Source organism: Duganella guangzhouensis, assembly GCF_009674535.1.
Classification (GTDB): Bacteria; Pseudomonadota; Gammaproteobacteria; order Burkholderiales; family Burkholderiaceae_D; genus Rugamonas; species Rugamonas guangzhouensis.
The window spans coordinates 1-99,939 of sequence record NZ_WKJK01000023.1; the positions used below are offsets into that span (position 1 = coordinate 1).

The following is a 99,939-nucleotide window of genomic DNA, read 5'->3' on the forward strand; positions in this document are numbered from 1 at the left end:
CGCACCGCGCCCGCCGCCATCGCCGCGCGCCGCGCCACCCGCCGCGCCACCCGCCGCGCGTCCCCCGCCGGAGGACTTGGCCGGCTTCTCTGGCGGGATGTAGGTGCCCAGCGATTCATTGCCGCCGGCAGGGCGGGCTTCCACTTTTGCTGGCTGCTTGGCGCTGACTGGCGTGGCGGCCGGGCGTTTGGCTTTGCCGGCTGCCTTGCCTGCGCCACCGGGAGCCGCAATCTTCTGCGCAGGTTGCGCGCTGCCCTTGGGCGCAGTCTCCGGCACGCGATGATCGGCCTCGAAACCGGCTTCCTCAAAGCGCGGCACAACCTGGCGTATCAGCGTTTCGATCTCACGCAGGATGTCAACCTCGTCGGCGCATACCAGCGACACCGCTTCACCGCTCATGCCAGCGCGGCCAGTACGGCCGATGCGGTGAATATAATCCTCCGCCACCGTCGGCAAATCGAAGTTCACCACCAGCGGCAGCGCTTCAATATCCAGCCCGCGCGCCGCCACGTCGGTGGCGATCAGCAGCTGCACTTCCTTGCGCTTGAAACGATCCAGCGCGCGCAGGCGTGCCGGCTGCGTCTTGTCGCCATGGATGGCGTCCGCCGTCAGCCCATGCTGCTGCAGTTCCTTGACCAGCGCCTCCGCACCCTTGCGCGTCTTGACGAACACCAGCGCCTGCGACCAACCCAGCTTGTTCAGTAGATGCAGGAACAGCTCCGGCTTGCGCCGTTTGTCAGTCGTCACCAGCCACTGCTTGACGGTCTTGGTGGCGGTATTGGCCGCCGCCACCTGAATCGACACCGGATCCTTTAGCATGCCCTTGGCCAGCTTGCGGATCTCGTCCGAGAACGTGGCCGAGAACATCAGCGTTTGACGCTGCTTCGGCAGCGCCTCCAGCAGAATATCCAGATCGCGCTCAAAGCCAAGATCCAGCATGCGGTCCGCCTCGTCCAGCACCAGCGTTTGCAGCAGTTCGAAACTGATCACACCCTGATCGTGCAGATCGATCAGACGGCCCGGCGTCGCCACCAGTACGTCGAGACCCTTGCGCAGCTTGGCGATCTGCGGCGCGATATCCACGCCGCCGTAAGCCACAGCGCTACGCAGCGGTAGATTGCCACCATAGCTGCGGAAGCTCTCGAATACCTGCTCCGCCAGTTCGCGCGTCGGCACCAGCACCAGCGCGCGTACCGCCAGCGGTCCGGTCACGCCGTCCAGCGTCAAACGCTGCAGAATCGGCAATGCAAAGCCGGCGGTCTTGCCGGTGCCGGTCTGCGCTGCCGCCATCACGTCACGGCCCGCCAGCACGGCGGGAATGGCTTGCTTCTGGACTGGCGTGGGCTGCTTGTAGCCCAGCGCGTCCAGCGTGCGCAATAAAGGATCGATCAAGCCGAGAGCGTGGAAGGTCATGGTGTATTCAGTCAAACAAAAGAGGGCGCAGTGTAGCCGGTTTGCCCGGCTTGCGCGGAATTAGTTGGCCAGCGCGTCCGACCACAGGGTCAGAATCTCGCGCACGCGCTGGTCAGGCAGATGTAGCAGATGGTCGCCGATATACAGCTCAACGAAGCTGCGTCCCGGCAGCGCCGCATGATTGGCGCCATTGAACAGCCACACGCTATGCTGCTCGGCGATGCGGTTGCGGATCTGCAGCGCGCGCTCGCGGCTCACCGGCAAATGCAGATGCAGCATATTGGCCTGCGGCTGCGCCGGATTCGGCACCAGCAGCGGATACTCGCGCAGCACCTGGTACAGCCACTGCGTGCGCTTGAAGTAGTCCGGCATCGCCGCCAGTCGGGCGTCGAACTGCATCGCCGCAGCGACGACATACGGCGTGCGCTGATAGACATTGCCGCCCTGGCGGCGATACCACTCCTGCGCCTTGGCGACAAACGCCGCGCTGCCGGCCAGCATCGCGCCACCCATGCCGCCTATGCCTTTGTACAGCGAGACGTAGACGCTGTCGAAACCGGCCGCAATCTCGACGGCGGGACGGCCGTACGCCGCAGCGGTTTCCCACAGCCGCGCGCCATCCATGTGCAGGTGAATGCCTTGTTTGCGGCAGTAGTCCTTGATGGCGCTCAGCTCATCCCAGCTTGGGCACTGGCCGCCGATCTCGCGCGCCGGCAGTTCCAGCGCGACGGCGCCCAACTGGTCGGGAATTCCCTTCAGCTCATCCAGCGTCCAGGGACGATGCGGATCACCGATCTGCAGCGCCTGAAAATGATCGAACAGCTGATGATTGCCGCGTTCATGCTTCAGAATGTGCGAGGTGGGATGCAGCGCCACCAGCTTGCTGCCGCGCTCCGCGCACGCGATGCGCAGCGCGGTGGCCTGCGTCATGGTGCCGGTGATGCAGAACAGCGCCGCCTCGAAACCCAGCAGGCGCGCTACTTTCTGCTCAAATTCCTGGATCAGCGCGCCGTTGCCGTAGACGTCGTGCAGCACGTCGCGCGCCGCGCACCAGTCGCCCATGGCCGAAAACAGCTCGGCCGGCGACGGCTGACGGTGGCCGGGCAGGTGATGGCGGCAGCTTTGTTTCAGTTCAGCGTCTGTCATGGCGTCCTCTCGAAGATACGCTCAATGCTCCACGTGCACGTGATGGAACTGCAGCGCCGCCAGATTGGCGTAAATGCCGCCCAGCGCCACTAGCGAAGCATGGGTGCCGGTTTCGACGATTTTACCGTCTTCCATCACAATGATGCGGTCCGCGCGCTGTACCGTCGCCAGGCGGTGCGCGATGATGACGGTGGTACGGCCGACCATGGCCGCTTCCAATGCCTTTTGTACCAGGCGTTCCGATTCTGCGTCCAGCGCGCTGGTGGCTTCGTCCAGCAGCAGCAGTGGCGGGTTTTTCAGCAGCGCGCGCGCGATGGCGATGCGTTGGCGCTGACCGCCGGACAGGCGCACACCACGCTCGCCCAGGAAGGATTGATAGCCCTGTGGCAGGCGCTCGATGAATTCGTGGGCGGCGGCCAGTCTGGCGGCGGCGATCACTTCCTCATCGGTGGCGTCGGCACGGCCGTAGCGGATGTTTTCCATCGCGTTGGCCGAGAAGATCACGGTATCTTGCGGCACGATGCCGATGGCGTCGCGCAGCGTGTGCAGGTCCAGCTGAGTGATGTCGACGCCATCCAGCTTGATGCTGCCGCTTTGCGGATCGTAGAAGCGCAGGAACAGCTGGAACAGCGTGGTCTTGCCGGCACCCGAAGGGCCAACCACGGCGACGGTTTCACCCGGCTTGATGTCCAGCGCCACGTGGTCCAGCGAGTTGGTTTCTGGCCGCGACGGATACGAGAACACCACGTCGTTGAGGCTCAGCGCCGCGCCGTTGGCGGCGCGCGGCGGCAGTGGAAGTGGTTGCGCCGGCGATTGGATCTTCGATTTCACCGACATCAGCTCCAGCAGGCGCTCGGTGGCGCCGGCGGCGCGCTGTGCCTCGCCCATCACCTCCGACAACGCGCCAATGGCGCCGGCCACGATGGACGCATACAGAATGAACTGGCCGAGATCACCACCGGTCATCTGGCCCGACAGCACGGCGTGCGCGCCCAGCCACAGCACGAACACGATGGCGCCGAACACCAGCAAAATCGCCAGCATGGTCAACACGGCGCGGGCGCGGATGCGGCGCATCGCGGTCTGGAACGCGCCTTCCACCGAGCCGCCGAAGCGTTGCGCTTCCAGCTTTTCGTGGGTGAAGGCTTGCACGGTTGGCATGGCGTTGAGGATTTCGCCGGCCATGGCCGAAGCGTCGGCCACACGATCCTGCGAATCGCGCGACAGCTTGCGCACGCGGCGACCGTACATCACGATCGGCAGCACGGTCAGGATCAGTAGTCCGATGATGATGGAGGACAGCTTGGCGCTGGTCACGAACAGCATCGCCAGGCCGCCGATAAACAGCAGCACGTTACGCAGCGCCATAGAGATGCTGGTGCCGACCACGGATTGAATCAGCGTGGTGTCGGTGGTGATGCGCGACAGGACTTCGCCGGTCTGCGTGGTTTCGAAGAATTCCGGCGACTGCGTCACCACGTGGTTGTAAACCGCGCTGCGGATGTCGGCCACCACGCGCTCGCCCAGCCAGGACACGGTGTAGAAGCGCGCCGCCGTGGCGAGCGCCAGAATGGTGGCCAGGCCGAACAGCGCCAGGAACACCACGTCCACGTGCTGGATGCTTTTGGTGCCGGCGCCGCCGAAACCAAGGTCGATCATCTGCTTGAAGGCGGCCGGAATCGCCAGCGTGGCGGCGGCGGCTACCACCAGCGCCACCCCGGCCATGGCGAACTGGCGCTTGTACGGCGCCAGGAACGGCGTCAGGCCGCGCAGCGTGGCGAGGCTGCCTTTTTTGAGTTCCCGTGCGGTGCTGGGGGCGACGGCGGATGGCGTGCTGGCGGTGGTGCTGTTGGTCATTGTGTAGCTGGCTACCTAACTAAATATCTTGTTTGACGTTGTTGTTACAGTTTTATTGCATCGACATAGCCGGTCAGTTCCAGATAGGCGTGGCCGGCCGGCTTGCCGTCGCGTGTCAGCGTGACGGCGCCTTCCCAGTACACGGCTCCGGTCGAGCGCCGCGAATCCAGCTCCTGATCGTCTTGTAACGGCACGATGTCCCACACGGCGTTGCCGGTGGTGAGCTGGGTCGCAACGGGGTACTCGGCGTTGGTGCGGGGCGATCGCCACCGCCTTTGCGGGGTAAATCGAACCTGATCCGGCGAAAACTGTGTGATCTTACCGGATGCGTCGCGCCATGTCGCGTGGGCCCATAGTTTAGCACCTGTCTTGCTGCGGATCTGGAAAGCCATCAGGGCGCCGCCGTCGGCCAGGTTGGCGCCGACCCAATCCCAGCCGCTGGCGTCGGGATCGACGTATTCGCTGAACCATTCGTGATCCAGCCATGCGGTGCCGCTGACCGCGACCGGGCGGCCGTTGCGTGTGATATTTCCGCTAACTTGCAGCTGCGGTTCGCTGTAGTAGTAGCTGGCCTGGCCGGGGCGCGGTCCCTTGCGCGAGTAGCCACGATCATCCTCCGGCAGCACGGCTTGTGAAGGTGCCAACTTGATGTCGAATTTGAACTGGGCGCCGTCGACGTGCACGCGGTAGCTGCCGTCGGCGGCGCGCACCATATGCCAGTCTTCCAGTTTGACGTCGGTGTCGCCGATTTTGGCGTAGGACAGGCCGAAGCCTTCGCGCGCGCTGCGCTGGTCGTGCAGCAGCTTGCCGTTGGCCGGATCGGATACTGCGGCGTGGCCGACGATCAGCTGTTTTGGCGCGAACTGGCTGGGATTGGCGCGGTCGTGGGTGGTGGCGCTGCGGAAGAAGGTCACCTGGAAGCCGAGCGGTTTGCCGTCCGGCGTATTGAGCCAGCCAGTGACGTACCACCATTCGGTTTTAAAGTCCGGATGCGCGCCATAGTCTTTAGGGACGGACAGCGCGGCGCCAGGCGGTAGCGGGACGACTGGCGCGAACGTGGGTGCGACGGCGATCGCCGGCATGGCCAGCAGCATCGCGGCCAGTGTCAGGAGGGCGCACAGGCGGCGTAACATCACCAATCCTCCCGGACGGCGCGTATTGGTCCGCCGGATAGCGCCTGACGGCCGGACAGCAACGCGGTCAGCGCGGCGGCGGCCAGCAGCAATCCGGCCACGCTGGCCAACAGCGGCCATGGCAGGTGCAGTTGCATGGTCCAGTGGAACGACTGCGGGTTGACGACGAAGACCAGTATCAGGCTGATGACCCATCCCAGCACAAAGCCGGTGGCGATGCCGAGCGCGGTGAGCGAGCCGCCTTCGATGGCGAGAATGCTCAGCACCTGGCGGCGGGTGACGCCGACATGGCGCAGCATGCCGAATTCGCGTGCCCGCGCCAGCGTTTGCGCCGAGAAGGTGGCGGCCACGCCGAACAGGCCGATGACGATGGCGATCGCTTCCAGCAGGTAGGTGATGGCGAAGCTGCGGTCGAATATTTTCATGCTCATGGCGCGGATTTGCGATGGTTCGCTGGCCTCCAGTGCGGCGGCGAAGGGCAGGCGGCGGAACGCAGCCAGCGTGTCTTCGGCTTTTGCGCCCGGCTTGAGCGTGAGTGCGACGCCGCTGACATTCTGCTGGCCGGTGATGGCACGGTAGTCGCTGAGGCGCATCTGGATGGTGCCGGTGGAACGTGCGTAATCGCGCCACACGCCGGCCACTTCGAATGCATGCTGCTGGCCGTTCAGCGGTAGCGTGATGCGCTGGCCGAGCCGCATGCCGTACAAATCCACCATCGCTTCGGATATCCAGACGGGTGGTGGCGCACCGGCGGCCGGTGTGTGTGCGGCGCCGACGATGGCGAGCGTGCGCTCAGGCGCGGCGGCATCGACGCTGCGTGCCATCAGCGCGACGGCGGGGCGGTCCGGCGCCAGCGACAGCGCGTGGGTGCTGAGGAAGTCGGCGTGATCGACGCCGGGTAGCGCGGCCAGTATGGCTTGTTCCTGCGGCCGCAGGCTGGCGGTGGCACCGGCGCTGGCGCTGCTGATGTAGATATCGGCTGGCAGCACGTGCTGCAGCCAGTCGTCAAGTGATACGCGGAAGCTGGCGACCATGATTGCCATCGCCACCATCAGGCTGAAACTGGACAGCACGCCGCCCAGCGCGATGCCGGCCTGGCTGGAGGCGTTGGCTAGGCGTGCCAGCGTCAGGGTGACTACGGCGGAGGCGTCGGGCCTGTCGGCGGTGGCGGCGCTCCAGCGCTGGTGGGCGAGGCGGAACACTGTGCCGGCTAGGCGTGGCATCAGGCCGATGGCGCCGATCAGCAGCAGCGCGATCGACAGGTAGCCGAACAGCGGCAGCTCAAACACCGGCGGTGCCTGCGACAGCAGCGCGGCCAGCGCCATGCAGGCCAGCGACGGCCACGCGCGCGACAGGCGTGACATGGCCGCTTCCTCGGTGCCGGATTTGAGGGCGATGGCTGGCTTGGCGCGGGCCGCGTCCAGTGCTGGTGCGGCGCAGCCCAGCAGCGCGACGGCGACGCCCAGCGCGAAGTAGATGGCGGCGGCCAGTGGCGTGAACTGGACTTGCGGGCGCACGCCGGAGAAGAAGCCTGCGCCGAGGTCGGCGCCCATGAAGTGCAGCGCGGTGGCGGCCAGGCCGTAGCCGGCGGCGATGCCGATGCCCGAGCCGATGATGCCGAGGCAGAGTCCTTCGAGCAGGATCTGGCGCATTAGCTGGCGGCGGTCAAGACCCAGCACGCGCAGCAGGGCGAACTGGCTGCGGCGGCGGATTACGGACAGCGCCTGTGTGGAGAACACCAGGAAGGCGCCGGTGAACAACGCCACCAGTGCCAGCACGGTGAGGTTGACGCGGTAGGCGCGGCTCATGCCTTCGTTGCGGCTGGTCTGGTCTTCGTCGTTGGGTTGATTGACGCGGAAGCGGCCGGGGTAGTCGCGTTGCAGTTCCTGTTCCAGCTGGGTCTTGAAGGCTTCACGGTTGACGCCATCGCGTAGTTTGAAGTCGATGCGGGATAGTTGGCCGAGTTTTTCGAAGCGCCACTGGGCGGCGCCGATGTCCATGATGGCGAGGCGCTGGCCGGCGCGGGCGGCGGGCACGGCGCCGGCCACGCGCAATTGCAGCTGTTTGACGCCGACCTGCACGGTGATGCGGTTGGCTGCAGGCTGCAGCCATTGCGTGGCGGCGGGTGACAGGAATACGGCGTCGTCGGCGACGATGTCGCCCAGATTACCGGCTTCCGGCTGTCCGACCAGCTCCTGTGAGATGAAGACGGCGCGCAGGGCGTCGGTGCCGATGACTTTGAGGGCGCTGCGCTGACCGGGGATGGAGGCGTCGAACTCCAGCACCGGCGAAGCCACCGCCACGCCGTCGCGCTGAGCCAGGCGGGGATAAATGGCTTCGTCGAAGAAGGCTTCGGTGCCGCGCACCTGGATGTCGGCCACGCCGGACAGTCCCTTGACGGCAGCCGAGAATTCATTGAACGCGGCGGCGTTAATCAGATGGATGGCAAAGCCGAGTGAGATGCCAACCGCGATGGCGGCCACCGCCACCAACGTCCGCACCGGATGCGCGCGCCACTCGCCCAGCAACAGCCAACGCGACAAGCGCGCCATCGACGCCGGCTCGGGCGCGCCCGCCGGTGCTGGCCCGCTTGCGCGCGCTGCGGCGGACGCCGGCGAGCCCAGGGACGGCTGCGGCGTGGCTGGCGGCGCGGGCGTGCGGTCGGACATCAGCGGGGACACTCCAGCGCCATGGCTTCGCCGGCGCGATGGGCGCGCAGGCGGGCGGCTTCGGTGGCCTGACCGGTGGCGCGGCGGGCATCTTCATCTGCCCAGCGCTTTTGCAGTTTGAGTTTGTCGCACTTTTTGCGCTGAACGGCGGCCGCCTGCGACACCCGCGCCGCTTCACGTTCCTCCCGCTCTTCGCGCTTGAGTCGCGCTTTGCTCAGTGTATCGGCCTGTTTCTGTTGACGGCGCAGCGTGGCGCCGGTGGCGGGATCGGGTGCTGGCGCGGTGGGTGCGTCCAGCGTTGCGGCTGCGGCGCCGTTGGGGCAGGGCACATCGCCGTAACTGACTTTGCCATCCACCGTGCATTTGTAGACGGCTTGCGCATACGCCACCGCTGCGGCGGACCACAGCAGCACAACTAGCAGGGTTTTCATCTCGGCCTCGTTCAAAGGATTTTACCGGGATTCATAATACCCAGCGGGTCCAATGCCGCTTTGATGGCTCGCATCATGTTGAGTTCCACCGCCGACTTGTAGTGCACCAGCTCATCGCGCTTCAGCGCGCCGATGCCGTGTTCCGCCGAAATCGAACCGTTGAAACTTTCCACGCTGTCGTACACCACGCGGCTGACCCGGTCCTGATTCGCCAGGAATTCCTCATTCGAGATGCCAGGCGGCGGCGCGACGTTGTAATGCAGGTTGCCGTCGCCCAGATGGCCGAAGCACACCAATTGGCAGCCGGGGAAAGCCGCATCCAGCTTCGGTCCGGTCACTTCGATGAAGTCCGCGATGCAGGACACCGGCAGCGAAATATCGTGCTTGAGATTCTTGCCGGCCTTGGCCTGCGCCGGCGAGATATGCTCGCGCAGCTGCCACAGCCCAGCCGATTGCGCCACCGACGACGCCACCACCGCATCCTGAATCACGCCGCGCTCCAGCGCCGCGCCGATCGCCTGCTCCAGCAAGCCCACCGCATGCTGCTCCGATTCGCTGCTCGACAATTCCAGCAGCACGTACTGCGGGTGCGGCTGCGCAAAGGGCTTGGGCAGGGCAGGGAACTGCTGCGCCACCAGCTCCAGACAATAGCGCGACATCAGCTCAAAGCCAGTCAGGCTGGCGCCGCAATGATCCTGCATCAGCACCAGCAACTGCAGCGCATCTGAAGGCGACTCCAGCGCCGCCAGCGCCGTGATGCTGGCTTTCGGCTGCGGATACAACTTCAGCACCGCGCCGGTGATTACGCCCAACGTGCCCTCGGCGCCGATGAACAGATCACGCAAATCGTAGCCAGTATTATCCTTGCGCAGACCGCGCAAGCCGCTCCAGATCTCGCCCTGCGGCGTCACCACCTCCAGCCCGAGACACAGCTCGCGCGTATTCCCGTAGCGCAGAACGCCGGTGCCGCCGGCATTGGTGGACAGATTGCCGCCGATGGTGCAACTGCCCTCGGCCGCCAGCGATAGCGGAAACAGGCAGCCCTCGGCCGCCGCCGCTTCCTGAATATGCTGCAGGATGCAGCCGGCATCCACCGTCATGGTGCGGTTGATGGGGTCAATTTTGCGGACGCGGTTGAGGCGCGCCAGCGACAGCAGCACCTGCCGGCCGCTGGTATCCGGCACGCTGCCCAGCACCAGGCCAGTGTTGCCGCCCTGTGGCACCAGCGCCACCCGATGCTCGGCGCAGGCGCGCACCAGCGCCGCTACCTCGTCCACCGAACCGGGACGCAGCACCGCCACCGCCTTGCCGGTATAACGTCCGCGCTGATCGGTGAGGAAGGACGCCATCTCGGCCGGCGTGTCCAGAACATGCGCCGCGCCGACAATCGCGCGGCACTGCGAAAGAAAATCCGTCATTTGACTGTGTTGACCTTTACCTTGTCCAGCAGCTCGCGCGCCATCTTCTTGGCGGCGCGCTTGTAGGGACGCAGATACAGCACCGCGCACACAAAGTAGACGCACACCACCGCCGCCTCGCCCCAGCCCAGCCACGAAGACAGGCTGCCGATATCGCTCCAGCCGCGCACCACGCCTTCGGTGAAGTACAGCAGTATCATCATCGAAGTCCATTGCAGCGTGTAGATGTCACGCTTCCAGACCCCGTACAGCGGCAGCAGTAGCGGCGCCGCCTTCAGCACCAGCCAGGAACCGCCTGGTTTCAAGGGCGCCAGCACCATCTCCCACAACACACACCAAACGATCAGCGTCACCAGGCTGCCGATCGCGCCCCAGTGAAAATACTTTTGCATTGTGGTTTCCATGGCGCTTATTCCTTTAGTTTGACCGCCGTCTCCGCCAATCGCTTGCCGAGCGCGATGGCCAGCCGTTTCTCATCTTCCGTGATGCTCTTCTTGCCGTCCAGTCCCGCCCAGTGACTGGCACCGTAAGGCGTGCCGCCGCTGGAAGTGGTCATCAGTTCAGGATGGGTGTAGGGCAGGCCAAGCACCATCAGGCCGTGGTGGAACAGCGGGATCATCATCGACAGCAGTGTCGATTCCTGGCCGCCGTGCAGGCTGCCGGTGGAGGTGAACACGCAGGCCGGCTTGCCCGCCAGCGCGCCGGACAGCCACTGACTGGCGGTACCGTCCCAAAAATACTTCATGGCCGAAGCCATATTGCCAAAGCGGGTAGGCGAGCCGACCGCGATGCCGGCGCATTCGGCCAGATCCTCGGGTTCGACATAGGGGGCGCCGTCGGCCGGCACCTCTGGCTCGGTGGCCTCGGCCACGCTGGACACCGCCGGCACCGTGCGCAGGCGCGCATCGCAGCCCGGCACACTCTCGATACCCTGGGCGATCAACTCCGCCAGCTTGCGGGTGGCGCCATGGCGCGAATAAAACAGAACAAGAATAGTCAGATTGGAAGGATTCATCACCGGTATTATAGGGCGCTTTGGCGGATGGTATGATTGCGACCATGTCACGATTGTCAGATATGTACGAAAAATACCTAAGACCGCTGTACCTTTACCTGTTCCGCAGCTGCCGCGGCGCCGTCCAGACTGTGCGTTCGCTGTCCTGGCTCGAAGTGCGCGACCTGTTTCTGTTTGCGCGCCGCCGCCTGCGCGAAGAAAGCCTGCCGCAAGTGGCCGGCAGCCTGACCTTCACCACCGTGTTTGCGCTGGTGCCGCTGCTGACCATCGCGCTGGCGATCTTCACCACCTTCCCGATGTTCACCACCTTCCGTCAGTCGCTCGAAGCGTATTTCGTGCAGAGCGTGATGCCGAAGTCGATTTCCAGCACCATCCTCAACTACCTGACCATGTTCGCCTCCAAGGCCACGCGGCTGTCGGCGGTGGGCGCGGTGGCGCTGATTGTGACCTCGATTGCGATGATGAATCTGATCGAGCGCGTGTTCAACCGCATCTGGCGGGTGCGCGGCGCGCGCTCCTGGAGCCGGCGCATCCTGGTCTACTGGGCGCTGATTACCGTCGGTCCGTTGTTTATCGGCGTCTCGCTGACGATGTCGTCGCAGGTGTTCATGGCCACCAGCGACCTGGTTGGCCATGTGCCGGTGCTGGGCGCGCTGATTTACACGCTGGTGTCGCTGGCGCTGACCACGGCCAGCTTCACACTGCTGTACATCGCGGTGCCGAACCGTGATGTCGACTGGCATGACGCGGCCTGGGGCGGGCTGGTGGCCGGCCTGGCGTTCGAGCTGGCCAAGCGCGGTTTCGCCATCTTCATCACCCAGTTTCCGACCTATTCCAAGATTTACGGCGCGTTGGCGGCGGTGCCGCTATTCCTGCTGTGGGTTTATTTGTCCTGGCTGATTACCTTGTTTGGCGCCTTGCTGGTGGCCGCGCTGCCAGTGGTGAAATATGAACGCTGGTGGCACGAGGCGCAGCCGGGTGGCGAGTTTGTCGACGCCATGGCCATCCTCAAGGTGCTGCACGTGGCCTGCAAATGCGGCGACACGGCCCTGGTCAGCGCTGGCCAGATCCGCAGCCGCACCCGCCTCGGATTCGATGAAATGGATAATCTGCTGGAGCGCATGATGGCCGAAGGCTGGGTCGGCCGGGTGCCGGTGCCGGCGCCGAAGCGGGTTCAGTGGGGCAAACGCGTCAGCGACGGCGCCGACCATTGGGTCATCCTGGCCAATATGGACAAGCTGACGCTGGCCGATGTCTACCGGCTGTTCGTGTTTGCCGGCATGCCGGTCAACGCCGGCGTGGTGGCAGATGGCGACGACGAGCGCGACCAGCAGGCCGCGCGTGATGCCGCGCTGCTGGCGCGCTCGGTGGAAACTGCGGTCGAAGCCGGCCTCGGCAAGACCCTGGCCGAACACTTCGGCCCTATCGATTGCCGATAAAGTTCGCCAATGCGGCGATAATCGGCCCCGATTGCTCGGCCATCAGCGCGTGGCCGCCTTCCAGCGTCAGCGTGTGAGCGTGGACGATATCGTCGATCAGCGAGCGGGCCGCGTTGGGCGGCGTCATCACATCGCCGGCGCCGAAGATGATCAGGGCAGGGCAGCGCAGGGCTTTGGCCGCCACGCCGCCGTGGTCATAGCTGTTGCAGGCCACCAGATCGGTATGCAGCAGATGTTCTGGATTCTGCTGTGCCAGCCGCAACATCAGTTCCCTCAACTCATCCAGCGAGGCGTGGCCTGGCGTATGCGACCACTTGGCCACCATGCCGATCGCGCGCGGCTCGTCGTTGCGGGCCATTTCCAGCAGCGTGTCGGCCACCCGCATCGGGAACGCGGTGCCGATCATGGCCAGATGGCTGACCCGGCGCGGCGCCGTCCCGGCCGTTTCCAGCGCGATCAACGAGCCCATGCTGTGGCCGACCAGCGCGGCCTGTTGCACGCCGGCCGCATCGAGCAGCGCCAACAGCCATTCGGCCATGGCCGGCACGCTGGTTTTGGCCGGGCCGGCACTTTGGCCGTGACCGGGCAGGTCCAACGCCAGCACGCCATAGCCTTGGGCGGCGAAGTGGCGGCTTTGCGCCGTCCACACGGAATGATCGTTCAGCGCGCCATGGATGAACACCACGGTGGGGCGGGTCGGATCGAAGTCCTGGTCGCCGGTGTCGCACCAGACTTCCGCTCCCTGTACGGTGAGTAGCATATGAGACTCCTTTCTGCGAGAATGCTACCCCTAATCGCGGCGTGGCAACAGTGCGACACAGAATGTTGTGTTTTGCTTATTCGTAGCGCTGGCTTTTTTGCCGGGCATACGCTACATTCGCTACAAGGCTAGAACAATTAGAACTCCCATTCACCGAGCTTATATCAGCGGACAGGACGGCCAACATGAAAGTCTCCGAAATTCTCCAGGTTAAAGGCTCCATCCTTTACACCATCTCCCCCGATCAACCTCTGGCGGACGCCGCCAATACCATGGCCGAGAAGGACATCGGCTCGCTGGTCGTCATGGAATTTGGCGATCTGGTGGGCATGCTGACCTTCCGTGAAGTGCTGCGCGCGCTGCACGAGAACAACGGTAATGTTGGCGCCGGCACGGTGCGCAAGCACATGGAAGATCACCCGATCACGGTGACGCCGGATACCGACGTCAACGAAGTGCGCCGCATCATGCTGGAGAAACATGCCCGCTACCTGCCGGTAATGAACGCCAAGACCATCCTCGGCGTGATCTCGTTCTACGACGTGGCGCGCGCGGTGCTGGAAGCGCAAAGCTTCGAGAACCGCATGCTGAAAGCCTATATCCGCGACTGGCCGGCCGAGGCCGAGCAAGCGGCAGACTAACGAAAACGCCACCTTCAAGGTGGCGTTTTCGTTAGATCAGCTGGTAATCCGCCGCCGTTGTGGCGGGTGTGCCGGTCAGCGTGACCAGCTGGGTTAGCTCGCCGGCACTGACCACCGCATCATCGGCGGCGGCGGTGAACAAGTACAGCGTGGTGTTGTTGCCGCTGTGGAGCGCGAACAGTACCTTGTCGCCGGCCGTGTAGGCGCCGCTGGCCGAGCCGATCGCGGCGGCGGCCGTGTTGGCGTTCAGCGTGGCCACGTTCTGGGTCAGGATCACCAGTTCCGCGTCGTTGCCGAAACCGCCGGCGCCGGCTTTCACTACCGCGTTGTCCAGCAGCAGGTCGTGGTTGCCGATATCGAACAGCGTCTGGTTCAGCGCCAGCTTGTCGATACCGCTGACGAAGTCGGTGACGGTATCGATGCCGGTTTTGGAGGCTAGCACGAACGTATCGCTGCCGGCACCGCCGGTGAGCGTGTCGGCGCCATCGCCACCGATGAGCAGGTCGTTACCGTCGCCACCCAGCAGTTTGTCGTTGCCGGCGTTGCCCACCAAGGTATCGTTGCCGGCCAGACCGCTCAGCACGTCATTACCGCTACCGCCGCTGATGACGTTGGCCAGCGCGTTGCCGCTGCCGGTGAAGGCGCTGCTGCCGTTGAAGCTCAGATCATCCACTTCCGCCGCCAGCGTGTAGCTGGCGATGCCCTTGACGATGACGCTGTCATGGCCGCCGCCGGCCAGTTCGGTGATGGCATCGCCGGTATTGTCGACATAATAGGTGTCGTCGCCGCTACCGCCGATCAGTTTGTCGGCCCCGGTTCCGCCGTCCAGCGTGTCGTTGCCGGCGCTGCCGTTGAGCGTGTTGGCGGCGGCGTTGCCGGTCAGGATGTTGTCCAGCGCGTTGCCGATCAGGTTGACTACGACACTGCTGCTGGCCGTGACCACGCCGTTTTCGACGTTGTCGGCCAGCGTGTAGGTCAGGGCTTTGGTGGCGGCGACATTGACCGTGTCCGTGCCTTCGTTGCTGTTTTCGATCACCAGGTCGCCGGCCTGGTCGACTACGTAAGTGTCGTCGCCATCGCCACCGGCCATGGTGTCGGCGCCGGCGCCGCCATCGATGGTGTCATTGGTATCGCCGCCGTTCAGGTTATCGTTGCCGATGCTGGCGGTGTTGAGCACCACATCGTTCAGTCCCAGCGCGCCATCGGCAAACTGGAATTGCTCGACGTTGCGCGCGGTGATGCTTTCGTGGGTGATGGTGTTGACCAGCACCACGTCGGTGGCGTTCGGACGGCTGCGCGCATAGTCGGCGAAGTTGCCGGCCAGTTTGAGCGTATCGTTGCCGTTGCCGCCGTCCACCACATCGATGCCGCTGCCGGCGTTCAGCACGTCGGCGCCGTCGCCGCCCAGCAGCGAATCGTTACCGGTGCCGCCGTTGAGCGTGTCGTCGCCGGCCAGGCCGCTCAGCGTGTCGTTACCGTTGCCGCCGGTGATGGCGTTGGCCAGGGCGTTGCCGGTGCCGGCAAAGGCGACGCCGCCGGTGTAGACCAGGTTTTCAACGAAGGCGCTCAGCGTGTATTTGGTGAGTGAGGTGTCGACGCGGTCGTTGCCCTGTCCGTCCAGTTCGGTGACGGTGTCACCGGCGTTGTCGACCTTGTAGACATCGTCGCCCAGGCCGCCGCTGAGCTTGTCGGCGCCGGTGCCGCCGTCCAGCGTATCGTTGCCGGCGTTGCCGATTAGTGTGTTGGCGGCAGCGTTGCCGGTCAGCAGATTGTCCAGCGCGTTGCCGGTGAGGTTGACTGCCACCGAGGCGGCAGCCGTCACGCTCGCGTTCTCTACGTTGGCCGCCAGCGTGTAGGTGAGGGCTTTGGTGTAGGCCAGCTGCACCGTGTCCGTGCCTTCGCCGGCGGCTTCGATGACGACGTCGCCGGCGTCGTCCACCACATAGGTGTCGTTGCCCTGGCCGCCGGTCAGAGTGTCGGCACCAGTGCCGCCGTCCAGCGTATCGGCGCCGCTGGTGCCGCTCAGATTGTCATTACCGACGCTGCGGATGTTCAGCTGCACATCGGCGATGGCCTTCAGGTCGCCGTTGAAGCCGACGTATTCGACATTGCGCAGGGTCAGGCTCTCGCCGGTGATGGTGTTGACCAGCACGGTGTCGGTGGCGTTCGGGCGGGTGATCTTGTAGTCGGCAAAGTCACCCAGCGCGGTCACGGTATCATTACCTGCGCCGCCGTCGAGGATGTTGGCGCCGATGCCGCCATCGAGCAGATCGTCGCCATCGCCACCCAGCAGCGAGTCGTTGCCGGCGCCGCCGCGCAGCGTGTCGTTGCCGGCCAGGCCGGACAGCGTGTCGTTGCCAGCGCCGCCTTCGATCAGGTTGGCCAGCGCGTTGCCGGTGCCGCTGAAATTGCCGGTGGCCGGCCCTTTGAGGTTTTCCACGTTGGCGGTCAGCGTGTAGCTGGACAGCGTGGTGCGCACGCTGTCCGTGCCTTCGCCGGCCGCTTCGGTGACGCTGTCGCCGCTGTTGTCGACGTAATATAGGTCATCACCAGTGCCGCCAACGAGCTTGTCCGCGCCCGCACCACCGTCCAGTGTGTCATTCCCAGCGCCACCAGTCAGACTGTTGGCCGCGCCGTTGCCGGTCAGGATGTTGTCAAGGGCATTGCCGGTGATATTGACTGCCACAGTGGTGGCTGCCGTCACGACGGCGTTTTCAACGTTGTCATCCAGCGTGTAGTTACCAGCAACCTTGAATGCCAGTTCGGCGGTGTCCGTGCCTTCGTTGTTGTTTTCCTTGATGACGTCCTTGCCGTTGTCGAGGATGTAGCGGTCATCACCCCGGCCGCCGAGCATGGTGTCATTGCCGGCGAGGCCGTTCAGTATGTCGTTGCCGTCAGTGCCGGTCAGGTAGTCATCACTGTCACTGACTTGATTGAGGATGAGCTCGGCCACGGTTTTGCTGCCGTCTGTGAAGACCAGATTTTCGATATTGGTCAAGGTCAGACGCTCGTCGTTATAGATGTGGGACAGATAGAGTTTACCGCCGCTGCGGCTCAGATCGTAGGAGTCCTGATAGCCCAGCAGGACCAGCGTATCAGTGCCGTCGCCACCGTCTATTGTGTCAGCGCCGCCCATGCCGTATAGGGTGTCATCGCCGCTGCCACCGCTAAGGGAGTCGTTGCCATAGGCACCGCTGATCTCGTTGGCCAGTTCGTTGCCGTTGCCGGTAAAGTTTGCTTTACCGGTATAGACAAGATTTTCGACGTTAGCACTCAGCGTATACTTGGCCAGCGCTGTGAGCACCGTGTCGTGGCCCTCGCCGCTCAATTCCGTGACCACATCGCCGGCATTGTCGACCAGATAGGTGTCGTCGCCGCTGTTGCCGCTCATTTTATCCGCGCCGGCGCCGCCGTCCAGCGTATCGTTGCCTGCGCCACCAAGCAGAATGTTGGCGGCGGCATTACCGGTCAGATTGTTGTCGAGGGCGTTGCCGGTCAGGTTGACGGCAGTGCCGGCAGCGGACATCACTATGGCTGCTTCGACGTTGTCGTTCAATAGGTAGGTACCGGCGGCCGTGTAGGCTACCCGGACCAGATCCATCCCTTGGTCAGCAGCCTCGACGACACGGTCGGCACTGCTGCGCAAAATGTAGGTGTCGTTACCGTCCCCGCCACTCAGAGTGTCGCCGCCACCGCCGCCGTCCAGCGTGTCGTCCCCGCGATTGCCGCTGATCAGATTGGCGGCGCTGTTTCCGGTGCCGCGGAAGGCGTCGGAGCCCGTGTATTGCAGCGCCTCGACATTGACGCCCAGCGTGTAACTAGCCAGCGCGGTCTGCACGGTGTCGGTGCCGCCTTTTGCCTGCTCGACGATGATGGCGCGTTGATCAGTGATCACGTAGACGTCGTCGCCGGTGCCGCCGATCAGCGTGTCGGCGCCGCCGCCGCCGACCAGGGTGTCGTCGCCAGCGCCGGCTTCAAAGCGCTCGTCGATATCAAACCCATATAGCTGATCTGCGCCAAGGCTGCCGTAGTATTCACCCGGGGCGGTCGTGATGCCTGCGAGATTAGCGTTGGTGATGGCGCTGAGTTTCACATTATCCAGCGTGACCAGCGTGTATGCCTGCTCTCGGCCGTTGCCATCCGGGTCGAACTGAACCAGCACGGCACTGCCTTGCTGCACCAGCCGCAAGTAGCCGCTGGCGATGGCGTCCAGTGTTTGCTGGCCGCTCAGGCCGCGGCTCTGGTATAGCTGGTGCAAGTCCAACAGATCGCCACCGGCGCCGGCACTAAAGTCGGTAACGTGGTAGTTGGCGTTGACCAGTCCATCCGCAAAGGCATAGGTGTCGCGGCCAGCGCCGCCGCTGGCCAACAGTTGGCCGCCACCGAATGTGTCGATGGTCACCAGGATACTGTCGTTGCCGGCGCCTCCTTCGATGCGGACCGTGCCTCCCTGTGACGCAATGGGCTGGTCGATGACGAAGGTATCGTCGCCGTCGTCGCCGAGCATGGTGACGTTATCGCCATGGAAGGCCGCATACAAGGTGTCGTTGCCGGCACCGCCCTGCATCAGACCGCTTCCAGCCACGTCACCGAGAATGTCGTTACCGTTGCCACCCGATAGCGTGTCGTCGCCGACCCCACCTTCCATTGTGTCGTCACCATCGCCGCCGCTGATCGTGTCATTGAAGTAGCCGCCGATCAGCTTATCGTTGCCATTGGTGCCCTCGATTAGCAGCCCGGGCACCGTGCCGCCTTTGGGATTGGCACCTGGCATGTTCTGCGCGGTCAGGTCGCCTACCTGCACATTGCGCAAGATGGCGACTGTGTTCACGAAGCTGTCGTACACATGGAGGTTATTGAACTGCAGCAGCACGTCGGTGCCCTGTTGTACTAAACGCAAGATACCAAGATCAATTGGGTTGCCACCGTCGTAATAACCCCACCAGATTGCCCAGTCCATCAGATGGCTGATGTCGATGATGTCACCGCCGTCGCCGGCCTGGAAATCACGGATGTCCACATACCCGGTGACCCCGTAGAAGGAGCTGAGTTCGTAGGTGTCGCGACCATCGCCACCGGTGAGTACGGCATTGCAGCCGGTGCCGCTCAGGTAGACCAGGAAGTGATCGTCGCCGCTGCCGCCATCGGCCACGCTGGCGTGGCCGACTTGGCCGGCGCGCAGGTCGAACTGATCATTGCCGGCGCCACCTTCAAAGGTGTCATTCAGGCCCTCGGCGTTGCCGAACAGGGTGTCGTTGCCGGCGCCACCTTGCAGCAAGTTGCTGCCGCTATCACCGTTCAGCCTGTCGTTGCCGGCGCCGCCGATCAGGGTATCGTTGCCATTGCCGCCGTAGAGGGCATCGCCGTGGCCGGTATCGTCGCCACTACCCGCCTGTAACAAGTCGTCGCCCCCGCCGCCAACCAGTGTATTGACGCCACTGCTGCCCGTCAGCGTATCGTTATACCGGCTGCCTTGCAGCGCTTGATCAGGGCCGCTGGCATGCAGATCAAGTCCGCTGAGCGGCGAGCCGTCTGGTTTCAAGCCATCGACAAAGTTCGCGCTGGTCAGACTGTTGGCCTGGACATTGTCCAGCGTGAGCACGGTCATGTAGCCGGACTTGCCATCGCTGCTGAGCTGTAGCAGGGTGTCGGCACCGTTTTGCACCAGGCGCACGTAGGCGGCGCCGGAGGCGAACGGATTGCCGCCGGTCCACGCCGTCCTGCCGACCAGTGCGCTGCCCAAGTCAATCTTGTCGCCGTCACCAATGGAGAAATCGCGCACGTGGATGCCGCCACTGGACGCAGCGCTGGAGCTGTCGGGATAATCGGCCAACGGACGGTAAACATCGCTGCCGGCGCCTCCGGTGAGAAGCTTCGGGGCGGTGCCGCCGCGATAGAGGATGAAGATATCGTTGCCGTCGCCGCCGTCTAGCGTGTCGCTGTCTGCCGCCTCCTCGTCGGTCAGGTAGAAGGTATCGTCGCCAGCCTCGCCTTGCAGCAGGTCGTTGCCGCTGCCGCCGCTCAGGGTGTCGTTACCGGCGCCACCTTGCAGCAAATCATTGCCTGTGCCGCCATACAGTGAATCCTTGCCAGCGCCGCCGATCAGCGTGTCGCGGCCGCTACCTCCGTTCAGGCTGTCGCCGCTCCCGTCGCCAGCGCGTAGCAGATCCGCGCCGCCATTGCCGTACAGCGCATCGCCACCGTTGACGCCGCTGAGAGTATCGTCGTAACCAGTGCCATTCAAGACGTGGAACGTCACGGTGGCGGTGGTGGCGTTGATTCCGGGTACGCCGGTGCCGTCGGGCCTGATGTTGCCGACAAAGTTGTCGCTAGTCAGACTGTTCTTGTCGACGTTTTGCAGCCGTAGCACGGTGTAGTAGGGAGTGTCGGACCATGTGGGGTTGTTGATGCAGAGTTGGAGCAGCGTGTCGGCACCTGCTTGCACCAGGCGAGCGTAGGGGAGTTCTTCCTGGAAGGGATTCCCTTTAGTGAACCCGGTGGTCAGTAAGATTTTGCTCAAATCGATTTGATCGCCGCCTGCGCCAACCGCAAAGTCGGTGACGGTGACGTCCGCCGAACTTAGCGCGCCGGGATAATAGCTGCGGGCAACTGGCTGGTAGACGTCGCGGCCGGCGCCGCCGGTGAGCACGGACGTTGCGTTGGCAGCAGTCGGCCCGTAGCTGAACCAGTCGTCGCCATCACCACCGAACGCGATTTTGTTGCCATTGCCGTAGGTGTTGGCGATGTGGAGGGTATCGTTGCCGGCGCCGCCCAGGAGCAGATCGTTGCCGTCGCCGCCATCGAGGTCATCATCACCGTCGCCACCGCTGAGCGTGTCGTCGCCACTATCGCCGCGCAGCGTGTCATTACCTGCAGCTCCGTTCAAGGTGTCGTTGCCATCGCCGCCGCTGAGATTGTCACCTCGGCTGCCGGAGGAGGAGGAGCCCGCCTGCAACAGGTCGGCGCCACCGTCGCCGAACAGCTCGCTGCCCCCGCCAGCGGCACCTGTCAATTCATCGTCAAAGCTGGTGCCATGCAACGGACCGCCATTGGCAACCGCTACCAGCCCACGCATTGCGGAGCCGTCGGGCGCCAAGTGGTCGACAAAATTGTCGCTGGTCAGTTTGTTGGCTTCGACGTTTTGCAGGGTCAGCACGGTGACGAAGCCTATATTGCGACCGCTCGGGCCATCGATGTCGACCTGTACCAAAGTGTCTGCACCGGACTGGATCAGCCGAACAAATCCATTGGCGGGGCTGAACGGATTGCCGCCCTGATAGTGGACGTATAGGCTATTCAATAGCGGCATGAGATCGACCTGATCACCGCCTTCGCCTGCGGTAAAGTCGGTAACGGTCAGCTTGGCCGACAGCACGTCGTCGTAGTTGTTGCCAGGCATGGGCCGATACACGTCTTGGCCGCCGCCGCCGCTGGCTTGCGCCGTGCCGTAGGCGATGAACAGATCGTCACCTTCGCCACCGAGCATGGTATCGTGGCTGCCGCTGGTCATTGTGGTGTAGAACACATCATTGCCATCCCCGCCGTCGAACAGATTGTTGCCCTGGTCGCCGTAAAGGGTGTCGTTGCCGGCGCCGCCATGCAAGCTGTCGTTGCCATAGCCGCCATGTAACTCTTCATTGCCGTCGCCGCCAGCGATCAGGTCGTCACCACCATCGCCGTAAAAGCGATTATCAGCGCCGTTGCCACTTAGCGTGTCATTGAAGGATGTCCCGTAATAGGACTGCGGCGTGGCGGCGGTGGCGCTCTGGTTGACGCCTGTGATGGCGCTGCCGTCGGGTGCCCAACCACCGACGAAGTTGGCGCTGGTCAGGCTAGCGGCCTTCACGTTTTTCAACAACAGGATGGTGGACACGGTGTTGTCTGAATACGGCAGCCCCTGTACCGCAGTGTCTGCCCCGATCTGAACCAGCTTCAACTCGCCGCTAGCGAACGGATTGCCGCCGTTGTAGCCGTTGTAGTTGGTGCCGTAGATATTGGCGTGTTCTAGGTAAATGCTGTGCAAATCGATACGATCACCGCCGGCACCGGCGGCGAAATCGGTGATCGTCATCGCGATGTAACTGACGCCGTTGGAGCGGACGGCATAGGTATCAACCCCGGCGCCTCCGGTGACGGTCGGCGGCGTTGCTGTCTTCGATGAGCCAAAGGTCAGATTGAACGTGTCATCGCCCGCACCCGCATCGATTTTGACCACGGTGTCGAGCAAGGGACCATAGTTGAATTCCAGGTTGAAGGTGTCGTTACCGGCACCGCCGAGCATGGTGTCGGCGCCAGTTTGTTCGTTGGCAGAGAATAGATCGTCGCCCTCGCCGCCATCGAGGAGGTCAGCACCGGCACCGCCGATGAGCGTGTCATTGCCACTGAGGCCCTGCAACGTATCGTTGCCGTTGCTGCCCACCAAAATGTCGTCGCCCGAAGTTCCTTTATATCCCGCCATGTTTCTTTACTTAAATTTACAGATGTAAAGAATGATAACATGCAACTAAGTTAATCAATCTATCAATTTCTCACGGCTAATAGAAAAAGCCGCGACCAGCGCGGCTTGTTTCATAGGGAGCAGGGGAGTTTAGGCGGCGCCCTCTAATGCGTCGTTGCTGAGCCAGCCGTTGAGGGCGGTGGCGGTCATCGGGCGGGCGAACAGGAAGCCTTGGGCCAGCGGGCAACCCAGCGATTGCAGGATTTGCGCCTGGCGTTCGTCCTCGACGCCTTCGGCGATCACCGCCAGGCCGAGGTTGCGGCCGAGCTGAATCACCATTTCGGCGATGCTGCTGCCGCGCGCCGAGCCAGTGATTTCGGTGACGAAGGCGCGGTCGATCTTGAGGCGGTCAATCTGCAGCCGCTGCAGGTACGACAGCGACGAGAAGCCGGTGCCGAAGTCGTCAATGGCGATGCTGACCCCGGTCTGTTTGATCTGGCCCAGCATCTTGATCAGTAGATCCGGCTCTTCCATGGCCATCGATTCGGTGATTTCCAGTTCGATGTGTTCGGGCGGGGCGCCGGTGTCGTCCAGCGCGCGCTTCAGCATCTCGAGGAATAGCGGGTGGCGGAATTGCACCTGCGAGACGTTGATCGACATCATGAAGTTGTGGTGGCCTGCCGCGCGCAGGTCGACCAGCTCGCGGCAGGCGGTGCGCATCACCCATTCGCCGAGGTCGATAATCAGGCCGGAATACTCGGCGATCGGGATGAAACGGTCGGGCGAGATGAATTTGCCGTCCGGCGTCTGCCAGCGCAGCAGCGCCTCGGCGCCGACCGGGCGTCGCGTCACCAGGTCGATCTGCGGCTGGTAGACCACGAACAGCTGGTTCTGGCCAAACGCGGTGCGCAGCGCGTGCATCATGCGCACCCGCTCGCGGATCTCGACGCCCATTGAACGCGAGAAGTAGAAGTGGCCGGCGCGCTGCTGCGATTTGGCGCGTTTCAGCGCGATGTCGGCGTCCTTCAGCGCATCGGCGCCGCTGCCTTCGTGTTCGCCCAGCCGCACCAGGCCCAGCGTGGCCGACAGTTGTACTTCCTGGCCGTCAATGCTGAAGCCGCGCTGGAACAGGCCGAGGATGTTGCCGGGATTGACTTGCTCCGAACCACCCAGTACGGCGAAAATGTCGCCGCCGATGCGCGCCACGGTGATGTGCTCGCCCAGTTCGGTCTGCAGGCGGGCGGCGACCGCCACCAGCAGCAGATCGCCGAACTGGTGGCCGAGCGCGTCGTTGGTTTCGGCGAAGTGATCGAGGTCGACCAGCGACAGCGTGGCCTCGTCGCGCGCCGGGCCGTCCAGCGCGTCGTCGAGGATTTCGATCAGGCGGGTTCGGTTGGGCAGCTTGGACAGCTGGTCGTAAAACGCGGCGTTGTGCAGATGCGTGACCAGCTCAACGTTGTCGAGGCCGACCGCGACGTTGCTGCAAAACACTTCCAGCAGGCGCTGGTCGATGTCGCTGACGGTGCGCGGCACGTCGAGGAAGGCGACGAAGTCGCGGCTGGCCTTGCCGGCGAAGTACAGCACCACGTAATCTGGGCCGTACAGATTGTTGCGCTGGGCCAGCGCCTGTTCCAGCGCGGCGTGGATACGCGGGTCTTCGCGCACGGTCAGGGTGATGTTGTCGAGGTGGCGGAAGGTGCCGGCGGTGGCCATCACCATCAGTTCGTGGCAACCGTCGTCCGGACATTCCTGCACGCACAAGGCTCCGTTGGCGTCCAGCCCCAGCAGGTCGCCGATCTGGGTCAGCACGCCGGCCGCGAAGTTTTGCACGCCGTGCAGCGTCATCAACTGGGTGCTGGCGTGGACGATCTGGTTCAGGCCGCGCCGGCTATCCTCGATCTTGCGGATTTGTTCGTAGGAGCGGATCGCCGCCGTCACCGTGGTGAACAGCTTGATGCGGGTCAGCTCGGACTTGGTTTTGTAATCGTTGATGTCGAAATCGCGGATGGCGTCGATTTCCGGCGCGTAGCCGGGCTGGCCGGTGCGCAGGATGATGCGCACGTCGTGCAGCTTCAGCGTTTCGCGGATGTAGCGCACCAGGTGCAGGCCGGCGTCATCCTGTTCCATCACCACGTCGAGCAGGATGACAGCGATTTCAGATTCGTGTTTGAGTAGTTCGCGCGCCTGGCCGGCCGAGTAGGCGTGCACGAATTCGAGCGGGCGATGTTGCATGTCGAGATTGCCGAGCGCGAAGGTGGTGGTCGAGTGCACATCTTCGTCGTCATCGATGATCATCACGCGCCAGACGTTGCGCGTCCCTGCCGGACCAGGCGCTGCCGGATGCTCGTCCAAGAAAACCAAATCGTCTTGATCATCCGTGGATTGCTCAAGAGGTGTTACCGGTGGGGCCATGTGTAGCTTCTCCAGGATTTCTCGGTGTTCTTGCGGTTAAGTATATAGCGAATTGTCAAAAAGAACGCACTTTTCCCGCGCTGAAGACCGCGCGCGGCGGGCCGATGTGCAAGTTGCACCATACTTGTATCAAAAGAATGATATTTTACCAAGCGAAACTTGCCTTGTGGAAATTATTATGCAGCCATCCCGCCACAGGGCGCTGACTGGTAAAATGGGGAACTTTCCACCTTTTTCCGAAGATTCTTCCTATGTCTGGCAATACTTTTGGCAAATTGTTTTCTGTAACCACCTTTGGTGAGTCGCACGGTCCCGCGATCGGTTGCGTGATCGATGGTTGCCCACCGGGATTGCCGTTGTCGGAAGCCGACATTCAGCCGGAACTGGATCGCCGCAAACCGGGCACCTCGCGCCACGTGACGCAGCGGCAGGAATCGGACACGGTGGAAATCCTGTCTGGCGTGTATCAAGGCGTGACCACCGGCACCCCGATCGCGCTGCTGATCCGCAACGAAGACCAGCGCAGCAAGGATTACGGCAATATCGCTGAAACTTTCCGTCCTGGTCATGCAGACTACACCTATTGGCATAAATATGGCGTGCGCGATCCGCGCGGCGGCGGCCGCTCGTCGGCGCGCCTGACCGCGCCGGTGGTGGGCGCGGCGGCGATCGCCAAGAAATGGCTGCATCAGCAGTACGGCACCGTGTTCAAGGGCTGCATGAGCCAGTTGGGCGAGATTGCCGTGCCGTTCCAGGACTGGTCGCACGTGCCGGATAATCCGTTCTTTGCCGCCACCGGCGACGCCGCCGTGATCGCGCGCATGGAAAGCTATATGGATGAGCTGCGCAAGGCCGGCGATTCGATCGGCGCCCGCATCGACGTGGTGGCGCAAAATATTCCGGTCGGCCTCGGCCAGCCGATTTACGACAAGCTGGACGCCGACATCGCGTACGCCATGATGGGGATTAACGCCGTCAAGGGCGTCGAGATCGGCGCCGGTTTCAAATCGATCGAGCAGAAGGGTACCGAGCATGGCGATCCGCTGACGCCGCAAGGCTTCGTCGGCAACAACGCCGGCGGCGTGCTGGGCGGTTTGTCGACCGGTCAGGACATCACGGTGTCGATCGCCATCAAGCCGACCTCGTCAATCCGCACCCCGCGTCCGTCGATCGACAAGGCCGGCAATCCGGTGATGGTGGAAACCTTCGGCCGTCACGATCCATGCGTGGGCATCCGCGCCACCCCGATCGCCGAGGCGATGCTGGCGCTGGTGCTGATCGACCACGCGCTGATGCACCGCGCGCAGTGCGGCGACGTCAAGGTCTCGACGCCGAATATCGCACTGTAAGTGGTGCCCGCGCAAGCGCTCAGCTTCGCCTTATTCCTGTTTTGCTACTACGCCCACGCGGGCACCTGGTCGACCTACGCCACGCTGTTCTTTGCCGACAAGGGCATGACGGTGGCGCAGATCGGCGTGCTGATGTCGATGATCCAGGTGTTGCGCATCGTCGGCCCCAATGTCTGGGGCTACGTGGCCGACCATTACGATCGCCGCGTGCTGGTGTTGCGCATGGCCGGCTTTGCCGCGCTGGCGGGGTTTTCGGGCTTTTTCTGGGGCGATAGCTTCGGCCAGTTCATGCTCGCCATGATCGTGCTGAATCTGTTCACCAGCGGCCAGGCGCCAATCTGCGAAGCGCTGATGTTGTCCGAGATGAAGGGCGATCTGACCTACTATGGCCGGATCCGCATGTGGGGCTCGATCGGCTTCATCGTGTCGGTGACGCTGGTGTCGATCGCGCTGGAGCGCCATGGTATCGTCGCGCTGCCATGGCTGGCGGCGGCGTTGCTGATCGCCACCATCGGCGCCGCTTTCCATTTGCGCGATGTGCCGCGCCGCACCCACAAGACGGCGCCGCCGCCATTGCTGTCGCTGCTGCGCCGGCGCGAGGTGATTGCCTTCTTTACCTCCACCGCGTTGATGGTGTCGGCGCACACCTCGCTGTACACCTTTTATTCGCTGTATCTGGAACGTAACGGCTACAGCAAGACCGTGATCGGCGCCATGTGGTCGCTGGGCGTGCTGGCCGAGGTGATTTTGTTTTATTTCCAGTCGCATCTGTTCCGGCGCTGGGGCGCGATGCGCATGATGTATCTGGCGCTGGGTATCGGCGTGCTGCGCTTCCTGATGATCGGCCTCGGTTCGAACATGCTGTGGCTGCTGGTGGTGGCGCAGCTGATGCATGCCGCCACCTTCGCGCTGCATCACTCGTCGTCGGTGATGACGTTGCAACGCTGGTTCTCGGGGCCGCTGCAGGCGCGCGGCCAGGCGCTGTACATGAGCATTTCGTATGGCATCGGCGGCTCGCTGGGCGGGCTGTTCCTGGCGCAGTGGTGGCAGCGGGCAGGGGCCGAATCGGTGTATTTCGTGGCGGCGGCGCTGGCGGGCCTGTCGACGTTGGCGGCGCTGCTGACGTTCCGCTGGCAGCGCAGCGACGTCAGCGCGTAACGGTTTCCGGCGCGACGCCGTGACGGCGCTCGACCGCTTTGACCACCATCGCGCGCATATCGTTCAGCAGCGAGAATTCGGTCTGGCTCAGCTGGATCGGCGGGAAGGAATCGTCCCAGTCGCCATACAGGAAGCCGGCCGGCTGGCCGTTGGCCGACAGCGGCAGCACCACGAAGCTGCGCGCCTCCGACAAGGAACCCTTCCACCACAGCGGCAGCTTGGCGGCGAACTTGGCGTCGTGGGCGTTTTCGATGAAGATCACGCGGTCGCTGTTGAGCGCGGCGTGGAACACGTTCGGTTCGTAGGCATCATCAAAGGTCATGCCGGCCAGCAGCTCGCGCGTGCCTTCGCCAAAGCTGATGCGGGCCGCGTAATGACCTTCGCGACGGTTGCGTACAAACGCCACGGCGCGCGACAGGTCCAGCCCTTTGTACACGGTTTCCAGCGCGATCTGCACCATCTGGCCCGGACTGGCGCTGTCCAGCACGTCGCGCATGTCGGCCAGGCCGCTGAGCAGGATTTTGTTGCCGGCGGCGCGTTGGCGCGTCTTGGCCAGTGCCTTGGCGCGCCGTTCGGCCGGGCGCGACAGCGGGGCGATGGTCAGGTCGTTGGCTGCGATCACCTTGGCCTGGTCGATCGCGTGCAGCAGGTCGGGCGCGTTCACGCCCAGCATGCCGGCATAGCTTTCGGTCAGCTGTTTGACTTGTTCGACACCGGCCGGGTCGTCATGCCACAGCGATTCGGCGCAGCGCGCGGCCATGGTGGACAGGGCGGCGATCCAGTCGGACGGCGAGACTTCGGTGCCCGGCTCGGCCGGGGCTAGCGTGCGCATGCCGTTCAGCAGCGAGTTCGGCAAGCCCCAGTGCAGGGCGGCGGCATGGCCGATTTCTTCCAGGCTCAGGCCCAGCACTTCCGGCGCCGCTTGCTCCACCGTGCGCGCCGACTGGTCGGCCTGGCGCTGCAAGTCGTGCCAGCGCTCGGGCATGTAAAAAGTCAGCATCATGCGGCCCAGCGTGTGCAGCATCGAGCACACCACGGCTTCCTCGCCATGACGGCTTTCGGCGGTGTAGGCGATCTGCTGCGCGACGATGCCGGCTAGCACCGCCTTTTCCATTTCAATGTGGGCGACGGTGGTGTCGTTGGAGGTGGACGCCAGTTCCTCGATCAGCTTGAGTCCCAGCGCCAGATGGCCGATGGCTTCGGTGCCCAGCACCAGCACCGCTTTCGATACCGTGTTGACGTGCTGGCCAAAGGCTGAGTACATGCCGCTGTTGGCCAGGCGCAGCACTTTTTGCGTCAGCACCGGATCGGACAGCACGGTGCGCGTCATATTGAATTCCTGCTCGTCCTCGCCGCGCATGGCGCCCAGAATGGCGGTGATGGCCTTGGCAAAGCCCGGCATGTCGCCGCGGCGGCGGGTGCAGTCGCCCAGCTCGCCCAGCGTTTTGGCGCCCAGCGCTGTTGTCGCCTTGTAGCTGCTGTTCATGGATGCACCTGGCGCAATTCGGGCGCCGCCACCTTGGCGTGGATGCTTTCTTTCAGCGCCGCCAGCGCGACGTTGGCGGCCATGGGCTTGCCGGTCAGGTAGCCCTGGATGTACTGGCAGCCGCGTTGTTCCAGATACTGCAGTTGCTCTTCGGTTTCCACGCCTTCCGCCACCACCGACAGATCGAGGTGTTTTGCCAGGTCGAGCACGGCGTTGCAAATGGCGCCGTCCTTGGTCGAGCCGGGCAGGTCGCGGATGAAGGTGCGGTCGATTTTCAGCACCGAGATCGGGAAGCGCTTCAGATAGGCCAGCGACGAGTAGCCGGTGCCGAAATCGTCAATAGCGATACGGGCCTTGCGCTCGGCCATTTTGGACAGGATGGATTCGGCATGCACTGGATCGATCATCAGTGTGCCCTCTGTGATTTCTAATACCAATTGCTCACCAAGCAGGCCGGAGAAAGCAATTGCATCGTCCAGCACATCCAAGAATTTATCGTTGCGGAATTGTCGTGGACTGATATTAACAGAGATATATAGATTCCGCTTGGCAACTTCTTCAAATTGTTTCAGTTGCACACAAGCCGCTTTCAGCGCCCAGGCGCCGAGCAGGTTGATCAAGCCGTTGGTCTCCGCGATCGGGATGAAGCGGGCCGGTGGCACCATGCCCAGCGTCGGGTGTTTCCAGCGCATCAGCGTCTCGAAGCCCTGGATTTCGCGCGTGCGGGCGTCGACAATCGGCTGGTAGTACAGCAGGAACTCGCCTTCGCGCACCGCCTGGAACATCGCCGCTTCCAGCGAGATGTCGTGCTGCGGCGGGCCGGCGTGGGCCGGGCTGTAGACCAGGGCGCGGCCCTTGCCGGTTTCCTTGGCGCGCGACATGGCGGCATCGGCCATGGCCAGCAGCCGGATTTCATCCTCGGCGTGTTGCGGGTAGACCGAGACGCCGACCGAGGCGCCGATATAAATGGTGTGGTTGTCGATTTCAAACGGCGCTTGCAGCACGGCGATCAGGCGGCCGGTGACCAGCTTGATCTGTGCTTCGCTGGCGGTACCGGGCAGCAGCGCGACAAACTCGTCGCCGCCGACCCGGGCCAGGGTGTCGGAATCGCGCAGCGTCTTGCGCAGGCGCTGGGCGGCCATGCGCAGCATGGCGTCGCCGATCGGGTGGCCGAGGCCATCGTTGACTTTCTTGAAGCCGTCCAGGCCGATGTTGGCCACCGAGAAGCCCTGGCCGGAGCGGCGCGCGTTGGCGATCACCATGCGGATGCGGTCGGACAGCAGCAAGCGGTTGGGCAGTTCGGTCAGCGCATCGTGAGTCGCCATGTGACGCAGGCGTTCCTCGGTGGCGTGCTGCACCGTCATGTCGCGGCCGACCACCAGCAGTTCGGTGTCGCCATCGGCGGTGCTGTAGGTGGAGATGCGCAGCTCGTGCCAGATTTCAATATCGGCAGTCTTGAGGCGCACCTCTTGCAGCTTTGGGGCACGGGCCTCCAGCACGGCGGCCAGCGCCGCGGCCAGCGGCGCCTGATCGGCATCGGCCACCAGTTTGGCCAGCGCGCTGCCGACCAGCGGCGTGGCGCAGGCGATACGGGCCGTGGCGCGCTGGCTGGCATACAGCAGCTGGCCTAGCTTGTTAAGACGAAATACAACGTCGCCAGCCTCTTCCATGAGGTGATGCATTTCATGATGCGGCTGGAGCAGAACACTGGTCGGCATCGCGAAGACTATTCTTTCAAATTATGCATGTAACAATTAGATGGCTCGAATCTTGCAAAACCAGAACGAAATGTATCACTGATGAACATGAAATTACATGGCAAAACACAACTTTATAGCGAGATTTACAGAAATCTCTTGAGATCGGTCGAAAAACTGGCACGCAAGGCGGTTTGACAAAAATATCGACTCTCGATCAGTAATGCATTTTTGAAATCGACTTGTAAACCCTCGACCATGGCGCACAGGATGGCCTCGGCGGCCGGCGCCGCATTGCCATGGCGCTCGCGCAGCAGTGCTGGTGCGGTTTGCAGCAGCGTGCGCAGCGCCGCCGCCTGCGATCCGTCGCCGGGCGGCCGGTAATCGGCGCTTTCCCAGGGCTGGTTCCAAACCGGTTTGTTCAGGACGGCGCTGATCAGGCGCGCCATTCTTGTCTCATCGCTGGCGACCGCGTGCAGCAGACCCATCTGTTGCGCCTGCCCCACGGTCAGTACCGCGCCCTCCAGCAGCAGCGGCAGCGCCGCCGGCAAACCGAGCAAGCGCACGCTGCGGGCGATGGCGCCGCATACCGGCGTCAGGCCCAGCCGTACCTGCGGCATGCTGAGGCGGGTGCCGCGCAGTGCCAGGCGGTGATGGCAGGCCAGCGCCAGGCCCAGCGCATGACCGCTGACGTCGCCGCTGAGCGCGGCGATCACGGGCAGGCCCAGCGTCTCCAGCCGGCGCAGCAGTGCGTTGTAGGCGCCCAGCATGTGCATGCAGTCGGCGGCCTGGGCTGGTGTTAGCGCCATCAAGTGTTCCAGCTCGTGGTTAAGGGCGTTGTTGTCGGTGTTGAAGCCGATGACAACGGCGGCCAGGCGCGCGCGGCGCGCCTCCAGCTGTTCGAGCAGGGCCGCCAGTTCGCGCTGGAACAAGCGGCTGAGTGGATTGATGGCGCGCGCCGTCAGCAGCACGGTCAGGGTGTCGCCGTTCTGATGGGTGCTGATCATGCCTACACCCGCTCGATGATGGTGGCGATGCCCATGCCGCCTATCGTGCCAATCGCAACCAGGCCGAGCCGCAGTCGGCGCGCTTCCAGTTCGTCGATCAGGGTGCCGACCAATATGCAGCCGGTGGCGCCCGCCGGATGTCCCAGCGCGATGGCGCCGCCGTTGACGTTGATGGTTTCTTCGGCCAGTGCCATTTCCCGCATGAAGCGCAGCACCGCCGCAGCACAGCCTTCGTGCACTTCAAACAGATCGATGTCGTTGATCGACAGGCCGGCTTTCTGCAGCGCCTTGCGCGTGGCGGTGGCGGCGCCGCCCAGCATGGTTACCGGCTCGCTGCCGCAGACCGCGCCAGAGACGATGCGCGCGCGTGGATCAAGGCCGAGGCGGGCGCCGGCGGCCTTGCTGCCCACCAGCACCAACGCCGCGCCGTCGGCATCGCCCGCGATATTGCCCGCCGTGTGCAGATGGCGGATGCGTTCCAGTTGCGGATATTTGCGCAAGGCGATGCTGTCGTAGCCGTTGCGGCCCAGCGCTTCAAACGCCGGCAGCAGATTTTCCAACGCGTCCATGCTGGTGGCGGGCTTGAGGCATTCATCCTGATCGAGGACGGACACGCCGTTTTGGTCGCATACCGCCACCAGCGAACGGAAGCGGCCGGCGGCGCGCGCGGCGGCGGCTTTTTGCTGCGAACGCAGCGCATAGGCGTCCAGCTGTTCGCGGCGCAGGCCGTCCAGCGTGGCGATCAGATCGGCGCTGATGCCTGGCGGCAGGTAATCGGTGCGCAAGCTGGTGTCCGGGTCCAGGCTCCAGGCGCCGCCGTCCGCGCCGATGGGCACGCGTGAGGGCGATTCGACGCCGCCGGCCAGCACCAGATCGTCCCAGCCGGAACGCACTTTCTGCGCCGCCAGGTTGACGGCTTCCAAGCCCGAAGCGCAAAAGCGGTTGAGCTGAACACCGGCCACTTTCCAGTCCCAGCCGGTGGCCAGCGCGGCGATGCGGGCCAGGTCGGCGCCCTGATCGCCCACCGGCGTGGCGCAGCCGAGCACCACATCGTCGATCAGGCCGGTGTCGAGCTGATGGCGCTGCTGCAGCTCGCGCATCAATCCGGTCAGCAGCGAGATGGGCTTGACGCTGTACAGGCTGCCATCTTCGCTGCCCTGGCCGCGCGGGGTACGGATGGCCTCGTAAAGATAAGCCTCGGTCATGGCATCTCCTTGTGTGTCTGCGTTGTTTGGGCTAGTCTCGGCATTGTTCAAGAAAACACACAACAGCAGTTTGAACGGAGACAAAATGCAGCCTTTCGATACCCACGAAGTGCGCAATACTGTTGCGCCGTTTGAGAACATCAACCTGTACACCGCCGATCCGGCGCTGCAAGAGGCGTTGTTGCGCGAGGGCGGCGGCGAGGCGGCCGCTTCGCTGGAGTCGCTGGGCGCCGAGCTCGGCAAGGCCGAAACGCTGGACCTGGCGCGGCTGGCCAATTTGTACTCGCCCACGCTGCACAATTACGACCGCGAAGGTCATCGCATTGATGAAGTCGAATTCCATCCGGCCTGGCACCGCTTGATGGCGCTGCTGATCGGCCATGGCACGCATGCGTCGCCGTGGCAGGGCGGTGCCGGTGCGCAGGTGGCGCGCGCGGCCCGCTATCTGTTGTTCGGCCAGGTCGAGAATGGTTCGCAGTGCCCGGTGACCATGACCTACGCGTCGGTGCCGGCGCTGAAGCAGGCGCCGCGCATCGCGCTGAAATGGCTGCCCAAGATCCTGTCCAATCAATACGATCCGCGCTCGCTGCCGGTCGAACAAAAACATGGCGCCATCATCGGCATGGGCATGACCGAGAAGCAGGGCGGTTCCGACGTGCGCGCCAACACCACGCGCGCCGAGCCGCTGTTGTCGGCCGAAGGGCGCGCGCTGTTTGGCGACGAGGGCGAGGAAGTGTTCCGCATCGTCGGCCATAAGTGGTTTTTCTCCGCGCCGCAAAGCGATGCGCACTTGATCCTGGCGCAGACCGATGGCGAAGGCAGCGCCGGTCTGTCCTGTTTCTTCCTGCCGCGCTATTTGCCGAACGGTGAACGCAATGCGATCCGCGTGCAGCGTTTGAAGGACAAGCTAGGCAATCGTTCCAACGCCTCCTCCGAGGTGGAGTTCACCGGCGCGTATGGCTGGCTGATTGGCAAGCAGGGCAGGGGCATACCAACCATTCTGGAAATGGGCAGCCATACGCGGCTCGATTGCGTGCTGGGCAGCGCCGGCACCATGCGCGCCGCGCTGACGCATGCGCTGCATCACGCGCGCCGCCGCGTGGCGTTCGGCCGGCCGCTGGTCGAGCAGCCGCTGATGCAGAATGTGTTGGCCGACCTGGCGCTGGAATCGGAAGCCGCCACCGCGTTCGCGATGCGGCTGGCGCGCTGCTTCGACCAGTCGTCCGATCCGGCCCAGGCGATGCTGGCGCGGCTGCTGACGCCGGCCGGCAAGTACTGGATCTGCAAGCGCGGGCCGGGCTTTGGCGCCGAGGCGATGGAGGTGATCGGCGGCAGCGGCTATGTCGAGGACAGTCCGCTGGCGCGGCTGTACCGCGAACTGCCGGTCAACTCGATCTGGGAAGGCTCGGGCAATGTGATGTGCCTGGATCTGCTGCGCGCGCTGTCGAAGTCGCCGGAAGCGCGCGAGGCGCTGGCGGCCGAACTGGCCGAGGCCGGCAACAGCGACACCTTCTTCGTCGCCTACCGCAGCACCTTGCTGGCCGACCTAGCGCAACAGCAGACGCCGGATGAATTCGGCGCCCGCGTGCGCGCCGAGCGGGTGGTGCTGGCGGTGCAAGCGGCGCTGTTGTTGCGGCATGCGCCAGAGTATGTGTCATCGGCCTTCGTGGCCTCGCGCCTGAAGCGTGAGCCGGGCGGGGCGTATGGGCGACTGCCGTCCGGCGTCGATTGTGAGGCCATCCTGGCGCGGGCGTTGGTGGAATAGACCGCGTCTTGCCTTGTATAATGTGATGTATAACCGTCCACAAGAGCCAAACTAATGAAACAAGACCCGCGTTTTCCTAACCTGTTCATCACTGACCACCCGCTGATCCAGCACAAACTGAGCCACATGCGCGCCAAGGACACGTCGACCCGTACCTTCCGCGACCTGCTCAAGGAAATCACGCTGCTGATGGGCTACGAAATCACCCGCGACCTGCCGCTGACGACCCGTACCATCGAAACCCCGCTGATGACCATCGACGCGCCGGTAATCGCCGGCCGCAAGCTGGCCATCGTGCCGATTCTGCGCGCCGGCATCGGCATGAGCGATGGCCTGCTGGACCTGGTGCCGTCGGCGCGCGTCGGCCATATCGGCGTGTTCCGCGACCCGGAAACCCACCAGCCGGTGGAATATCTGGTGCGGTTGCCGGATGTGACCGAGCGGACCTTCATCCTGTGCGACCCGATGGTGGCGACAGGTAATTCGGCGGTGCACGCGATCGACGTGCTGAAAAAGCGCGGCGTGACCGACGACCAGATCATCTTCCTGGCGCTGGTGGCGGCGCCGGAAGGCATCGAAGTATTCCAAAAGGCCCATCCTGGCGTGAAGATCTACTGCGCCTCGCTGGATTCGCACCTGAACGACCACGCCTACATCGTGCCCGGTCTGGGCGACGCCGGCGACCGCATCTTCGGCACCAAATAAATCTATGTCCACGCCTGTCGATCCCGATTTCCGCGCCCGCCTGGCCGCGTTGAACGAAAAATTCGCCGCCACCGTGCCTGGCACGCTGGACAAGATCCGCACCGCGCTGGTGGCCTGTCAGGCTGGCGGCGCGCAGCCGCCACAAGATGCGCTACACGAACTGCATGAGGTATTGCATGGCGTGGCCGGCTCGGCCGGCACTTTCGGCTTTGCGGTGTTCGGTCAGGAATCGCGCCGTGTCGAGCAGATGGTGCGCGCGGTGCTGGCCACGCAGACGGGCTGGGAAGCGGTGGTGCCGGAGGTGGAAAAATTGCTGGTCTGGGCCGCGCGCGACCCCAAAGCAAATCAATACGACTAAGCGTGCGCTTGATCTAGGTCAAACCCTATACGATTTAGTTGTCTATAGTGACAGATACGGGCCCACGCGAGCGTTTTCTACCAAAAAATGTGGTGTTCTGCATTTATTTTCGCGAAAACGTGCTTTTCTCTCGTAAATGGGTATAATGCGGCATCGTTTAGATTCAAGAGTAGTACAGTTTGTCTTTCTTGCCTCAAAAACGATATCACGGGCGCAAGCCCAAATTAACTGAAATAGGAATTGTAATGGCAACTGGTATCGTAAAATGGTTCAATGACTCGAAGGGTTTCGGCTTTATCACCCCTGACGAAGGCGGCGAAGATCTGTTCGCTCACTTCTCGGCGATTCAGTCGGCAGGCTTCAAGTCGCTGCAAGAGAACCAACGCGTTTCTTTCGAAGTAACTGCCGGCCCTAAAGGCAAGCAAGCTTCGAACATTCAGCCTCTGTAATACGCTGGATCTAACGATCAAGAAATCCTCGGTACCCGAGGATTTTTTTTTTGCCTGAACGGTTTACTTGGCGCGGCGCCAGTAGTCCTGCTGGGCATAGGAATGGCGCAGGAAGTCGACAAAGGCGCGTATCCGCAGCGGCAGGTGGCGACGCTGGGCAAACACCGCGTAGATGTCGTTGCCGGGCGCTGAATAGCCGTCCAGCACGGTCTGCAGCTTGCCAGCCTCAATCGCACTGCCCACTTCCCACATCGAGCGCCAGGCCAGTCCCTTGCCCGCCAGCGCCCATTCATGCAACACCTGGCCATCGTTGCAGGCCATGTTGCCGTTCACCTTCAACACCACGTTCTTGCTTTCCTCGCGGAAGGTCCAGCCGCGCTGGCTGCCTTCGCTGCTGATGGCCAGGCAATTGTGCTTGCTCAAATCGGCCAGTGTCTTCGGTTCGCCGTGACGCTTGAGGTAGGACGGCGCGGCCACCACCACGCGCTGGTTGTCGGCCAGCTTGACGCTAACCAAATTCGAATCCGACAGGCTGGCAATGCGGATCGCCACATCAATGCCTTCGCCAACGATGTCAACCACGCGGTCGCTCATGTTCAGCGTGGCGCTGACGTCGCGGTGCTCGGCCAGGAAAGAGGGCAGTAGCGGCGCCACGTGCTGGCGGCCAAAGCCGGCCGGCGCGGATATCATCAAGTGACCTGTGGCGTGGGCGCTACGCTCGGCTACCGCCGATTCGGCTTCTTCCAGTTCGGCCAGGATGCGCTGGCAATCTTCCAGAAAAGCGGCACCCTCGTCGGTCAGCGCCAGCTTGCGCGTGGTGCGCTGCAACAGCTTGACGCCCAACCGCGTCTCCAGCGCATCCAGCCTGCGCCCTATCATGGCGGGCGCGATGCCCTCGGCGCGCGCGGCGGCCGACAGGCTGCCCCTCGCCACCACCTCAACAAAAGTAGAAATCTGTCTGAACTGCCCCATAACACCGTGTCCCCGTCACTTTTTACAAAAACGCATAGATGAAGTGATTTTTAGTCTCGTTTGTATAACTAAAGAGTGAATATACTGTAAAACAATGCGAGGCGTAACTGAGCCGCCACACTAAAAACATCGCACTGCAACAAGCTTATAATTAGACGATTCGTTGATATTTTTTTACGGAGACCCACCTCATGACGACCATCACTCTGCCAGCCGGCATGGAAATTACCGGTGAAATCAAACCGGGCTACGAAAACATCCTCACTTCCGAAGCACTGGCACTGGTGGCCAAGCTGAGCCGTGAATTCGAATCGCGTCGCCAGCAGTTGCTGGCCGTGCGCGTCGAGCGCGCCAAGCGTCTGGACGCCGGCGAGCGCCCGGACTTCCTGGCCGACACCGCCCACATCCGCAATGGCGACTGGAAGATCGCGCCGATTCCAAAAGCGCTGGAATGCCGCCGCGTGGAAATCACCGGCCCGGTCGAGCGCAAGATGGTCATCAACGCCTTGAACTCGGGCGCCGACAGCTATATGACCGACTTCGAAGATTCGAACTCGCCTAACTGGGACAACCAGATCAGTGGCCAGATCAATATGAAGGACGCGGTGCGCCGCACCATCGCGCTGGAGCAAAACGGCAAGTCCTACAAACTGAACGACAAGATCGCCACGCTGGTGGTGCGTCCGCGCGGCTGGCACCTGGATGAGAAGCACGTGCTGGTCGACGGCAAGCGCATCTCGGGCGGCATCTTCGACTTCGCGCTGTTCATGGTCCACAACGCCAAGGAGCAGCTGGCACGCGGCGCCGGCCCGTACTTCTACCTGCCGAAAATGGAATCGCATCTGGAAGCGCGCCTGTGGAACGACATCTTCGTGCTGACCCAGAACGAACTGGGCCTGCCACAAGGCACCATCAAAGCCACCGTGCTGATCGAAACCATTCTGGCCGCCTTCGAGATGGATGAAATCTTGTACGAACTGCGCGAGCACAGCTCCGGCCTGAACGCCGGCCGCTGGGATTACATCTTCTCCTGCATTAAGAAATTCAAACTGGACAAGGACTTCTGCCTGGCCGACCGCGCCAAAGTGACGATGACCTCGCCATTCATGCGTGCCTACGCACTGCTGTTGCTGAAAACCTGCCACAAGCGCAACGCACCAGCCATCGGCGGCATGGCGGCACTGATCCCGATCAAGAACGATCCAGAGAAAAACGACATCGCCATGGGCGGCGTGCGCAACGACAAGGCGCGCGATGCCACCGACGGCTACGACGGCGGCTGGGTGGCTCACCCTGGCCTGGTGGATCTGGCCATGGCCGAGTTCACGAAAGTGCTGGGCGATAAGCCGAACCAGATCGACAAGCAACGTCTGGACGTGGAAGTCAACGCCGAGCAGCTGCTGGACTTCAAACCGGAAACCCCGATCACCGAAGCCGGCCTGCGTTACAACATCAACGTCGGCATCCACTACCTGGGCAGCTGGCTGAACGGCAACGGTTGCGTGCCGATTCACAACCTGATGGAAGATGCGGCCACGGCCGAGATCAGCCGTTCGCAAGTGTGGCAATGGATCCGCTCGACCAAGGGCGTGCTGGAAGACGGCCGCAAAGTCACCGCCGACATGGTGCGCGCGATGATTCCGGAAGAGCTGGCGAAAGTGCAGGTCACCGCGCCGGACGGCAACACCCCGGCCTATCCACGGGCCGCACAAATCTTCGAGGAGATGTCGACTTCGGAAGCGTTTGAGGAATTCCTGACGCTGCCGCTGTACGAAGAGATCTAAAACCGAAACGGCCCGCAAGGGCCGTTTTTGATTAGAAGTCGTTTTTCCACAAACGCAGCGCGGTGAAGGTGGCCAGTGGCGTATCGATGCGGTCGAGGCGCCCGGCCTTCACCAGTTGCTCGGCAATCGCCGCCTCGCGATAGCGCAGGAAGGGATTGGTCGCCTTCTCCAGTCCGATGGTGCTGGGCACGGTGGGAATATCATGCTCGCGCTTGTCTGTTTCCACTTTCACCCGTTCTTGCAGCGCCACATTGTCCGGCTCCACCACGCGCGCGAAGCGCAGATTGGACAGCGTGTACTCGTGGGCGCAATACACCAGCGTGTCCTCCGGCAGCGACGCCAGCTTGCCGAGTGAGCTGATCATCTGCGCCGGCGTGCCTTCGAACAGGCGTCCACAGCCGCCGGCAAACAGCGTGTCGCCGCAGAACAGCCAGGTCGGCGCGCCGTCGGCCGGCTCGCGCACATAGGCGATGTGGCCCATGGTGTGGCCGGGCACGTCTAGCACCGACAACTTCAGCGCCAGCCCCGGCACATCGATAATCTTGCCTTCGCCCACCGGCAAAGTGACCGCGGCGATGGTCTCGTTGCGCGGACCGAAGACCGGAACCTGATAATGCTGTAATAATTCAGGAACGCCGCCGATATGGTCAGCATGGTGATGGGTGAGTAAAATGGCGGTGAGCTTGAGTCCGTTTGCTTTCAGCGCCGCCAGGATCGGCTTGGCGTCGCCCGGGTCGACCACCGCAGCATGTGTGCCATCATGTATCAACCACAGATAATTGTCGCGGAATGCGGGAACCGTTAAAACACTGAGAGCTTGAGTAGAAGATATGGTCATTGGATTGCACAAGGCTAAGCATGGATAAGGCGGGATCCGAGAAGTCCATTATAGCGCTGGAAGGCTGGCTGCAAACGCCCGCAGGTGTCTACTTGCGTGCGTGGGAACAAAGCTGTCTCGATAATTTAACAGCCGACATCTTCGGCTACAACGCGGTGCAGATCGGCATGCCTCAAATTGATGCCCTGGCCGCCAGCCGCATGCCCTACAAACTGCTGGCCGACCGCAAAATCCGCGCCGCGCACGAGCCATCGCGCCCGGTCAACGTCACGCTCGATTACACCGAACTGCCGTTCGCTTCGCAAAGCGTCGACCTGATGGTGTTGCCGCACGTGCTGGAATTTTCCACCGACCCGCATCAGGTGCTGCGCGAAGTCGAGCGCGTGCTGATTCCGGAAGGGCAGGTCATCATCTGCGGTTTCAATCCGGCCAGCTTGTGGGGCGCGCGCCATGTGCTGCGGCGGGTCGGCGGCACTTCCTTCCTGCCCAGGACAGAAGAGCTGATCTCTATGCCCCGCATGAAAGACTGGTTAAAATTATTGAATATGAGCGCCAGCCAAAGCCACTTTGGTTGCTACGCGCCAGCCTGCCGCACAGAAAAATGGCTGCAACGCTACGCCTTCATGGATAATGCCGGCTCGCGCTGGTGGCCATACTTTGGCGGCGTGTACGTCGTTCAGGCGATCAAGCGGGTCAAAGGCATGCGCATGATAGGCCCGGCCTGGACGCGCAAAACGGCAACGGCCCCTGCGGTCGTGCCGGTAACGAACAAACGAAGAGAGCAGCAAGATGGATAAGGTAGATATTTACACAGACGGCGCCTGCAAGGGTAATCCCGGCCTCGGCGGCTGGGGCGCTTTGCTGGTGGCGGGCGAGGCCGAGAAGGAAATCTTCGGCGGCACCCGCGACACCACCAACAATCGGATGGAACTGCAGGCGGTGATCGAAGCGCTGACCGCGTTGAAGCGGCCGTGCACAGTGGTGCTGCACACCGACAGCCAGTATGTGCAAAAAGGCATCAGCGAATGGATCCACGGCTGGAAGGCGCGCGGCTGGAAAACCTCGACCAAGGAACCGGTCAAGAATGAAGACCTGTGGAAAGCGCTGGACGCGGCCCAGACCATGCACACCATCGAATGGCGCTGGGTGCGCGGCCACAACGGCCACCCGGGCAACGAACGCGCCGACATGCTGGCCAACCGCGGCGTCGAAGTCGCGCGCGTACGCTGATATACTGCAGCGCTGAATCAATCACGGAACACTATGCGCCAAATCGTACTGGATACCGAAACCACCGGTATCAACCCCAAGCTGGGTAACCGTATCCTGGAAATCGGCTGCGTCGAGCTGCTTGACCGCAAGCTGACCGGCAATAATCTGCACTTCTACATCAATCCGGAGCGCGAGTCGGAAGAGGGCGCGCTGAACGTCCACGGCCTGACCACCGAATTCCTGAGAGATAAGCCGAAATTCCGCGAGATTGTCGAACAGCTGCGCCACTACATCCAGGGCGCCGAAGTCATCATCCACAACGCGCCGTTTGACCTGGGCTTCCTGAACCACGAATTCAAGCTGCTCAACCTGCCGGATTTCTCCGACCACATCGGCGGTGTGATCGACACGCTGGTGCAGGCCAAGGAGCTGCATCCCGGCAAGCGCAACTCGCTGGATGCGCTGTGCGACCGTTACGGCATCTCCAACGCCCACCGCAAACTGCACGGCGCGCTGCTGGATGCCGAGCTGCTGGCCGACGTCTACCTGGCCATGACGCGCGGCCAGAACAGCCTAGGCATGGATGTGGAAGAGGAGATCGTTGATCTGAGCGCAGCGCTGGAGCCGGTCGCCATGGCCGACATCATCTTCGCGCCCGCCTCGCCAGACGAACTGGCGGCCCACGCCGAATCGCTGGCCGGGCTGGACAAGGCGATGAAAGGCCAATGCATCTGGAGCGCGCTGGAGAACCCGCCGGCCCCCGCCCCGGCGGCCTAAATTAGGACTTGTGCTTCTCGGGAGCAAGCTCTATAATGCTCGCACTCGACGGGAGGTTAGCTCAGGGGTAGAGCACTGCATTCACACTGCAGGGGTCGCAAGTTCGAAACTTGCACTTCCCACCAAGAATTTCAAGTGAAATCAATCACTTACACTAGAAGCCGATCTTTAAACAGATCGGCTTTTTTGTTGAGTGTAATTTTTCAGTGTAATTTACTGCGTCGCCACCAGCTCCGATAACTTGTCCAGCGCGGCGCGCTGTGCCTCAACCTGCAGGTGTGCGTATCGTTGATTGGTCTGCACATTGGCGTGGCCGAGAATCTTGCTGATAGTGTACAGGTCCACACCCAAGCCCAGCATGATGTTGGTGCACGAGTGTCGCAGATCGTGCAATAGGGATAACGCGCATCCGGAGCGTTTTGGTGTTGCTGGTCGGGAACGTGATCGCGTCCCGTCCGATGTGTGCGCGTTCGATCTGGAATAGCTCTCCGCGATGAGCGCCGGTGAGCAGGGCCGCCCATATCGCGGCCTGTGCGATAGGCGAGCAGAGCGAGGTGATCTTCCTCACCTGTTCCACAGTCAGGAAGACTTCGCGTTTATTGTTGACGGCGACTGACTCAATCCGTAGACCATAGTTCGCCGGAATCAGGCGCTGGCGCCAAGCCAGATGCAGGCCTTTTTTGCGAAGGCGAGCGACCGGTCGATCGTCGCTGCAGCGTACGCCGGCTTCATTTTGCCCGTCTTCCTGCCTGGTATTAATTTGCTCATGTCCCGAATCACGTGGCGTGCAAATTCCTGCGCTTGGCTCGCCTTGTAGCGCTCCGCCTAAGGGCCGAGCCGCTTCGCTTGGTGCTTGGCCGTTTCGGCGCTGCGCAGCGCCTGCGCGTGCTTAACAAAGAGCGCGAGGACTGCGGTCATCGGCAGGGCGCCCGATGCGCGCAGCTCCATTTCTACTAGCTTGGCATCTCCCGAAGTTGCACCTTCTGGCAGCTCTCGGTGAATTCTTTTGCCATCGACCATGATGCCGGCATGGAGTTTGCCCATTTTTGTCTTTCCAGATTGACATACCTGATTTTCCTTCAACCATTCTTTACATTCGGCTAAGTTGTAGCGCTTGGCCCCTTTTCCTACCGGCTTGCAGGTAGGAAAAGGGGCGTGGCAAAAATCTGCGACACGATGCGACAGTACTATGGGATCAGGGTTAGAGTAAAAAAAGTTATAAATTGACAATTATTCTCGTTGTCAGGTTATCATTTGGAATAATTGATAATTTCGAAGGAGTCGAAAATGAGACGTCTTTGGGGGTATGCGCGATTCGCTGTGGGGTTGGCATTCTTGGCGCCCGTGGCCCAGTGCTTAGCTCAACCTGCGGAATCCGATTATCTAGCGCTGTCTCGGCAGACCTTTGCAGACGTTGAGAGATTGCTGATTTCCAACGATCTGGAGCGCGCATCGACGGTGTTCGAGCAGGGAATTATGCAGGTTCAACCATCTTCGCGTGCTTACGCAGAATTGGTACTTTGGCACGCTGCATTGTTGACCCTTCGCGGCAAATCCTACCCGGCTATCAAACTACTTGGCGATTGCAACAGGATGGCTGCTGCGTACGTGAATGAGTGCCGACGAGCGATCCAGTTTTACGACCAGGGTAACGGAATTCCTCTGGCTGCGATAGTTGCTGGTGTTCGGCAAGAGCAAAGCGTTTCAAATAAGCTTGTATATGTAACGCCCCCGTTGCCAGGCCTGCTTGGAACCCCACTCGCGGAAGACGATGACGAGCCGCCTCCGAGGAGCTCAATGTCGCCTAGCACGGCCATTGTAGCGGGGATGCTGGCCGGATTGAGTAGCGTCAACGGGAAAGCCGTTGCTGCTCCCTATGCCAGTAACCTCACGCAACAACAAGCGACAGCTATGAGGGAGCCGCCTCAGCGGGCAGATCATTGTGTTGCTATCCATCCGGATCCTGGCTCTCCGGCGCCCCAATTTCACAACACTTGCAATTATGCAATTTCGATATCGTGGTGCGATGAAGATCCCAAGAGCAGCTCAGCCTGCCGTGGGGGCGTAAATGGCGCTGCAGGAACAGATCTGAACCCAGGAAAATCTTGGCCAGCAGGATATGCGAAGGTCCATTTCGCCGCGTGCAAAGGTTTTGCAAATGTCCTTGTCATCTTGAAGGATGGGGTGGGGCAGTGCAGATGATTGAGTGCCAGAGCGCTACATGGAAATTCGGTAAGGTGCGGCTGGCGGACTGCCAACAGTCTGCATGTTAAAAAGCCCCGACTGGCGGGGCTTTAACAACAAGGGGGGGATGCATATCGCGCGTCAATACTGGCTGCTGCTCCATTTTTGCCGATAGATATTTTCAAATGACGTGATTCTCTCCGACAAAGCCTTGCGTCAGTAGTACAACGATGAACAGCCAAAAACTGCTCGCGCTTATTCCCTCCAGCTCCCCCGTAGTCTACCTGCTGATCTTGAAAAACCTAGCTGCGTCGTTGCAGCAAATGCCCGCTGGCGCGCCGGATCATGTCGCAAAAATAGTCGGCGGCGGGCGTCAGGGGCAGGTCGGCGCGTCGGACGATGCAAATCGGCGCAGCTGGCAGCGGCTCTTTTACTTTAATAATGTCCAGCGCGTTTCGGGTGATTTCGAAGTCGGCCCACTGCACCGGCAGCATCAGCAGCAGATCCGAATAGGCGATGGCCGTCACGTAGGTCAGGGTCGAATGGGCGCGCAAGACCAAGCGAGGTGCCGGCAGAGCATGTTGTGCGAATAGCGGCCCCAGTTCTTCGTAAGCCTTATGGGTGACCGACGTCGTCGCCCATTCCGCATCCTTGAGTTCCTGCAGCGATGTGGCGCCGATCAGTGGGTGACCGCGCCGGCACATGATCACCCGCGTATTGTCAAATAACTTCTCAACGATCAGGTCGGAATTGGTCGGCAGATCGGGCGCCGGGCCGATGTAGCAATCCAGCGTGCCGTTTTTCAGCATCGGCTCGGCATTCGGAAACACGCCGTCGCGCAAGTCCATCAGCACATCGGGATAACGCGCTCTGAATTCCTTCAGCGCATACGGAAACAGCGCGATGTGCGGCACCGTCGACATGCACACATGCAGCGTACCGGCGGTATCGCCCTGCAGTTGCGCGATCTCGTCGTGCGCGCGCCGCACTTCGCTGCTGATGGTGCGCGCGCGGATGAGAAAGCGTTCGCCCGCCTGGGTCAGCACCACGCCACGCGCACTCCGTTCAAACAGCGTCACCCCCAAATCATGCTCCAGTTCCTGCATGCTCCTGGTTAATTGGGGTTGGCTGACATCCAGATAACGGGCCGCTGCCCGCAAACTGCCTTTATCGGCAATGGCGAGCAAATGGCTGATTTGGGTGAGTTTCATGGTGATGCGATTGTAGTATCACCTGCGAGTTTTTGTCATCTTTTTTAATCAGTTGACGCTGATTAGAATCGCTTCACAAGAGCTAGCAAGGAGACCACATGAATCAGGCAACCGCCTCCACCACCGAAGTGCTCATCATTGGCGCCGGCCCCTCCGGCCTGGCGCTGGCGATTGAACTCGGTTCACGCGCGATCTCGTGCATCGTCGTTGAGCGCAACGCGCGCGTCGGCGTCGCGCCACGCGCCAAAACCACCAATGTGCGTACCCGTGAACATCTGCGTCGCTGGGGTATCGCCGACAAGCTGGCGGAAGCCTCCCCGCTCGGCCTCGACTATCCATCGGACGTCATGTTCGTCACCCGGCTGGGCGGCTATCCGCTGGCGCGCTTCGAGAATGCGTTTAACTGCGCGCCGCACCGCCATTCCCTGTACTCGGAGCACGCGCAGTGGATTCCGCAGTACACCCTGGAAAAAATTCTCAAGGAGCACGCCCAAACGCTGCCCAGCGTGCAGTTTCGTTTTCTGACCGAACTTGAATCGTTCGAGCAGGATGCCAGCGTGGTGCGGGCCATCACGCGCCACGTCGATAGCGGTGTGACCGAAGTGATTTCCAGCCAGTACATTGTCGGCGCCGATGGTGCGCGCAGCATGGTGAGGGGCGCCATCGGTGCCAAAATGGAAGGTAGTTACGGCCTGTCGCGTAATTACAATATCGTGTTCCGCGCGCCGGGCCTGGCGGCTGCCCACCCGCATGGCAAGGCCATTATGTACTGGCAGATCAATGCCGACACGCCGAGCCTGATCGGTCCGATGGACGTGGACGACACCTGGTTCTTCATGCCGACCGGGGTGCCGCAGGATTTCAAGGTGACCGATGCCGAAGCGGCAGCACTGATCCGCAAGGCGACCGGCATCGACCTGCCGTATGAAATCAAGAGTACCGATGAATGGGTCGCCAGCCGCCTGATTGCCGACAAGTATCAGGACGGCCGGGCCATTCTGGTGGGCGATGCCTGCCACTTGCATCCGCCGTTCGGCGGCTACGGCATGAACATGGGCGTCGCCGACGGCGTCGACCTGGGGTGGAAGCTGGCCGCCGTGCTGCGCGGCTGGGGCGGTCCGGCGCTGATCGACAGCTACCAGGCCGAACGCCGTCCGGTGCATCAGCGTGTCATGGACGAAGCCGTGGCCAACCACGCGGTGCTGGGCAAGCAACTGACCCAGGACGGCAGCGAGGACGACGGCCCGCTCGGCGTCACGCTGCGGGCGCAGATCGGCGCCGCCATCCGCGAAGTCAAGGGGCGTGAATTCAACACGCTGGGCGTGGTGTTGGGCAGTCACTACCACGGCTCAGCCATCGTCGCCAGCGAGGATAGCCCGCCGCCGCCGGCGCAGGTGGCGCACGCCACGCCGTCGGCCTATCCCGGCTCACTGGCGCCGCACGCCTGGCTGGTCGATGGCAGCTCGCTGTACGACGGCTTTGGACCTGGTTACACGCTGCTGGCCACTGGCGGCTGGAACGCGGCCGATCTGCTGCAAGCACGGCGCGACGCCGACGCCACCGGCGTGCCGTTGACCGTCTATCAGCCGGAAGCGGATGGCGCCACGCTGCCCGAACTTTATCAATCCCGCCTGGCGCTGATCCGTCCGGACCAGCACGTGGCCTGGCGCGGCGACATCTGGCCGCACGACGGCAAGGCATTGCTGCGCACTGTATGCGGCTGGTAAGCCGCTCCTCAACCCTCACCTGGAATAAAAGCGATGAAACTGTTACGTGTGGGCGCACCTGGCGCCGAAAAACCTGCCGCCCTGGACGCGCAAGGCGGCATCCGCGACCTGTCGGCGCTGGTGCCCGACCTGACGCCGGACTGGCTGTCGCCCGGGCGCCTGCGGGCATTGGCCGCCATTGATCTGACCCAGCTGCCGCTGGTGGACGCCGGCGTGCGCATCGGTGTACCGGTGGCCGGCATCCGCCAGTTCGTCGCCATCGGCCTGAACTATCGCAAGCACGCGGAAGAATCGGGCTTGCCGTTACCGGCCGAACCCATTGTGTTCACCAAAGCCATCACCTCGCTCAGCGGCGCCAATGACGATATCGCGCTGCCGCCGGGCTCCGAGCAGACCGACTGGGAAATTGAACTGGGCATCATCATCGGCAGCACCGCGCGCCGCGTCAGCGAAGCCGATGCGCTGGGCCACGTGGCCGGCTACTGCGCCGCCAACGATGTCTCGGAACGCCACTGGCAAATCCACCGCAACGGCCAGTGGGGCAAAGGCAAAAGCTTCGACAGCTTTGGTCCGATCGGCCCATGGCTGGTGACCGCCGACGAGATCCCCGATCCGCAGACGCTGGACATGGAACTGCGCGTCAACGGTGACGTCAAGCAGGCCAGCAACACCTCCGACATGATTTTCTCGGTGGCGCAGATCGTCTCCTACCTGAGCCAGTTCATGACGCTGCTGCCGGGTGACGTGATCGTCACCGGCACCCCGGCCGGCGTTGGCCTGGGCATGAAACCGCAGCAGTTCCTGCGCAAGGGCGATGTGGTGACGCTCAGCATCGCCCAGCTTGGCGCGCAAACCCAACGCGTCGTTTGATCTGGACATTAGCGGCCGCAGAGCCGCGTCCTTGCCGCACCTTAGTGGAGACCTAGATGAAGAGCGAACACCCGCGTATTGAACCCGTTGTCACGGCCGTTCATTCGGTCGATGAATTTACCTTTAGCGTGCCGGACTTGCAGGCGGCGCTACATTTCTATTCCAGCTTCGGCCTTGAGGTGCGACGCGAGGACGGTGGGCTGGGACTGTACACCGACGGCCACCCGCATCGCTGGGGGCGGGTGCTGGAGGGCGGCAGCAAAAAACTGCTGTGGATCACGCTGGGCATCTATGCCGCCGACGCTGACGCCTTGATACGGCGCTGCGCCGCCAACGCGGTCGTTTTGATCGAGCGTCCGCATGCGCTGGCGCCGGACGGCATCTGGCTGGCGGCGCCGGATGGTGTGGCGGTGTGTCTGCGGGTTGCGGACAAGACCTCGCCCAGTGTCAAGGCACCGCGCGAGTTCGCGCCCGAACGCAGCGACGCCGGACGCGCGCCGTGCCGTAGCGCGATCCAGCAGGTCAGGCCGACGCATCTGTCACACATCCTGCTGTTCACGCCGGACATCGGCGCCGCAATGTCTTTCTACTGCGATGTGCTGGGCCTGCGGCTGTCGGACCGCTCTGGTGACAACATCGCTTTTGTACATAGCCCGCATGGCAGCGATCATCACCTGATCGCCTTCGCCAAGTCGCTGGGACCCGGCTTGCACCACACCAGCTGGAATGTCAGCTCCTTCGACGCTGTCGGTCTCGGCGCGCAACAGATGGTGCAGGCGGGCTATCCGGATGGCTGGGGCCTGGGGCGCCATGTGCTGGGCTCCAATTACTTCCGCTACGTGCGCGATCCATGGGGCAGTTACGCCGAATACTCGTTTGACATCGACTTTATCCCGGCCGGCGCGGTGTGGCCAGCCGCAGACTATCCACCGGAGGACGCGCTCTACGTCTGGGGCCCGAGCTTGCCGGAGGATTTCATCACCAATCATGAGGTTCCCATCATGTAATTGCAGTACTTTAAAAACTAAAAATACGGAGACAAAAAAATGAACCACAAGTTCAAAGCAGCGCTGATGCTGTCGGCGCTGGCGCCGGCCTACGCGCTGGCGCAAGGCAGCAACATCACGTTTTATGGCAAGCTCGATGTGGCGATCGAGAACGTCCGCTTCTCGGCGGCGTCGGGCAAGGCCGCGTCAACGGCGAGCTACCTGTCCAACGACATTTCCTACTGGGGCCTGCGCGGCAACGAAGATCTGGGCGACGGTACACGCGCCTACTTCAAGCTGGAGTCGGGCTTCAGCGCCGACACGGGCACCAGCTCCGGCGGCAACCAGCTGTTCGACCGCGAGGCGCTGGTCGGCTATGGCGCCACATGGGGAGCCTTGCAGTTGGGCAGCCAATACGCGCCGAGCCTGTTCGTGCAGGCGCGCAGCGATCCGTTCGGCCGTAACAACAACGGCAACGGCATCACGCTGACGCAGCAAATCCCCGGCAACCTGCGTGGCTTCGTTGGCCAGCTGCCGCTGAATAACGCGGTGCAGTACATCTCGCCGTCGCTGGATGGCGTGGTGGTGCGCGTGCTGCACAGTTTCAGCGAACGCGCCGCGGCGCCCAAGGACTTGGGCGAGTTCAGCGGCGGCAGCATCGATTACTTCAAGGGCGGGCCGCTGTATGTCGGCTTAAGTTACGAGGTGCAGAAATTGGCCGGCGCCACGCCGACCACGGTGCTGTCGAACAAAACCGCCGCCCTGGGCGCCAGCTATGTGTTTTCGCAGGCCAAACTGTTTGGCTACCTGATGCATAACACGCTGACCAACGCCGCCGCCGTCAATGCGCAGCTGGTCGGCGTCAGCGTGCCGCTCGGCCTGTCCGACGTCAAGGCCAGCTACTCGCAGCGCAAGCTGAATGGCGATGACGCCGGCAAGGCCAATATCATCGCGATCGGTTATTTTTACCATCTTTCCAAACGCACCGAGGTGTACACCTCGTGGGCCCACCTGCATAACGGCGCCGGGACCAATTTCGGCATCTGGCCCAGCGATAAAACCTATGCGCCACCGGTGGTCGCCGGCGGCGCGGGCCTGCCGGTGCTCGGACAGAGCATCAACAGTTTGGAACTAGGCTTGCGCCACTTCTTCTAAGGAGACTTGAATATGGTTGCTCAAACAATGACGCCGGCGGCGGTGATGAACGGCGCGAAGATCTCGGGCCTGCAAATCCTGACGCTGGTGCTGTGCTTTCTGGTGGTGGCGGCGGACGGCTTCGACGTCGCCGCCGCCGGCTACGTGGCGCCGCTGCTGAAGCGCGAGTGGTCGCTGGCGGCGCCGCAGATGGGGCCGATCTTCGGCGCCGGTCTGTTCGGCCTGGCCATCGGCAGTTTTATTTTCGGGCCGCTGGCCGACCGCATCGGCCGCCGCCGCGTGATCGTGCTGTCGATGCTGCTGTTCGCCGTCGGCAGCATCGCCTGCGGCTATGCGGATTCGGTCTCGTCGCTGGTGACGCTGCGCTTTCTGACCGGGCTGGGACTGGGCGGCGCCATGCCGGCCGCGCTGACGCTGTCGTCGGAATTCGCGCCGGAGCGCAACCGCGCGCTGCTGGTGACGCTGATGTTCTGCGGCTTTACGCTCGGGCTGGCGTTTGGCGGCGGCATCGCCGCGCTGCTGATTCCGCGCTTCGGCTGGCAAGGCGTGTTCTTCTTCGGCGGCGCGGTGCCGCTGGTGCTGGCGCCGCTGGTCTGGCTGCTGCTGCCGGAATCGCTGCGCTTCATGGCCGGCAAGCCGAAATATGAGGCCGAGGCGCGCGCCGTGGTGCGCCGCCTGACCGGCCGCGATGACGTGCGGCTGGAAGTGGTCGTGCCCGGCGAGCCGGCCGCCAGCAAGACCGGCGTGGCCGCCACGCTGTTCAATGCGCATTACCGCAGCGGCACGCTGCTGCTGTGGCTGGCGTTCTTTTGCACCTTGTGGGTGTACTACCAGGTCAGCAGCTGGCTGCCGACGGTGATCACCGACAGCGGCATTCCGGTCACCGAGGCCGCCACCATCGGCGCCATGATGCCGGTCGGCGGCACCATCGGCTCGCTGATCAATGCGCGCCTGATGGACCGCTACAACCCGTTCTTCGTGTTGACCGCGTCATACGTGGTGGCGGCGCTGTCGATCGCGCTGATTGGCGTGGCGATCGTCCATCCGGGCTGGCTGTACCTGGCGGTGTTCTGCACCGGACTGGGATTGTCCGGTGCGCAGACCGGCGCCAATGTGCTGGTCTCCGGCTTCTACGCCACGGCGGCGCGCGCCACCGGCGTCAGCTGGGCGCTGGCGGTGGGCCGGGTCGGTTCGATTGTCGGCTCGGTCAGTGGCGGTTTCCTGCTGGCGGCGCTGGCGACCAGGCAGACCGCTTTCCTGGTGTTCGCCATCCCGGCGGTGATTGCCGGCGGCGCCATGCTGGTCACCGGCCGGCTCTACAAGGAAGGAAAATAAACCATGCGTCAAGTGATCAACTATCTGTTGCTGGCGCTGCTGTTGGCGCTGGTGGGGCCACTGCGTGCCGCCGAGCTGGGCTCCCGCGAGGAGGCGGTGGCGATGGTGCACAAGGCGGTGGCCATGCTGGCCGACAGCGGCAGGGAAAAGACCATCGCCGAAGTCAATAATCCCAAGGGCCGTTTTGTCGACCGCGACCTGTACGTGGTGATTCACGATATGCAAGGCAAGGTGCTGGCCAACCCGGTGCTGCCGCGCATGGTGGGCGTCGATCTGTCCGGCGTCAAGGACGTCGACGGCAAGATGTTCATCAAGGAGCGACTGGAGATGCTCAAGTCCGCCAGCAACGGCTGGATCGATTTCAAGTGGCCCAGTTCGGTCACCAGGCAGATCGAGATGCGCTCGGTCTATTTTGAACGCGCGGGCGATCTGGTGATCACCTGCGGAATTCTGAAACACTGAAGGAATGGTTATGGATATCAGCAAGTACAGCGGTCCTGGCGGCATGCAGGTGGAGGAGTTGGGCGCGGGGAAGCGCATCGTGTTCGTGCACGGCGGCGGCGCCGGCGGCGCGCTGGCGTGGAAGGCGCAGGCGCCGTTGGCGGCCGATTGGCTGCTGGTCATGCCTTCGCGGCCCGGCTACAACGGCAGTACGCCCAATCCGCTGGGCGGCGAGGACTTTGATTACGACGCCGCCTTGATCGCCCAACTGATCCAGCCGGGCGATCACGTGGTCGCGCATTCCTATGGCGCGGCGGTGGCCATGCTGGCGGTGGCGCAGGTGACGGACAAGGTGGCGTCGCTGACCATCATCGAATCGGGCACCAGCGACATCGCCAAGGACGATCCGGCGGTGACGGCGTTTCACTACGCGACGCTGGGCCTGGCGGCGCAACCACCGAAGAATGACGAGGAGTTCTTGCGTACGCTATTCCGCATCATCGAGCCGAGCCGGCCATTGCCGCCGACGCTGCCGCCGCCACTGCAGGCGTTTGCAAGGCATCTGCCGAAATTCCGTTTCCCTGCCGCCGCAAGGGTGCCGGAGCAGGCACTGCGCAATGCCGGCGTGCGTTATCTGCATGTATCAGGTGGACACAGCCCGGCGTACGAGGGCATCACCAACCGGCTGGCCGAACGACTTGGCGGGCAGCGCATCGTGATCGAGGGCGCCGGCCACATGCCGCAGCAAACCGGCGAGCCGTTTAACACCGCGCTGGCTGCCTTCCTGCGAGGTGACGCATGATCCATCATGGCGTAACAGTGCCCAGGAAATTGTTGGCCGCCTTGCTGGGCGCGTGCCTGTTGGCGGCGTGTGCCGCGCCGAAGGAGCCGATGGCGGTGGCCAACAGCGGCACCGTGATTCGCAACGTCACCGTGGTCGACACGCGCGATGGCGCACTGCGTCCGGGCCAGACGCTGCTGCTTGACGGCGGAAAAATCGTGCGCATCGTCAGCGGCGCGGTGCGTGTCGAAGGCACGGCGCGTGAGATCGATGCCAGCGGCGCATTCATGGTGCCTGGTTATCTGGACATGCACACCCATGCGCTGCTGACCGCGACCAAGCCAGCCGCCATGGCCTGGCCGATGCTGGTGGCGAACTGCATCACCGGCGTCCGCGAAATGGCGGGCTCGGCACAGCTGATCCAGTTGGCCCACGCCATCAATGCGGACAGCGCAGCCGGCAAGCTGACGGCACCTGAAATTCTGGCGGTGCCTGGCGATATTCTGGCGGCACCGCTGACGCCGGAGCAGGCGGTGCAACGGGTGCGCCAGCAAAAGCAGATGGGCGCGGATTTCATCAAGGTCGCCGGTGGCAACCATGACGGCACACTGGCCGTACTCGATGAAGCGCGCGCGCAGGGACTCACCGTCTCTGGCCACATGCCGTTGGCGCTGCAGGCCGCCAGCGCCGCCGACGCCGGCTGGCGCGCGATCGAACATCTGGGTTCCGGCTTGGGCATGGTGCTGGATTGCTCCACAGCGGAAGATGCCGTGCGTAGTGCTTTGTTGCACGGGGAGGGCGCGCCGCCGCCACCGCCTGCCGCGCTGCCATTGGCCATTGTCAGTCCGATGCTGTTCCGCGCGGCGGACGCGCCGTTCTATCAAAAAGCGATGGACGGCTATAGCGAAGCGAAATGCACGGCACTGGCGCGGCGCTTTGCGCAGCGCGGCACGTGGCAGGTGCCTACCTTGATCCGTTTGCGTACCGCTGCCTTCAGCACGGCGCCGCAATACCGCGAAGATCCGGCGCTGGTCCATGTCGACCAGGACACCCGCGCATTATGGGAGCGGTTGGCGCGGCAGTACGAGGCCACGGTGCCGGCATCGGCGTCCGCCACATTTCAGCGGTATTACAGCCTGCAGCGGCAACTGGTCGGGCTGCTGGCGCGTAACGGTGTCAAGATGATGGCGGGATCCGATCTTGGTGGTATTTGGGTCATTCCGGGGATCAGCTTGCACCAGGAGTTCGGCGAACTGGCCGCAGCCGGGCTGACGCCGTTTCAGATATTGCAGATGACCACCTTGAATGGCGCCGAATTTCTGCATCGCGAAGCCGAGATGGGAACGGTGGAAGCGGGGAAAAATGCCGACCTGGTCCTGCTATCGGCAAACCCGCTGGTCGATGTCAGCAACTTATCGCGCATATCCGCCGTGGTGTTGAAAGGCCGCTACCTCGATCGGAAGGCATTGGACGCCTTGAAGCAATCTTCAGGCTAGCGTTGGGCACAAGGTTTCGGTGCTCCGTCCCGATCCCGGTCAATTGTTGCCTAGGCGAAAATTGCCATATACAATAGTGTTTATTGCAATTATTTTAGTGCAATATATTTTTGCAACAATTATTCTCGGGAGAAATATGATTAAGCGCTTGGTTCGCCTACTGGTTTGCATAACTGCGTTGCTTTCGAGCACCACAGTCCTGGCTGATGTGCAGTACAAGTTCAGTGGTTTCTTCGGAAACAATATGGTTGACCAGACGGACTTCACGGGGACTTTTACAATCACGTTACCGACCTACGTAACGTCTGATATGGATATCCCCGCCAGTGCGATTTCTAATTGCCAGGCGGGTATGTTTCAGTGTGGAGGGATTCGTTTTGTTGAGAGTGCGTATGAAGCAGGCTACACCAGCACTGATCACCACGTGCATGCGATTTTGTTCTCAGACAATATTGATATGACAGATTTTTACTATTTTGACATCGGGGCATTTACGACTCCCGGCGTCTACAACGAATCGATATTCGGCGGGGCTACTTTGACTGTTAGCGAGGTGCCGGAACCTTCGATTTTGCTGTCGTTGAGCAGCGGACTGGGGTTACTGGGCCTAGTAGCGCGACGTCGACAACGAGCGTAACGGGGCGGGAGGGGTAATCCTGCCAGCAAACGAACATAGTGATTTGAAGCACTTGTATAAAAAGCCGATCTTTGAACAGATCGGCTTTTTTGTTTCCTCGGCGTGTAGCCGTGTCAAAAAGTTTAACTGTGACAATTAACGTGTTTTTCTGCTAAAAATATTTGTTCTAATAGCGAATCACAAGATTGTCCATTTGTGAATAGGAGATGCCGTTAGTTAACTCTAATTTACATCTTTTAACATGTGTAGCGTTATGTTACACTGCAACCTTTTTTGTAAAAGAAGCAACTCGTCGGGTGAATATAGATGGATTTGACAGCAATCGCAGCGAGCGGGATGCAGCAAGATTTATTGCGCATGGACAGCATCAGCCAAAACATCGCCAATGCGCTCACGCCTGGCTACAAACGTCAGACCGTCACAGGAATAGGTTTTGCCCAGCAGGTAACGGCAGGGCTGGCGGCGGAGAGCGTGGCCGTGACCAGCATCAATCCGCAGCCCGGTACGCTGCGTCCGACAGCTAATCCGCTGGATCTGGCAATCGACGGTGCGGCTTACTTCGAGGTCGCGACAGAGCAGGGGTCTGCCTACACGCGGCAGGGCGCGTTTCACACCGATGTGCGCGGACGATTGGTGACGGCGAGTGGCGCCGCAGTGATGGGCAGCGGCGGCGAAATTCTGCTCAATGGGGCGTTTGCGGTGGACGCCAATGGCGATGTGCGCCAGGGCGATCAGGTGGTCGCACGCCTCAAGCTGGTCAATTTCAGTAATCCCGAGGCGCTGCAGCCAATCGGCGGCGGCGTCTATGTGCAAGGCGGGGCGCGCGTCGCGGAGGAGCCGCTGACATCGTCGGTACGCAGCAGTTTTCTGGAAAATTCCAATGTCAACACCGCGCAGGAAATGGTGCAGTTGACCGCAACGGTGCGTCATTTCGAAGCGATGCAGAAAATTCTGCAAGGCTATGACGACAGCCTTGAAAAAACCATACGCAAGCTGGGAGAGTTTTAAACCATGAATGACGCGTTGTACATCGCCGCCACCGGCATGCAAATGCAGCAAAAGAGTGTGGACACCATTGCCAATAATTTGGCTAACGTCAACACGCCCGGCTTCAAAAAAGGCCGGGTGACGTTTGAGGATATGGTGTATCGCGAGATTAGCCGGCTGGGTACCGGCACCGAGGCACCGGCCAGTTTGTGGCACGGCGGTGGCGTCAACGTCGCCGCGATGGCCAAGGTGTTCACTGCGGGAGAACTGCGCAAGACCGATGCCCAGCTGGATCTGGCGATACAGGGCGACGGCTTCCTGGAAGTCGTGATGGCCGACGGCAGTTCGGCCTATAGCCGGGGCGGCACGCTGAGCGTGGACCGCGATGGCTTTCTCGCCACCGCCGATGGCCACGCGCTGAAGCCGGCGATCCACGTCGGCACCGACGCCAAGCTGATCAGCATCAAGGCCGATGGCCAGGTGCTGGTTCAGGGCGAGAACGAAAGCGAATTGCGCGATGTGGGCCGGATCGAGATGAGCCATTTTTCGGACAACAGCGGACTGGTGTCGCTGGGCGCCAATTTGTACTTGCCGTCGGCCAAGTCCGGCGACGCGATTTATGGCAAGCCTGGCGACAATAGCGCCGGCACCCTGGCCCAAGGTTATGTGGAAGCATCCAACGTCAATCTGGTCAACGAGATGGTGGACCTGATGGCGGCACAACGCGCCTATGAGAGCAGCGTCAAGGTGATCCAGGCGTCCGACGAGATGCTGGCGCTGAGTAACAATCTGCGCAAATAAGCCCGTATGCGTATCTGGGGTCTGCTGATGCTGCTGGTCAGTTCGCAGGTATGCGCTGACCAGATCGTACTGGATCTGCGAGCCGAGGTCTTGCTACACCAGCCGCGCGCGACCCTGGCGGATGTGGCCGTCGTGACCGCAGCGGATCCGGACTTGCAGCAGGCGTTTGCCAGCGTGGTGGTCAGCAGCGCGCCCTTGGCCGGCTATGTCGAGCAGCGCAGCCGCGCCGAGCTCGAACTGGCGTTGCGTGGTCAGGCCCTGGCGCTGGGGCATAGCATCGTCTGGCGCGGTGCAACTGCGGTCCGCCTGCGCACCGAGGTGCAGCAACTGGACAACGCGGTCTTGCTGGAAGTGGCGCGCGATGCGCTGTTGCAAGCCCTGGGTAACGAAGGTCGCGTGGAAGTGGTACTGGCAACGCCACTGCCGGCAATGGCGGCGCCGACCGGCGCCTTGTCTTACCAGGCACGGCTGCTGGATGCCAGCCGTTTGCGCGCCCGCATGGCGGTGCGGGTGGAGGTGATGGTGCAGGGCACGCTCTACCGTTCGGTGATCGTGCCGCTTGCGGTGCGCGCTTATCGGCGGGTGTATGTGGCGCAGCGGATGCTGGCGGCCGGCAACCAGGTCGTGGCCGGCGATGTGATCGAGCGCGAACAGGATATTGCGCCGCTCGGCCAGTCACCGGTGCCGGTGGGGGCGCTGCATGACGGCGCGCGGTTGCGCCAATCGGTGGAGGCGGGGCAGGTGCTGGGCGCGCAACACCTGGTCGCGGACGGGGCACTGCTGCGCGGCGACCGGGTCCATTTACGCATGATGGCGGCCGGCATCGCGGTGGAAACCATGGCGGTGGCGCAGGCCGATGCCGCCGCCGGTCAATTGGTACGGGTCAAGCCTGAACGCAGTAACGAAACAGTGCTGGCACGGGTGATCACGCCCGCGCTGGTTCGAATTGAAGAGTGACGGGAGAATTATGAAACGCTGCAGATGGTGCTTATCGGCGCTTGCCCTGTTGGGCATGCTGTCGGCGCACGCAACCAGTTTGTATCAGCAATCGAGCTATCAGGCGATGACCTCTGATTTGCGGCCACGCCGGGTGGGCGACCTGATTACCGTCATGGTGTATGAAAGCGCCAGCGCCAGCACCACCGCCAATACCAGCGCGGGACGCGACGCCGGTGTCGGCATCGATGTGCGTGGCGGTGGCACCAGCCATGGCGCCGCCGCAAAAACCAATAATCAGCTGGACGGGCGTGGCCGCACCGAGCGCGAGGGCCGTGTGTTGGCGCAGATCACGGTGGCGATCAAGGAAATCACCGAGCAGGGCGATCTGCTGATCGCCGGCGAGCAACTGCTGGAAGTGAACAACGAAAAGCAGCAAATCCGGGTTGAAGGCCGGATCCGGCCGCAGGACGTGTCCGATGCCAATGTGGTGCTGTCGACCCGCATCGCCGCCGCACGCATCAGTTATGCCGGCCAGGGTGATCTGGCCGACCTGCAGCGGCCGGCCTGGTGGCAACGCTTTCTTACTTTGTTTGGTTTGTAATGATGAAACGCATATTGATGGCGCTGCTACTGACGGCGCTCGCCGTCAGCGCTGGCGCCGCCGACACCATCCGCATCAAGGATATCGGCAAAATCGAGGGCTGGCGCGACAACGCGTTGACCGGCTATGGCCTGGTGACCGGCTTGGCCGGTACCGGCGACTCCAGCCGCAACAAGGCAACCCGGCAGTCGATCGCCAACATGCTGTCGCGCTTTGACATGACGGTGGTGGCCGATGACGTGCAGAGCCGCAATGCGGCGGCGGTCATGGTCACCGCCAGCCTGTCGCCGTTTGCGCGCGCCGGCGATGTGATTGATGTGACCGTCACCTCGATGGGGGATGCCCGCAGCCTGGTCGGCGGCACGCTGATCCTGGCGCCGCTGAAGGCCGCCGACGGCCGGGTGTATGCACTGGCCCAAGGGCCGTTGTCGGTGGGCGGCTACAAATACGATTTGAATGGCAACGTGGTGCAGAAAAATCACCCGACCGTGGCCTCGATCCCCGCTGGCGCCACGGTCGAAGTTGGCGTCCCCAATGATGTTACGCACAATGGCCTGGTGACCTTTGTGCTGGCCGATCCCGACTACACGACGGCAAGCCGGGTGGCGGCCGCGATCAATGCCGCGCTGGGCGCCAGCCTGGCCCTGGCCACCGATGCCTCGGGCATCGACATCCGCATACCGGAGGAGCGGCGCGCGCGCCTGGCCGACTTTTTGACCCAGGTGGAAAACGTCAACGTTGAGCCTGACCGGCGCGCGCGCGTGGTCATCAATGAACGCACCGGCACCATCGTGGCTGGTGGCGACGTCCGCATCGCCAAGGTGGCGGTGTCGCAAGGCGATCTGAAAGTCAGCATTGTGACCGACAACACGGTATCGCAGCCTTTGCTGGTCAGCCAGGGCGGCGCCGGTGTGCAAACCGCGCGCATCGCCAATAGCCGGGTCGACGTGGCAGAGCAGGGCGAGACTGGCTTTGTCGCCGCTAGCAACAATACGGTGGCCGACCTGGTGCAGTCGCTGACCCGCATCAAGACCAACACCCGCGACATTATTTCCATTCTGCGTGCCGTGAAGGCCGCTGGTGCACTGCACGCGGAATTGATCGTGCAGTAATTGAGTATAGAGAACAGCATGACCATAGTTACCGACAGCACGACCGTCAGCCTGCTCAGCCTGGCGCTGGATGCCACCGCCATGCGGCAGCAGGCGATCGCGCAAAACATTGCCAACGTCAATACCCCCGGCTACCAGCGCGTGGGTGTCAGTTTCGAGAGCCGGGTCGAGGCGCTGCGCCAGCGACTGGGCGATGGCGCCGCGCCGGCGCTGGCCAATCTGGCACCTTATCGGCCGCAGCTGGAAAGCAGCGACAGCCCCGTCAGTCTGGACATGGAGATGGCCTCGCTGTCGGAAAACACACTGCACCACCAAGTTTTGCTCAAGCTGCTGAACAAACACTATGCACTGCTGGGCAGTGCCATTAACGAAGGTAAAAAATAATGGATTACAACGCAGCGTTTCAGATCAGCGCAAGCGGGATGGCGGTCGAGAAGCTCAGGCTGGACGTGACCGCAGCCAATCTGGCCAATATGAACAATGCCGCCGCCAGCGGCGCCCAGGCTTACCGGCCGCAACACGTGATCAGCCAGAGCATGCCGCTCAGCTTCGGTCAGCAGTTCGGCCAGCTGTATGCGCTGGGCGGCGGGGTCCAGGTGGCGGCGCTGGAAGAAAGTGCGTCGGCGCCGCGCATGGTGTATGAGCCCGGCCATCCATATGCGGACGGCAAGGGGATGGTGGCTTACCCGGCGGTCAATCACACGGCGGAAATGGTCAACCTGAACGTGGCATTGCGGGCCTATGAAGCCAATGTGGCGGCCATGAACGCCGCCAAGACCATGGCCGCGCGCACACTGGATATCGGAGGTCAGCAATGACGGTGGAAGCGATTAGCGCTGGTGCCGCCATGGCCGAAGCGCTCAAACCGGTCGAGGTGCAACAGCCCGCAGCCGGCTTCGGTAACTGGTTCACGGCCGAGCTGGAGAAGGTGAATACCGGCCTGGTGCAATCCGATCAGGAGGCGCAGCGGCTGGCGCTGGGGGAGCCGTTGAATCTGCACGAGGTGATGATCCATATGGAAGAAGCCAAGTTGTCATTCCAATTGTTGGCTGCGGTCCGCAATCGGATGCTTGAGGCATATCAGGAAGTAATGCGTACGCAAGTCTAGGGGTAGAACGTGGCAGTGATGACAGAAACATGGCAACGGATGTCGCTCGCCGCGCGCGCCGGTCTGGTGATCGGCGTGCTGCTGATCGTGGCGCTGACGGCGGGACTCGGTATCTGGGCTTACCGCGCGGATTACCAAATCCTGTTCTCGGACGTGGCGCCGGCCGACGCGGCGTCGATGACCGCCGAGCTGGACAAGATGAAAACGCCGTATCAGCTGAGCGATGGTGGCGCCACCATCCTGGTGCCGAAAGAGCTGGTGTACAAGACCCGTTTGAAATTAATGGGCAAAGAATTGCCGCTGCATGGCGCGGTCGGCTTCGAGGTATTCAACAACGCGGATTTTGGCATGACCGAATTTGTGCAAAAGGTGAATTTCCTGCGCGCCATCCAGGGCGAACTGACCCGCACCATCTTGGCCATCGACGAGGTGCAGGCGGCGCGCGTGCACCTGGCTTTGCCGGAGCAGGGCTTGTTCAAAAAGGCCCAGACCAAGCCGAAGGCGTCGGTGACGCTGACCATGAAGAATGGCAAGGAACTGGCGCCCGAACAGATCGCCGGCATCCAGCGCCTGGTGGCCGCATCGGTGCCCGATATCGTCAGCAGCGATGTGACGGTGCTGAATCAGCATGGCGTTGCGCTGACCCGGGTTGCGCAGGGTGAGGCGGCGGAAGCGGCGCTGAATCAGCTGGATAGCAAACGTAGTACCGAAGAATACCTGCTGAAGAAAGTCAATCAGGTATTGGACCGCACGTACGGGCCGGGACAAGCGGTGGCGACAGTCGATGTGGCGCTGGATCTGGATCAAAGCAAGGTGACGACGGAGGAAGTCCTGCCCGCCAAAAATCCCGACCCTGCGGCGGCGGCCACCGGCGTGGTGGTGCGCGAACGTAGCAGCTCCAGCGAGGCCAGCGGCGCGGCAGCGGCGACCGGCAGCGCCAGGGTCAATGGCGCACCGAACAGTAATACCAGCGAGTTCGACTACCAGGTCGGGCGGCGCGTCGAGCAGGTGGTGTCCGGCGGCGGCACGGTCAAGCGGATGTCGATCGCGGTGCTGGTCAAGCCATCGATGGACGAGGAGCAATTGGCGCGCCTGAAAGAAGTGGTCGCGCTGGCTGCCGGCTTCAACAGCCAGCGCGGCGACGCGGTGGTGGTGTACTCGATGCATGCCGTGGCCAATCAGGTGACGGCAGCGGCACCGCTCCACGCTGATCTGGTCGCGTCCGGCGACGGCCCTGCGGACAGCGCCGCAGTCCCGCGCGAGGCCAGCGGAACGCGCCCGGCCGCTGCCGCATATCAGGTGGGCTGGATCCTGGCTGCGCTGGCGACGGCGGTGGTGCTGGCGGCCACCATCTTCGGCTTGGTGGCGCGCCGCCGCAAGCCTGCGGTCAAGCGCTTGTCGGCGGCGGAGCGCGCGCAGATGCTGGACGATGTCCGGCAATGGATCGCCAACGGCCAGCAGGAAGCCGGCGGCGGGAGGCGCTCATGAGCGGACATCGCCAAGCCGCCGCCGCGTTGCATGGACTGGCGTCGGACGATCGCCAGCTGATCCTCGATCAGTTGCCACCGGCTGACCAGCAAACGCTGCGCGATTATCTGGCGGAGCTGGATGCCTTGGGCTTCGAAGGCATGGAGCCGGATCTGCTGAAGCCGACCACCGGCGCGCCCGATGTGGCCAGTGCCAAGTCCGAGCTGATCTATGCCATCCTGGCGCACGAACCAGCCGCACTGGTGGCACAGATACTGGCCATCCGCGCCTGGCGCTGGGCCGACGGCTTGCTGGCGCTGTACCCGCCGGCAAAGCGCGACGCCATCTGTGGTGTGTCGGTTCGCGCGGCCCCGGCGCGTGATCGTCTGTTGCTGGAAATGCTGACGGCACGGCTGCACGCCGGCGCCGCCAGCGTGCCGTTGCCACGCCGGCATTCGGCACTGGCTCCCTTGCTACGATTGGTGCGCCCATGGCGACGATAATCCAGGCGCCGGCGATGGCCGCCAACAGCCGCCAGTTGCGTCGACCTGGCGCCGCCGCAGCTGCGGCCCAGGCTGACGTGGCGTTGGCGCCGGTGGCGCCAGTCGCATCGGCTGTCACGGTCTCGCCCGAGGTGCGGCAGGATGCGCTGGCGCGCCAGGAGCGGCAACTGCGGGATCAGGCCGAGCTTCTGCGGGAGCGCGAACAGGCACTGGACGCGGCCACGTCGCGAGTAGCGCAACGGGAGACTGAGCTGCGGCAGCTGGAGCAACAACTGGCGGCGCGGCAGCAGCAACTGGACGACGGCAGTGCGGCAGCTTACACCGAAGCAGAGCGGCGGGGCGAGCAACAGGGACGGCAGCGCGGCGAACAGGAAGCGCGCGATGCGGTGGCGGCGCAGGTGGGGCGCCTGAACGCGCTGGTGCAGACGCTGCAGCAGGCCCGGCGCAAGCTGCTGGACGAGAATGAGGACATGCTGGTCGAGATTGCCTTTACGGCGATCTGCCGCATGCTCGGCAGCCAGGCCGTTCGGCGCGAAGCAATGCTGTCCATGATCAGTTCCCTGCTGGAAGGCGCGCATGCTCAGGACAAGCTCACCGTACGCCTGCATGCGCAGGATGCGGCGCTGCTGGCACAAGATAGTGATGGCCTGGACGCACGCCTGTCGCTGCAGGCCGACACCGGCATCGAGCTGGGTGGCTGCCTGTTGGACAGCGTGCACGGCACGCTGGATGCCCGTCTTGAAATACAGCTACAGCATTTGCGCGAGACGCTGCTGCTGGCCCGGCGCCAGCGCGATGAGCTGGAGGCGCCGATCTGATGCAAGCTTATCTTGACGCCGTACGCCAGGTCGAACTGAACCGCCGCACCGGCCGGGTGTTGGGCATCGCCGGCCAAAGCATTGAAGCGCATGGGCCGGACGCCGCCATTGGCGAGGTGTGTGAGATCCGCATGGGCGATGGCAATGCCAGCGTGCTGGCGGAGGTGGTCGGCGTCCGCCCGGGACGGGTCACGCTGATGCCCTACGGCGATACCCGTGGTATCAGCGCCGGACTGCGGATCGTCGCCGGCGGCCAACCGCCCGGCATGCGGGTCGGCGATGCCTTGCTGGGACGGGTGATCGATGCCTTCGGCGATCCGCTGGACGATGGGCCGCCACCGGTGACGGCCGGCGTGCGCAGCTTGTTTGCGCCGCCCATCAATCCATTATCGCGGCCGCGCATCAGCCGCGTGTTGGAGACGGGCGTGCGCGCCATCGACACGCTGTTGCCGCTGGGGTGCGGCCAGCGCATCGGCATTTTCGCCGGCAGCGGTGTCGGCAAGAGCACGCTGCTGGGCATGCTGGCGCGCGACGTCCAGAGCGACGTCAATGTGATCGCGCTGATTGGTGAGCGGGGACGCGAAGTGCGCGAATTCGTCGAGAAAAACCTGGGGGCGGAAGGCTTGAAACGCAGTGTGGTGATCGTTGCGACCTCCGACCAGCCGGCGCCAGTGCGGGTGCGGGCGGCCTGGGCGGCAACCACCATCGCCGAGTATTTTCGCGACCAGGGCCGGCAAGTGCTGCTGATGATGGATTCGATTACGCGCTTCGCGATGGCGCGGCGTGAAATCGGGCTGGCGGCGGGCGAGCCGCCAACCGCGCGCGGCTACACGCCGTCGGTTTTTTCGGAAATTCCCGCGCTGTGCGAGCGTTGCGGCGCGACCGCTTCAGGCGGCGCGATCACCGCGCTGTACACGGTGCTGGTCGAAGGTGACGATTTCAACGAGCCGATCTCGGACATTGTGCGGGCCACGCTGGATGGCCACGTCATGTTGTCGCGAACGCTTGCGCACGAAGGGCATTTCCCGGCCATCGACGTGCTGCAGAGCGCCAGCCGGCTGGCCTCGGAATTGGCCGACAGCGAGCAGTTGAGCCTGATGTCGGCCGCGGTGGATGTATTGGCCACCTATGAGCGCAACCGCCAGATGGTGGAAATGGGCGCCTATCGCGCCGGCAGCAATGCCGCGATCGATCGCGCCATCGCGCTGGCGCCCGCCTTGCGTGAAGTGTTGCGGCAGACCGTGCTGGAGTCGACGCCCAGGGCGCAGGCGCTGCTGCGGCTGCGCGCGGCGATGAACGGGGGCGTGTGATGGGGGCGCGACAGTTTCAATACCCGCTGCAGCCGATCGCCGCGCAACGTCAGTGGGCGCTGGACGCTTTGCTGCTGGAGCTCAACGAATGCAATCAGGCGCTGGCGCAGCGCCACAGCGAATGCCAGGCGGCGCGCGAGCAGGTGGCACAGTTGACTGCGGCGTGGCGTGAGCAGGCGCTGCGGGGTACGGCTTTGCGCGCGGATCAGCACGCGCTGTGGTCGGGCTATCTGCTTGATTGCCGTCAGCGCCAGGCGAATCTGGAGCAGGCGTTGGCCAGCCTGCAGGAAGCCAGGGATGGATTGGTGGAACAGGTTAGCGTTGCGCAGCGCGCACTGGATGCGATGGATAAACATCGTGTCGGGTTGCAGCGGGAGTTCGTCAAGGCCGGCCTCAGTGCCGAATTCAAGAGCGCCGACGATCAATGGGGTGTTTTGCAGACGATAAGGAGTAGGGATGGCGATTAATGTGGAAGACTATGCCGCTCAGGGTTGGGCCTCCGGGCATCGCCAGAAGATGCAGACCGAGGCGCGCCAGGAGCGCTGGATGGCGGAGTTGGAGCATGCGCTGCTAATGGGCGCGAAACGGCCGGCGCAAGAGCGTGTCAAGGACTCGACAGATCCGACAGCGGCCGCCCAGGCGGCGTTGCCGGGAAGTCTGCCATTGGTCGCGGCCACGGCTACAGAGTCGGTTGCCGGCGATGCCGCCCCGTTGCGCGCCAGTGCGGCGACGCCTAAGGCCGGGTTGACGTCGGCGTCATCGCAAACGGCATCAGCGCCGGCTCAGTCGCCACAAGCGACGCTGGACGCGTCGACCGAAGTGGCAATACCGGCGGCACAATTGACGACCGGTGCTGCGATCGCCAATCCGGCCGCGGTGATGACGCCGCCGCCGGCTGCGGTGTCCGCAGCATATGCTGCGGCAGGCGCCATCGGCGCGCTGGGCCTGGCTGAAAGTGAAACCGCCGGCCCGATCGGCGGTATCGGCCCGGTGAGCGGCGGCTCCGCTGTCGGCGCCGCGACCTGGGGCGCCACGCTGTTTGCGCAAACCGGCGGTCAGCTGGATGCCACCAGCGCGGCCGGCACGGTCAAGGCGGCGGCCGCGCAGCCGCTTGCATCCGCATTGGGCCGGCCCGGCGTATTGGCCTCGTCACCGGCGCCAGAGTTTGCAGCGCTGCCCGCCGCCGCACAGGACGACACCGAACAGGCCGAGAGCATGGAATCGGCGCCATCCAGCGAGCCGGCAGCGACGCCGGACGGCGAGGAGTATGCCAAGCGCTTGCTACATCTATACCGCAGCGGCGACCAGGTACAAGCATGGGTGCGCGATGCCGCGCTGGGCCAACAACAGGCACTGGGATTGGCGCAGGCGATGGCGGGGGCAGTCAGCAGCAGCGGAGCACAGCTGGCTGCGCTGACCGTCAATGGCAAGCGTGTGCCCCTGGCAGGCCGGGGGGAGCCGTGCGTGGGCGGCGATGCCGACCGCGAGCAGGCCGAAGCGCCGGCGCCGGGGCGGCAAGATTCGATAGTACAACTTAACGGAAATGGAGCGCTGTAATGGCCATCAGTTTTAGTCCAGCAGTGGGCAGCGATACGCTGTCGCAGTCAAGCAATATCGGGATCCAGGATTTCCTGAAAATTCTGACCGCCCAGTTGAATAACCAGGATCCGCTGAAGCCGGTGGACAACCAGGAGTTTGTGGCCCAGATCGCGCAGTTCGCGAACCTGGAGCAGAGCCGCCAACTGAATGTCAAGATCGATGAACTGGTGGGCGTGCAATCGGCGGTGCAGTCGGTCGGCCTGATGGGGCGCACGGTCGACGTCAACCAGAACGGCTTTCTGGTGTCGGGCAAGATCACGGCGATCGATATGTCCAGCGGCACGCCGGCACTCACCATTACGACATCCAGCGGTTTTCTCAATAACATCACCCTGTCACAAATCGTGACGGTGCGCTCATAAGGTATATACCATGTTCGATACGCTTTATATCGGCACCTCCGGACTGCTCAGCAATGCCAAGGGCCTCAAAGTGGTCAGTAATAATCTGGCCAACGTCAATACGCCGGGATTCAAAGGTTCGCAGTTGCAGTTCTCCGAGCTGTTTGAGCAGGGCGGTGGCGTTGCCAACAACAATGAACAGCAGCATGCCGCCGGCGGCATTGGCGTGACCTCGCTGGGCGCTGCGGTCAATTTCCGCGCGGGCAATGACCAGAGCACGGGCAACCCGCTGGACCTGAGCATCAGCGGCAATGGCATGTTCGTGGTCCGGCGCGACGACGGCGAACTGCTGTACACCCGCGCCGGTGACTTCCAGTTCGACGCCGACAATGTGCTGACCAATGGCAGCGGTCAGCACGTGCAAGGCATGGACAAGGACGGCAAGCTGATCGACATTACGCTCAACAGCCTGGAACATAGCGCCGCCAAAGCCACCACCACGGTCAACTTCAGCGGCAACCTGACCAGCACGGTTGCGACCCCGGCTGTGGACACTACCATCAATGGCGTTACCATCATCGACCCGTCGGGTGGCAGCCACACGCTGAACCTGTCGTTTACCGACGCCGGCAATGGCTCCTACACCGTGAAGGTGACCGATGCCGCCGCCGCTTCCGGCGCGGCGGCGCTCGGCACTGGCACCATCAAATATGCCGCCGGCGTGCCGGTGGCTGGTTCCAGCTCGGTGACGATCCAGTATTCGACCACCGGTGTGGCGGCGTTTCCGGTGACGCTGGATTTCAGCGAGTCCAGCAGCTCTTCGCTGGCATCCGATCTGCGCTTCAGCAAGCAGGATGGCTACGCGGCGGGCGTGCGCACCGATCAGGCCATCGATGCCGACGGCACCATCAGCGTCACTTATTCGAACGGCCAGAAAGGCAAGGGCACGCGTCTGGCGCTGGCACAGTTTGTGACCCAGAATGACCTGCAGCAGGTGGGCGGCGGCGCGTTCACCAAGACCGCCAACGGCGAAGTCCACTATGGTTATGCCGCCAGCGGTAGCTATGGCTCGCTGGTTGCCGGCCATCGTGAAGGCTCCAATGTCGACCTGGCCGAGGAGTTCAGCAATCTGATCGTCATGCAGCGCGGCTATCAGGCGGCTTCCCACGTGATCAGCACCACCAACGACATGATCCAGGAGCTGTTTGACATGAAAGGCCACCGTTAATGTCGCAGCCCTATGCGCTGATCAGCGATACGCTGCTGGCGCGGGTGCGCGCCGCGGCCGATGGCGCGCTGTCCGCCTGGTGTCGCGACTGGGGTATCGCCGCCGATGCGCCGGTGCTCGAATGCGCGCGGGCCTGGGACGCCAGCGCGCAACTGCCGGCCGCGCCAGGCTGGCAAGCGCCCTTGATCGATGGCGCGGCGGTACTCGCGCGCGCCTGGAGTAGTGAGATGCCGGCCCACGTGCAACGACTGTTGTTCGGTTCCGAGCGTCAGTATCAAATGGCGGACGGTAGCGCGCCGCTGGCCGCCGCCGCCGGTGTCGCCGCATGGCAGGCGCTGAGCGAACAACTGGCACGCACGCTTCTGCCCAGTGTGGCTGAAGCTGCTGACGCCGCACCTGCTGCGGCGGACAACTGGCGGCGCGCTTCCGGTGCGGTGCTGCTGGTGCTACGGCTGGGCAAGCAAGCCTGCCATCTGGTACTGAACCATGCCGCAGTCGAGCGCTTTAACGTTGGCCCGCATGACTTGCCACCCTTGGCGCCGGCGTCGTATCGGCAGTTGCTGGACAGTCAGTCGGTGCTGCTGGCGGTGGGACTGGGCGCGGCCGAGGTGGATCTGGGCAGCCTGGTGCGGCTGGCGGTGGGCGATGTGGTCCGGCTGGACGCGCTGGCCGACCGGCCGCTGACGCTGCGCGGCCCGGACGGCACGGCGCTGTGCGGCGGCTATCTGGGCCGGGCTGGCCCCTCTCTGGCACTGGAACTGGTGCCGCATGATTTAATTGATGGAGTAACGCATGAGTAGCAACATGAGCAGCAACAAGGCCTTCGGCTTAACCGCCCCTGAACTGGTCGACCTGACCGAACTGCTGCCGCAGCAACCCAGCGGCGCCGCGCTGTTGGGTGGCAATCTGCGTTTGCTGGACAGCGTGCAGGTCAAACTGCAGGTGATGGTGGGCGAGGCGCACACCACCGTGGGTGAACTGATGTCGCTGCAAGCGGCGTCGGTATTGAAGATCGACCGGCAGGCCGACTACCCGATCGACGTGGTGCTGAACGGCAGTACCATCGCGCGCGGCCAGTTGGTGGTGGTGGATGATCATTTTGGCGTGCGCATCACTGAGATCGCCGCGGCAGCCCAGGCATGAAGCGCTGGCTGACACTTGGGGCGCTGGCGATGGCCATGGCGTCGTCCCATGCCGAACCAGCGGCTGCTGCGATACCGTACAAGCAGGACGCGGCGGTGACGGCGGCGGCGCTGCCGGGCGGCGCGCTGGGCGTGCTGCTGGTGTCGGCGCTGGCTATTGTGGTGGTGCTGGTGCTGCGCAAGCGGCTGAATCTGCAGCCGCGCCGGGATGGCGCGCGTCATCTGCGGGTGCTGGAAACCCAGCGGCTGGGACCGCGTACCTTGCTGGCGGTGGTGGAATTCGCCGGCGGCCAGTATCTGATCGCGCAAAGCGAACATGGCGTCAGCTGCCTGGCGGCCGCGCCCGGCACGGTGGCGCCGTTGCCGGCCGCACCGGTGGCCGGAGGCCAGCCATGAGCGCGCTGCGACAGCGCCGCTGGCTGGCGGCCGGCATCCTGTTGGCCGGCGGCCTGGCGGCGATGACCGCCGCCTGCGCGGCCACCGATCCGGCCAGCTTGGCCTTGCCGGGCATGCGCCTGCAACTGTCGGCCGGTGGTGGCCCGGCCGAAGTGTCGTCGGCCATCAAGATTTTGATGGGCTTGACGGTGCTGAGTCTGGCGCCCGCCATACTCATGTCGATGACCTCGTTCATCCGCATCGTGATTGTACTGTCCATGCTGCGCCACGCGCTGGGCATGCAGGAAACCCCGCCCAACACTGTGATCGTCAGCCTGGCGCTGTTCCTGACGCTGTTCACCATGTCGCCTGCGCTGCAGGACATGAACAAGCAGGCGTTGCAGCCCTATATGGATGGAAAAATCGGTACCGAGCTGGCGTTGCAGCGGGCTGCCGCGCCGCTGCGTGACTTCATGGTGCGGCAAACCCGCGAGCCGGACTTGGCGTTGATGGTTGAGCTGGCGAAAGCCGAGCAACCGAAGACCATGGACGACATCAGCATGGTGCAGCTGATTCCGGCGTTCATGCTGTCCGAGCTGCGTTCGGCGTTTCAGATCGGCTTCGTGATTTTCCTGCCGTTCCTGCTGGTGGACTTGATCGTGTCGAGCGCGCTGATGGCGCTCGGCATGATGATGGTGCCGCCGGCCTCGATTTCGCTGCCGCTGAAGATCCTGATGTTTGTGCTGATCGACGGCTGGAACCTGGTGGTGCGCGCACTGCTTGGTACTTTCGCATAGGGGCGGAGCGTGGGCGCGAGCATGCATGTCGATACCGGAGAGACCGCGGCGTTATGGGAAGAGTTCGCCCGTAGCCGCGCGGCCGCGCTGCGGGAGCGGCTGGCGTCCCATTATCTGCCGTTCGCCCGCATGCTGGCGGCCAAGATGTATGCAAACCGCACCCATCTGCAGGTGGAGTTTGATGAATATCTGCAGTACGCGCGGGTCGGCTTGCTGGAGGCGGTCGACCGCTTTGACAGCACGCGTGGCTTCAAGTTCGAGACCTATGCCGCCAGCCGCATCAATGGCGCTATACTCAACGGCATGGCCAGCTACAGCGAAGTGCACGAACAGATCGCCGCGCGCAAGCGGCTGATCGAAGAGCGCATGGCCTCGCTGAAAGAACCGGAGCGCACCACTCAGCGGCCCGACGATTTGTTCGGCTATCTGGCGGAATTGGCGATCGGACTGGCGGTGGGGTTTGCGCTGGATGACACCGGCATGTATCAGGAGCCGGAGCAGAGCGTATCCTACCGCGACTACACCTATGCCAGCGTGGAGCTGGCCCAGTTACGCGCACGGCTGAAAGCACTGTTGGACACGTTGCCGGCGCGCCATGCCCAGGTGATCAGGGGGCACTATCTGCAGCAACTGCCGTTCGAGCAGTTGGCGGAGATGCTGGCGCTTAGCCGGGGGCGCATCTCGCAGATTCACAAGGAGGCCTTGCTGAAACTGCGCGAGGGCCTGCGCGCGACGCCGGAATTGAATTGGAGTGGATAGCCGTACATCACCCGTATGACGTATGCTTAATCGAAATGAATGGAGTGAACCATGACTAACAGCACACTGGCCATGCTGGACCAGGCGGAACTGCAGCAACTGGCGCTGAACGCCAGTACTTCTGGCGATTCGGCCAGCGCGATAGCCTATTTGAAGGAAGCCGTATCGCGCGCCGATGCGACCGCGATTGCCCACTACCTGCTGGGCGCCGAATATGCGCAGATCAAGATGTACCAGCGCGGCATCGACGAGATGGAGGCGGCGATCGCGCTGGATCCGGCCCTGTCCATCGCCCGACTGCAACTGGCCTTGTTGTGGCTGGGGCAGGACCGGGGCGCGCGCGCCGGCGAAGTGTTGCAGCCGCTGACCGAACTGGCGGACAGCAATCCACTGCACCATTTTGGCCATGGCCTGCTGCATTTGATCCGCGACGAGCGCTCCGAGGCGCTGCGCGCGCTGGGGCAAGGGGTGGCGCTGAACAGCGTCAATCCGGCGCTGAACGGCGATATGCAAAACATCATGCGCCATCTGGAGCAGGTTCCGGCTGACGCCGCCGCCGCGCCGGAAAGCGCCGCCGTGGAAGAGGGGCAGCACCTGTTTTTATCGGCCTACACCGGCCAGCGGCACTGATAAGCGGCGATCATGGCAACGTCTATCGATTCGGTCAGTCAGCTGGTCAAGGTGATTCAGAGCCAGTTGACGCAGCGCGCGGCCACGCCGACGGGCCAGCGCAAGGCGCCGCCGTCGACGCCAGCGGGGGCGCCGGCGCGTTACGCTCAGGAGCAATTGGGCGCCCTGATCGGTCAGCGCGTGCGTCAGATCGGGCGTGATGATCCACAGCGCGGCCGCAAGGCATTCCGGGTCTTTCTGGAAGCCGTATTGCTGTCGCATTTCGGCGAACGACTGATCAACGATCCGCGCTTTTTTCAAATGGTCGACGACATCCAGCTGGCCATGGAACGCGACGTGGCCTGCAATGAACTGGTGAACCGCGCCATACAGCAATTGCTGGGCGAGCCTTAAGGAAGAGTAATGAATGAAGTGACACAACAACTGCAGCGCAGCGAGGGCTATCTCGCGATTGATCCGGATAATCAGGAATTGCTGGCGCGGGTGATCGATCTGAGTTTGGCGGCGGCGGATCTGCCGCGCGCCAATGGGCACGCGCAGGCGGCATTGCGGCGTTATCCGGACGATCCCTGGTTTCAGGCGCGGTTGGGGCAGATCCATCTGGCGCAGCAGGACTGGACCGGCGCCGAGGCGGTGTTCGCGTCCTTGTTCAGCCGTCATCAAGACATCAACCTGGCCTACAACCTGGCTTACGCGCTGCAGCGGCAGGGGCGGCATGCGGAAGCGGTCGGCGTCATGGCGCCCTACGAACAAGCCAGTGAACTGTCGTCCGCGATGCTGACGCTGATCGTGCGCAGCCTGCATCACATGGGGGAGGGCGACCGCGCTCTGGCGCTGGCCGAGCCGCAACTGGCACGCTGCGGCAACGATGCCGAGTTGCTGTCGGCGCTGAGCCTGATCTGCTTCGACGCCGATCGCCTTGAACAAGCCGAGCAGTTGAGCGCCGCCGCCATGGCGCTGTTGCCAACGGCGGACGCCGCCCCGCTGGAAGCGCTGGTCACGTCCGGTTCGCTGGCGCTGGCGCGGGTTGACAGCGATGCCGCGATCGCACGCTTCCAGCAAGTGTTGCAGCGTAATCCGGCCGAAGGGCGCAGCTGGTCCGGCCTGGGCACGGCGAGCCTGCTCAAGCGCGACCTGGCGGCCGCTCAACAGCAGCTGGAGCAGGCGCTCAAGTTCATGCCTGGTCACATCGGTACCTGGCATCTGCTGGGCTGGGCACGGATTTTCGCGCGTCAGCTGGATGGTGCCCGTGCCGCCTTCGCGCAGGCGCTGTCGCTGGACCGCAATTTCGGCGAAAGCCATGGCGGGTTGGCCGTGGTCGCGGCGCTGCAGGGACAGCGCGACGAGGCGCAAGCCGAGATCGATCGCGCGCTGGGTCTGGACCGCGACAGTCTGGCGGCGCGTTATGCACAGATGATACTCGGCGGGCAGACCGAAGATCCGGTGCGCTTCCGCGCATTGGCGCAACGTCTGCTGTCGTCGCGCGCGGCGCCGTTCGGCCGCACTGCGGGCGAACTGTTGGAACGCTATGAAGCCAGTTAAGAACCGCGTTGCCGGCATGGAGTTGGGCGTATGAGGCCGGATCTGGCGCTGCAGCTGCTGGCCGATCTGCTGTGGAACGCGCTGCTGATTTCAGCGCCGTTGCTGGCCGTGACCCTGCTGGTTGGCTTATTGATCAGCGTGATCCAGGTGGTGACCCAGGTACAGGAAGCGTCGCTGACCTTTATCCCGAAAGTCATCGCCGCTGTGGTGGTGCTGGTGGTGTGCGGGCCGTGGATGCTGAAGCGCCTGGTCGGCTTCTCCACTACCCTGATCGCCAACATCCCGACCTATTTCTGAGCGATGACCATCAGTGTCGACCTGGCCTGGATGTTGGCCGTGTTTTGTACTTCCGTGCGGCTGGGCGTGGTGTTGCTGCTGTCGCCGTTATTGTCCGGGCTGAGCGGGCTGGCGTCGGTACGGGTGCTGCTGACCCTGACACTGAGCGCGCTGCTGGTGTCCGGCCTGGGCACGGCATTGCCGGCACCGCCGACCACGATCGGACCGCTGCTGTTGGCGGCACTGGCCGAGCTGGTAACCGGCCTGACGCTGGCGTTCGGGGTGTTTGCCGCATTCGGCGCTTTCGCCTTGGCGGGCAAAATACTGGATGTGCAAACCGGCTTTGGCCTGGGCAGCGTGTATGACCCGGTAACGCGTGGCGGCGCGCCACTGTTTGCCACCATGCTCAACATGGTGGCGGTGGTGTCGTTCTTTGGTATGGATGCACATCATGCGCTGTTGCGTGGCTTTGCTTTTTCGCTGCAGCAGATCCCGCCGGGTTCCGGCTTCCATGGGCTCGATGCGGAGCCGGTGCTGCGCCAGTTCGGGTTGATGTTTTCGCTGGGCGTGGCGCTCATCATTCCGGTGATGCTGTGTTTGTTATTGACTGAAACCGGGCTGGCGGTGGTATCGCGCGTGCTGCCGCAGATGAATGTGTTCGTAGTAGGCGTGCCCGTCAAAATCGTGGTGGGACTGGTGGTGCTGATGTTGTCGCTTGGCGGTCTGCAGCCCTTGATGGCGCGTGTTTATGGTTCGATTTTTATTTATTGGGAACAGGTGTTGAGCTAAATGGCTGAGCAGGATAGCGACAGGTCAGAACAGGCCACACCGCACAAGCTGCAGGAAGCGCGCAAGCAGGGTTCGGTCGCGCGCAGCAATGACTTCAACGCGATGGCCATGATGGCCGCGCTGATGGTCACGGTGTATGCCGTCGGCTGGGATGCCTTGCGGCAGATGCTGGTGCTGCAGCAAAAAATCCTGGCATCGGCGCGGCATCGGCAGTGGAGCGTGGAAGCGGTGGCGGCCTGGCTGGGGCAGCTCCTTAGCGCGGGCCTGCAGGTGCTGGCGCCGCTGTTTCTGACCTTGGTGGTGACCGCCGTACTGACTAATCTGATCCAGACCGGACCGATTTTCAGCCTGCATCCCTTGAAACCGGATCTGCAACGGCTGAATCCGGTTTCGGGTTTCAAGCGGATCTTCGCGATGCGCACCTTGTTTGAATCCGCCAAAAGCATCATCAAGCTGGTGATACTGAGCCTGGTGGTCTATATGCTGGTGCGTGGCGCCATCCCCGGCCTGATGGGTTTACCGCTGGTCGAGCCCAAGGGATATTTGCGCTTGCTGCTGGCCCTGGCCGGTTCGCTGCTGGTCAAGCTGGTGTTGACGTTATTGTGCATCGCCTTGATTGATGTCGGCTTCACGCGCTGGGAATTTGCCAAGCGCATGCGGATGAGCAAGCGCGACATCAAGGACGAATTCAAGAACCGCGAAGGCGATCCGCGCATCCGCGCCCGCATCCGCGATCTGCGCAAGGAGGTGCTGAAGCGCAGCAAAGCCACCGCCAAGGTGGCGCAGGCGGACGTGCTGATCACCAATCCGACCCGGCTGGCGGTGGCGCTCAGCTACAGCCACGGCAATTCGGCCGCGCCGCAAGTGGTGGCCAAGGGCGCGGGCGAGCTGGCGCGCAAGATGCGCGAATTGGCCGGACGCCATCAAGTGCCGGTGGTGCAGAACCGCGCACTGGCGCGCGCGCTGTTCCGGGAGGTGGATTTCGACGGATATGTGCCGGAAAAACTGTATCCGCAAGTGGCCAAGATCATGGTCTGGGTGTATGCGATGCGCGACGCTAAGCGCGCAATGAAAAAGGTGGTTTGATGTTGTCTCTACGTCGTATTTTTAACAGCAATACCGATCTGGTGATGGCTTTGCTGGTGGTAGGTATCCTGACCGTGCTGTTCGTGCCGATTCCTTCGGCCACGCTGGATTTCCTGATCCTGACCAACATCAGCTTCGCGCTGCTGATCCTGCTGCTGACGTTTTACATCGGCCGTCCGGTGGAGTTCTCCACCTTTCCATCGCTGCTGCTGATTGCCACGCTATTCCGGCTGTCGCTGAACGTCGCCGCGACCCGGCTGATCCTGACCGACGCCGATGCCGGCCGCGTGATTTCGGCGATCGGCGCCTATGTGGTTGGCGGCAATTACGTGATCGGCGTGATCGTGTTCCTGATTCTGGTGGTGGTGCAGTACGTGGTGGTGACCAGCGGCGCGCAGCGGGTGTCCGAAGTGGCGGCACGGTTCACGTTGGACAGCATGCCAGGCCAGCAGATGAGCATTGACGCCGACCTGAACATGGGTTTTATCGACCAGGACGAGGCCAAGCGGCGGCGCAAGATGCTGGAGAAGGAAAGCGGCTTCTACGGCGCGATGGACGGCGCCAGCAAATTCGTCAAGGGCGACGCCATTGCCGGCATCATTATCATGCTGATCAACATTATCGGCGGTCTGGTGATCGGCGTGATGCAGATGGGTATGCGCTGGGACCAGGCGCTGCAAACCTTCACCCTGCTGACGGTGGGCGATGGCATCGTAACCCAGGTGCCGGCGCTGGTGATTTCGGTGGGCACCGGCATTATCGTCACCCGTTCGGCTTCCGACGGCAACCTGAGCGGCGAAGTGCTCAAGCAGATTACCGCGTTTCCCAAGACCTTGTTTATCGTGGCCGCCGCGCTGCTGCTCATCATGGTGTTGCCCGGCATACCGGCGATCCCCGTGCTGGTGCTGGCGGCGGGGCTGCTGGGCACTGGCCTGATCGTACGCCGCAAGGCGCAGGAAGAGGGCGATGCGGCGGCCGCTGCCGCCGACAAGGACGAGTCGGCCGAAGCCGACAAGGACGCCTACGAAATGCTGAAGGTCGAACCGGTCGAGGTCCAGGTCGGCAGCAATCTGGTGCCGCTGGTGAGTGGCGAAAAGACCGTCTTCATGGAGCGCATCGCCGCCATCCGCAAACAGTACGCGCTCGATTCCGGCATGGTACTGCCGCCGGTGCGCTTCCGCGATGCGCCTCAGCTTGGCCCCAATGCCTACGAGCTGCAGATTTTTGGTGTACCAGCGGGCAAGGGCGAAATCATGACCGACCGCACGTTGGCGATCCATGCCGGCGGCGATCAGCGCACTGTCAAAGGCATCGCCACCCGCGAGCCGACCTATGGCTTGCCGGCGATCTGGATCGAAGAGAGCGAACGCGAGCTGGCGCGCGCGGCGCGCTACACGCTGGTGGACGCGCCAACCGTGTTCATCACCCATCTGAGCGAAGTGCTGAAGCAGCAATCGGCCCAACTGCTAACGCGTACCGAGACCGACAAGCTGCTGCAGCGCGTGCGGCAGCAGCAGCCAGGCCTGGTGGAAGAACTGATCCCGACCGTGCTGTCGGTCAGCGACGTGCAAAAGGTGCTGCAGAATCTGCTGAAGGAAAAGGTCTCGATCCGCAATCTTGAGGTGATCCTGGAAGCGCTGGTCGACATGGGGCGCAACAGCAAGGATCTCGGCTATCTGACCGAAGTGGTGCGGCAGAAGCTGGGCGCGGCGATCTGCCAATCCCTGCTGGGTGAGATGACCGCGCTGAGCGTACTGACGCTGGACCCGGGTGTTGAGCAGGTATTGTTGCAGAGCCTGCGCAATGTCGAGCAGGGCAGCAGCATGGCGGTCGATCCGCGCTATGCCGAACAGCTGCAGTCGCGGCTGTCCGCTGAATCGGACCGGATGATGAAGGCCAATATGCTGCCGGTGCTATTGTGCGCGCCCGACTTGCGGCGCCACGTACGCGCACTGTCGGAACGCATGATTCCCCATATGCGCGTGCTGTCGATGGCCGAGGTGCCGAATAACGTCAGCTTGAAGTCGTATGGTGTCGTGGCGCTATAAAAAAAGCCCAACCGGGTAAGTTGGGCCTTCTATGCCATCAGCGCTTATTGGTGCTGCATGTACCAGCTGCCGCCACCACCGGTGGATAGCAACCAGGTGCCGGCCATATAGCCTGGTGAATCGAGCGTGCCCTGGAAGGTCGGCGTCGTCACGCCGTTTGCGCTCAGGATGAAACTGAGATTGCCGCTGGCGTCGATTGCGCCGCTCAAGGCGAAGGTACCGCCCAGGCCATTGCTCTGACAAGAACCGTGCAATTGTCCGCTCAACTCAACCGTGAAGGTGCAGTAGCCGTGATCGGCCCCTGAGTAAACGCCCGCCCAGTCGCCAGCGAAGCGCTCGGTGCCGAGTTTCTTGCGTTGCGTGGCGGCGTGCGCATAGTAGAGCAGTTCGTCAGTCGTGGTGCGCGTGTTGTTACTCTGCGGTGCTGCCGTGGAGGTAAAGGTCCGCACCGCATCGCATTTGACGTCGACGCCGGAATCGGGATCAGCCCAGCAGGTATTTTCCGTGACCGTGGTGGACGTGGTCTGGACTGTGGTACTGGTGACGCTGTATTTGATGGTTGAAAAGGTGCCTGCGGCCACGGTAATCGTTTCTTGCCCTAGCACTTTGCCTTTGGTCGAAAATTGATAGCTTCCCTTGGCGCCGGTGCTAAAACAGCTGTAGCTCGCGGTAATGCTGTTGTCCCATACGGTATCGATTCGTACCGTGGCCGGCAGGCCGTCCGGGAACGATGGCAAGTATTCGGTGGTGCAGCTCCCAGGCTTAACGTTCTTGGTTTTTTTGCCGTCCTGGTCATAGGTGTCAGTGCTTGCCGTGATATCAGCACCGCTGAATTGCGTCATTTCATTATGAAGATTTCCATTCTGTTCGCTCACGTATTTGGTGTAGTACGCTGAGACCGTACCAGGTTTGGTATCGCCGTACTGAATGGTTTGCACCGATTTGTAGGTAGTAAAGTCGCCCACCGTGGCGGCTTTACGACTAAACACGCCCGGCGTTGGCGCCGGAGACGCTGGTGCTGCACCAGTGCCGCCACCGCCGCCACCGCAGGCGGTTAAGATGAGGCCGGCCATACTGCAGGCGATAATTTTGGACCACGACATTTGTATTTCCATTGTATTTTTTAGAGGGCGAAGTGATGATGTGCAGAAAATGCACATGAGACGCCAAAAGGTGCGTTCACAGAATGTATCCCCGGATTTTGGAAATGGTTTAGAGGTTTGCTGAAACGGCTCAGCTGCATATAACGAGGGAGTGCTAGTTTTGCGAAAACGGGTGTCTCCGTAGGCTGCACTTGGGTACGCGAACTACTTATCCGCGAAGCACATATCGCCTTGCATCGTCAGTGCGAACTGAAGCACAGAGTGCCGGCAAGGCAGCCCAACGATTGTATGTGGGGAATCGATACCACATGCGTCACGGACGGCGAGGGGATACAGCACATCGTGTTAGGCGCGATCGATCATGGCAGCCGCCTCAACCTGATGCTGCGCCACCTGAAACGGTTTAGCCAGTGAGCACCGCTTGGCAGCCTGTTCCTGGCCATCGGCCAGTATGGTCGGCCGAGCTTTATGAAGACAGACAATCATCCGGTATTTCGCGGCAAGCTAGTCAAGCGTGTCTTGCACTGGAGTGGTGTCGGGCTGCGGCACTCGCGCCCGGCACGGCCGTGGGAAAACGGCTATATCGAAAGACTGTTCGGGACGTTCAAGCACAGCCTCTGCGACTACCTGATCGCGGATGCCGCTCAGTTGCGGGGCGCGCTGCCCGCATTCCAGTTTTGGTACAACGTCACCCGGCCGCACCAGCACTTGGGTGGCCAGACACCGCAACAAGCGTGGCTGGGTATTGATCCTTGGACCACGGCGCCGCGCGCATCACATAAATTCAGCGCATGGGGAGGGCGCTTGCGCGGAATGGTGTTGCGCCATTAGCCGTACGCTCGAATTGGTAAAGAACGAGGCTGATGTGCTGGCCGGGGTCAGCTCGTTCATTCACGTCAGTTCTGCCTGTTTTTGTGGCAGGTAGATGCCAGAGCGTGCTATTTATGCTTGCAAGATCAACCAATAGCCCAAGATTTTATTAAGAAAGTGGGCCTTTGGACGTTCTCGCGGCGACTGTCCGTGGTGCGGACGGGACAGCTTATTGCTTTAAGGGATGCATGCGATTTTTAAACATATCCCAATCGCCATACCTAAAGGCATGTATAGCCTTTTGAGATTCATCATTATCATGAAATCCAGACAGGGCGATTCCGAGCTTCAAAGACAGTACAAATCCGAGTACCTCCTTAAGATCACCGTCTTGAGTTTTTAGCCAATCAAAGAAGCCCTCATCCCATGAAACTGGCTTCCCATTTACGGCGCCGCTACATTGTGGCAGCAGGGAAACTTCTCTGAGCTCACCCGATTTGGCATCAAAGCGCAGTGTATGATCAGAAAAGCAAAGTTCTTTTTCTTGCTCGCGATTTATTGCTTGTCGAATTGGTAATCCAAAAATGGAAATGGCTTCGGCTTCGCTGCTTCCAAAAGCCAAACCGTTAACGTTTTTATACGAGTTGATCTGAATCATTTTCCAGTCCTTGGATTTATAGGAAGTTGGCCACTCGAGCGCGCATATTTCATCATTTCACTGATGGCTTCATTGTACTTCGTCCTATCCCCTGATCGCTCTGCTGCGGCACGTCGAACATCCAGAATTTCTCTAGCCATCGCATCTCGGTAACGTCCTTGACTGATCATATCTGCGGTTTCAGCTCGATAAATTGCGCTTGCCCGACCGTTTTGACCATTGCTTGAGGTGCCACCATGATCTCTTGGAGTCATCTGGATAGCAGGACCTTGACTTGGCAGAACAAGCGGATTGGCATTTCGATCAGGAATATGGTGAGAATCTAGTCCATCGTTTCTCGGCAAGCTTGTTGCACTATGTGGCCCTCCACGATAAGGCCCACGTACAGTTTGAATAATTGCATCACCTCTGCTGGCGAATGCATCTACTCCTCTCCCTAGGATAGACTCAACTATGCCACCGGCCATCCTACCAGCCGCTTGTCCAAACTGCTCAGGGCCGACAGTGACATTCTGGCCAAGAACTGATAATTCAAATTCCCATCCTTTACGCTGTGCGTAATCCGTGACGTATTCACGGGTTTGGTTATCTGCGACATTTGCAATGGTGCCAGTTGCGTCCCTGAGGATTGATTCCATCCCCATTTTGGCGACTTCAAGCACGACTGTTTTAACCGGGCCACCACTAAGAACCGCTTGCACGCCTTTGTAGGTAGCCGTTGCTGCAAACTCGTGCTCAGCATAAAAGTCCGCAAACTCCGTCATGAGCGTAATGCCGCCTGCGAACGTGTTGCCGATGATACTGGCGCCGTTCGGGCCGGTAACCGAGCCGCTGACATTTTCGAGATAGCTAAAGGAGGTATTGCCTGCTGCTAAATCGGATGACAATAAACTGAGGCTACGTCCTTCGATCACGCCAACTTGGGCGGCTAGCGCGTTCGCCGTGCGATTGCGAAGCACATCTTCGGACAAATCTCCGGGCGCACTGTCGAGTCGGTTCAACCCGCTTGCGAGTGCAGACTTAGCCTGCAAGATTTCGTCCAGGCTTGCACCGCCTTGGGCAGAACCTTGAACAAAGTTGAAGGATGCACGGTAATTTAGATCAGCAACCGGCCGTCCATTGTCGTCCAACGTATAAGGCGTACCGGTTTTATCCAAAGCCTTGATGAATTGGCGATTTGCTGCGGACTCCTTCATGCTTTCAGCCAGGCTGCTCCCCAGCGCATTGCCGAACGCGTCCGTAGCAATCTGCGCGATTTGGATTTTGCCGCCGGCGACGATGGACTTGGTCAAGCCGGACGCCACTCCGGAGATGGTGTTGATGGCCATGGAGGTGGTGGATTGTTGCAGTCCGCTGAACCAATTGGATTGCTGCAAGCCGGACGTGACCGAGGAACCGACGAACGAGCCGGCGACGCTGGCCCAGCTGAAGCCGTGCTGCAAGCCCGTGATATTGCCGATGCTTTGCGACACGGCGTTTTGCACGGCGGCGTTGGTGGCGACGCTGCTCCAGCTTTGTGTACCAAGTTTTCCGCTGAGGTCGGCATAGTCGGCCAACTGACCGACGCCGCTGGTGATGCCGGCCTGCAGACCAGCTTTCGCCACGGCGTTCCAGCTGAAACCATCCTGCGCGCCAATCGCGATGCCGACGCCCTGGCTGGCGACCGAGCCCGCCGCCGCTCCCACCATGCTGCCGGCGATGCTGCCAAACGTACTGCCGAGAGTGGATCCCAGGTAAGCGGTCGCGGCGCCTGCCGTGATGTAGGTCACCGCCACCGCCACCACCACCATGATCAACTTGCCGATTACGCCGCAGCCGCCGCCGCCGCTGCTCTGGGCGGTCGGCATGGCCAGTGCCAGTTCGGGCTTGGTGTCCCCAATCGCGCTGATCTTGTTGTACGGCTTGAAGGTTTCATAGCCGTTGAGCATGACGTTCACGCGCGTCGGGATGTTCACCTGCTGGCCGGCCTGCAGCTTGCCGTCGATGCCGCCATTGGCTTCATCGATCAAATACCACAACCGTTCATCGCCCCAGACTGCTTTGGCGATGCTCTGCAGCGTTTCGTTGGCGCTCTGGACCACATAGACGGTGGGCTGGTTGTTCGCTTCGGACGAGTTGGCCGCGTCGTAGACGCTGCTGAAGGTTTCGTAGCTGTTGCTGCTGCTGCCGATCAGCTGGTCGTTGGCGTACAGGCTGTGGGTCAGATCATTGCCGGCGCCTTTTTCCAGCAGATGGCCGCTGTAGTCGGCGATGTAGCCCGTGGTGCTGGTCACATTGCCATTGCCGTCCCGCTGCTCTACCGATTTGACGTTGTTGTTGGCATCGTAGAACTGGACGCTGGACTTGCTTTCGCCGGTGCTGTTGCGCACGGTGGTGGTGCGCAGCAGGTAACCGTCGCCTTTGTCGTAGGCGTAGTCGGTGGTCTGCTTGGTGCTGTTGTCCGATGCCGTGACGATAGTCTGGCTGGCGTTGCCCAGATCGTCGTAACGGGATTCGATGGTGTTTTTCAGCGCGCCGCTGGCGCTGGTGACGCGCTGCCGGGTGAGGTGGCCGGCCATGTCGTACTGGTTGTAGCGGATTTCGTCCTTGCCACTGTCCTTGATGTAGATGATGCGGCCGTTGCTGTCGTAATGCTGGGTGATGTTCCCTTTGCTGCTAGCGATTTGCGTCAGACGGCCGGCCAGATCGTAGGTATAGGTCTCGCCGACGCCGGCCGCGGTATCGGTGGCGCGATTGCCCATCCAGTTGTACGTGATGGTATGGGCCTGGATGGCGACGCCGTTGTCGGTACCGGTGATGCTGTTGACCCGGTTCATCTTGTCGTAGCCGTAGCGCACATCGATGGTGTTCTTGATGCCGGCATCGTCGGTGTAGGTGGTCAACTGGCGCGTGCGGTCGCCGGCATTGTCATACTCGTAGCTGACGTTGTAGTTGGCGCCCTTGATGGTCGAGATGATGCTGGTCAAACGGTTGAACGCGTCATAGCGCAGCGTGTTGTCCTGCAGCGCGCGTTTTTCCAGTGTGGACGAGGACCAGATTTTCTCGGTGACGCGGTTGCCGGCGGCATCGTAGGTGTAGGTGGTGAGTAAGCCGGTAGCTTTATCGTTAATGCTGATGACCTGGCCGGTAGCGGCGTCGTAGCTGTAGTTGATATCCTGTTTTGCACCGTACTGCCGCAGCAGCTGGCCGCTGGCGTTATAGGTGTATCGGGTGGTATTGGTGCCCAGATCGGTTGAGCTGGTGGCACGGCCAAAGGCATCCACGCTCCAGGTCCGGGTTTCATTGGTGGTGGTCTTTTCCGCCGTCTTGTGATTAAAGGCGTCGTAGCTGCTCAGCGTGCTCTTGCCCAGTTCGTTGGTGGTGCTGATGATGTTGCCGCTGAAGTCGTAGCGCGTGTAGGTGGTGGTGGTCTGGTTGGGATCGCCCAGCGTGCCGCTGGTTATCCTGGTGGTGCTGGTGCTGCTGGTACGGCGGCCCAATTCGTCATAAGCATATTTCTCGATCATCACGCCGGTGGCCGAGGTTTCGGTATTGGTCGCTGCGTTCCACCAGTACAGCGTTACCGCCGCGCTTTCCCGCGTCAGTTGGTGGCCCAGATTGTCGTAGGTGTAGGTGGTGAGCACCGAGTTGGTGCCACCGCTGGCGACGTGCTGCTGGGTCTTGGTGTGCTGGCCGAAAGCGTCGTTGGTGTAGATGATGGTTGCCAGCGCGGTGCCGGTGGTGAAGTCGGCATGGGTCTCGCTGAGCAGCGCGCCGTTGGCGTCGTATTTGTACTGGTTGACATTGCCGCGGCCGTCGGTGGTCTGCACCAGCTTGCCATTCAGATCATAGGCGTTGGCGGTGGTGATGGTCAGGCCGCCGCCATTGCGGACCGTCTTCACTACCTGGCCGGCGTCATTGTAGGTATAGGCGACGGTCCAGTTGGCGTCGCGGACATCGCGTTGTACCAGCACATTGCCCCAGCGGTCCAGCACCAGCTGATCGGGGCCGCTGTTGAGGCGCATGCCATTTTGCGCTTTGGCGGTGATCGCGACCACCAGATCGTCCGGGTGGCGATCAACGGGATTGGCCAGCTTGACCGCTTCCAGCGCGCTTTTCGCCGTCCTGGCGTTGTCGATCACCTTGACGATGTCGGTCAGCAGATAGTTCAGTCCATCTTGCACTTTGCCGTTGAACACCGCGCGGGTGACATCCTGCTGCATGGTGGTGGGGCTGCCATCAGCAATGTCGTTGAGCAGGGCGACCACGGCGTCGGCGCGCGAACTGTTGGCGGCGCGCGCGACATAAGGCGCAATTTCAGCTTCGCTCGGCACGCGGCCCATGGCGGTGGCGTAGACCTGGACCAGGAAGTCGTGATCGCTCTGACCGGCTGGGTACAGTGTAATCGCCTCACCGGAATAGATCAGGTCATGCGCGACCTTTGCCAGGGTCGCCCCTTGTTGCAATTGCTGGAACCAGAATGCCAGGCCGGCCGCGTCCGGCAGACGGTTCAGCAGGCCGATATACAGCCGTGCCAGCGTGGTCACTTTCCGGCCCGCGCTATTGGCGGCTAGGGCGGTGGCGGCGTCCGCGGCAACCGCCGCGGCGCGCAGATTTTGTTCGATCAGCTGAATCGCCGGTTGCAGGTTTGGTGAGCCGGCCTTGGCTTCGTTGGCCAGGGTGCGCATGGTGGCGGCGGCGCGATTCTGCAGCCGCATCGCATCGCTATTGCCGGAATTGACGGTGTCCTTGACCCAGGCGGCGGCCAGATCGGCGCGGCTGAGCGGATTCGCGCCACTGAGCTTGTCGCTCCAATAACGCAGGCCGGCGACGTCCTGGCTCAGGTCGCGGTCCAGCCCATAACGGTAGAGCTGGATGATGAAGGCATCATTGCTCATCGTCGCTGGATAGAGCGTCGCGCCTTCGGGGCTGGCCATCAGCGCTTGCACAATGGCCGGGCCAAGCTCCTGCGGATTGGCAGCCGCCATCTTGTCGGTCCAGTACAGGGTTTCGGCCAGCGTTGGCGCCCGGTTCAGCAGAGCGAGGTACAACTCGACCACGCGGGTGGTGCGTTGCTGCAGCAACGGCGCGGCCTGATCGCTGATATAGGCGGCACCGATCGCCACGTGCGACGAGGCCACCGCCGCGTTGGCATTCGCCAGCGCCAGCGCCAGATGGTCGGCGGCCGCCGCCGGCTGGGCACTGGCGTTGGTGGCGATTTGGGTGGCGTAGGTGACATGCAGCTGATCGTTGGCGAGTTTCGCCGTGGCGTACGCCTCGCTGGCCTTGGCGGAGATGGAATAACTCTGGTCCGCCGTCACGACCGCAGGTTGAGCGTTCTTGAGCGCGTCGGTGGCGCGCGCGACCTTGGCGGCGGCGCTGGATGCGGCAGACGCGCTTTGCTCGGCACTGTAGGCGTTGGTGTACGCCGTGTTGGCATCGTTGTACGCGCTCAGGGCGGCGGTGTAGGCGCTGGCGGTGCTGGTGCGCGCCGCCACCCGGTCTTTCGAGGTCTGGATATCCGCCGCCACCTGGTTGTTGATCGTGGTCTGCAAGCGGGTGTTGGCCTCCGCCGAGTTCAGGAACTGGCTGGCGACGTCGGCGCGGGTGGTGTTGGCCAACGCGCTGGTCCACCAGGCGATTTCATCCGCGCTGGCCGTGCGGCCATGCACATGCGAGTACAGCGCTTGCAGGAAACCGGTGGCGTCGCTCGGATAGCCGAGCGTATTCATCAGATCGTCAATGAAGGTGGCGCCGGGCACCGCGCCGGTCGACAGGTTACGCGACCAGTAGGCCACGCCGGCGTAGTCCGAATAACCGCGCAAGCCGATGTAGATGCGGGTGGCGATCTTTTGATTGGCGGCGTTGGCCAGGATGGTGTCGGCATCCACGGCGGCGGCGGCGGCATTGTCGGCGGCGGTCTTGGTGCTGTTGCGCTTGGTCGTGGCGTCGCTCAGCGTTTTATTGGCCGCGACGGTGGTGGCGTGAGCGTTGTTGTACGCGTTCAGCGCGCTGTCGGCGGCCGCCTGCGCCTCGGTCTGTTCGGCGGCCAGGAAGCTGCTGATCTTCTGGTCGAACTGGGTCTTGTAGCTGATCTGGGTGGAGGTATTGTCCGTATAGTTGAGGAAGTTGGTCAGCATGGTCATCGCCAGCGCCCCCCGGGCGTAGGGCGCGCCGACATTGTTCACCAGGCTGGGGCGCCAGTAGGCGACCTCGGCGTCGCTGGCGCTGCGGCCCAGGATGTTTTGGTACAGGGCTTTGATGAACAGGTCGTTATCGGCGGGATACCAGCCGCCCTTTTTGGCCTCGGCGCTCTCGATAAACTCTTGGGCGATGGCTGGCAGCCCGTTCTTGGCGACGGCTGGGGTGTAATAGTTGAGCTCAGTCAGCGAGGGCGCCTGGCTGCGCTTCAGCAGCGTGGCGTACAACAGCGTGAGCTGGTAGCGCGCCGCCGCGCTGCCATCGCCCGCGCTGTTGGCGCCACTGAGCGCACTGTTGGCGGCGTTGACGGCGCTGGTGGTGGTGGCGCCGGTGCTGGTTTTGCTGTCCAGCAGCACCGCCAGCTGCGCGTCCGATGATGTCACCGGCGCCACCGCGGCTGCGGCGTCATTGGCGGCTTTTTGTTGCGCGCTGTCGAGCGCGGTGAAGGCGGCGGCCACGTTTTGGTAAAACTGCTTTTTGCCGATCAGGTAATTCTGCGCAGCGGCGGTGGGCTTGGCGGTGTCGTAATTCTGGATGAAGTTCAAAATGCCGACCGCCACCTGGCCGCGCGACAGCGAGGCCGGCGCACTCATCTGGGCGGTCCAGTAGGCCAGGTCTTCCGGCGCGGCCAGGTTACCACCCAGCATGGTGTTGAAGACTTTTGCGACGAACTCGCTATTCAGCATTTTTTCCGGATAGCGCAGCACACCTTCGCTATCGACGATGATGCTTTGCACGATCTGCGCCAGGGTGGCGCCGCCGGCCGCGTTGACCTGGAAATTGAAGCCGGCCAGGTCAGGATTGCTGCTGTAGCTGGCGACGCTGCGACCGAGGATGCCGATATAAATTTGCATGATCTGCAGCCGCAGCGTGGCGTCGGGCTGGCTGGCCGCCGCCGTTGCCGCGCTCTGCTGAGCGACACCCGCGTTGTAGGCGTCCAGGCTGGCCGCCGCCGCGTTCGACAGGGCGGTTGCGGCGGCGCTGGCGGCGCTGGTGGTGTTGGCGGCGAGGCGCAGCAGCGAGGCTTGAGCGATCTTGTAGGCCGCATTCAGCGCGGTCTGGGTGTCGCTGGCGGTGACCTGTGCCAGGATGCCCTTGGCGACCGTGGTGTCGGCCGTGTCCGGCCAGTTGAATTGCGCCAGGTCGGTGGCGCATACCAGGCCGACGGCGGCCTTGTTGTTAAAGGTCGCCTTGAGCGCCGCTTCCTCCGCCGTCAGGCCCTGGAAGCCCAGCATACCGGTGATGATGTTGAGCGCGACCTGGCCGCGGCTCAACCCAGGCAATTGGGCGACAAAGCGCTGGCGCTCGGCGATGGCGCCGGCGCTGGTCGGTACTTTGCCGAGCGCCAGCTTGTACACCTGATCGACGAACTGGGCGTTGGTGAGCGGCGTCAGCACGCCATTGACCGTGGTGACCGCGGTCAGGCTGGCGTCGCCGCGCGCCTCGGCACTGTCGATAAGGTGCTGCGCTACCTCGGCCAGCGCGGCCGGGGTATTGCCCATCGATTGCAGCCAGGCCACCTGATAGGCGAAGCCGGCGGCGTCCGGCGCGCGGTTCAGCAGCGCGGCATACAGCCGCGCAATCTGCATCTGCATGCTTTCCAGCGGCGTCGCCGCCGCCGCAGCCGTGGCGGCATCGCTGACCGACTGGGCCAGAGCGGAGCTCAGGTCGGCGTTGCTCAGCGCATCGCTGATCGCGGCGGCGGCAGTGCCGGTGCCACTGACGTTGCTGATGACGGCCTTGCCGACCAGCTTGGCGGTTTCATCGGTTTTTGCCGCCAGCGGCATATAGGCCAGCGCCACCGCCAACCGGTTGTTGAACAACTGCTTTTGTGCCAGCCGCGCGGCGTCGGTGCCGGCGTAAGCGGCGGTGTCGTGGATGATCTTCAGCGCGAACTGACTGAGTTTCAGGCCGCTGTCCGTGACCTGGGCCATGCTGGCCAGCGCCGCAGTGTATTCGGCGGTGTCGGGCAGATGACCCAGCACGTTCCAGTAAATGCCGTAAATGACGCGCTGGATGTAATCCTGATCGCTCTGGCCGCTGAATTTCGGATATAGCAGCGGACTTTGCGCATCGCTGGTGCCCAGCAATTGCGTGATGATCTGGTCCAGCGTACTGCTGCCGGCCATGGCGGCGTCCATTTCGCTCTGCAGCGGTGGCCGCGCCAACAAGGCCAGATAGATTTGCGCGATCTGGCTGCTACGCGTTTCCTTCTTGCCGCTGGCGGCGGCGTCCAGCAACACGGCGGATGGATTGCTCAGCGCTTCCTGGTACAGCTTGAGGGCGGTATCGCTGTTGTTGCCGCCGGCTTTCAGGTATTCCAGCGCGGTCTGGACCCGCAGCTCGACCAGGGCTTTGCCGCGCGCCTGGGCGGCGCTGGAGTTGGTCGGGGTGAGCATGGTCTGAATGAAGTCGACCATCACCTGGCCATGCGCGGCATCGTCGCCGCCGCTGTAGCGGTTGACCCAGTAGGCGAGGTCGCTGGCATAGGTCGGGTCATCGGCATCGGTGCCATTGCGGCCGAGCGCCTGCAGCAGGATCTGCTTGAAGAGGGCGGTGCTGTCCTTGGGCAGCAACTGGCTGGCTTCGGCGCTGATCAGGAACTGGGTGGCCATCTGAGCCAGACTGCCACCGTTGTTGTACCAGTTAAGGTACACATTCAAGCCCGCCATATCCGGCAGACGGTTGAACAGCATCACATACAGCTGAATCAACGGTTTGTCCTGATCGACAGCTGCAACCGCATTGATGGTGAAACTGCCGCTTTCCCGTTGATAGCTGGTTTCGCCCTGTGGCTGAACGAAGACCCGGTATTCATAATCGCCGCCGGCCAGACCGGCGCTATTGAAGACCGGCACGCCATTGATCCACTGGAGGCGGGTGGTCGACTGGTCGATCCACTGCGGGCTGCCTTTGATGCGGTATTGCACGGTGATGGTCTGGCCGGCGTCATTGACGTTGCCGATCACCAGCAAGGCGTCGCCGTACAGGTTGGCGCCGCTGGTGACCTGGGTGTTCCAGCCGCCGCTGTAGGCGTCGTGCACCATGACGGCCAGCTGCGGACCGGTGGACTGGCGAACGTCGACCGCGCGCCCCATCAAGTCATAGCGGGTATCGGTGCGCTGGATGTCGGCCAGCGTCAGCGCCTGCGCGGCGCTGGCCACGGACTTCAGTTCGTGCAGCTTGCCCTGATCGGCGCTGATGCTGCGAATCTGCACGGTGGCGTTGCCCTGGGCGTCGAACAGAGTGACCTTGTCGATGCCGTCATCGCGGTTGGTACGCCAGATGCGGCCGGCGTTGTCGTAGTCGCTGTATTCGACTTTCACCAGCGAGCCACTGGTGGTGGTCAGCTTGGTGGCCTCGCCAAAGGCGTTGTACTCGTAGTGCTGGTTGATCTCCGACACCGTGCTGGCGTTGACCAGATCCACATTGCCCGGCGTGGTGACATTCACCAGGTGGCCCAGTTGATCATATTCATTGATCTGATACCAGGTTTCAGCGGCGCTGGTTTGGCTGTTGGTGACGGTGCGCCATTGTTTGGCGGCGCGTCCGTAGACATCGTAGGACACGAACGAGGCGTTGCCGTTGGCGTCCACCACTTTGAGCGCATGGCCAGCCAGATCGTAACTGGTGATGGTGGTGCGGTTTTTGACGTTGGCGCTGTCGACGGCCGGCAGCGCCGGGTTGGGCTTGCCGTTGCTGTCCAGCAGCGTACTGGTGGTGCCGCCAATGTAGTCGGTGCGTACCAGCACGTTACCGTAGGCGTCCAGCTTGAACAGCGAGACCGGCATGGTAGTGGTGGTGCCGCTAGGCGCGAGCTGGGCCACGCCGATGCTGCGGCCCAACGCGTCGTAGTAGGTGATGGTGCTGACGCCGCCGACGATGGCGGACAGGATCTGGTTGCCGGCCGCATCGTATTTATAGTTGGTGACGATGTCGCTGGCACTGCCGGTGTCGCTGGCCGACAGCAACGCGGCGACTTTAGTTTCCTGGATCTTGCGCTGGTTGCCGTCGTAACGGTAGCTGGTTTCGCGGTCTGCGGCGGTCGCGGCGGGTTTGGTGTAAGTGTTGTTGTCCCAGCTTTGAATCGCGGTGGCGAATTCCTTCACATTGGTCTGATTGCCCTCGGCGTCGTAGTCGTAGGTGGTCAGATAGCCCAGCAGGTTATCGGGATCGCTCGACAGCGCGATGATCTGGGCGGTGCGGTTGCCGCGCACATCGTAGTAATAGCGGGTGACCGCCGCCGGGGTCGGGTTGTTGCCTTTGGTGTCAGTGCCATACACGGCGACGCTGGCGACGTTGCCGTACGCATCGTATTCGGTCTTGGTGGTGCGTTGCCGGATCTGGCTGCTCTGGGTCTGCTGGTCATACACGGTGACCGCCGGCTCGGTGACGGTGAGTACCCGGCCGGCGGCGTCGTAGCTGGTGGTGATGCTGCGGTCGTCGGGCGAGCTGCGCACGCCATTGACCAGATGGTAATAGTCGATCAACTGACCTTGCTCGCCATAGGTCAGCTGGTTGGCATAGCGGGTCAGTTTGATGACCTCGCCAAAACCATTGCGCTCATAGCCGGTGATGTGGCCGGTGGCGTCGATGTCATAGATCACCCGGCCCAACTTGTCGTAGATTTTATAGCTATTCTGGCCGCCGACGTCCTGGTTGGTGATGGCGTTGCCCAGCCCGTCATAGGTCACCTCGATGGTGTGCGTACTCTTGGCCGATTCGGTGCGGCCGTCGGTACCGGCGACGGCTTGACTGTTGTAGACCGCCAGCGCTGGCAAGATGGTCGTGATCTGATGACCCTGCAGGTCGTAACCGTAGCCGGTGATGCGCGCGTTGGCGGTGTTCTTGGCCTCGGTGCGGGCGATCAGGTTGCCGAACGCGTCATACTGCAGCAGGGTTAGCAGACTGATGCTGGTGCCGCTGCTGGTGGCGGTGGCGCCGTCGGCGTAGATGGTGGTGGCGGGATCGACCTGCGCCAACAGTTGACCGGCGGCGTTATAGGTATAGTTCCACTTGGCGCCCATCTGGTTGGTATACGTCAGCTTGTTGCCTAGTGCGTCATAGGTGTAGCTTTCGCTGCCACCCTCGGCATCGGTCACCGAGCTGACGTTGCCCATTGCGTCATAGGCCTTGCTGGTGGTGTGGGCGGTGCCGGCGACGCTGACAGCGGCATTGGCGTTGGTCAGCGTGTAATCCGCAGCGGTGGCGAATTTGCTGCCGACCTTGGTGGCATAGGTGGTGCTGGCCAGCGGCCGGCCGATGGCATCGTAGGTTTGCTGGGTCAGGTAACCGTCGGCATCCACCGTGTAGCGGAGCTGTCCGGCCTGATCGTAAATATAGTGCACGCTGCGATAGCTGACGTCCGGCTTGCTGAGCAGCTTGTCGATGGCGGCCTTATCCAGATCGCCCGCAATCACCGGTTTGGCATATTCGGTGACCGCCACCAGTTTACCCAGCGCATCATAGGTGTTTTGCGTCAAATGACCGGTCGCATCCACCTGGTACAGCGGGCGATTGTTGAGGTCGTAGTAGATGCGTGTGATGCGATCTTCCGCCTTGGGCAAATCGCTGTGCTGGGTGCGTTTGACGAGGTTGCCGCGCGCGTCGTACGCCAGCAGCACATATCCGTTCAACGCATCGGTGGTTTTGACCAGGCGGTTGTTCAGATCGTATTCGTAGGCGGTGGTGCGATCGAGCAGCGGCTCGGCCTTGGGCATGTTGTCCTCGGCGTCGAGCGGCGACGTTCCCACTTTCAGCACAATGGTGTGACCGTATTCGGTCTTGCCGCTTAACTGGCCGGTGCCATTGTATTGGTAACTGACCACGTTCCAGCGCACATCGCTGGTGGAGACGCTCTGTGCGCTGGCGCTGAGGGTGATCCGGTTGGCCGCATCGTAGCGATAGACGGTGACCGCATTTTCCTTGACCGCCGTTTTCTTCAGATTGTCGATGCTGGTCGGTGAGGGCGCATCGGTATCCAGCGTCGCGGCCGAATTGGTGGCGACACTAAGCGGAGTGGCAAACGCGGTGCGTTGCAAGACGTTGCCGAAGGCGTCGTACTGGTAGCTGACCAGCGACCAGTTGGTGCTGCTGCCCGCGGCCAAGGTGATCGCCTTGCCGGTGGCGTCAACCGTGCTGCCGTCGGCGGTGACCGTGTTCAGGGCGGTCAACGTATCGGTCAAGCGTCCCGCCGCATCGTAGATCATGCGCTCGCGGTGATCGCTGACCGAGGCGGCCGGCTTGGGCAAGGTGCTGGCGGCGATCGGACTGGCGCTGCTCACCCGCTGGGCATAGGCAATGCGGGAAACGACGTTGCCGTTGTTGTCATAGGACAGTGTGGTCAGTGCCCACTGGCCGGCGAGTTGGGCGGTGTAGGTGCTGCTGAGCCGGCCCAGACTGTCGTAGACGAATTGCTGGCGCGCGACCTGCGGCGCTTCCGTTGCGCTGGTTTTGAAGTAGGCACGCACGATTTCCAGCAACGGCGTCGAGGTATTCGTGCCGCTGGCCAGCTGGGTGTCGATGCTGCTCAGCTGTGTTGCGGAAAGTGCGGCGCCACTGGTGGTGACGGCGTAGCTGATCTTGTCGATCAGATTGCCGTCGCCATTGTACTGATAGAAGGTGGCGACGCCGAGCGGGTCGATGCTGGCGCCAATGCGCCCGTTTTCGTCATAGATGGTGCGGGTGACCGGGTCTTGCCCGATATTGGCGGCGGTGCTGCCGGCCGTGGAGCGCTGCGCCTGCGTGACCGCCTGGCCAAAGCCGTTATAGGTGGTGATGCTGTGGTTGCCCAGCGCATCGGTATAGTCGGTCACCAGACCGCGCTCGTTGTAGGCATAAGATTGCACCCGGTCCTTGCCTTGGGGATCGTACTGGGTGATGGTCAGCGCATGGCCCAGGGCATCGTAGCTGGTTTCCTGCGCATTGCCTTCCGCATCCACGCTGTAAGTCAGGCGGCCATCGGCATCGTAGCGGAAAGTGGAGACCTGGTTTTTCAGCTTTGTGTTAGCGATGATGTCGCTGATCGCCTTGTCCATGTTGCCGGTGTCGGCGTCCAGCACCACGTCGCTGCTGACGCTCGCCGCATAATGCACGGTCGACTTCAGCTCGCCGAAGTTGGTATAGCTGCGGCCATCAATCTCGCCGTCCGGGGCGACCGTGTAGTTCAGGCGGCCGGCCGCGTCGTAATAAAACAGCGTGCGCTGGTCGTTGGTCGCTTGTTTGAACAACGCGGCGATGGTGGCGGTGACACGGCCGCCGCCCAGGCCGGCGACGGTGACGGCGCTCAACGTGGTGGCGTAGCTGCGCGTGCTGACTACCTGGCCAAAGTTGTTGTAGCTCTGTTGTACCGCACGACCCAGTGCGTCGACCGTGTAGGAGAGCCGCCCGGCGGCGTCATAGTAATACACGGTGGCGGCGCCGTTGGGATCGGTTTTCCTGACCAACAGGCCGTCTTCATTGTAGGCATAGGTGGTGGCCACGGCGCCCGTGCCGGCGCTTTCGGTCAGCAAGCGGCCTTGACCGTCGTAGGTTTTGCTGCTGGTGGTGCCGCCGGTGCTATGGGCGATCGAACTCAGTTTGCCGTTCGGATCATAGCTGTAGGTATTAACCCAGTTGACGGTGGCGGTGCCGACGTAGGCGAAGGAATTGGTTTCCGTCAGTACCCGGCCCAGCGCGTCATAGCTGTAGCTGATGGTGCGGTTATCGGCGCTGGTGCTGGTGGTGATCCCGGTCTTGATGTCGCTCAGCTTGGCACCGTTCGGCGTGCCGCTCTTGTTGGCGTAGCTGATGCGCTTGCTGATATTGCCGGCCGCATCGTAGACCAGCTCGGTCAGATAACCGTCGCCATCCACGCTGCCGGACAGGCGGCCCAGCGTGTCATACACGCGGTATTCGTGGATATCCTCGGGCTTGGTGTTCGGCCGCAGTTGGTCCAGCGTGTAATCGCTGGTGGCTTTGACGATGCCGCTATAGGTGATGGTTTCAACCAGCGAACCCGCCGCGTTGTAGCGGTATTCGGTCAAGTAGCCGTAGGCGTCCACCTGACCGCGCAGCAAGCCATCCTTGTCGTACAGCTTGCGGCTGCTGCGATCGGTGGCCGCCGCCAATTGCTTGATGCCGCTCTCTTGGTCCGAGGTCGCCAGTGCAATGCCGCTCATCTGGCGCAGCGCGGCGGCATCCTTCAGCTGCAAGGTGCTGAACGCGTCGTCCGATAAGCGGGTGGCGCGCAGGGTGGTCAGCGTCAGTCGCGACGCGCCGTCGTAGTCGTAGTGCGTGACGTAGCCGCTGCCATCGACGCTGTCGGCCAGGCGGCCTGCGTTGTCGTAGAAGTTCCAGCTGCTGCGGTCCAGCGGGCTCGCGCCGGGACGCACGCTGTCCAGTTGGAGATCGACGATGTTGCCATTGCCATCCGGCGCCTGCAGCGAGGTCAGGGTGGTGGCGTCCAGCAGCGTGTTGTAGATAATGGTCTTGATCAGCTGGCTGTCTTCGTTGTATACCAGTTCGGTCAACCTGCCTGCAGCATTGATTTCGGCGACCTTGCGGCCGGCGCCATCGTACAGCCAATAGGTGTTTTGACCGCCCGGCGAGGTGCTGACGCGCAGCTGACCGTCGGCGTCGTAACGGTTGCGGGTGGCGCCGCTCACCCCCGACTGTTGGACGCTGACCAATTCGCCGGCGCTGTCATAGGTATAGGTGTTGGTGGCAAACGTGGTGGCGGGGGAGGTGCGGGTATCGTTCAGCGTTTCAGTCACTACCGTGGCGTTGGCGGCGTAGCTGGAAGCGGCGCTGGAGATGGCCGTGCCGCCGGCGTTGGTGACGATCTTGGTCAGCTGACGCCCCAGGCCATCGTAGGTATAGGTGGTCTTGTTGCTCAGGCCATCGATAACGGTCAGCAACTGGCCGGTGGCGTTATAGGTATAGCTCACCGTTGATGTGGTCGCGGTGTCGTTGTTGGCGGTCACGGTCTGCGACACCAGGCCGCGGGTATTGTAGCTATAGTTGGTCTGGGTGTAATTGCTGACGGTTTTAATCTGGGCGGTGGCCCATGCTTCCAGATCCTTCAGCGCAATAGTGGCTTGGCCGTCATTGGACGGGTAGCCGTTGGCGGTGTAGTTGCGGACCGCGCTGTATTGCACCTGCGCCGCGGCGGTGGCCGTGGCGGCCTCTGGATAGACGTATTCAGTGACCCGTCCTTCCGCCGACACGGTATAGCGCAGGCGGTTGAAGCGGTCATACACGTAGCGCTCGGTCTGCGGCACGGCCAGGCTGGCATCGGCGCCGGCTTTTTGATACGTGGTTTCGCTCAGCAGCAGATTGCTGCCGGCCGCATAGCTGCGGGTGATGATGTTGCCGGCGGCATCGGTCTGCTTGGTGCGGTTGCCGTTGGCGTCATATTCATAGGTGGTGGTCAGCCGGCGCGCATCGGTCACGGTCAGCACATTGCCGTTGTCGTCATAACTGTAGCTCACCGTGCCACTGGCGGGCGTGGTCACCGAGGTCAGTTGTCCTTTGGCGTCGTAGCCGTAAGTGACGGTGTTCATCAGCGGATCGGTGACGGTGGTGGTGTTGCCGTTGGCGGCGTAGCTGAACGCGGTGGTGTGCCCGATGAGATCGGTGCTGTTTGCGTAAAGCGTGTACGACTTGACCTTGCCATTTGCATAGGCAAAGCTCATGCGCGTGCCATCGGACTGGCTGATGCCGGTAATCAGCTGACTGGGCACGCCGTTGACGTCGGCGGCGTAACTGTAGTTGGTGCTATAGGTCAGGCTGTCGCGGGTCAAGGTGACGGTCTTGAGCCGGTTTTGCGCATCATAGGCGTAGCTGACGGTATAGGCGTTGCCGCTACCGGACACCGGGGTCAGCGTCACCTTGGTCAGGTTGGCGCCGGTATAGGTGAAGGTCAGGGCGTCGCCGGCGGCGTCGGTGACCTTGTTCAACTGGTAAGTGGCCGGCGTGGTGGCCAGCTTGGTATAGGTGTAGGTCTGACGCACCGCGACCTGATCGCCGGCCTTGACGATGTAGCCGGCCTGGTTCATGTCGTACACCTCGTACGGGCCGAGCAGGTCGGTGCGATCGCTGGTCCAGGTCCACTGGCCCAGGTTGGTGCCGGTACCGGGCGTGAACGTCAGCGTCTGATAGCCGCCATCGCCATCGGTGGAGTAGTAGACATTGTCGCTGCGGTACGTGAAGACCGAGACCGAGCCATCCGCGTTCAAGCGCTGCACGGTACTGGCGGCATCATTCAGCGTACCGATCAGCTTGACCTGCTTGAGCAGCACGTCCTGCCAGCCATTGTTGGTGGCGTCGCTGAGCGTGGCCTGCGAATTATAGGTACGGGTGAGGCTGAGGTTGAGACCGTTCGAAGCCAGGAAGCTGTCGCCGTCCTGCAGCGCCAGATTGCCGTTGAATACGTTGACATAGGCGGCTTCCTTGGAGCTGCCATGGACCGCGCTGCCGCCCAGACCCAATTGGCCCAACACGCCTGCCGAGGTGTTCAACAATCCGGTGTTGTTGCCGCTAACAATCGCAACCATAGACTTCTCCCGTAATCCGGCCAGGTGCCGGAAACCATGCATATGCGCCGCCGACGGGCGCGTTCAGGGAATGTATCCATGGTTTTGGCGGAAGGTTTAATGGGCAGCCTGATGAATCGAGCGCGTCCTGGAAAGTCGGCGTCGTAATGCCGTTTTTGTGTTCAGGATGAAACTGAGATTGGCGCCGGCGCCGGCCGGCGGGCCGTCCGGGACCGATGGCAGGAGCAGGGTGTTTGATCTGGATGGCAGAGCTAAACAGGTGACGCGATCGCTGGATGAATTGCTATCAACGTCCATACCTCATCATCATGATTTTTAATCTCGTGTGTATGGCCGCGCTATTTTTGTTCGGGCTTTACTGCACCGTCTGTGCAGCAAGGCGCAAGCCTCGGGGCCGGCGGCGTAAGCCGGGACCAACTTTGGCCACGGCGCTGCGGCCTCGGAAGGCTGCATGGGTGCGGCATCGCGTACTCGCACTGAAGGAACAACACAGCCTGTCGCATCGCAAACTGGCAGATCTGTTCAACCAACTGTATTTTGCGAAAACGGGTGTCTCCGTTGGTCGCACCTGGGTACGCGAACTACTTATCCGCGAAGCACATATCGCCTTGCATCGTCAGCGTGAACTGAAGCACAGCGTGCCGGTAAGACAGCCTAACAATCGTATGTGGGGAGTCGACACCACATGCGTCACGGACGGCGATGGGATACAGCACATCGTGTTAGGCGCGATCGATCATGGCAGCCGCCTCAACCTGATGCTGCGCCACCTGAAACGGTTCAACCAGTGGACACTGCTTGGCAGCCTGTTTCTGGCCATCGGCCAGTATGGTCGGCCGAGCTTTATGAAGACAGACAACCATCCGGTATTTCGTGGCAGACTGGTCAAGCGTGTCTTGCGCTGGAGTGGTGTCGGGCTGCGGCACTCGCGGCCGGCACGGCCGTGGGAAAACGGCTATATCGAAAGGCTGTTCGGGACGTTCAAACAGCACCTCTGCGGCTACTTGGTCGCGGATGCCGCTCATCTGCAGGCCGCGTTGCCTGCATTCCAGTTCTGGTACAACGTCACCCGGCCGCACCAAAACTTGGGCGGCCAGACGCCGCAACAGGCGTGGCTGGGTATTGACCCGTGGACCACGGCGCCGCGCGCATCGCACAAATTCAGCGCGTGGGGCGGCCGCTTGCGCGGCATGGTGTTGCGCCATTAGCCGTACGCTCGAATTGGTAAAGAACGAGGCTGATGTGCTGGCCGGGGTCAGCTCGTTCATTCACGTCAGTTCTGCCTGTTTTTGTGGCAGGTAGATGCCAGAGCGCGCTATTTATGCTTGCAAGATCAACCAATAGCCCAAGATTTTATTAAGAAAGTGGGCCTTTGGACGTTCTCGCGGCGACTGTCCGTGGTGCGGACGGGACAGCGATTTGCTGCGGACTCCTTCATGCTTTCAGCTAGGCTGCTCCCCAACGCATTGCCGAACGCGTCTGTAGCAACACGTGTCGGATTATATCGCCAATGAGAATTTTAGATCAAACACCAAGTCACGCTCCCTCTATCTCCGGTTTATAGGAGTTGAAAATTCCGCTGCCTGATTTTTCTTCCACATGTAATCGCCTGCATACCGGACATTCATAGACAGTCCTTTTGGATTGGTCAATCAAATTGAAAAAATTTTCGTCCGTGAGTTCTGCTTTTTCAGCTAAAAGTTCGGCAATTTGCACAATGTTAAATTCTGATACCAAGCTAAGCTCCGCCTCAGATGTGCCCGTTGAGAGATTTATTGTATTCCCACATACACATTTAAACTTTGGCATTTTTATTTACTTCCTTTCGGACGATCAAAGCGGATAATTTTATTTTCAGAATTTTGGAAGTAAAGGGTTTGGAATGGTAAATTTGGCTTACCCCAAGCACGTAACACAATTGAATTGATTTCGGAATTCGCTAGATTGGTCTGCACGACTACACTCGATGCTTGAGTTTTCTTGTCATTGATAGTTCGTAGGATTGCACTTGGGTTCGTAGTTTGAGGTGTGTAGACGTCAATTGTACCTAAAGGGCCAACTAGTAAATCCGGAGTCTGGACATCTTTAACACCTTTGTTTGCCGCTTCCTCAAGATGCATTACATCATAACCCATGTCGGCAAAGGCTTGGCCAGCACGAAGTTCGTTGCTATTTGGACGAGCATTATCCAGAATTCGGATCGTTCCCACTCGATTCCCGCTTACGGGTACAAACATATCAGGGATTTTGGTGGTCGCCCATCCACCTAAAATGCTACCGATTGCCTCGGGATCTCCGTTAAGTGCGTCACCAAATCCTTGCAGCGTCCCTAAAGTTAGCGTCTTAACCTTATAGCTCAATGAGGTCTGGTCATCTGAGAGGAACTGACCAAGTCTTGAATCTGGCACCACCGACGGAGTTCTTCCCATACGGTCGATATTGTTAAACGACGCGGCCCCTTCAGCGAGGAATTCTATTGTTTTTGGTATCCCATCAACGATATTGTCATATGCGCTCTTCAGCGTACCGCCTATCCAACCCCCAACTGTTGTCTTATCAGGGTTAAGCAGACTCATACGATTATTGACCGCATATTTCTTTTGTTGTTCCCACCAGCCCGCCATACTGGTGTCCTGCGGCTTATTGCCAGCGCCCGGAGCAAACGCCAACTCTGGATGATTTGGGTCACCTATCAAGTACTTGTTGTCGTCTAAATCTGGATTCACGAGCTCACTGCCTGAGGCAATGGATCCGCTGCCAGCATTTTCACTGTTGAATGTCGAAGCCGTATCAGGATTTGATGCCTTCCAGTTCTGTAACCAAGCTGGATCTTTCCCGATGGAGTCAGCAAATGTTCCTTGTGCTGTCGTAGTCATACTCGATGGGTTCATGTTGTCAGCCAGGCTGCTGCCCAGCGCATTGCCGAACGCATCTGTAGCAATTTGCACGACGTTGATCTTGCCACCACGCAGTATCGAAGCGGTTGCACCGGCGGCGAAGCCGTTGGCTGTGCGTACGGCCAGCTGCTGGTTGGAGCCGACTATGTTGGCCAGGATGCTGTTACTGTCCTGCAGGGCGCGTTGCATCGCCTCGCCGGCGAGACCGCCGGCATAGGCACTGGCGTAGGAGCCGGCGACATTCGCCCATGAGAAACTGCTTTGCATACCGGTCAGCATGCCGACGCCTTGCGTCAGCGTACTGCTGATCGCGGCGCGCGCGGCCATTTGGGACGGTGTCAGTGTTGTCGCGGCATTGTTGCTTACTCCCAGCAGGGAGGTGTCGGATAGGCTGTTGGCAAATTCGCTGACGCCAGCCGAGATGGCGCCGCCAATGGCGGACTGGGCAACGGCTTTCCAACTGAAGCCGTCTTGAGCGCCGATCGCCTGGCCCACCACTTGGCTGGCAACCGAGCCTGCCGCTGCCGCTGCCGCTGTGCCCAATACTTCGCCCATCAGACCGACCGCCGCGCCCTGGGTTAACACGGTGACCGCGACCGCGACAACGACCATGACGAGCTTACCCATCGCACCACAGCCGCCACCGCCACCGCTTTGCGGCGCCGGCATGGCCAGTTCAGGCGTGGTGGAGCCGACTGCGGCAGCCTTGTTGTAGGGCTTGAATGTCTCGTAGGTGTTGGTGACCGTGTTGACCTTGGCGGGGACGATCAGCTCCTGGCCCGCCTTGAGCGGGTTCGTCAGGCCACCATTGGCTTCGGCCAGCAAATACCACAGATTCTGGTCGCCCCACAGCGCCTTGGCGATCTCTTGCAAGGTCTGGCTGTCGGTCTGCACCATGTAGACGCCAGGCGAGTTGCTGGCGGCTACTGCGGTGACGGTGTCGTAGACGGTGCTGAAACTCTCGTAGCTGTCGCTGCTGCTGCCGATCAGCTGGCCGTTGACGATCAGGCTGTGCGTGGTGGTGTTGTCATAGCGCTTTTCCAGGATGTGGCCGTCGGCGTCGCTGAGGTAGGCCGCCGAATTGTAAGGCGTTACGGTTTGGTTTGCGTACTGCAGCAATTGTTTGATGTTGCCGTTGGCAT

The 99,939-nt window shown here is 62.2% G+C and carries 77 protein-coding genes and 1 tRNA gene; 52 read left to right on the top strand and 26 right to left on the bottom strand.

The features are described 5' to 3' along the window. From GJ699_RS29430 to wrbA, 9 genes are all read right to left on the bottom strand, one after another. On the bottom strand, positions 1-1,413 hold a 1,413-nt coding region (locus GJ699_RS29430; protein WP_154382998.1), incomplete at its 3' end, for a DEAD/DEAH box helicase. A gap of 60 nt (positions 1,414-1,473) precedes the next feature. Beyond that, entirely contained in the window at positions 1,474-2,559 is a 1,086-nt protein-coding gene (locus GJ699_RS29435) for a threonine aldolase family protein (RefSeq protein ID WP_154382999.1), read from the bottom strand. Positions 2,560-2,580: 21 nt separating this feature from the next. Then, the gene (locus GJ699_RS29440; protein ID WP_154383000.1) at positions 2,581-4,416 is read right to left on the bottom strand and encodes an ABC transporter transmembrane domain-containing protein; all 1,836 of its coding nucleotides are present in this window, start codon (positions 4,414-4,416) and stop codon (positions 2,581-2,583) included. A 44-nt stretch (positions 4,417-4,460) separates the two neighbouring features. Next, positions 4,461-5,549 carry a lipocalin-like domain-containing protein gene (locus GJ699_RS29445; RefSeq protein ID WP_154383001.1) on the bottom strand — a complete coding sequence of 363 codons (1,089 nt, stop codon included), beginning with the start codon at positions 5,547-5,549 and terminating at the stop codon, positions 4,461-4,463. After that, the gene (locus GJ699_RS29450) at positions 5,549-8,101 is read right to left on the bottom strand and encodes an FtsX-like permease family protein (protein ID WP_154383062.1); all 2,553 of its coding nucleotides are present in this window, start codon (positions 8,099-8,101) and stop codon (positions 5,549-5,551) included. The genes GJ699_RS29445 and GJ699_RS29450 overlap by 1 nt, the downstream gene beginning before the upstream one ends. 116 nt (positions 8,102-8,217) lie before the next feature. After that, the gene (locus tag GJ699_RS29455) at positions 8,218-8,649 is read right to left on the bottom strand and encodes a DUF4124 domain-containing protein (protein WP_154383002.1); all 432 of its coding nucleotides are present in this window, start codon (positions 8,647-8,649) and stop codon (positions 8,218-8,220) included. 11 nt (positions 8,650-8,660) lie between these two features. Continuing rightward, a complete protein-coding gene (locus GJ699_RS29460) occupies positions 8,661-10,067 on the bottom strand; it encodes an FAD-binding oxidoreductase (protein WP_154383003.1) in 1,407 nt (468 codons plus the stop codon). Then, positions 10,064-10,471 carry a DUF2069 domain-containing protein gene (locus GJ699_RS29465; RefSeq protein WP_154383004.1) on the bottom strand — a complete coding sequence of 136 codons (408 nt, stop codon included), beginning with the start codon at positions 10,469-10,471 and terminating at the stop codon, positions 10,064-10,066. The genes GJ699_RS29460 and GJ699_RS29465 overlap by 4 nt, the downstream gene beginning before the upstream one ends. Before the next feature lie 5 nt (positions 10,472-10,476). After that, positions 10,477-11,082 carry an NAD(P)H:quinone oxidoreductase gene (gene wrbA, locus GJ699_RS29470; RefSeq protein ID WP_154383005.1) on the bottom strand — a complete coding sequence of 202 codons (606 nt, stop codon included), beginning with the start codon at positions 11,080-11,082 and terminating at the stop codon, positions 10,477-10,479. Positions 11,083-11,144: 62 nt separating this feature from the next. On the opposite strand from wrbA, the gene GJ699_RS29475 reads away from it, so the two are divergent. Beyond that, positions 11,145-12,521: a YihY family inner membrane protein gene (locus GJ699_RS29475; protein WP_154383063.1), complete on the top strand. Its 1,377-nt coding sequence runs from the start codon at positions 11,145-11,147 to the stop codon at positions 12,519-12,521. Here the strand turns inward: GJ699_RS29475 and GJ699_RS29480 are convergent. Further along, on the bottom strand, positions 12,505-13,281 hold the full coding sequence (locus GJ699_RS29480) for an alpha/beta fold hydrolase (protein ID WP_154383006.1): 777 nt from the start codon (positions 13,279-13,281) through the stop codon (positions 12,505-12,507). The two genes, GJ699_RS29475 and GJ699_RS29480, sit on opposite strands and share 17 nt — an antisense overlap. Before the next feature lie 185 nt (positions 13,282-13,466). Between GJ699_RS29480 and GJ699_RS29485 the strand changes: the two genes are divergently transcribed. Then, the gene (locus tag GJ699_RS29485) at positions 13,467-13,922 is read left to right on the top strand and encodes a CBS domain-containing protein (protein ID WP_154383007.1); all 456 of its coding nucleotides are present in this window, start codon (positions 13,467-13,469) and stop codon (positions 13,920-13,922) included. A 31-nt stretch (positions 13,923-13,953) separates the two neighbouring features. Here the strand turns inward: GJ699_RS29485 and GJ699_RS34810 are convergent, their stop codons facing one another. Continuing rightward, on the bottom strand, positions 13,954-22,380 hold the full coding sequence (locus GJ699_RS34810; protein ID WP_308495543.1) for a beta strand repeat-containing protein: 8,427 nt from the start codon (positions 22,378-22,380) through the stop codon (positions 13,954-13,956). A gap of 129 nt (positions 22,381-22,509) precedes the next feature. Beyond that, positions 22,510-24,771: a putative bifunctional diguanylate cyclase/phosphodiesterase gene (locus tag GJ699_RS29585; protein ID WP_154383008.1), complete on the bottom strand. Its 2,262-nt coding sequence runs from the start codon at positions 24,769-24,771 to the stop codon at positions 22,510-22,512. 251 nt (positions 24,772-25,022) lie between these two features. Here GJ699_RS29585 and aroC point away from each other — a divergent pair, with 251 nt between their 5' ends. Beyond that, positions 25,023-26,120 carry a chorismate synthase gene (aroC, locus tag GJ699_RS29590; RefSeq protein WP_154383009.1) on the top strand — a complete coding sequence of 366 codons (1,098 nt, stop codon included), beginning with the start codon at positions 25,023-25,025 and terminating at the stop codon, positions 26,118-26,120. Beyond that, positions 26,121-27,278: an MFS transporter gene (locus GJ699_RS29595; RefSeq protein WP_371867710.1), complete on the top strand. Its 1,158-nt coding sequence runs from the start codon at positions 26,121-26,123 to the stop codon at positions 27,276-27,278. Here the strand turns inward: GJ699_RS29595 and GJ699_RS29600 are convergent. The 4 genes from GJ699_RS29600 to GJ699_RS29615 all read right to left on the bottom strand — a co-directional run bounded on the left by GJ699_RS29600 (position 27,268) and on the right by GJ699_RS29615 (position 32,673). Continuing rightward, the gene (locus GJ699_RS29600) at positions 27,268-28,764 is read right to left on the bottom strand and encodes an HDOD domain-containing protein (protein WP_154383010.1); all 1,497 of its coding nucleotides are present in this window, start codon (positions 28,762-28,764) and stop codon (positions 27,268-27,270) included. The genes GJ699_RS29595 and GJ699_RS29600 overlap by 11 nt on opposite strands. Further along, positions 28,761-30,434: a sensor domain-containing protein gene (locus GJ699_RS29605; RefSeq protein WP_154383066.1), complete on the bottom strand. Its 1,674-nt coding sequence runs from the start codon at positions 30,432-30,434 to the stop codon at positions 28,761-28,763. The genes GJ699_RS29600 and GJ699_RS29605 overlap by 4 nt, the downstream gene beginning before the upstream one ends. A 173-nt stretch (positions 30,435-30,607) precedes the next feature. Next, positions 30,608-31,468, bottom strand: coding sequence for an enoyl-CoA hydratase/isomerase family protein (locus GJ699_RS29610; RefSeq protein WP_154383011.1), 861 nt, complete (start codon positions 31,466-31,468; stop codon positions 30,608-30,610). 2 nt (positions 31,469-31,470) lie between these two features. Further along, positions 31,471-32,673, bottom strand: coding sequence for an acetyl-CoA C-acetyltransferase (locus GJ699_RS29615; protein ID WP_154383012.1), 1,203 nt, complete (start codon positions 32,671-32,673; stop codon positions 31,471-31,473). Positions 32,674-32,758: 85 nt separating this feature from the next. Here GJ699_RS29615 and GJ699_RS29620 point away from each other — a divergent pair, with 85 nt between their 5' ends. The 4 genes from GJ699_RS29620 to GJ699_RS29635 all read left to right on the top strand — a co-directional run bounded on the left by GJ699_RS29620 (position 32,759) and on the right by GJ699_RS29635 (position 35,950). Further along, entirely contained in the window at positions 32,759-34,438 is a 1,680-nt protein-coding gene (locus GJ699_RS29620) for an isovaleryl-CoA dehydrogenase (protein WP_154383013.1), read from the top strand. Between the two features lie 54 nt (positions 34,439-34,492). After that, positions 34,493-35,143 (top strand): uracil phosphoribosyltransferase, encoded by a 651-nt coding sequence (upp, locus tag GJ699_RS29625; RefSeq protein WP_154383014.1) that lies wholly within the window; start codon positions 34,493-34,495, stop codon positions 35,141-35,143. A gap of 4 nt (positions 35,144-35,147) precedes the next feature. Continuing rightward, positions 35,148-35,501 (top strand): Hpt domain-containing protein, encoded by a 354-nt coding sequence (locus GJ699_RS29630; RefSeq protein ID WP_154383015.1) that lies wholly within the window; start codon positions 35,148-35,150, stop codon positions 35,499-35,501. A 245-nt stretch (positions 35,502-35,746) separates the two neighbouring features. Continuing rightward, positions 35,747-35,950, top strand: coding sequence for a cold-shock protein (locus tag GJ699_RS29635; RefSeq protein ID WP_008448165.1), 204 nt, complete (start codon positions 35,747-35,749; stop codon positions 35,948-35,950). Positions 35,951-36,013: 63 nt separating this feature from the next. Here the strand turns inward: GJ699_RS29635 and GJ699_RS29640 are convergent, their stop codons facing one another. Continuing rightward, positions 36,014-36,922 carry a LysR family transcriptional regulator gene (locus GJ699_RS29640; RefSeq protein ID WP_154383016.1) on the bottom strand — a complete coding sequence of 303 codons (909 nt, stop codon included), beginning with the start codon at positions 36,920-36,922 and terminating at the stop codon, positions 36,014-36,016. 191 nt (positions 36,923-37,113) lie between these two features. Here GJ699_RS29640 and aceB point away from each other — a divergent pair, with 191 nt between their 5' ends. Then, complete coding sequence (gene aceB, locus GJ699_RS29645; protein WP_154383017.1) at positions 37,114-38,706, top strand: malate synthase A; 1,593 nt, start codon at positions 37,114-37,116, stop codon at positions 38,704-38,706. A gap of 31 nt (positions 38,707-38,737) precedes the next feature. Here aceB and gloB read toward each other — a convergent pair whose 3' ends face one another. Next, positions 38,738-39,544 (bottom strand): hydroxyacylglutathione hydrolase, encoded by an 807-nt coding sequence (gene gloB, locus GJ699_RS29650; protein WP_154383018.1) that lies wholly within the window; start codon positions 39,542-39,544, stop codon positions 38,738-38,740. 20 nt (positions 39,545-39,564) lie between these two features. On the opposite strand from gloB, the gene GJ699_RS29655 reads away from it, so the two are divergent. From GJ699_RS29655 to GJ699_RS29670, 4 genes are all read left to right on the top strand, one after another. Further along, positions 39,565-40,341, top strand: coding sequence for a class I SAM-dependent methyltransferase (locus tag GJ699_RS29655; protein WP_154383067.1), 777 nt, complete (start codon positions 39,565-39,567; stop codon positions 40,339-40,341). Next, positions 40,334-40,774: a ribonuclease HI gene (gene rnhA, locus GJ699_RS29660; RefSeq protein WP_154383019.1), complete on the top strand. Its 441-nt coding sequence runs from the start codon at positions 40,334-40,336 to the stop codon at positions 40,772-40,774. The genes GJ699_RS29655 and rnhA overlap by 8 nt, the downstream gene beginning before the upstream one ends. Positions 40,775-40,807: 33 nt before the next feature. Next, entirely contained in the window at positions 40,808-41,533 is a 726-nt protein-coding gene (gene dnaQ / locus GJ699_RS29665; RefSeq protein ID WP_154383020.1) for a DNA polymerase III subunit epsilon, read from the top strand. Positions 41,534-41,583: 50 nt separating this feature from the next. After that, positions 41,584-41,658, top strand: a tRNA-Val gene (locus GJ699_RS29670). An 88-nt stretch (positions 41,659-41,746) separates the two neighbouring features. Here the strand turns inward: GJ699_RS29670 and GJ699_RS34815 are convergent. The 3 genes from GJ699_RS34815 to GJ699_RS29680 form a co-directional block, all read right to left on the bottom strand. Then, on the bottom strand, positions 41,747-41,926 hold the full coding sequence (locus tag GJ699_RS34815) for a tyrosine-type recombinase/integrase (RefSeq protein WP_229262359.1): 180 nt from the start codon (positions 41,924-41,926) through the stop codon (positions 41,747-41,749). Positions 41,927-42,358: 432 nt separating this feature from the next. Next, positions 42,359-42,763, bottom strand: coding sequence for a hypothetical protein (locus GJ699_RS34820; RefSeq protein ID WP_229262360.1), 405 nt, complete (start codon positions 42,761-42,763; stop codon positions 42,359-42,361). A 1,256-nt stretch (positions 42,764-44,019) separates the two neighbouring features. After that, positions 44,020-44,928, bottom strand: a complete 909-nt coding sequence (locus GJ699_RS29680) for a LysR substrate-binding domain-containing protein (RefSeq protein ID WP_154383021.1) — start codon at positions 44,926-44,928, stop codon at positions 44,020-44,022. Positions 44,929-45,026: 98 nt separating this feature from the next. On the opposite strand from GJ699_RS29680, the gene GJ699_RS29685 reads away from it, so the two are divergent. The 37 genes from GJ699_RS29685 (at position 45,027) to flhA (ending at position 76,614) form a co-directional block, all read left to right on the top strand. Next, positions 45,027-46,655, top strand: a complete 1,629-nt coding sequence (locus GJ699_RS29685; RefSeq protein ID WP_154383022.1) for an FAD-dependent monooxygenase — start codon at positions 45,027-45,029, stop codon at positions 46,653-46,655. Between the two features lie 33 nt (positions 46,656-46,688). Then, positions 46,689-47,525 carry a fumarylacetoacetate hydrolase family protein gene (locus tag GJ699_RS29690; protein WP_154383023.1) on the top strand — a complete coding sequence of 279 codons (837 nt, stop codon included), beginning with the start codon at positions 46,689-46,691 and terminating at the stop codon, positions 47,523-47,525. Positions 47,526-47,581: 56 nt separating this feature from the next. Beyond that, a complete protein-coding gene (locus tag GJ699_RS29695) occupies positions 47,582-48,532 on the top strand; it encodes a VOC family protein (protein ID WP_154383024.1) in 951 nt (316 codons plus the stop codon). Between the two features lie 39 nt (positions 48,533-48,571). Continuing rightward, entirely contained in the window at positions 48,572-49,666 is a 1,095-nt protein-coding gene (locus tag GJ699_RS29700) for a porin (protein WP_154383025.1), read from the top strand. A 12-nt stretch (positions 49,667-49,678) separates the two neighbouring features. Then, positions 49,679-51,001, top strand: coding sequence for an MFS transporter (locus GJ699_RS29705; RefSeq protein ID WP_154383026.1), 1,323 nt, complete (start codon positions 49,679-49,681; stop codon positions 50,999-51,001). 3 nt (positions 51,002-51,004) lie between these two features. Continuing rightward, positions 51,005-51,463 (top strand): cache domain-containing protein, encoded by a 459-nt coding sequence (locus GJ699_RS29710; RefSeq protein WP_154383027.1) that lies wholly within the window; start codon positions 51,005-51,007, stop codon positions 51,461-51,463. A gap of 10 nt (positions 51,464-51,473) precedes the next feature. Beyond that, positions 51,474-52,244 (top strand): alpha/beta fold hydrolase, encoded by a 771-nt coding sequence (locus GJ699_RS29715; RefSeq protein WP_154383028.1) that lies wholly within the window; start codon positions 51,474-51,476, stop codon positions 52,242-52,244. A 17-nt stretch (positions 52,245-52,261) separates the two neighbouring features. Further along, the gene (locus GJ699_RS35375) at positions 52,262-53,719 is read left to right on the top strand and encodes an amidohydrolase family protein (protein ID WP_195763680.1); all 1,458 of its coding nucleotides are present in this window, start codon (positions 52,262-52,264) and stop codon (positions 53,717-53,719) included. 136 nt (positions 53,720-53,855) lie between these two features. Continuing rightward, on the top strand, positions 53,856-54,356 hold the full coding sequence (locus GJ699_RS29725; protein WP_154383030.1) for a PEP-CTERM sorting domain-containing protein: 501 nt from the start codon (positions 53,856-53,858) through the stop codon (positions 54,354-54,356). Positions 54,357-54,662: 306 nt separating this feature from the next. Next, positions 54,663-55,364, top strand: coding sequence for a flagellar hook-basal body protein (locus GJ699_RS29730; protein ID WP_154383031.1), 702 nt, complete (start codon positions 54,663-54,665; stop codon positions 55,362-55,364). 3 nt (positions 55,365-55,367) lie between these two features. Further along, positions 55,368-56,144, top strand: coding sequence for a flagellar basal-body rod protein FlgG (gene flgG, locus GJ699_RS29735; protein WP_154383032.1), 777 nt, complete (start codon positions 55,368-55,370; stop codon positions 56,142-56,144). 6 nt (positions 56,145-56,150) lie between these two features. Beyond that, positions 56,151-57,101: a flagellar basal body P-ring formation chaperone FlgA gene (gene flgA, locus GJ699_RS29740; RefSeq protein ID WP_154383033.1), complete on the top strand. Its 951-nt coding sequence runs from the start codon at positions 56,151-56,153 to the stop codon at positions 57,099-57,101. 10 nt (positions 57,102-57,111) lie between these two features. Continuing rightward, the gene (locus GJ699_RS29745) at positions 57,112-57,684 is read left to right on the top strand and encodes a flagellar basal body L-ring protein FlgH (RefSeq protein ID WP_154383034.1); all 573 of its coding nucleotides are present in this window, start codon (positions 57,112-57,114) and stop codon (positions 57,682-57,684) included. Beyond that, complete coding sequence (locus tag GJ699_RS29750; protein ID WP_229262361.1) at positions 57,684-58,796, top strand: flagellar basal body P-ring protein FlgI; 1,113 nt, start codon at positions 57,684-57,686, stop codon at positions 58,794-58,796. The genes GJ699_RS29745 and GJ699_RS29750 overlap by 1 nt, the downstream gene beginning before the upstream one ends. 18 nt (positions 58,797-58,814) lie before the next feature. Further along, entirely contained in the window at positions 58,815-59,180 is a 366-nt protein-coding gene (flgB, locus tag GJ699_RS29755; protein WP_154383035.1) for a flagellar basal body rod protein FlgB, read from the top strand. Continuing rightward, positions 59,180-59,614 (top strand): flagellar basal body rod protein FlgC, encoded by a 435-nt coding sequence (gene flgC / locus GJ699_RS29760; protein ID WP_154383036.1) that lies wholly within the window; start codon positions 59,180-59,182, stop codon positions 59,612-59,614. The genes flgB and flgC overlap by 1 nt, the downstream gene beginning before the upstream one ends. Then, positions 59,611-59,904 (top strand): flagellar hook-basal body complex protein FliE, encoded by a 294-nt coding sequence (gene fliE, locus GJ699_RS29765; protein WP_154383037.1) that lies wholly within the window; start codon positions 59,611-59,613, stop codon positions 59,902-59,904. Before flgC ends, fliE begins: the two co-directional genes overlap by 4 nt. Positions 59,905-59,922: 18 nt before the next feature. Then, the gene (gene fliF / locus GJ699_RS29770; protein WP_154383038.1) at positions 59,923-61,392 is read left to right on the top strand and encodes a flagellar basal-body MS-ring/collar protein FliF; all 1,470 of its coding nucleotides are present in this window, start codon (positions 59,923-59,925) and stop codon (positions 61,390-61,392) included. Beyond that, positions 61,389-61,874, top strand: a complete 486-nt coding sequence (locus tag GJ699_RS29775; RefSeq protein ID WP_154383039.1) for a hypothetical protein — start codon at positions 61,389-61,391, stop codon at positions 61,872-61,874. Before fliF ends, GJ699_RS29775 begins: the two co-directional genes overlap by 4 nt. Next, positions 61,862-62,692: a FliH/SctL family protein gene (locus GJ699_RS29780; RefSeq protein ID WP_154383040.1), complete on the top strand. Its 831-nt coding sequence runs from the start codon at positions 61,862-61,864 to the stop codon at positions 62,690-62,692. The genes GJ699_RS29775 and GJ699_RS29780 overlap by 13 nt, the downstream gene beginning before the upstream one ends. Next, complete coding sequence (locus GJ699_RS29785) at positions 62,692-64,002, top strand: FliI/YscN family ATPase (protein WP_154383041.1); 1,311 nt, start codon at positions 62,692-62,694, stop codon at positions 64,000-64,002. Before GJ699_RS29780 ends, GJ699_RS29785 begins: the two co-directional genes overlap by 1 nt. Then, positions 64,002-64,469 (top strand): hypothetical protein, encoded by a 468-nt coding sequence (locus tag GJ699_RS29790; protein WP_154383042.1) that lies wholly within the window; start codon positions 64,002-64,004, stop codon positions 64,467-64,469. The genes GJ699_RS29785 and GJ699_RS29790 overlap by 1 nt, the downstream gene beginning before the upstream one ends. Then, the gene (locus GJ699_RS29795; protein WP_154383043.1) at positions 64,459-65,559 is read left to right on the top strand and encodes a hypothetical protein; all 1,101 of its coding nucleotides are present in this window, start codon (positions 64,459-64,461) and stop codon (positions 65,557-65,559) included. Before GJ699_RS29790 ends, GJ699_RS29795 begins: the two co-directional genes overlap by 11 nt. Further along, positions 65,559-65,963 carry a flagellar hook assembly protein FlgD gene (locus GJ699_RS29800; RefSeq protein ID WP_154383044.1) on the top strand — a complete coding sequence of 135 codons (405 nt, stop codon included), beginning with the start codon at positions 65,559-65,561 and terminating at the stop codon, positions 65,961-65,963. The genes GJ699_RS29795 and GJ699_RS29800 overlap by 1 nt, the downstream gene beginning before the upstream one ends. Before the next feature lie 10 nt (positions 65,964-65,973). After that, positions 65,974-67,170: a flagellar basal-body rod protein FlgF gene (gene flgF / locus GJ699_RS29805; RefSeq protein ID WP_154383045.1), complete on the top strand. Its 1,197-nt coding sequence runs from the start codon at positions 65,974-65,976 to the stop codon at positions 67,168-67,170. Beyond that, positions 67,170-67,970 (top strand): FliM/FliN family flagellar motor C-terminal domain-containing protein, encoded by an 801-nt coding sequence (locus GJ699_RS29810; protein WP_154383046.1) that lies wholly within the window; start codon positions 67,170-67,172, stop codon positions 67,968-67,970. The genes flgF and GJ699_RS29810 overlap by 1 nt, the downstream gene beginning before the upstream one ends. Next, positions 67,963-68,313: a FliM/FliN family flagellar motor switch protein gene (locus tag GJ699_RS29815; protein ID WP_229262362.1), complete on the top strand. Its 351-nt coding sequence runs from the start codon at positions 67,963-67,965 to the stop codon at positions 68,311-68,313. The genes GJ699_RS29810 and GJ699_RS29815 overlap by 8 nt, the downstream gene beginning before the upstream one ends. After that, complete coding sequence (locus GJ699_RS29820; protein ID WP_154383047.1) at positions 68,310-68,708, top strand: flagellar biosynthetic protein FliO; 399 nt, start codon at positions 68,310-68,312, stop codon at positions 68,706-68,708. The genes GJ699_RS29815 and GJ699_RS29820 overlap by 4 nt, the downstream gene beginning before the upstream one ends. Next, on the top strand, positions 68,705-69,484 hold the full coding sequence (fliP, locus tag GJ699_RS29825; protein ID WP_229262363.1) for a flagellar type III secretion system pore protein FliP: 780 nt from the start codon (positions 68,705-68,707) through the stop codon (positions 69,482-69,484). The genes GJ699_RS29820 and fliP overlap by 4 nt, the downstream gene beginning before the upstream one ends. Positions 69,485-69,505: 21 nt before the next feature. Continuing rightward, the gene (locus tag GJ699_RS29830; RefSeq protein WP_154383048.1) at positions 69,506-70,243 is read left to right on the top strand and encodes a sigma-70 family RNA polymerase sigma factor; all 738 of its coding nucleotides are present in this window, start codon (positions 69,506-69,508) and stop codon (positions 70,241-70,243) included. A gap of 51 nt (positions 70,244-70,294) precedes the next feature. Further along, positions 70,295-70,873, top strand: a complete 579-nt coding sequence (locus GJ699_RS29835; RefSeq protein WP_154383049.1) for a tetratricopeptide repeat protein — start codon at positions 70,295-70,297, stop codon at positions 70,871-70,873. A 12-nt stretch (positions 70,874-70,885) separates the two neighbouring features. Continuing rightward, the gene (locus GJ699_RS29840) at positions 70,886-71,266 is read left to right on the top strand and encodes a hypothetical protein (RefSeq protein WP_154383050.1); all 381 of its coding nucleotides are present in this window, start codon (positions 70,886-70,888) and stop codon (positions 71,264-71,266) included. A gap of 9 nt (positions 71,267-71,275) precedes the next feature. Continuing rightward, positions 71,276-72,415 (top strand): tetratricopeptide repeat protein, encoded by a 1,140-nt coding sequence (locus GJ699_RS29845; protein WP_154383051.1) that lies wholly within the window; start codon positions 71,276-71,278, stop codon positions 72,413-72,415. 30 nt (positions 72,416-72,445) lie between these two features. Further along, positions 72,446-72,712 (top strand): flagellar biosynthesis protein FliQ, encoded by a 267-nt coding sequence (gene fliQ, locus GJ699_RS29850; protein WP_154383052.1) that lies wholly within the window; start codon positions 72,446-72,448, stop codon positions 72,710-72,712. A gap of 3 nt (positions 72,713-72,715) precedes the next feature. Further along, on the top strand, positions 72,716-73,480 hold the full coding sequence (locus GJ699_RS29855; RefSeq protein WP_154383053.1) for a flagellar biosynthetic protein FliR: 765 nt from the start codon (positions 72,716-72,718) through the stop codon (positions 73,478-73,480). Continuing rightward, a complete protein-coding gene (locus GJ699_RS29860) occupies positions 73,481-74,566 on the top strand; it encodes an EscU/YscU/HrcU family type III secretion system export apparatus switch protein (RefSeq protein ID WP_154383054.1) in 1,086 nt (361 codons plus the stop codon). Further along, the gene (gene flhA / locus GJ699_RS29865; RefSeq protein ID WP_154383055.1) at positions 74,566-76,614 is read left to right on the top strand and encodes a flagellar biosynthesis protein FlhA; all 2,049 of its coding nucleotides are present in this window, start codon (positions 74,566-74,568) and stop codon (positions 76,612-76,614) included. The genes GJ699_RS29860 and flhA overlap by 1 nt, the downstream gene beginning before the upstream one ends. Positions 76,615-76,658: 44 nt before the next feature. Here flhA and GJ699_RS29870 read toward each other — a convergent pair whose 3' ends face one another. Further along, complete coding sequence (locus GJ699_RS29870; protein ID WP_154383056.1) at positions 76,659-77,717, bottom strand: hypothetical protein; 1,059 nt, start codon at positions 77,715-77,717, stop codon at positions 76,659-76,661. A gap of 468 nt (positions 77,718-78,185) precedes the next feature. Here GJ699_RS29870 and GJ699_RS29875 point away from each other — a divergent pair, with 468 nt between their 5' ends. Further along, a complete protein-coding gene (locus GJ699_RS29875) occupies positions 78,186-78,548 on the top strand; it encodes an integrase core domain-containing protein (RefSeq protein WP_154383057.1) in 363 nt (120 codons plus the stop codon). Between the two features lie 208 nt (positions 78,549-78,756). On the opposite strand, the gene GJ699_RS29880 is transcribed toward GJ699_RS29875, so the two are convergent. Next, the gene (locus GJ699_RS29880) at positions 78,757-79,185 is read right to left on the bottom strand and encodes a hypothetical protein (RefSeq protein ID WP_154383058.1); all 429 of its coding nucleotides are present in this window, start codon (positions 79,183-79,185) and stop codon (positions 78,757-78,759) included. Beyond that, on the bottom strand, positions 79,182-95,900 hold the full coding sequence (locus tag GJ699_RS29885; RefSeq protein ID WP_195763681.1) for a DUF4214 domain-containing protein: 16,719 nt from the start codon (positions 95,898-95,900) through the stop codon (positions 79,182-79,184). Before GJ699_RS29885 ends, GJ699_RS29880 begins: the two co-directional genes overlap by 4 nt. A 275-nt stretch (positions 95,901-96,175) precedes the next feature. Here GJ699_RS29885 and GJ699_RS29890 point away from each other — a divergent pair, with 275 nt between their 5' ends. Next, a complete protein-coding gene (locus tag GJ699_RS29890) occupies positions 96,176-97,108 on the top strand; it encodes an integrase core domain-containing protein (RefSeq protein WP_154383060.1) in 933 nt (310 codons plus the stop codon). A 328-nt stretch (positions 97,109-97,436) separates the two neighbouring features. Here the strand turns inward: GJ699_RS29890 and GJ699_RS29895 are convergent, their stop codons facing one another. Then, positions 97,437-97,709 (bottom strand): DUF8617 domain-containing protein, encoded by a 273-nt coding sequence (locus GJ699_RS29895; RefSeq protein ID WP_154383061.1) that lies wholly within the window; start codon positions 97,707-97,709, stop codon positions 97,437-97,439. A gap of 2 nt (positions 97,710-97,711) precedes the next feature. Next, a partial coding sequence (locus GJ699_RS34285; RefSeq protein ID WP_195763682.1) for a hypothetical protein occupies positions 97,712-99,939 on the bottom strand: 2,228 nt, incomplete at its 5' end.

Excerpts from the sequence above, each read along its gene's own strand:
- GJ699_RS29435 (WP_154382999.1), bottom strand. The coding sequence starts at position 2,559 with ATGACAGACGCTGAACTGAAACAAAGCTGCCGCCATCACCTGCCCGGC.
- GJ699_RS29440 (WP_154383000.1), bottom strand. The coding sequence starts at position 4,416 with ATGACCAACAGCACCACCGCCAGCACGCCATCCGCCGTCGCCCCCAGC.
- GJ699_RS29445 (WP_154383001.1), bottom strand. The coding sequence starts at position 5,549 with ATGTTACGCCGCCTGTGCGCCCTCCTGACACTGGCCGCGATGCTGCTG.
- GJ699_RS29450 (WP_154383062.1), bottom strand. The coding sequence starts at position 8,101 with ATGGCGCGCTTGTCGCGTTGGCTGTTGCTGGGCGAGTGGCGCGCGCAT.
- GJ699_RS29455 (WP_154383002.1), bottom strand. The coding sequence starts at position 8,649 with ATGAAAACCCTGCTAGTTGTGCTGCTGTGGTCCGCCGCAGCGGTGGCG.
- GJ699_RS29460 (WP_154383003.1), bottom strand. The coding sequence starts at position 10,067 with ATGACGGATTTTCTTTCGCAGTGCCGCGCGATTGTCGGCGCGGCGCAT.
- GJ699_RS29465 (WP_154383004.1), bottom strand. The coding sequence starts at position 10,471 with ATGGAAACCACAATGCAAAAGTATTTTCACTGGGGCGCGATCGGCAGC.
- wrbA (WP_154383005.1), bottom strand. The coding sequence starts at position 11,082 with ATGAATCCTTCCAATCTGACTATTCTTGTTCTGTTTTATTCGCGCCAT.
- GJ699_RS29475 (WP_154383063.1), top strand. The coding sequence starts at position 11,145 with ATGTACGAAAAATACCTAAGACCGCTGTACCTTTACCTGTTCCGCAGC.
- GJ699_RS29480 (WP_154383006.1), bottom strand. The coding sequence starts at position 13,281 with ATGCTACTCACCGTACAGGGAGCGGAAGTCTGGTGCGACACCGGCGAC.
- GJ699_RS29485 (WP_154383007.1), top strand. The coding sequence starts at position 13,467 with ATGAAAGTCTCCGAAATTCTCCAGGTTAAAGGCTCCATCCTTTACACC.
- GJ699_RS34810 (WP_308495543.1), bottom strand. The coding sequence starts at position 22,380 with ATGGCGGGATATAAAGGAACTTCGGGCGACGACATTTTGGTGGGCAGC.
- GJ699_RS29585 (WP_154383008.1), bottom strand. The coding sequence starts at position 24,771 with ATGGCCCCACCGGTAACACCTCTTGAGCAATCCACGGATGATCAAGAC.
- aroC (WP_154383009.1), top strand. The coding sequence starts at position 25,023 with ATGTCTGGCAATACTTTTGGCAAATTGTTTTCTGTAACCACCTTTGGT.
- GJ699_RS29600 (WP_154383010.1), bottom strand. The coding sequence starts at position 28,764 with ATGAACAGCAGCTACAAGGCGACAACAGCGCTGGGCGCCAAAACGCTG.
- GJ699_RS29605 (WP_154383066.1), bottom strand. The coding sequence starts at position 30,434 with ATGGAAGAGGCTGGCGACGTTGTATTTCGTCTTAACAAGCTAGGCCAG.
- GJ699_RS29610 (WP_154383011.1), bottom strand. The coding sequence starts at position 31,468 with ATGATCAGCACCCATCAGAACGGCGACACCCTGACCGTGCTGCTGACG.
- GJ699_RS29615 (WP_154383012.1), bottom strand. The coding sequence starts at position 32,673 with ATGACCGAGGCTTATCTTTACGAGGCCATCCGTACCCCGCGCGGCCAG.
- GJ699_RS29620 (WP_154383013.1), top strand. The coding sequence starts at position 32,759 with ATGCAGCCTTTCGATACCCACGAAGTGCGCAATACTGTTGCGCCGTTT.
- upp (WP_154383014.1), top strand. The coding sequence starts at position 34,493 with ATGAAACAAGACCCGCGTTTTCCTAACCTGTTCATCACTGACCACCCG.
- GJ699_RS29630 (WP_154383015.1), top strand. The coding sequence starts at position 35,148 with ATGTCCACGCCTGTCGATCCCGATTTCCGCGCCCGCCTGGCCGCGTTG.
- GJ699_RS29635 (WP_008448165.1), top strand. The coding sequence starts at position 35,747 with ATGGCAACTGGTATCGTAAAATGGTTCAATGACTCGAAGGGTTTCGGC.
- GJ699_RS29640 (WP_154383016.1), bottom strand. The coding sequence starts at position 36,922 with ATGGGGCAGTTCAGACAGATTTCTACTTTTGTTGAGGTGGTGGCGAGG.
- aceB (WP_154383017.1), top strand. The coding sequence starts at position 37,114 with ATGACGACCATCACTCTGCCAGCCGGCATGGAAATTACCGGTGAAATC.
- gloB (WP_154383018.1), bottom strand. The coding sequence starts at position 39,544 with ATGACCATATCTTCTACTCAAGCTCTCAGTGTTTTAACGGTTCCCGCA.
- GJ699_RS29655 (WP_154383067.1), top strand. The coding sequence starts at position 39,565 with ATGGATAAGGCGGGATCCGAGAAGTCCATTATAGCGCTGGAAGGCTGG.
- rnhA (WP_154383019.1), top strand. The coding sequence starts at position 40,334 with ATGGATAAGGTAGATATTTACACAGACGGCGCCTGCAAGGGTAATCCC.
- dnaQ (WP_154383020.1), top strand. The coding sequence starts at position 40,808 with ATGCGCCAAATCGTACTGGATACCGAAACCACCGGTATCAACCCCAAG.
- GJ699_RS29680 (WP_154383021.1), bottom strand. The coding sequence starts at position 44,928 with ATGAAACTCACCCAAATCAGCCATTTGCTCGCCATTGCCGATAAAGGC.
- GJ699_RS29685 (WP_154383022.1), top strand. The coding sequence starts at position 45,027 with ATGAATCAGGCAACCGCCTCCACCACCGAAGTGCTCATCATTGGCGCC.
- GJ699_RS29690 (WP_154383023.1), top strand. The coding sequence starts at position 46,689 with ATGAAACTGTTACGTGTGGGCGCACCTGGCGCCGAAAAACCTGCCGCC.
- GJ699_RS29695 (WP_154383024.1), top strand. The coding sequence starts at position 47,582 with ATGAAGAGCGAACACCCGCGTATTGAACCCGTTGTCACGGCCGTTCAT.
- GJ699_RS29700 (WP_154383025.1), top strand. The coding sequence starts at position 48,572 with ATGAACCACAAGTTCAAAGCAGCGCTGATGCTGTCGGCGCTGGCGCCG.
- GJ699_RS29705 (WP_154383026.1), top strand. The coding sequence starts at position 49,679 with ATGGTTGCTCAAACAATGACGCCGGCGGCGGTGATGAACGGCGCGAAG.
- GJ699_RS29710 (WP_154383027.1), top strand. The coding sequence starts at position 51,005 with ATGCGTCAAGTGATCAACTATCTGTTGCTGGCGCTGCTGTTGGCGCTG.
- GJ699_RS29715 (WP_154383028.1), top strand. The coding sequence starts at position 51,474 with ATGGATATCAGCAAGTACAGCGGTCCTGGCGGCATGCAGGTGGAGGAG.
- GJ699_RS29725 (WP_154383030.1), top strand. The coding sequence starts at position 53,856 with ATGATTAAGCGCTTGGTTCGCCTACTGGTTTGCATAACTGCGTTGCTT.
- GJ699_RS29730 (WP_154383031.1), top strand. The coding sequence starts at position 54,663 with ATGGATTTGACAGCAATCGCAGCGAGCGGGATGCAGCAAGATTTATTG.
- flgG (WP_154383032.1), top strand. The coding sequence starts at position 55,368 with ATGAATGACGCGTTGTACATCGCCGCCACCGGCATGCAAATGCAGCAA.
- flgA (WP_154383033.1), top strand. The coding sequence starts at position 56,151 with ATGCGTATCTGGGGTCTGCTGATGCTGCTGGTCAGTTCGCAGGTATGC.
- GJ699_RS29745 (WP_154383034.1), top strand. The coding sequence starts at position 57,112 with ATGAAACGCTGCAGATGGTGCTTATCGGCGCTTGCCCTGTTGGGCATG.
- GJ699_RS29750 (WP_229262361.1), top strand. The coding sequence starts at position 57,684 with ATGATGAAACGCATATTGATGGCGCTGCTACTGACGGCGCTCGCCGTC.
- flgB (WP_154383035.1), top strand. The coding sequence starts at position 58,815 with ATGACCATAGTTACCGACAGCACGACCGTCAGCCTGCTCAGCCTGGCG.
- flgC (WP_154383036.1), top strand. The coding sequence starts at position 59,180 with ATGGATTACAACGCAGCGTTTCAGATCAGCGCAAGCGGGATGGCGGTC.
- fliE (WP_154383037.1), top strand. The coding sequence starts at position 59,611 with ATGACGGTGGAAGCGATTAGCGCTGGTGCCGCCATGGCCGAAGCGCTC.
- fliF (WP_154383038.1), top strand. The coding sequence starts at position 59,923 with ATGACAGAAACATGGCAACGGATGTCGCTCGCCGCGCGCGCCGGTCTG.
- GJ699_RS29775 (WP_154383039.1), top strand. The coding sequence starts at position 61,389 with ATGAGCGGACATCGCCAAGCCGCCGCCGCGTTGCATGGACTGGCGTCG.
- GJ699_RS29780 (WP_154383040.1), top strand. The coding sequence starts at position 61,862 with ATGGCGACGATAATCCAGGCGCCGGCGATGGCCGCCAACAGCCGCCAG.
- GJ699_RS29785 (WP_154383041.1), top strand. The coding sequence starts at position 62,692 with ATGCAAGCTTATCTTGACGCCGTACGCCAGGTCGAACTGAACCGCCGC.
- GJ699_RS29790 (WP_154383042.1), top strand. The coding sequence starts at position 64,002 with ATGGGGGCGCGACAGTTTCAATACCCGCTGCAGCCGATCGCCGCGCAA.
- GJ699_RS29795 (WP_154383043.1), top strand. The coding sequence starts at position 64,459 with ATGGCGATTAATGTGGAAGACTATGCCGCTCAGGGTTGGGCCTCCGGG.
- GJ699_RS29800 (WP_154383044.1), top strand. The coding sequence starts at position 65,559 with ATGGCCATCAGTTTTAGTCCAGCAGTGGGCAGCGATACGCTGTCGCAG.
- flgF (WP_154383045.1), top strand. The coding sequence starts at position 65,974 with ATGTTCGATACGCTTTATATCGGCACCTCCGGACTGCTCAGCAATGCC.
- GJ699_RS29810 (WP_154383046.1), top strand. The coding sequence starts at position 67,170 with ATGTCGCAGCCCTATGCGCTGATCAGCGATACGCTGCTGGCGCGGGTG.
- GJ699_RS29815 (WP_229262362.1), top strand. The coding sequence starts at position 67,963 with ATGAGTAGCAACATGAGCAGCAACAAGGCCTTCGGCTTAACCGCCCCT.
- GJ699_RS29820 (WP_154383047.1), top strand. The coding sequence starts at position 68,310 with ATGAAGCGCTGGCTGACACTTGGGGCGCTGGCGATGGCCATGGCGTCG.
- fliP (WP_229262363.1), top strand. The coding sequence starts at position 68,705 with ATGAGCGCGCTGCGACAGCGCCGCTGGCTGGCGGCCGGCATCCTGTTG.
- GJ699_RS29830 (WP_154383048.1), top strand. The coding sequence starts at position 69,506 with ATGCATGTCGATACCGGAGAGACCGCGGCGTTATGGGAAGAGTTCGCC.
- GJ699_RS29835 (WP_154383049.1), top strand. The coding sequence starts at position 70,295 with ATGACTAACAGCACACTGGCCATGCTGGACCAGGCGGAACTGCAGCAA.
- GJ699_RS29840 (WP_154383050.1), top strand. The coding sequence starts at position 70,886 with ATGGCAACGTCTATCGATTCGGTCAGTCAGCTGGTCAAGGTGATTCAG.
- GJ699_RS29845 (WP_154383051.1), top strand. The coding sequence starts at position 71,276 with ATGAATGAAGTGACACAACAACTGCAGCGCAGCGAGGGCTATCTCGCG.
- fliQ (WP_154383052.1), top strand. The coding sequence starts at position 72,446 with ATGAGGCCGGATCTGGCGCTGCAGCTGCTGGCCGATCTGCTGTGGAAC.
- GJ699_RS29855 (WP_154383053.1), top strand. The coding sequence starts at position 72,716 with ATGACCATCAGTGTCGACCTGGCCTGGATGTTGGCCGTGTTTTGTACT.
- GJ699_RS29860 (WP_154383054.1), top strand. The coding sequence starts at position 73,481 with ATGGCTGAGCAGGATAGCGACAGGTCAGAACAGGCCACACCGCACAAG.
- flhA (WP_154383055.1), top strand. The coding sequence starts at position 74,566 with ATGTTGTCTCTACGTCGTATTTTTAACAGCAATACCGATCTGGTGATG.
- GJ699_RS29870 (WP_154383056.1), bottom strand. The coding sequence starts at position 77,717 with ATGTCGTGGTCCAAAATTATCGCCTGCAGTATGGCCGGCCTCATCTTA.
- GJ699_RS29875 (WP_154383057.1), top strand. The coding sequence starts at position 78,186 with ATGAAGACAGACAATCATCCGGTATTTCGCGGCAAGCTAGTCAAGCGT.
- GJ699_RS29880 (WP_154383058.1), bottom strand. The coding sequence starts at position 79,185 with ATGATTCAGATCAACTCGTATAAAAACGTTAACGGTTTGGCTTTTGGA.
- GJ699_RS29885 (WP_195763681.1), bottom strand. The coding sequence starts at position 95,900 with ATGGTTGCGATTGTTAGCGGCAACAACACCGGATTGTTGAACACCTCG.
- GJ699_RS29890 (WP_154383060.1), top strand. The coding sequence starts at position 96,176 with ATGAATTGCTATCAACGTCCATACCTCATCATCATGATTTTTAATCTC.
- GJ699_RS29895 (WP_154383061.1), bottom strand. The coding sequence starts at position 97,709 with ATGCCAAAGTTTAAATGTGTATGTGGGAATACAATAAATCTCTCAACG.